This is a genomic window from Sinanaerobacter sp. ZZT-01 (assembly GCF_035621135.1).
Taxonomy (GTDB): Bacteria; Bacillota; Clostridia; order Peptostreptococcales; family Anaerovoracaceae; genus IOR16.
Genome location: NZ_CP141728.1, coordinates 1,728,820 through 1,844,162, shown reverse-complemented (window position 1 = coordinate 1,844,162; position 115,343 = coordinate 1,728,820). Strand labels below are relative to the sequence as shown.

Annotated in this window: 116 protein-coding genes, 1 tRNA gene, 1 other RNA gene and 1 riboswitch (1 of these 119 running past the window's edge); of the genes, 17 read left to right on the top strand and 101 right to left on the bottom strand. The window is 38.5% G+C overall.

The annotated features are described in order from the left end of the window. Positions 1–132, top strand: partial view of a transcription repressor NadR gene (locus tag U5921_RS08840; protein WP_324822490.1) — the final stretch only. It extends 396 nt beyond the left edge of the window; only the last 132 of its 528 coding nucleotides appear in the window; its start codon lies beyond the left edge, outside the window; its stop codon occupies positions 130–132. Between the two features lie 4 nt (positions 133–136). On the opposite strand, the gene U5921_RS08835 is transcribed toward U5921_RS08840, so the two are convergent. Together U5921_RS08835 and U5921_RS08830 are read right to left on the bottom strand one after the other, a co-directional pair. Further along, complete coding sequence (locus U5921_RS08835; protein ID WP_324822487.1) at positions 137–1,819, bottom strand: MBL fold metallo-hydrolase; 1,683 nt, start codon at positions 1,817–1,819, stop codon at positions 137–139. Between the two features lie 157 nt (positions 1,820–1,976). Further along, the gene (locus U5921_RS08830; protein WP_324822485.1) at positions 1,977–4,457 is read right to left on the bottom strand and encodes a DsrE/DsrF/DrsH-like family protein; all 2,481 of its coding nucleotides are present in this window, start codon (positions 4,455–4,457) and stop codon (positions 1,977–1,979) included. A gap of 250 nt (positions 4,458–4,707) precedes the next feature. Here U5921_RS08830 and trxA point away from each other — a divergent pair, with 250 nt between their 5' ends. From trxA to U5921_RS08815, 3 genes are all read left to right on the top strand, one after another. Then, positions 4,708–5,016 carry a thioredoxin gene (trxA, locus tag U5921_RS08825; protein WP_324822482.1) on the top strand — a complete coding sequence of 103 codons (309 nt, stop codon included), beginning with the start codon at positions 4,708–4,710 and terminating at the stop codon, positions 5,014–5,016. A 109-nt stretch (positions 5,017–5,125) separates the two neighbouring features. Next, positions 5,126–5,797 carry a Crp/Fnr family transcriptional regulator gene (locus tag U5921_RS08820; RefSeq protein WP_324822480.1) on the top strand — a complete coding sequence of 224 codons (672 nt, stop codon included), beginning with the start codon at positions 5,126–5,128 and terminating at the stop codon, positions 5,795–5,797. A gap of 118 nt (positions 5,798–5,915) precedes the next feature. Next, positions 5,916–7,019, top strand: coding sequence for an HD-GYP domain-containing protein (locus U5921_RS08815; RefSeq protein WP_324822476.1), 1,104 nt, complete (start codon positions 5,916–5,918; stop codon positions 7,017–7,019). Positions 7,020–7,100: 81 nt separating this feature from the next. Here the strand turns inward: U5921_RS08815 and U5921_RS08810 are convergent, their stop codons facing one another. Continuing rightward, the gene (locus U5921_RS08810) at positions 7,101–8,510 is read right to left on the bottom strand and encodes a phospholipase D-like domain-containing protein (protein WP_324822473.1); all 1,410 of its coding nucleotides are present in this window, start codon (positions 8,508–8,510) and stop codon (positions 7,101–7,103) included. 117 nt (positions 8,511–8,627) lie between these two features. On the opposite strand from U5921_RS08810, the gene U5921_RS08805 reads away from it, so the two are divergent. After that, positions 8,628–8,831, top strand: a complete 204-nt coding sequence (locus U5921_RS08805; RefSeq protein ID WP_324822471.1) for a hypothetical protein — start codon at positions 8,628–8,630, stop codon at positions 8,829–8,831. 27 nt (positions 8,832–8,858) lie between these two features. Here U5921_RS08805 and U5921_RS08800 read toward each other — a convergent pair whose 3' ends face one another. From U5921_RS08800 to U5921_RS08715, 18 genes are all read right to left on the bottom strand, one after another. Beyond that, on the bottom strand, positions 8,859–9,470 hold the full coding sequence (locus U5921_RS08800) for a Fic/DOC family protein (RefSeq protein ID WP_324822467.1): 612 nt from the start codon (positions 9,468–9,470) through the stop codon (positions 8,859–8,861). A 2-nt stretch (positions 9,471–9,472) separates the two neighbouring features. After that, positions 9,473–9,646 (bottom strand): hypothetical protein, encoded by a 174-nt coding sequence (locus U5921_RS08795; protein WP_324822464.1) that lies wholly within the window; start codon positions 9,644–9,646, stop codon positions 9,473–9,475. Positions 9,647–9,728: 82 nt separating this feature from the next. Beyond that, entirely contained in the window at positions 9,729–11,264 is a 1,536-nt protein-coding gene (locus U5921_RS08790; protein WP_324822461.1) for a dynamin family protein, read from the bottom strand. Between the two features lie 309 nt (positions 11,265–11,573). Further along, positions 11,574–12,266, bottom strand: a complete 693-nt coding sequence (locus tag U5921_RS08785) for a hypothetical protein (protein ID WP_324822458.1) — start codon at positions 12,264–12,266, stop codon at positions 11,574–11,576. Between the two features lie 17 nt (positions 12,267–12,283). Then, positions 12,284–12,442: a DUF2321 domain-containing protein gene (locus U5921_RS08780; protein ID WP_324825973.1), complete on the bottom strand. Its 159-nt coding sequence runs from the start codon at positions 12,440–12,442 to the stop codon at positions 12,284–12,286. A 68-nt stretch (positions 12,443–12,510) separates the two neighbouring features. Next, positions 12,511–13,716 carry an EAL and HDOD domain-containing protein gene (locus U5921_RS08775; protein ID WP_324822455.1) on the bottom strand — a complete coding sequence of 402 codons (1,206 nt, stop codon included), beginning with the start codon at positions 13,714–13,716 and terminating at the stop codon, positions 12,511–12,513. A 315-nt stretch (positions 13,717–14,031) separates the two neighbouring features. Further along, positions 14,032–14,685 carry a DUF1847 domain-containing protein gene (locus U5921_RS08770; protein ID WP_324822452.1) on the bottom strand — a complete coding sequence of 218 codons (654 nt, stop codon included), beginning with the start codon at positions 14,683–14,685 and terminating at the stop codon, positions 14,032–14,034. Positions 14,686–14,850: 165 nt separating this feature from the next. Then, positions 14,851–16,623, bottom strand: coding sequence for a methyl-accepting chemotaxis protein (locus tag U5921_RS08765; RefSeq protein WP_324822449.1), 1,773 nt, complete (start codon positions 16,621–16,623; stop codon positions 14,851–14,853). 301 nt (positions 16,624–16,924) lie between these two features. Further along, a complete protein-coding gene (locus U5921_RS08760; protein ID WP_324822447.1) occupies positions 16,925–18,088 on the bottom strand; it encodes a site-specific integrase in 1,164 nt (387 codons plus the stop codon). A gap of 357 nt (positions 18,089–18,445) precedes the next feature. After that, positions 18,446–19,576, bottom strand: a complete 1,131-nt coding sequence (locus U5921_RS08755; protein ID WP_324822444.1) for a hypothetical protein — start codon at positions 19,574–19,576, stop codon at positions 18,446–18,448. Beyond that, entirely contained in the window at positions 19,566–20,099 is a 534-nt protein-coding gene (locus U5921_RS08750; RefSeq protein WP_324822441.1) for an RNA polymerase sigma factor, read from the bottom strand. The genes U5921_RS08755 and U5921_RS08750 overlap by 11 nt, the downstream gene beginning before the upstream one ends. 329 nt (positions 20,100–20,428) lie before the next feature. Then, on the bottom strand, positions 20,429–22,069 hold the full coding sequence (locus U5921_RS08745; protein ID WP_324822438.1) for a M20/M25/M40 family metallo-hydrolase: 1,641 nt from the start codon (positions 22,067–22,069) through the stop codon (positions 20,429–20,431). A gap of 107 nt (positions 22,070–22,176) precedes the next feature. Further along, positions 22,177–23,664, bottom strand: a complete 1,488-nt coding sequence (locus U5921_RS08740) for an alanine/glycine:cation symporter family protein (protein ID WP_324822435.1) — start codon at positions 23,662–23,664, stop codon at positions 22,177–22,179. A gap of 259 nt (positions 23,665–23,923) precedes the next feature. Beyond that, complete coding sequence (locus U5921_RS08735; protein ID WP_324822431.1) at positions 23,924–25,306, bottom strand: sigma-54 interaction domain-containing protein; 1,383 nt, start codon at positions 25,304–25,306, stop codon at positions 23,924–23,926. A 189-nt stretch (positions 25,307–25,495) separates the two neighbouring features. After that, on the bottom strand, positions 25,496–26,953 hold the full coding sequence (locus U5921_RS08730) for a PLP-dependent aminotransferase family protein (protein ID WP_324822428.1): 1,458 nt from the start codon (positions 26,951–26,953) through the stop codon (positions 25,496–25,498). Positions 26,954–26,961: 8 nt separating this feature from the next. Further along, entirely contained in the window at positions 26,962–27,855 is an 894-nt protein-coding gene (locus U5921_RS08725; protein WP_324822425.1) for a PhzF family phenazine biosynthesis protein, read from the bottom strand. A 17-nt stretch (positions 27,856–27,872) separates the two neighbouring features. Then, entirely contained in the window at positions 27,873–28,859 is a 987-nt protein-coding gene (locus U5921_RS08720; RefSeq protein WP_324822422.1) for an ornithine cyclodeaminase family protein, read from the bottom strand. A 77-nt stretch (positions 28,860–28,936) separates the two neighbouring features. Beyond that, complete coding sequence (locus U5921_RS08715; RefSeq protein ID WP_324822419.1) at positions 28,937–30,061, bottom strand: aminotransferase class I/II-fold pyridoxal phosphate-dependent enzyme; 1,125 nt, start codon at positions 30,059–30,061, stop codon at positions 28,937–28,939. A 422-nt stretch (positions 30,062–30,483) separates the two neighbouring features. Between U5921_RS08715 and U5921_RS08710 the strand changes: the two genes are divergently transcribed. After that, positions 30,484–32,622, top strand: a complete 2,139-nt coding sequence (locus tag U5921_RS08710; protein ID WP_324822416.1) for a DUF3160 domain-containing protein — start codon at positions 30,484–30,486, stop codon at positions 32,620–32,622. Beyond that, positions 32,616–33,218: a hypothetical protein gene (locus U5921_RS08705; protein WP_324822413.1), complete on the top strand. Its 603-nt coding sequence runs from the start codon at positions 32,616–32,618 to the stop codon at positions 33,216–33,218. The genes U5921_RS08710 and U5921_RS08705 overlap by 7 nt, the downstream gene beginning before the upstream one ends. A 116-nt stretch (positions 33,219–33,334) precedes the next feature. Here the strand turns inward: U5921_RS08705 and U5921_RS08700 are convergent, their stop codons facing one another. The 4 genes from U5921_RS08700 to U5921_RS08685 all read right to left on the bottom strand — a co-directional run bounded on the left by U5921_RS08700 (position 33,335) and on the right by U5921_RS08685 (position 37,714). Then, positions 33,335–35,995, bottom strand: coding sequence for a calcium-translocating P-type ATPase, PMCA-type (locus U5921_RS08700; RefSeq protein ID WP_324822410.1), 2,661 nt, complete (start codon positions 35,993–35,995; stop codon positions 33,335–33,337). Positions 35,996–36,354: 359 nt separating this feature from the next. Then, positions 36,355–36,819 carry a hypothetical protein gene (locus U5921_RS08695; protein ID WP_324822408.1) on the bottom strand — a complete coding sequence of 155 codons (465 nt, stop codon included), beginning with the start codon at positions 36,817–36,819 and terminating at the stop codon, positions 36,355–36,357. Positions 36,820–36,837: 18 nt separating this feature from the next. Continuing rightward, entirely contained in the window at positions 36,838–37,275 is a 438-nt protein-coding gene (locus U5921_RS08690; protein ID WP_324822405.1) for a flavodoxin, read from the bottom strand. A 363-nt stretch (positions 37,276–37,638) separates the two neighbouring features. Continuing rightward, positions 37,639–37,714, bottom strand: a tRNA-Ala gene (locus tag U5921_RS08685). A 199-nt stretch (positions 37,715–37,913) separates the two neighbouring features. On the opposite strand from U5921_RS08685, the gene U5921_RS08680 reads away from it, so the two are divergent. Together U5921_RS08680 and U5921_RS08675 are read left to right on the top strand one after the other, a co-directional pair. Beyond that, a complete protein-coding gene (locus tag U5921_RS08680) occupies positions 37,914–38,210 on the top strand; it encodes a hypothetical protein (RefSeq protein ID WP_324822402.1) in 297 nt (98 codons plus the stop codon). Positions 38,211–38,219: 9 nt separating this feature from the next. Next, positions 38,220–38,414 (top strand): helix-turn-helix transcriptional regulator, encoded by a 195-nt coding sequence (locus tag U5921_RS08675; protein ID WP_324822399.1) that lies wholly within the window; start codon positions 38,220–38,222, stop codon positions 38,412–38,414. Between the two features lie 197 nt (positions 38,415–38,611). Here the strand turns inward: U5921_RS08675 and U5921_RS08670 are convergent, their stop codons facing one another. From U5921_RS08670 to ssrA, 4 genes are all read right to left on the bottom strand, one after another. Next, complete coding sequence (locus tag U5921_RS08670; RefSeq protein WP_324822396.1) at positions 38,612–39,067, bottom strand: hypothetical protein; 456 nt, start codon at positions 39,065–39,067, stop codon at positions 38,612–38,614. A gap of 73 nt (positions 39,068–39,140) precedes the next feature. Continuing rightward, positions 39,141–39,908, bottom strand: a complete 768-nt coding sequence (locus U5921_RS08665) for a sigma-70 family RNA polymerase sigma factor (RefSeq protein ID WP_324822393.1) — start codon at positions 39,906–39,908, stop codon at positions 39,141–39,143. 293 nt (positions 39,909–40,201) lie between these two features. Continuing rightward, on the bottom strand, positions 40,202–40,795 hold the full coding sequence (locus tag U5921_RS08660; RefSeq protein WP_324822390.1) for a lactate utilization protein: 594 nt from the start codon (positions 40,793–40,795) through the stop codon (positions 40,202–40,204). Between the two features lie 102 nt (positions 40,796–40,897). After that, positions 40,898–41,267, bottom strand: a transfer-messenger RNA (tmRNA) gene (gene ssrA, locus U5921_RS08655). Positions 41,268–41,450: 183 nt separating this feature from the next. On the opposite strand from ssrA, the gene U5921_RS08650 reads away from it, so the two are divergent. Then, complete coding sequence (locus U5921_RS08650) at positions 41,451–42,758, top strand: NCS2 family permease (RefSeq protein ID WP_324822387.1); 1,308 nt, start codon at positions 41,451–41,453, stop codon at positions 42,756–42,758. A gap of 61 nt (positions 42,759–42,819) precedes the next feature. Here U5921_RS08650 and smpB read toward each other — a convergent pair whose 3' ends face one another. From smpB to U5921_RS08625, 5 genes are all read right to left on the bottom strand, one after another. After that, on the bottom strand, positions 42,820–43,281 hold the full coding sequence (smpB, locus tag U5921_RS08645; RefSeq protein WP_324822384.1) for an SsrA-binding protein SmpB: 462 nt from the start codon (positions 43,279–43,281) through the stop codon (positions 42,820–42,822). Between the two features lie 15 nt (positions 43,282–43,296). Beyond that, complete coding sequence (gene lepB, locus U5921_RS08640) at positions 43,297–43,818, bottom strand: signal peptidase I (RefSeq protein ID WP_324822381.1); 522 nt, start codon at positions 43,816–43,818, stop codon at positions 43,297–43,299. Between the two features lie 79 nt (positions 43,819–43,897). After that, on the bottom strand, positions 43,898–44,422 hold the full coding sequence (gene lepB, locus U5921_RS08635; protein WP_324822378.1) for a signal peptidase I: 525 nt from the start codon (positions 44,420–44,422) through the stop codon (positions 43,898–43,900). Positions 44,423–44,515: 93 nt separating this feature from the next. After that, positions 44,516–45,040: a signal peptidase I gene (gene lepB / locus U5921_RS08630; RefSeq protein ID WP_324822375.1), complete on the bottom strand. Its 525-nt coding sequence runs from the start codon at positions 45,038–45,040 to the stop codon at positions 44,516–44,518. Between the two features lie 70 nt (positions 45,041–45,110). Continuing rightward, a complete protein-coding gene (locus tag U5921_RS08625) occupies positions 45,111–46,082 on the bottom strand; it encodes an RluA family pseudouridine synthase (protein ID WP_324822372.1) in 972 nt (323 codons plus the stop codon). A 183-nt stretch (positions 46,083–46,265) separates the two neighbouring features. Between U5921_RS08625 and U5921_RS08620 the strand changes: the two genes are divergently transcribed. Beyond that, complete coding sequence (locus U5921_RS08620) at positions 46,266–46,760, top strand: hypothetical protein (RefSeq protein ID WP_324822369.1); 495 nt, start codon at positions 46,266–46,268, stop codon at positions 46,758–46,760. Between the two features lie 7 nt (positions 46,761–46,767). Here the strand turns inward: U5921_RS08620 and U5921_RS08615 are convergent, their stop codons facing one another. Further along, a complete protein-coding gene (locus tag U5921_RS08615; protein WP_324822366.1) occupies positions 46,768–47,049 on the bottom strand; it encodes a hypothetical protein in 282 nt (93 codons plus the stop codon). A gap of 99 nt (positions 47,050–47,148) precedes the next feature. Between U5921_RS08615 and U5921_RS08610 the strand changes: the two genes are divergently transcribed. Both U5921_RS08610 and fba read left to right on the top strand, forming a co-directional pair. Beyond that, a complete protein-coding gene (locus tag U5921_RS08610) occupies positions 47,149–47,583 on the top strand; it encodes a hypothetical protein (protein WP_324822363.1) in 435 nt (144 codons plus the stop codon). A gap of 86 nt (positions 47,584–47,669) precedes the next feature. Beyond that, entirely contained in the window at positions 47,670–48,599 is a 930-nt protein-coding gene (gene fba, locus U5921_RS08605) for a class II fructose-1,6-bisphosphate aldolase (protein WP_324822360.1), read from the top strand. 85 nt (positions 48,600–48,684) lie between these two features. On the opposite strand, the gene U5921_RS08600 is transcribed toward fba, so the two are convergent. The 5 genes from U5921_RS08600 to U5921_RS08580 all read right to left on the bottom strand — a co-directional run bounded on the left by U5921_RS08600 (position 48,685) and on the right by U5921_RS08580 (position 53,772). After that, positions 48,685–49,347 (bottom strand): prepilin peptidase, encoded by a 663-nt coding sequence (locus U5921_RS08600; RefSeq protein WP_324822357.1) that lies wholly within the window; start codon positions 49,345–49,347, stop codon positions 48,685–48,687. A 25-nt stretch (positions 49,348–49,372) separates the two neighbouring features. Then, positions 49,373–50,233 (bottom strand): putative manganese transporter, encoded by an 861-nt coding sequence (locus U5921_RS08595; protein WP_324822354.1) that lies wholly within the window; start codon positions 50,231–50,233, stop codon positions 49,373–49,375. 28 nt (positions 50,234–50,261) lie between these two features. Beyond that, a complete protein-coding gene (locus U5921_RS08590) occupies positions 50,262–51,557 on the bottom strand; it encodes a Na+/H+ antiporter NhaC family protein (RefSeq protein WP_324822351.1) in 1,296 nt (431 codons plus the stop codon). A 174-nt stretch (positions 51,558–51,731) separates the two neighbouring features. Then, positions 51,732–52,745 (bottom strand): type I glyceraldehyde-3-phosphate dehydrogenase, encoded by a 1,014-nt coding sequence (gene gap / locus U5921_RS08585; protein WP_324822348.1) that lies wholly within the window; start codon positions 52,743–52,745, stop codon positions 51,732–51,734. A gap of 196 nt (positions 52,746–52,941) precedes the next feature. After that, positions 52,942–53,772, bottom strand: a complete 831-nt coding sequence (locus U5921_RS08580; RefSeq protein ID WP_324822346.1) for an undecaprenyl-diphosphate phosphatase — start codon at positions 53,770–53,772, stop codon at positions 52,942–52,944. Between the two features lie 261 nt (positions 53,773–54,033). Here U5921_RS08580 and spoIIID point away from each other — a divergent pair, with 261 nt between their 5' ends. Further along, positions 54,034–54,288: a sporulation transcriptional regulator SpoIIID gene (spoIIID, locus tag U5921_RS08575; RefSeq protein WP_324822343.1), complete on the top strand. Its 255-nt coding sequence runs from the start codon at positions 54,034–54,036 to the stop codon at positions 54,286–54,288. Positions 54,289–54,325: 37 nt separating this feature from the next. Here the strand turns inward: spoIIID and U5921_RS08570 are convergent, their stop codons facing one another. The 13 genes from U5921_RS08570 to U5921_RS08510 all read right to left on the bottom strand — a co-directional run bounded on the left by U5921_RS08570 (position 54,326) and on the right by U5921_RS08510 (position 64,725). Next, positions 54,326–55,147, bottom strand: coding sequence for a histidinol-phosphatase (locus tag U5921_RS08570; RefSeq protein ID WP_324822340.1), 822 nt, complete (start codon positions 55,145–55,147; stop codon positions 54,326–54,328). Beyond that, positions 55,147–55,782, bottom strand: a complete 636-nt coding sequence (gene hisIE, locus U5921_RS08565; protein WP_324822337.1) for a bifunctional phosphoribosyl-AMP cyclohydrolase/phosphoribosyl-ATP diphosphatase HisIE — start codon at positions 55,780–55,782, stop codon at positions 55,147–55,149. Before hisIE ends, U5921_RS08570 begins: the two co-directional genes overlap by 1 nt. Positions 55,783–55,799: 17 nt before the next feature. Continuing rightward, entirely contained in the window at positions 55,800–56,552 is a 753-nt protein-coding gene (hisF, locus tag U5921_RS08560; protein ID WP_324822334.1) for an imidazole glycerol phosphate synthase subunit HisF, read from the bottom strand. 21 nt (positions 56,553–56,573) lie between these two features. Then, entirely contained in the window at positions 56,574–57,281 is a 708-nt protein-coding gene (hisA, locus tag U5921_RS08555; RefSeq protein ID WP_324822331.1) for a 1-(5-phosphoribosyl)-5-[(5-phosphoribosylamino)methylideneamino]imidazole-4-carboxamide isomerase, read from the bottom strand. A 97-nt stretch (positions 57,282–57,378) separates the two neighbouring features. Further along, positions 57,379–57,990: an imidazole glycerol phosphate synthase subunit HisH gene (gene hisH, locus U5921_RS08550; RefSeq protein WP_324822328.1), complete on the bottom strand. Its 612-nt coding sequence runs from the start codon at positions 57,988–57,990 to the stop codon at positions 57,379–57,381. A gap of 10 nt (positions 57,991–58,000) precedes the next feature. Beyond that, positions 58,001–58,588, bottom strand: a complete 588-nt coding sequence (gene hisB, locus U5921_RS08545) for an imidazoleglycerol-phosphate dehydratase HisB (protein ID WP_324822325.1) — start codon at positions 58,586–58,588, stop codon at positions 58,001–58,003. A gap of 20 nt (positions 58,589–58,608) precedes the next feature. Further along, on the bottom strand, positions 58,609–59,670 hold the full coding sequence (gene hisC / locus U5921_RS08540) for a histidinol-phosphate transaminase (protein WP_324822322.1): 1,062 nt from the start codon (positions 59,668–59,670) through the stop codon (positions 58,609–58,611). Between the two features lie 6 nt (positions 59,671–59,676). Next, positions 59,677–60,957, bottom strand: a complete 1,281-nt coding sequence (gene hisD / locus U5921_RS08535; protein WP_324822319.1) for a histidinol dehydrogenase — start codon at positions 60,955–60,957, stop codon at positions 59,677–59,679. A gap of 22 nt (positions 60,958–60,979) precedes the next feature. After that, a complete protein-coding gene (hisG, locus tag U5921_RS08530) occupies positions 60,980–61,597 on the bottom strand; it encodes an ATP phosphoribosyltransferase (RefSeq protein WP_324822315.1) in 618 nt (205 codons plus the stop codon). Further along, on the bottom strand, positions 61,591–62,718 hold the full coding sequence (locus U5921_RS08525; protein ID WP_324822312.1) for an ATP phosphoribosyltransferase regulatory subunit: 1,128 nt from the start codon (positions 62,716–62,718) through the stop codon (positions 61,591–61,593). Before U5921_RS08525 ends, hisG begins: the two co-directional genes overlap by 7 nt. A gap of 178 nt (positions 62,719–62,896) precedes the next feature. Beyond that, positions 62,897–63,595: a M23 family metallopeptidase gene (locus U5921_RS08520; RefSeq protein WP_324822309.1), complete on the bottom strand. Its 699-nt coding sequence runs from the start codon at positions 63,593–63,595 to the stop codon at positions 62,897–62,899. 66 nt (positions 63,596–63,661) lie between these two features. Beyond that, positions 63,662–64,357 (bottom strand): LrgB family protein, encoded by a 696-nt coding sequence (locus tag U5921_RS08515; RefSeq protein ID WP_324822307.1) that lies wholly within the window; start codon positions 64,355–64,357, stop codon positions 63,662–63,664. Further along, positions 64,354–64,725 carry a CidA/LrgA family protein gene (locus tag U5921_RS08510; protein WP_324822304.1) on the bottom strand — a complete coding sequence of 124 codons (372 nt, stop codon included), beginning with the start codon at positions 64,723–64,725 and terminating at the stop codon, positions 64,354–64,356. Before U5921_RS08510 ends, U5921_RS08515 begins: the two co-directional genes overlap by 4 nt. 234 nt (positions 64,726–64,959) lie before the next feature. Here U5921_RS08510 and U5921_RS08505 point away from each other — a divergent pair, with 234 nt between their 5' ends. Continuing rightward, the gene (locus U5921_RS08505) at positions 64,960–66,204 is read left to right on the top strand and encodes an aminotransferase class I/II-fold pyridoxal phosphate-dependent enzyme (RefSeq protein ID WP_324822301.1); all 1,245 of its coding nucleotides are present in this window, start codon (positions 64,960–64,962) and stop codon (positions 66,202–66,204) included. 63 nt (positions 66,205–66,267) lie between these two features. Here the strand turns inward: U5921_RS08505 and trmB are convergent, their stop codons facing one another. From trmB to U5921_RS08460, 9 genes are all read right to left on the bottom strand, one after another. After that, positions 66,268–66,909, bottom strand: a complete 642-nt coding sequence (gene trmB, locus U5921_RS08500; RefSeq protein WP_324822297.1) for a tRNA (guanosine(46)-N7)-methyltransferase TrmB — start codon at positions 66,907–66,909, stop codon at positions 66,268–66,270. Continuing rightward, positions 66,891–67,622: an anaerobic ribonucleoside-triphosphate reductase activating protein gene (locus U5921_RS08495; protein ID WP_324822294.1), complete on the bottom strand. Its 732-nt coding sequence runs from the start codon at positions 67,620–67,622 to the stop codon at positions 66,891–66,893. Before U5921_RS08495 ends, trmB begins: the two co-directional genes overlap by 19 nt. Further along, positions 67,619–69,790, bottom strand: coding sequence for a ribonucleoside triphosphate reductase (locus U5921_RS08490; protein WP_324822291.1), 2,172 nt, complete (start codon positions 69,788–69,790; stop codon positions 67,619–67,621). Before U5921_RS08490 ends, U5921_RS08495 begins: the two co-directional genes overlap by 4 nt. Before the next feature lie 110 nt (positions 69,791–69,900). Next, positions 69,901–71,214 (bottom strand): L,D-transpeptidase, encoded by a 1,314-nt coding sequence (locus U5921_RS08485; protein WP_324822288.1) that lies wholly within the window; start codon positions 71,212–71,214, stop codon positions 69,901–69,903. Between the two features lie 161 nt (positions 71,215–71,375). Next, positions 71,376–71,852, bottom strand: coding sequence for a QueT transporter family protein (locus U5921_RS08480; protein WP_324822285.1), 477 nt, complete (start codon positions 71,850–71,852; stop codon positions 71,376–71,378). Positions 71,853–71,934: 82 nt separating this feature from the next. Beyond that, positions 71,935–72,735, bottom strand: a complete 801-nt coding sequence (locus tag U5921_RS08475; protein ID WP_324822282.1) for an energy-coupling factor transporter transmembrane component T — start codon at positions 72,733–72,735, stop codon at positions 71,935–71,937. A 1-nt stretch (position 72,736) separates the two neighbouring features. Beyond that, the gene (locus U5921_RS08470; protein ID WP_324822279.1) at positions 72,737–73,594 is read right to left on the bottom strand and encodes an energy-coupling factor transporter ATPase; all 858 of its coding nucleotides are present in this window, start codon (positions 73,592–73,594) and stop codon (positions 72,737–72,739) included. Continuing rightward, positions 73,576–74,424 (bottom strand): energy-coupling factor transporter ATPase, encoded by an 849-nt coding sequence (locus U5921_RS08465; RefSeq protein WP_324822276.1) that lies wholly within the window; start codon positions 74,422–74,424, stop codon positions 73,576–73,578. The genes U5921_RS08470 and U5921_RS08465 overlap by 19 nt, the downstream gene beginning before the upstream one ends. Then, positions 74,425–75,333, bottom strand: a complete 909-nt coding sequence (locus tag U5921_RS08460; protein ID WP_324822273.1) for a hypothetical protein — start codon at positions 75,331–75,333, stop codon at positions 74,425–74,427. It abuts the gene before it with no gap. A 239-nt stretch (positions 75,334–75,572) separates the two neighbouring features. Here U5921_RS08460 and U5921_RS08455 point away from each other — a divergent pair, with 239 nt between their 5' ends. Next, complete coding sequence (locus tag U5921_RS08455) at positions 75,573–79,466, top strand: Ig-like domain-containing protein (protein ID WP_324822270.1); 3,894 nt, start codon at positions 75,573–75,575, stop codon at positions 79,464–79,466. Between the two features lie 153 nt (positions 79,467–79,619). Here U5921_RS08455 and U5921_RS08450 read toward each other — a convergent pair whose 3' ends face one another. From U5921_RS08450 to U5921_RS08385, 14 genes are all read right to left on the bottom strand, one after another. Continuing rightward, positions 79,620–80,408 carry an acetyl-CoA carboxylase carboxyltransferase subunit alpha gene (locus tag U5921_RS08450; protein WP_324822265.1) on the bottom strand — a complete coding sequence of 263 codons (789 nt, stop codon included), beginning with the start codon at positions 80,406–80,408 and terminating at the stop codon, positions 79,620–79,622. After that, entirely contained in the window at positions 80,408–81,277 is an 870-nt protein-coding gene (accD, locus tag U5921_RS08445; protein ID WP_324822262.1) for an acetyl-CoA carboxylase, carboxyltransferase subunit beta, read from the bottom strand. Before accD ends, U5921_RS08450 begins: the two co-directional genes overlap by 1 nt. Positions 81,278–81,280: 3 nt before the next feature. Next, complete coding sequence (gene accC, locus U5921_RS08440) at positions 81,281–82,624, bottom strand: acetyl-CoA carboxylase biotin carboxylase subunit (RefSeq protein ID WP_324822259.1); 1,344 nt, start codon at positions 82,622–82,624, stop codon at positions 81,281–81,283. Between the two features lie 11 nt (positions 82,625–82,635). Continuing rightward, positions 82,636–83,067 (bottom strand): 3-hydroxyacyl-ACP dehydratase FabZ, encoded by a 432-nt coding sequence (gene fabZ / locus U5921_RS08435; RefSeq protein WP_324822256.1) that lies wholly within the window; start codon positions 83,065–83,067, stop codon positions 82,636–82,638. 29 nt (positions 83,068–83,096) lie between these two features. Continuing rightward, positions 83,097–83,570: an acetyl-CoA carboxylase biotin carboxyl carrier protein gene (gene accB / locus U5921_RS08430; RefSeq protein WP_324822253.1), complete on the bottom strand. Its 474-nt coding sequence runs from the start codon at positions 83,568–83,570 to the stop codon at positions 83,097–83,099. A gap of 13 nt (positions 83,571–83,583) precedes the next feature. Then, positions 83,584–84,840 carry a beta-ketoacyl-ACP synthase II gene (gene fabF, locus U5921_RS08425; RefSeq protein WP_324825972.1) on the bottom strand — a complete coding sequence of 419 codons (1,257 nt, stop codon included), beginning with the start codon at positions 84,838–84,840 and terminating at the stop codon, positions 83,584–83,586. A gap of 7 nt (positions 84,841–84,847) precedes the next feature. Then, complete coding sequence (locus tag U5921_RS08420) at positions 84,848–85,957, bottom strand: nitronate monooxygenase (RefSeq protein WP_324822250.1); 1,110 nt, start codon at positions 85,955–85,957, stop codon at positions 84,848–84,850. Continuing rightward, positions 85,950–86,690, bottom strand: coding sequence for a 3-oxoacyl-[acyl-carrier-protein] reductase (gene fabG, locus U5921_RS08415; protein ID WP_324822247.1), 741 nt, complete (start codon positions 86,688–86,690; stop codon positions 85,950–85,952). The genes U5921_RS08420 and fabG overlap by 8 nt, the downstream gene beginning before the upstream one ends. Positions 86,691–86,715: 25 nt before the next feature. Then, positions 86,716–87,630 carry an ACP S-malonyltransferase gene (gene fabD, locus U5921_RS08410; RefSeq protein ID WP_324822245.1) on the bottom strand — a complete coding sequence of 305 codons (915 nt, stop codon included), beginning with the start codon at positions 87,628–87,630 and terminating at the stop codon, positions 86,716–86,718. Next, positions 87,618–88,565, bottom strand: a complete 948-nt coding sequence (fabK, locus tag U5921_RS08405) for an enoyl-[acyl-carrier-protein] reductase FabK (RefSeq protein WP_324822242.1) — start codon at positions 88,563–88,565, stop codon at positions 87,618–87,620. The genes fabD and fabK overlap by 13 nt, the downstream gene beginning before the upstream one ends. Before the next feature lie 9 nt (positions 88,566–88,574). After that, positions 88,575–88,799, bottom strand: a complete 225-nt coding sequence (locus tag U5921_RS08400; RefSeq protein ID WP_324822239.1) for an acyl carrier protein — start codon at positions 88,797–88,799, stop codon at positions 88,575–88,577. A 23-nt stretch (positions 88,800–88,822) separates the two neighbouring features. Continuing rightward, positions 88,823–89,782, bottom strand: a complete 960-nt coding sequence (locus U5921_RS08395; protein ID WP_324822236.1) for a beta-ketoacyl-ACP synthase III — start codon at positions 89,780–89,782, stop codon at positions 88,823–88,825. Beyond that, positions 89,779–90,243 carry a MarR family winged helix-turn-helix transcriptional regulator gene (locus tag U5921_RS08390; protein ID WP_324822231.1) on the bottom strand — a complete coding sequence of 155 codons (465 nt, stop codon included), beginning with the start codon at positions 90,241–90,243 and terminating at the stop codon, positions 89,779–89,781. Before U5921_RS08390 ends, U5921_RS08395 begins: the two co-directional genes overlap by 4 nt. Before the next feature lie 156 nt (positions 90,244–90,399). Continuing rightward, positions 90,400–90,843 carry a hypothetical protein gene (locus tag U5921_RS08385; RefSeq protein ID WP_324822229.1) on the bottom strand — a complete coding sequence of 148 codons (444 nt, stop codon included), beginning with the start codon at positions 90,841–90,843 and terminating at the stop codon, positions 90,400–90,402. Positions 90,844–91,060: 217 nt separating this feature from the next. Here U5921_RS08385 and U5921_RS08380 point away from each other — a divergent pair, with 217 nt between their 5' ends. Further along, positions 91,061–91,783 (top strand): hypothetical protein, encoded by a 723-nt coding sequence (locus U5921_RS08380; RefSeq protein WP_324822226.1) that lies wholly within the window; start codon positions 91,061–91,063, stop codon positions 91,781–91,783. 65 nt (positions 91,784–91,848) lie between these two features. Here U5921_RS08380 and U5921_RS08375 read toward each other — a convergent pair whose 3' ends face one another. The 25 genes from U5921_RS08375 to eutS form a co-directional block, all read right to left on the bottom strand. After that, on the bottom strand, positions 91,849–93,555 hold the full coding sequence (locus tag U5921_RS08375; protein ID WP_324822223.1) for a C69 family dipeptidase: 1,707 nt from the start codon (positions 93,553–93,555) through the stop codon (positions 91,849–91,851). Between the two features lie 274 nt (positions 93,556–93,829). Then, complete coding sequence (locus U5921_RS08370) at positions 93,830–94,327, bottom strand: hypothetical protein (RefSeq protein ID WP_324822220.1); 498 nt, start codon at positions 94,325–94,327, stop codon at positions 93,830–93,832. 326 nt (positions 94,328–94,653) lie between these two features. After that, entirely contained in the window at positions 94,654–95,037 is a 384-nt protein-coding gene (locus tag U5921_RS08365; RefSeq protein WP_324822217.1) for a hypothetical protein, read from the bottom strand. A 12-nt stretch (positions 95,038–95,049) separates the two neighbouring features. Next, the gene (locus U5921_RS08360) at positions 95,050–98,106 is read right to left on the bottom strand and encodes a peptidoglycan DD-metalloendopeptidase family protein (protein ID WP_324822214.1); all 3,057 of its coding nucleotides are present in this window, start codon (positions 98,104–98,106) and stop codon (positions 95,050–95,052) included. Positions 98,107–98,152: 46 nt separating this feature from the next. Further along, positions 98,153–98,278: a hypothetical protein gene (locus tag U5921_RS08355; RefSeq protein WP_324822211.1), complete on the bottom strand. Its 126-nt coding sequence runs from the start codon at positions 98,276–98,278 to the stop codon at positions 98,153–98,155. A 23-nt stretch (positions 98,279–98,301) separates the two neighbouring features. Further along, positions 98,302–98,482: riboswitch (cobalamin riboswitch) on the bottom strand. Positions 98,483–98,612: 130 nt separating this feature from the next. Further along, positions 98,613–99,059 (bottom strand): cupin domain-containing protein, encoded by a 447-nt coding sequence (locus U5921_RS08350; RefSeq protein ID WP_324822208.1) that lies wholly within the window; start codon positions 99,057–99,059, stop codon positions 98,613–98,615. Between the two features lie 18 nt (positions 99,060–99,077). Further along, the gene (locus U5921_RS08345; protein WP_417765056.1) at positions 99,078–100,238 is read right to left on the bottom strand and encodes an ethanolamine utilization protein EutH; all 1,161 of its coding nucleotides are present in this window, start codon (positions 100,236–100,238) and stop codon (positions 99,078–99,080) included. Positions 100,239–100,356: 118 nt separating this feature from the next. Then, a complete protein-coding gene (locus U5921_RS08340; RefSeq protein WP_324822202.1) occupies positions 100,357–100,896 on the bottom strand; it encodes a BMC domain-containing protein in 540 nt (179 codons plus the stop codon). Positions 100,897–100,901: 5 nt separating this feature from the next. Continuing rightward, positions 100,902–102,254 carry a 4Fe-4S dicluster domain-containing protein gene (locus U5921_RS08335; protein ID WP_324822200.1) on the bottom strand — a complete coding sequence of 451 codons (1,353 nt, stop codon included), beginning with the start codon at positions 102,252–102,254 and terminating at the stop codon, positions 100,902–100,904. Between the two features lie 27 nt (positions 102,255–102,281). Next, complete coding sequence (locus U5921_RS08330; RefSeq protein ID WP_324822197.1) at positions 102,282–102,563, bottom strand: EutN/CcmL family microcompartment protein; 282 nt, start codon at positions 102,561–102,563, stop codon at positions 102,282–102,284. Between the two features lie 53 nt (positions 102,564–102,616). Continuing rightward, positions 102,617–103,348, bottom strand: a complete 732-nt coding sequence (locus U5921_RS08325) for a hypothetical protein (RefSeq protein WP_324822194.1) — start codon at positions 103,346–103,348, stop codon at positions 102,617–102,619. Between the two features lie 14 nt (positions 103,349–103,362). Next, on the bottom strand, positions 103,363–104,184 hold the full coding sequence (eutJ, locus tag U5921_RS08320; protein WP_324822191.1) for an ethanolamine utilization protein EutJ: 822 nt from the start codon (positions 104,182–104,184) through the stop codon (positions 103,363–103,365). 17 nt (positions 104,185–104,201) lie between these two features. Beyond that, positions 104,202–104,810 carry a phosphate propanoyltransferase gene (gene pduL, locus U5921_RS08315; protein WP_324822188.1) on the bottom strand — a complete coding sequence of 203 codons (609 nt, stop codon included), beginning with the start codon at positions 104,808–104,810 and terminating at the stop codon, positions 104,202–104,204. A gap of 12 nt (positions 104,811–104,822) precedes the next feature. Further along, positions 104,823–105,587: an ATP-binding protein gene (locus tag U5921_RS08310; RefSeq protein ID WP_324822185.1), complete on the bottom strand. Its 765-nt coding sequence runs from the start codon at positions 105,585–105,587 to the stop codon at positions 104,823–104,825. Positions 105,588–105,620: 33 nt separating this feature from the next. Next, positions 105,621–105,905 (bottom strand): ethanolamine utilization microcompartment protein EutM, encoded by a 285-nt coding sequence (eutM, locus tag U5921_RS08305; RefSeq protein ID WP_324822182.1) that lies wholly within the window; start codon positions 105,903–105,905, stop codon positions 105,621–105,623. Positions 105,906–105,917: 12 nt separating this feature from the next. Next, complete coding sequence (gene eutM / locus U5921_RS08300; protein ID WP_206459836.1) at positions 105,918–106,199, bottom strand: ethanolamine utilization microcompartment protein EutM; 282 nt, start codon at positions 106,197–106,199, stop codon at positions 105,918–105,920. Between the two features lie 25 nt (positions 106,200–106,224). Then, positions 106,225–107,697, bottom strand: coding sequence for an acetaldehyde dehydrogenase (acetylating) (locus U5921_RS08295; protein WP_324822179.1), 1,473 nt, complete (start codon positions 107,695–107,697; stop codon positions 106,225–106,227). Further along, positions 107,697–108,278, bottom strand: a complete 582-nt coding sequence (locus U5921_RS08290; protein WP_324822176.1) for a BMC domain-containing protein — start codon at positions 108,276–108,278, stop codon at positions 107,697–107,699. The genes U5921_RS08295 and U5921_RS08290 overlap by 1 nt, the downstream gene beginning before the upstream one ends. Positions 108,279–108,296: 18 nt before the next feature. After that, on the bottom strand, positions 108,297–108,947 hold the full coding sequence (gene eutL / locus U5921_RS08285; RefSeq protein ID WP_324822174.1) for an ethanolamine utilization microcompartment protein EutL: 651 nt from the start codon (positions 108,945–108,947) through the stop codon (positions 108,297–108,299). 22 nt (positions 108,948–108,969) lie between these two features. Further along, positions 108,970–109,860 (bottom strand): ethanolamine ammonia-lyase subunit EutC, encoded by an 891-nt coding sequence (gene eutC, locus U5921_RS08280; protein ID WP_324822171.1) that lies wholly within the window; start codon positions 109,858–109,860, stop codon positions 108,970–108,972. Positions 109,861–109,875: 15 nt separating this feature from the next. Beyond that, a complete protein-coding gene (locus U5921_RS08275; protein ID WP_324822168.1) occupies positions 109,876–111,246 on the bottom strand; it encodes an ethanolamine ammonia-lyase subunit EutB in 1,371 nt (456 codons plus the stop codon). 54 nt (positions 111,247–111,300) lie between these two features. Next, positions 111,301–112,731, bottom strand: coding sequence for an ethanolamine ammonia-lyase reactivating factor EutA (gene eutA, locus U5921_RS08270; protein ID WP_324822165.1), 1,431 nt, complete (start codon positions 112,729–112,731; stop codon positions 111,301–111,303). A gap of 119 nt (positions 112,732–112,850) precedes the next feature. Further along, entirely contained in the window at positions 112,851–114,284 is a 1,434-nt protein-coding gene (locus tag U5921_RS08265; protein WP_324822162.1) for a sensor histidine kinase, read from the bottom strand. Between the two features lie 15 nt (positions 114,285–114,299). Then, complete coding sequence (locus tag U5921_RS08260) at positions 114,300–114,881, bottom strand: ANTAR domain-containing response regulator (RefSeq protein ID WP_324822159.1); 582 nt, start codon at positions 114,879–114,881, stop codon at positions 114,300–114,302. A 54-nt stretch (positions 114,882–114,935) separates the two neighbouring features. Next, on the bottom strand, positions 114,936–115,280 hold the full coding sequence (gene eutS, locus U5921_RS08255; RefSeq protein WP_417764997.1) for an ethanolamine utilization microcompartment protein EutS: 345 nt from the start codon (positions 115,278–115,280) through the stop codon (positions 114,936–114,938). Positions 115,281–115,343: the final 63 nt, after the last annotated feature.

Here is a 115,343-nt window from a genome sequence, read left to right as displayed (position 1 = left end):
TCAGGAGAGGGAAAACCGCTCAGCGATCTGACTGAGGGCATTCACTTGCATCGTATCGGCTGTAAAGATGTTTCTACTTTTTTACGCATAGAAAATGCCCTTTTAAAAAAGGGCATTGCTCTGCATAAATAATTTTTTATTTTTCTTGCACTTTTACTTGAATGGTTTTCGGTTCTTCTTCAAGCGTTACGGTCGAACCTAGATTTAAAGTGCTTTTTTGTAATTCCAATATAATATTATTAATCTCAACCATCCGATCCGGCGAGATTGAATCTCCTACTGCTAAATTAGTACGATATAAAATATTTTCTAGATCATCGTGAATATCTGCAATGCGCTCACGCATTTTCATAATTTCTTCCTTGTCAACCTCATCAGCGCTTGCTTCCTGTGAAGTCAATGTGGTTACATGGTTTAACTGGAATTCGGATACGCTATCAATCACCGTGCAATCCAAGCCCAATTCTTTTTTTACCAAATCTGCAAAATCATGTTTGGATTCTTGTTCGCCGTGTACCAAGAAAATATCATGCGGTTTCATTTGGAAACCCCCCAGCCAATCCATTAGCCCATCTCTGTCTGCATGTCCAGAAAATCCTTCTAAATTATGAATTTCTGCACTTACATGAATTTTTTCTCCAAAAAGTGTAACCTCTTTTTGTCCTTCAACTAAATATCTCCCTAAGGTTCCTTCGGCCTGATAGCCCACAAATACAATGCTGTTACGGGAATCCCATAGATTATGCTTTAAATGATGACGGATTCTTCCTGCTTCACACATACCACTCGCAGAAATAATGATCTTTGGCTCATGGTCGAAATTAATCGCTCTGGATTCATCACTGCTTCTCGTAAAGACTAAATTTTTAAAGTCGAGCGGGTTATCACCCTTCAGAATATAAGCTTTTGTTTCCTCATCAAATACCTGTGCATTTTTCCGAAAAACTTCTGTTGCCGTTGTTGCCATCGGGCTGTCCACATACACCATCAGTTTGTCCAATTCTTTCTTATACTTTGAGTGATCTTCATAAAACCGATTGAATTCATAAATCAATTCCTGCGTTCTTCCAACCGCAAAGGAAGGAATTACAACATTTCCACCTCTTCTTGTCGTTTCTAAAACAATCTCAATCAAGCGGTCAATGCTAGTTGCATTTTTCTCATGGACACGATTTCCATACGTCGTTTCCATAATAACGTAGTCTGCTTTTTTAATTTTTGTAGGGTTCCTGAGAATTGGCCGATCTGTCATTCCCAAATCGCCGGAAAAGACAATTTTTGAAATACGCTCCTCTTCCTCAATCCATATCTCTATAATCGCTGATCCAAGAATATGCCCTGCATCATTAAATACTACCTTCACCTGCTCGTTGATTTCGATCAATTGGTCATAAAGAACCGGTGTAATATATTTCAAGGATTCTAATGCATCATTATACGTATACAATGGTTCTACCAAAGCTTTGCCCGCGCGCTCCGCTTTGCGGTTTTTCCATTCAGCCTCTTTTTCATGAATGTATCCACTGTCTTTCAACATTACCTCAACCAAATCAGCCGTCGCACTGGTGCAATAGATTTTCCCTTTAAATCCTCTATTTACCAGAAGAGGTATCCTACCACAATGATCGATGTGGGCATGACTAAGCAAAAGAAAATCAATCTCCGCCGGGTCAAATCCAAACTCTTCATAATTCATGGCATCCATCGCTTTTCCGCCCTGAAATTGCCCACAATCCAGCAAAATTTTATACTTGTCGGTCGTAATTAAATGACAGGAACCCGTTACCGAAGTTGCTGCTCCACAAAATTTAATCTTCAATGCTTTTCCCCTCCGTTACATTTCTTAAAACAGGAATATTTGCTGTTATTTTTTTATTTTAACACAGCTTACTAACAAATAAAAGACTGCCCTCATCATTATTCGAGGACAGTCTGTGTCATTATTTTCTTCCTTCCCCTAATTTCAGCATGATATTTTATATAAACAAATTAGTATCTGACAGTTCGGCTGCTCCAAGGAAAGTTGCAACTCCGCCAATTTCGACTCCATCGATCAATTCTTCTGCTCGGATCCCCATAACGTCCATAGACATTTGACAAGCAACAATTCTTACCCCATTATCCATTGCTGCTTGAATCAGTTCTTCTAAAGAAGAAACATTTTTTGATTTCATGACCTTTCGAATCATCCTTGCACCCATTCCACTCATATTCATACGTGATAGTCCAAGCTTCTTGCTTCCTCTCGGCATCATCTTACCGAACATTCCTTCAATAAATGTTTTATTTACTTTAACTGCTTGATTCTTACGCAGAATGTTCAGTCCCCAAAATGTAAAGAACAGGGTTACTTTGCGATCCATTGCTGCGGCACCGTTAGCGATAATAAACGCTGCAATTGCTTTATCCAAATCGCCGCTGAATACGACCATAGTTTTATCGTTACCTGAGGAAGTCTGGTCAAAGTCATTGCTACAAGCTCCGGGAACTGCCCCTTTCATTTTCTGAAGTCGGACTTCATAAATGCCTTTTTGATTCTTAATCCCTTCTAAAAGATTTCCTGTACGTTCGCACCAGACCTTGATATCTGACGCAAATGCAGGGTCACTCGCACGAATGACAAGACGTTCCCCATCTTTCATATCTTTCATAGCAGAAGATACTTTCATGATCGGTCCCGGGCACTGCAAGCCACATGCATCTACTTCAATTGTTTTTGTTGTATCTGAATTGTCTTGCGGTTCTCTGCGCTTTTTTTCGTCAACTTTTTTATCGCTCTTTTCAATGAGAAGCGGCTCTTGCTCATCAATTTTATAAGTTACAAGACTATAAGTTCGATAGCCTCCGCTTAAATTTTTTACATCAAATCCATTTTGCATTAATATACGTGTAGCAATATAACCTCTAAGACCAACTCTGCAAGTTACATATATCGGTTTGCTCTTATCCAATTCATCAAGATGCTCACGTAAAGAATCCAGATTTAAATTAACTGCATTCGGCAAAGTTCCCATCATGATTTCTTCGGGTGTTCCGATATCCAAGAAAGTAACAGAGTCTAAATCCATTGTTTCCAAATCCTCTGCATACCATACCGGCATATCTCCCTTTAACATATTTGCCGCTGAAAATCCAAGCATATTAACTGGATCTTTCGCAGAAGAAAAAGGCGGAGCATAACATAGTTCCAGATTTTCCAAATCATATACCGTACCAGAAAAGCGCATAGCTGTTGCAATTACATCAATCCGTTTTTCTACACCTTCATATCCTACCGCCTGTGCTCCTAAAATCTTTCCATTCTTATCGAATAACATCTTCATGCTGATTGGTGTTGCTCCCGGATAATAGGAAGCATGCGATTGTGGATGCACATATGTCTTCTGATATTCCATACCTTCCTTTTTCAATTGCTTCTCATTCATACCGGTTGATGCTGCTGTCAATTCAAACACCTTTAACACCGCACTCCCCTGCACACCTGCACCGATGGTTTTCTCTGCCCCAAGTGCATTTTCTGCTGCAATCCGTCCTTGCTTATTTGCAGGCCCCGCAAGCGGGATCATTCCTTCTTTTCCACTTACAAGATTAATGATGCTGACCGCATCCCCTACCGCATAAATATCGGGATCTGATGTTTGATACTGCTCATTGACCGCAATGCTTCCACCAATTCCCAAGCTTAATCCTGCTTCTTTTGCCAAACGGCTTTCCGGTGCTACACCCATGCTTAAAATTGCAAGCTCACACTGCAGAGTTTTCTGTTGCGTTGTCTCAAGGCTCAAACTCCCATCCCCTTGTTTCTGAAACGACGTGACACCCGTATTTAATTGAAGATGAATCCCATTTTCAATCAAATGCTGATGCAGTATATTTGCCATTTCTTTATCCAAGGACGCTACAACTTGATCGCTATATTCTACAACCGTTACATCAAGGCCTCTTTCCTTTAAATTTTCAGCCATTTCAATCCCAATAAAACCGCCGCCGATCACCACTGCTGATTTTGTTTGATGCTGTTTTATATATTCCTCAATTCGGAAGGTATCAGGAACCGTACGCAAAGTAAAAATGCCTTCTTCATTCACTCCCGGAAAATTTGGTTTCTTTGCTTCCGCTCCTGGTGAAAGAATCAGCTTATCATAGTTTTCTTCATATTCTTTTCCTGTATCATGATTTTTTACTGTTATTTTCTTTTCTTTTGGTTGGATTGAGAGTACTTCGTTTCTCATTCTGACATCAACTGCAAAACGATTTCGCAATAACTCCGGTTTTGTGACAATCAGACTTTCCTTTTCTTTAATTGTCCCTCCAATATAATAAGGTAATCCGCAATTTGCATAAGAAATATATTCTCCTTTTTCGAACAAAATAATTTCGGCATTCTCATCTAAACGACGTAAACGTGTTGCCGCACTCGCCCCTCCTGCTACGCCTCCAACAATACATATCTTCATATTATGCCTTCCTTTCCCATTCAACTTTATTTCAATTTTAAAAAATTTTTTCTGTTTATTCTCAGCATAGACAATTTGTATGAAATTGTATGTGACAAAGTCACCTTATTTCTCGATTTTATTGTGATTAAGTTACAGAAATATATGCGTTTTCTCTTTATACTTAATTTTAACAAAAGCGTTTCAGAAAACGCCTTAAAAAAATTAACCATTTACTCTAAAATTTTAAAATGAAAAGGAGAGAAATAAAATGACAATGCAAATAACAAAAAATAATTTCGAACAAGAGGTATTGAATAGTAAGAAACCCGTTATTTTGGATTTTTGGGCACCATGGTGCGGTCCTTGCCAAAAGCTTGGCCCTATTATAGAGGAACTTGCACAAGAGATTAAAGATGAGGCTACTGTAGCAAAAATTAATGTAGATGAACAGCCTGAACTTGCAAGAAAATATCGTGTTATGTCTATCCCCACCGTTATGATTTTTAAGGATGGTGTATGCACCCATACATCTGTAGGCGTAAAATCGAAACAAGAATTCATACAGATGGTTCGATAAACCAATGAACCCCTTTTAAATTTTCTTTCTACTTTACTTTCAATGTTTGCTTTGCTTGTAACTAGAGCTTTGATAAGGTATAATTAATCCTATAAAGGAGGTTCGTCATATGCCTTTTACAAGCAAAGAAATTGAATTTATTCAAAACGCCTTGTCTTTTTGGAACCATTTGACGCCAGTCCAGCAGGATTCTCTAAAAAAAGATATGATAAAGCAGCACTTTTCATCGGGAGAATCCCTGCACACTGGCTCAGATGACTGTTCCGGTCTATTTTTGATTCAATCAGGTCAACTTCGCATATACATGATATCTGAAAGTGGCAGAGAAGTAACACTCTATCGGCTTTTTGACCGAGACGTATGCATTTTCTCCGCTTCCTGCATTATGCCTAACATCACTTTTGATGTCCATATTGAAGTTGAGAAGGATACGGATTCCTTTCTTCTTCCAACCGCATCTTACCGCCAGCTTGCAAATGAATCCATTTCTGTGCAGTCTTTTATGAATGATTTAATGGAATCTCGCTTTTCAGATGTAATGTGGGTCATCGATCAAGTTCTGTTTGCCAGCTTTGACCGTCGTCTTTCTAATTTTCTGTTAGAGCAATCTAATATCGAGCAAAGTAATACATTAATCATTACACAGGAAAAAATTGCAAACAATATTGGATCTGCGAGGGAAGTAGTCACCCGAATGTTAAAATATTTTCAAAGTGAAGGAATTGTGCGTTTATTCCGTGGTGGAATTGAAATTTTAGATAAGGAAAAATTGCAGGAATAATCTAACAATGCGCTATGAAACGGTGGAAAAAAATATTATTTTGTGCTATATTATTAATTGACTTATAACAGTATCTCCCACAGTTACGGGAAATTTATTTAAGGATTAAGGAGTTTCAATGATATATCTTCCATTGCAGCATTTGCAGCCGGGTATGGTACTTGCACGATCGGTATATTACCATCCAACTTCTCTTCCCCTTATCGTTGCAGGACAGCAGCTAGGTTCACCAATGATCAGAAAGCTTACTGAATTAAATATTTCCGGCGTGTATATTGAAAGTAAATTTGCAAGTGATATTGAAGTAAAAGAATTTATTGAACCAAAGATAAAACAACAAGTTACCAATGAACTAAAATCGCTTTACGGCGGCTACTTACATAATATGCCTCTTTCTACTTCTACAATTGATTCCATGCGCAACATTGCAGAGAAGCTTTTAAATTATATAACTTCGAAAGAAGAATTTTTACTGAACATAATAGATATCAAAGACTATGATACTTATACCTATTCCCATAGTATTTATGTGGGAACTCTAAGCGTCCTAATAGGCATGCAGCTTAATTATTCGGAAAATCTTCTCCTTCATCTTGCTATGGCTGGACTTTTTCATGATATTGGAAAACTGGATATTTCATTAGATATTATCAATAAAAAAGGTCCTCTCACACCTGAAGAATTTGATGAGATTAAAACACATCCCAAAAAAGCAATTAGCCGACTGGAGTTTAGCCAAAAAATTCCGAATATTGTTTTGTCGGCGATAGAAAGCCACCATGAAAAATACAATGGAACCGGATATCCCTATGGCTTGAAGGGAGATGACATCCCAATTTACGGGCGTATTTTAGCCTTAGCAGATGTTTATGATGCATTAACTTCATCTCGTTCTTATCGACGTGCATGGCTTCCGAATGAAGCAGTAGAATATATGATGGGTTGCGGAGGCACCCATTTTGACCATGATCTCTTAAAAGCATTTCTTAGGATCATTGCAGCTTATCCGGTTGGAACCGTTGTCCAACTCAGCAATGGCTCTTTGGCAATCGTTCTGCAAAACTCAAAGGAACATATCCTTCGTCCCAAAATTCGTCTACTGACACCAGAAAATCTAGCAAACACGGATGTGGATCTCGCTACAGACCGTAGTTTCTTTAACGTCACCGTTACCGGCACAATCACTGACGTAGATAAGCTTCCAAATACAATCTTTGAGTAAAAATATAAAATACGTCTTGCTTAGTTGTGTAAACCTTCCAAGGCGTATTTTTATTTCGTTATCTATCAGTTTTTCTATTTTCTAATAGGAAGATATCCCCGTTGCTTCTTGTATTTGATATAACTTATACTTTAAGAAATCATCATTCGCATATGTCTTAAATTCCACCGTATAATCGCCGTCCTCGTTATTCCATAACCGTTTAAAATAGGACTGAATGGTTTTTGAAATATCCGTATCTCTCACAGTAACAATTTCCAAATCACTTTCTAAATTATAACCCTTTAGATTTCTTCTCGTATAATTCGCGGACCCCATCAAGATGATATTATGTACCGGATAAGTAAACGATGCCAGTTTTACGTGGTACTGTTCCTCTCCAATATTGTACCATTTTATAGTAAAGTTTTCTTCTTCACCCAGCTTCGATAAAGACTGACAATTAGGCGATCCATTCATTTTTACGCCAAAAGCATTTTTGTTTGGATCGGCGATTAATTCAATAAGAACCCCACGTTTCGCAGCTTTTTCCAATTCATCAATCACAGAAAACTCACTCAGATAAAACATGCCTATTTGAATCTTATCACCTTTTTTTGCCGCACGAATGCATTCAAGCAAACGATTATAAATCGCTTTCTCCGTCAAATATTTTACTTTCGTATTTGACAGATACGATTGCTCTCCTTGATAGTATTCAAAATAAGGTAATTCCTCTCCGGAAAAGATTGCGACACGCCTCTCCGCTTCAATCATATCATTGAGAACGGGACTTTTCACTACTACTGCAACATTTGAATGATAGCTACTTGCATCGTGTGGGTTCGCTGATGTAATCATTCCTTCTTGGTCTGTGATAAGAAGCTTTCGATGGTTTGCCTTCAAATTTAGCAAGCCTAAAAAATTTCGAATATTCACTTTTGGCTTTTTTGTATCGGTAGGGTTTTCAATCCATCCTTTTCCTTTCGTTCCAAACCATTTTATGTAAGCTCTATAATAACCAGAAAACAACGGATTTGAATCCTTCATTTGCGTTAAATCCGTCAAAATAACCTGGATGTCACTATCCCTCATGCTCTGGATAGCCTCTTCTTCATAAGCTCCGTAAAATCCATTGATTGGGTCCGTAATAAAGACAATCGGCATATCTGGATTTAACTTTCTCTTTTCAATCAATGCATTTGTGATGCTAGCAACCGCATTCGGATATTTTTCAGAATTTCGGTCATAGGCATCGTTAAATAAAAACATATCCATAAGAATGAATTCCTGTGCGGCTTCAATCATACTAATTTCACGCTTTAAGATATTTAATTCGTGGATCACCTTACCTTCCCGCAGAAAAGTGAAATCCACAAGAAAATCAATTGCCTCTGCTTCATGATAATCGCCTTCAAAGGAAGTCCCGTCGGGCCCTTTTTGAAATAGGCTCCAGCAAATGGGAACAATTAAAACTAGAAATAAAAGTATACTGATTATTATCTTCTTCATAAATTCCTCTGATCTATTTTTCCGCAAGTACTAAGCTTTCTGGTTTTTTTCAGTTCATTCAATTTTCGTTTACATTGTATTTCCTTCAAATGCATACGTTATTATGAGGTGATTGTCATGACTCCGCAGGAAGTTACTACATTTATTACATTTACAGCAAATATCATATCGAAAGACATGTCTGCGGAAGAGTTAGATCGTTTAGCAGATTGCTTTTCATATTTTGCCACTACCCTGTATTTGTTATCTGATTTAGTTGCAAAGCAAGAGAATACAGATGGTCTAGATACTTTAAATCCTTTAGATAACTTAAATATATAATTCTTTATTTTAAAAGAAAAACAAGCCTCATTCTTTACGTGACAAGGCTCTTATGATTAAGTCTTCCATTAAGGAATAATCTAAATAGAAACCTTTCTGGCTTGCATCAAGCATTTCTTCACTGCTTATCTTCAGAAAATCCAGTCGATATCCATTAAATGCAGCAAGTTCCTCCAAGAAGAGTCGCTGCACACGTCCATTTCCTTCCCGGAACGGATGAATTGCATTCATTTCACTTAAGTAATAAGCAAGACGCTTTCCGAATTCTTCTAAGTCATGGCAGTTTCTTAGATAGTTTTCCTGCTTTAGTTGCATAAAAATCTGATTCATCTGCTCTTCAATATATTGGAACAGGCAGAATTGATTTCCTTTTGAAATGTTTACATTCCTGATCTCCCCTGCCCATTTATAAATGTCCTGAAAAAGAAAACGGTGGATCGCTTTTAAATGATCAAAATCAAATTTGCCATCTATGCCTTCCACCATAATTTGCGCAGTACGAAGTGCGGTAATTTCACGTTCAACCTGTTTCAATTCCTCTGCATCCAAGATATTTAATTTATTTTTTAAAGTATTGGAATCCGGGTAACAATAATAGCCATCCTGATCGTACTCATAAAAATACAGTTCTTCTTCCATCGCTATACCGCCTGCTTGCGAAAATATTTTGCGACTAAAATTTCAATTGCATCATGAAACGAAATCGAACCATCGAGACAATCTCGAATGCGTTCTTTGTCAATTGGCTTAAGAGGCATGTCTTCCATGCTCATCGTCGCATTCACATTTTCAATTATACGCTCAAAATCACTCATAGATTGTCTTTTTCCTTTCTTCTACTTTCTTATATTATAACATTTTTTTGCTTTTTTATAAAGCTTTTTAAATACATTTTTATTATAATTGATTTCTTATTTTTTTCAGGTTTCTCGTTAATATATTTAAATCTTCAATTCTTCTTGCAACGATATAAGTGCTTGTCTCACGATACATTAAAATATGATTCAATGAAGCTTGCAATTCATTGCAAATCTTCTCTTGTTCACTTTCAAATCGTTCTGCAAGATTAGTTGCACAACTTCTGATTTGGAATGTATAATTCAAAAACATCTTTTCAAAGAGTCGGTCGCAGTTATCATCAGCTTCTTCCCAATCCTTTTTCAGCAGCTCGTTTTCTTTGAATTTTGTACCTTGTCCTTCTTTTTCTTCTCTTCCAAGATTTAAGGTCTTCATTTCATAATGATATTCCATCCCAAAAAGCTCTGAAACCGTATCCGCTAACGATGTCTTCATCTCATTCAGCCGTGCTTCCATCTCATTTGACATCTCCCAACATGCATCTTGAAGCTTTGTGATCATCTCTTGATTCAGAGAAGCCTGCGCTTCCTTGCAAAGTGAATCTTCCATGCACAGTATTTCACCTTTATGAGAAGTAATCGTTTGCTTGAATGCTTCAATCATCCGATCCGCTTCTCTTTCGAGTTGAACGCGTACCTGTTTTTTATTTTTTTGTAAATCTTCCAAATATTTTTCCATACTTTTAAACCGGTTGTCAAATTTGCCAATAGGCATTTTTAATGCATTCCAATATAGTCCCAGCTGTGCTAAGGTACTTCCAATAATGTCCTTTAATTTCATTCCAACTGAATCTTCTATAATTTTTCTGGCTGCTTCTTCACAATCATTCTGAATGCTTTCCTTTAATGTAGATACTCCTTCACCATTCTTTGCGCTTACTGCATACATATTGACGCTCTCCACTTCCATAATTTGGCAAAGCAATCTACGGCAATAATCCAAATAAGCACTTAATTCTTCCTCTGAGACTACATCAATTTTATTAACTGCAAAATAGAATTTGGCTGCATATTCTTTTGCACTTTTCAAAAAATTAATCTCAATTTCGTTAATTGGGCTGTCTACAGATAGTGTAAAAATTACAGCATCACTTTCTTTTATAAAAGCATATGCCGCATCTGAATTGTGCTTATGAAAAGAACCCACTCCCGGAGTATCTACAAGTGTTATTCCACTCATTAAAAACGCAGCAGGTACCTTTAAGGTAACAGAAGCAACACCTCTCTCATTATCCGGATTTTTTTGCTCACTGATATATTCCGATAATGCTTCAAAAGCAACGGGTCGAACAATACCGTTCCCAAAATGTACAGCCGCTGCTTTCTCCCCATACTGTATTCTCGTAACCGCAGAGGTTACAGGAACGATACCTACAGGCAACAGCTTTTCTCCAAGCATTTTATTCAGCAGCGTACTCTTGCCTCGTTTAAACTGCCCAATCACCGAAATGGTAATTTGCTGATTGGCAAGCTTATCACTCAATTCACGAACTCTGAAGGCTTCTTTTGCGCATATCTCAGAGTTTTCCAGCAGTTCTCCTGTATATTTTACTATATCGATCATAGAGGTATTCATTTCTCTTCTCCTACATCTTTTTCTGTTATATGAAATCATTAAAAAAGTTACAATTTATCATACCATAAAATGCTCATTGACTCATCCTACTAAAATTGGTACTCTATCTATTCTTTTATCTGCGATCCTAATTTATGTGAAATATTAAATAAAAAACACCCTACCGTTTAGTTTACAGCAAAGCGTTCTTTCTATTTTTAAAATGCAATTGGAGTACCTCAACACTCGCACTCACCTTCTTGAGCAATATGTATCACTTTATTTTCCAATAAGCACATTGAACGTAACAAGCACTTTAGACTTTCATATTTAAAAGCCTCCTCTCTCTAAGTTGGAAATCTCATGTTTCCTTTGCATCATTAAACTGTCAATCTCATTAAATATCGTATTAAGTATCTCCTCTTTTTCTGAAGATTTGAGCGCATCTTCAAGGTTTGCCAACTTCTCAGAAATTTGATCATCTAGAGAAGTAGAGAATGTTTTATCCCTGTAACGCATACTTTCGTATAGCTTGTTGATCTGTTTTTCATAAAGCCTCGCATTTGAATTATACAGCAAGGCGAGGGCTCTCTCTTCACATTTCTTTAAGTTCGCCATTTCTTGAAGTGTTGAACGCTCTACCGAATTGACTCTCCTCGAAGATGTGATGAACAGTATAATCAGAATAATAGTTGCTGCAATAATTAAGATTTGTATAAAAACAAAAGTCTTTATACTATTATTAAATTGTCTAGCAAATAAGGAAAAAGTCGCAGTAAATAGGAAATAAAGAATCAAAATTCCGCTCAATCCTGATCGCATAAAAACTTTATTTGTTTTAGGCTGATAGCTTTCTAACCAAAAGAAGCCGTTTATAATCATAAATTCAGCTAAAAGTGTAAACCCCAGTCCCCAGTCATCTACGGCGGTCCGTTCTGGCATTAAAAAATATGCTGATATTGTTGCAATAAAAATTACAAATCCAATTCCAACATTTAAAAACAATGCTTGATTTTTTTTCATTTTTATCACTCCCCTTATCATTTATTTTCGCACTCTGGATAAAACTTAGGAGAGCCATCAATTTTTGCCCCACAATTTCCGCATCTCTTTATAAGTGATTCTCCACATTCTGGACAAAATTTTGCATTTTCATCTGCAATTACTGAATTACATCTTAGACAAGATTTTGTAAGCATCTTGCTCAAATACAATCAGATTTACTTTTTATTTTGTTTTTTCTTATCGTTGATCCTTTCGCATGAAATCAGACATAGTTCAAACCACTGGCCCATTTCAGTGCATCTACATACAATTCCATATACCGCTCTGCACTTATCTTATTCATAAAAGATGCCTTTCCCATATTTAATCCAGTTTTTTCATAATCAATGATGCAATTCAACAATTCTCTCTGCTCATTTTCCATGCCCAACAAAGCCATTTTGACATTATCTGTGAATGGCATATATTTCAGCACCTCATCCATATCCTTATTTAATAGAATGTCAATAAAGGAAAACATTCCGGTAAAAAAGCAGTCTGCATTTGCACCGCTCAATCCCAGTTCAACTGCCAAAGAATCCATAAGCCGCCCTCGTATTAGAGACAATTTAATCAATTCTGCATTTTCAACACTTTGAAAATCCTTCAGCAGCATCAGCGAAATCCATTGATAAATCTTATTCATTCCCAAGTAAGACAACGCTTGCCGTATAGAAGTTATTTTATTTTTTGCTCCATAGTATGCTGAATTAGCGAGCTTTAAAAGCTTATAGGTAAGACCAAGATCACTTTGAATAATGCTGGCAATTTTTTCATAACTCGGTTCCTCTTTTTTCAGGTCCTCCATAATAAGAAGCAGATTTGAATTTAGGCTCTCTATTTCTTTTGTTTTCATCACAAAAGGTTTGCTGAAGAAAAAACCTTGAAAATAATCATACCCCATTTCAAATGCAATTTGATATTCTTCTCTCGTTTCAATTTTCTCTGCCAAAAATTTTATTTTAGATTTATATTTTTGAATTAAATCACGTTGTATCTTACAATCAATAAGCGGGAATTCAATCTTAACGATATCAATTGTGTCCATCAACGATAAAAATTTTTCTTCAAAAACAAAATCATCCAGTGCTAACATATATCCCATATCACGCATTTTTTTGCAAGCATCTATGATCTCTTGCGTAGTATCTTCGCGCTCCAAAATTTCAATAACTATATTTTGTTTTGGTAGCAAGAGCGGAACATTATTTTTTATAAGACCTTTTGAAAAATTTATAAATGCTTTTTTACCATCCGTCAAATCATTGATATCAAAAACAAGAAAAGAATTACATATCAATTCAGCAGTCGCTTGATTGTCATCCACACCCGTATATAGGTTTACATTGCTTTCACGATAAAGTAATTCATATCCATATAAATTCATGTCCCTGTCAAATATCGGCTGCCTTGCTATATATCGCTCCATATTCCCACATCCTCATATGCACAAGAAAAGAGTAAAAACGAATAAAAAAAACGATTCCAATGCTGTTTACCTCAGCATTTCATCATGATAAAAAGACAGCTCTTAATACCATAAATCATATTGCCTCTTCATTGTGTTCGCAATAAAAATAAGCATATGATATATATAATTTAAAATTAAATCTGATCTATGACATCTCTATAATATTTTTTTAATTATAACATAAATTCGGGAAACATTGAAATGCAGTATTCCATATTTTTGCTCATTCAGCCCCCTACTTGAAATTTACTATTGTTTCATTTAAACCAAAGGTCATTCTTCTTTCTTGCCCTCTTCCATCAATCTCGAATAGTACGCATTTGCTTGGTATAGTGCAGCAACAGGATTATGTCCGAGAACTCTGTCTTTTGTAATTAAAGTGGTAACCCATGCATCAGAATATTTATAGAACAAGCTGTCATGCCCTACACATAAACCAATCACAACGTTTAAATCAGTATCGTTTTCATTTAGTATCTTAGCCTGTAAAATTGGATTACACATATTTGCTCCAACTACTTCGCAGGTTTTAGGAATTCCAATCGTTACCTTCGGCTGCGCTCCTACTTTACAGGCAGCTCCGTATACTTGAAGACCATGTTTTTTAAAAATCTTTGCAGCTGTTCTCGCTTCTGAAAGCAGTCCAACGCAGGTTGCAATTCCAATTTTCGCAGCCCCGATTTTTTTTGCAAATTCTATTATTTCTTCAATTCTAGTCATTTTACAATAGTTCTCTGCTTCTACCTCCGCTGATGCAATTGCTATTTTCTGATTCTCTTCCTTTTCAAGATAAAGAGCCATTGCTTCCTTCAAAATTTGTTCATCCATTTGTTCTGTCAAACAAAATGTCGGATACTTTTTATCGGATTTACCACACTTTGCCGTTCCGCAGTCGATGCAGCTTCTGTCGCTCTCATTTCTATCCATTTTTTCTACCCCCAATTCAGCCAGTCAGCTTATTTTTTATTTCATACCCCTTTTGGCTTAGATTACACTCATTATACAACAAAAGCCATCGACTGCGCTATAACTGCAATTTTTTCCTTAAAATTTTTTTATTTAAAATATTTTTTCACTCAGTATTAAACAGGCCTAATACTTGATGGTATCTTTCTCCAAAGAAGATTGATTTTGAGGTTTGTTTCTTGCAACAGTCCGAACATTCAAAGGCGTTGAAGTGTCGTTAGACTGCTCCTTCAACAGATGAAATTTTCCAACCTCTTCCTGCAAAGTATGTGCCTGTGCAGCCAATTCTTCACTAGATGCAGAGCTTTCTTCCGCTGTCGCTGCATTTGTCTGTACGACGGAAGATACCTGTGAAAGACCTTGGTTAATCTGTTCAATCGCTTGTGCTTGCGTAGCCGATGCCGATTCAATTTCTTGTATTGCCTGTTCAACAAGTCTTGATTTTTCAGCAACTTCTTGAAGAATTTGCGCAGTTTCCAATGCTTGTTTTTCACCTGCTAAAACTGTATTTGAAGATTGCTCAATTAAGCCTGCCGTCTGCTTTGCCGCCTCTGCGGATTTCGCAGCAAGATTACGCACTTCATCTGCAACCACTGCAAACCCTTTTCCTGCATTCCCTGCCCGAGCCGCCTCGATCGCTGCATTTAAGGCAAGAATATTTGTTTGAAATGCAATATCCTCAATTACTTTAGTAATGCTAGATATTTTTTCAGAAGCAATGCTAATTTCTTTCATCGCAGTGCTAAGCTCTTGCATATGCGCATTGCTTTCATTTACGCCAAAGCCAGTTTGTCCTACATATTCCGAAGCTTTCTGTACATTGACTGAATTTTGCTCTGCCTGCTGTGCAACATTCGTAATAGACGCATTTAACTCCTCGACAGTTGCCGCCTGCTCTGCCGCCCCGGATGCAAGCGATTGTGAAGCACTTGATACCTGTTCTGCCCCAATATTGACTTGATCTGCTGTTGTGTTAATAATTAATAAGGTTCGATTAAGATCCGTCTTAATTTTTTGTAATGCCAATCCGAGAACATCTTTATCCGAACGTAGAGGCACTTCTTTCGTAAAATCACCGATACTGATGCTCTCAGCTGCTAATACTTGGTCGCGAATGCTATCAATCATTCCGGTAAAGGCCGCAGCCAGCTGACCGGTTTCATCTTTAGCAGTAATATCATCTAAGTCAACATCCACATGTCCCAATGCAATCTTATTTGCTGCATCAACGACCCTCTCAATTGGTTTACTGATCATTTTTGATATTCTCAATCCAAGAAATACTGCAAGACCTCCTCCAATAAGAACAAAAATGGTTAGAATAATTGTTAATAAAACCGCAGAGGAATCATTTGATTTACTGGTTTTTTGTGCAGAATACATTCGATTATTAACCAATGTGTCAAAATTATTATATATTTTTTGTATATCTTTCGTTTCATTTTCCAGTGCATTCATCGCCTCATCTTGCTTTCCGACCTTTGCTGCCTGAAAGCATTTTTGAATGGCTGGATCAAATGATTCATCATATAATTTCAAAGATTCATCAATTAGAGCAAGTGAATCCGCAGTATTGATTGTTTCCCTATAGGCTTCCACATGATTTATAAAGCTTTCTTTTGTACTGAGATATTCTTTTTCTAATTCTTCAATCTTTTGCGCGCTACCGGTTTGAATTACAGCTGTCTTCGAATCAGAACTAAACTGGTATAAATCTTCAATCGCACTGATTAAATCATTCATCGGAGCTGTTTGTGATTCATACAAATAAGTGTCCATCTGATTAATCCGAACCATTCCAAAGATACCCACACCACCAATGATCAGCATAATCAATGTTAAGCTCAAAAATCCGGTCAATAACTTACGCGAAATACTGAAATCTTTAAATTTTTTCATAATCATTCCTCCCTGTTTTCAGGCAAATTTGTATTTTGGATATAGAAAACACTTTGGTCAGAAACTTCCTTATGTCTTACCTCAGTGGTTGCTAAATAAATCTTTAGACAGTATTTTTTTTAAAATTTAGTGCAGCATATTTCAAACTTTAAATAAAACTCGTCAAAAAAATACAAACAGTATATCACTTTGCTTGATGAATATATTGTTCTATTCGGGCTAAACTAAATTTATTCATTTATTGTCTTAAAGACGCAGTATACCTCATACTGCGTCTTGTTGTCTTAAATCAATGAAAACATCAGATATTTGATACTTTTTGGACGGTGGAATTGACGGTGAAAGATGCTTTGTCTTTGTTCATAAGGTAAATCGTGTTGAATTTATCAATTGCTGCTCTTTTATGCTCCATGAGAGAATGTGCATAGACATTAAGTGTTATGGAAACATTAGAATGCCCCAATATCTCACTAAGTGTTTTAATATCTACTCCCAGTTCCAGTGCACGTGTCGCAAAGGTATGACGAATTGCATGAAATTTACGCTCCGGTATCTTACTTTCTAAGAGCATCCTCTTAAATAATTTTTGATAATAGCGAGGGTCCACCGGAACGTTCTTCCCAGAGAATATATAGTGATTTTCATTTATATAACCAATTCTATTTTCCCTTACTACTTTTAGCAAAAATGTAGGGAGAGGGATTCTCCGCATTGATTTTTTGCTTTTTGGAGTGCCAACAAACAAAACCGTTTTATTCTTTCCATCTTCAAAATTCCTAGTCCGAGACACGGTCCGTGTGATAGACATCGTCCCAGATTCTGTATCAATATCGCTCCATTTTAGTGCACAAAGTTCTCCAAGACGTATGCCAGTATAAAAGCATAATACGATTCCGATAGCTCGCTTATCCTCGCGATTCAGTGCAGCATGCTCAATCATACGTTGTTCCTTCATGGAAAAGACCTGTACTTCTTTTTCTTCTATTTTAGGGAACTGAACCAATTCAAGAATACTATGAGACATCGGTAAATCTTTTAGTATTTCTTTTAATGCTATTTTAAATATGGTCAATATCTTTTTTCTGGATGCTTCTCCAATAGACGTATTTTCCCTTATAAGCCGCACAAACGCTCTGACAGAATCGACTGTGATTTGAGCATTTTCATTCTTCTGAAAAAACGGAATTACGTATTTATGCATACAACTGTGATAGCTTTCGTAAGTGGACGGTTTTACTTGATGTGAAACATCTCCTTTCAGCCATAAATCAAATAGCTCTGAAGCTTTACTAAGGTTCTTAAACTGTTTTTTCTCAACTTTATTTTCATGAAAATACTTCATCTTTTCTTTGACTTCTCTGTACGATTTTGCATAAAGATATTGATATTTGCCATTCTGGCGTAAAATCCTTCCTTCCCAGCGTCCATCTTTTCGTTTATAGATATTTTCTCCTCTGCGTGACATTGTAAACTCCTTTACTGGCTACCATTACTATTTTGACTCTGATGTTGACGGCGAATTATAGACGGGTTATCGGAAAGAGCCTTATAGTTATGATTAAAATGATGTCGACATTTCCTTTTTTTACCCTAAATAATAATTTAAGGGGCAATTTGACAAACAGCAAGCATTTAATGTATAATTATATTGTCTAAATAAATAAAAATATGTCGACGCAGTATGAGGTATACTGCGTCGTTTTTATGTGATAAAATTCTTTAATATTTTCTACAAAAAACGTAAAAAAGAGGTGTTCAAGTTCAACACCTCTTTATCTAAATTTATCTGAGCCTTACCCCTCTTGAAATTCTCCTATTCCTATTATATATGCGTCTCATATACGGATACTAGAATATCACCAGCTTTATCTTTATAAAAAAGAACTGCTGTTTTCCAATCATTCGATTGCGTTCCTGACATAGTCTCGGAATATCCTGTCTCTCCTTCATCAAACAAAGCATCCTCTGTAATAAAGCCTTCTCCTGATCCGGATTTTCCTTTATGGGAATAATAAACTCTTCCGTCTTTGTCCGGAGTAACTTTTTCCTCTGAAACCAACGTCCAGTTTTTCTGAACCTCATTGATATCCGGCTTTGTAAATTCTTTATCTTCTTCCTCTTTACTGTTTTTTTCATTTTCTTCTTCCAGCGTTAATTTTTTTAAATATTGTTTTGCTGCATCTTTATTTGCTTTCTCTTTTTTTAACGGCAAATCAAACAGCAGATTCATACCCTCATAATCCTTATTCGCAGAGATCGTACCTGTTTTCTCATCAAAGGTATAAGCATCTCTATCCAAAAATGTTGTATTACTAACACACATATAAAGGGCTTTATCTGCAAAAAGCTCTACGTTATCGCATTCAATGATTCGATACTTAATCCCATCTCTTACTATTTCAGAATAGCCCCCATGCATTGTTATAATATTATATTCTGCGGGATTTAGACCTTGAATCAACGGCGAAACAAAGAACGCTTCCTCTCCATATGTCTCATCAGAAGTCTTTGGCATAGGGCTCCCATCCTTATTAGCAATCGCGACAACTGCATATGTTTTTTCCGGACTCAATTGCTCCTCTTCCGAGCAAACATCACTTAAATTTTTACCTGAAACGGCGCCTAGTAATGTGACCGTATACTTTCCATAAGTTTTTGATTCTTGCATTGAAACAGCATCCTTGCTCTCAAATGCTGTGGCAAGCTGTTTATCCCCATACTCTGTTGCAATCTCCTTTGGTGTCAGCAGTGTCCAAGCAGCAAATGCTGTTACGGAGCCACATAAAACTGCACAGCATACTACGGCAGCAACGGATAATCTTCTCATTTTTTTTCCATTCATATTCTGGTTCTCCCTTATTTTTTGTAAAATTTTTGTATTCAGATTATGATCCGGCTCATAGTCTGTCAAAAGAGCATTTTTTAATAGTTGATTCAATTCTTTATCTTCCATATCCATTAACCTCCAGATATTTTTTTATCTCTTTTCTTGCTTTATAAAGCCGACTTTTTACGGTACCTTCAGGCAAGTGCAAAATCAGACTGATCTCTCTTAATGGCATTTCCTCTGCATAGTACAAATACATTGGTGTTCGATACGCTTCTTTTAATTCTTTTACTGCGTCAGATACGATGCGTTGCTTCTCTTTTTTCAATAATTCATCTTCTGGACTATGTACTTCTCCAAACAGATTTTCTTCTCGAGCACTTTCATCCTTGCTGCTTTGTATGAACGCAATCCTAGAACGCCAAGCAAATTTTCTTTTGCGGTTTTTCCATAGTTTAACTGCAATGGACATTAAGTAACTTTTTGGATTTTTCTCTACATCAATTTTACTGCACAGTTCTACTGCCTTTAAGAAAGTTTCCTGATAGAGTTCCTCTGCTTCTTCTTTATCTTGGGTTAAATGTCTGCAAAAATTGTACAAAGCTTTGCCTTCAATATAAACCATCTCATCAATGTCTGTAAGTTTCAACTTTCATTCCTCCACATGTGGTTTTGCCCTTCACCTATATATTGTAATAAGTATACGAACGGTTCACAAAGATTTATTTTTATTTGAGCATTAAGCGTCTTCCTTCTCAAACCGTCGAATCAAATAACATGTTTGAACGCATAAAAATAAGCTATAAGATTTTATCCCTATAGCTTATTTCTTAACCCTTGCACAGTAAAGATATTTTTCATCTCTATATTTAATTTATTATATGGTATCTTTGCTTGATCATCTTATTTTTATCTTTTAATGAAGTACTGTTTTCACATGATTTAATTAAAAAATTATCTTGAACCATCTTATAAGTATTACCCTAATAAACTATTTATTATATAGTCTGTCAATTTAGGAATATTTTCAAAAAGATCTTTCTTAAATACTCGTTCCGTATATTTATGCAAATCTTTACCCCAAGGGCCTACATTTAATACTGGCATTGATTGCTCTTTTATGATTTCCAATGGAATGTAATACATCCCTCCCCAAAAGAGCATATTATTTTGGACATATTCTATATTTTCTTTATCTACTGTAAACATTGCGTAACTTAAATCGGATATACCTGTAAAATAGTTTTGAACATAAATACCATTTCCAAACTCTTTTTTCGCATATTGATCTAGCTTACCTACCAGTTCATTCACCTCTGAGGCACTCTCTAACATAGAATTATTCGTGCTGGGATAATATGGTGCTGCCATTGCAATTACTACAATTGGAGACAAATCACTATAATATTCTAATGTCTTTTCCATTAACTTATAAGTGCCTTCTACTCTTGATATTTCACCATTGATTATTTTATTTTCTAGTTGTTTTTGGTATTTTGCGATTTCAACCTTAAATGCTTCCCCTTTTTCTTCTACTATTTCATTATAAATTTCACCATAATATTTTACTTTTGGCTCCCAATGATGCTCCACTCCTTCAATTCCAGCTATGCTTTTATATTTTTCATAGCTGTATTCCATATCAGATACCAATTCTTCAAACGCTTCCTGACTTATTGACTTCAGCTGATCTAAAATTTCTTTTGGAGATTTCGTAAGTGATAGAATCGACATATATCCGCCTGCCGTAAGTGGTAAAGAAACATCATATGTGTTTTTTCTATCTTTAAAGTAAAGCCATGCCGGAGGTGTTGTAACCGTATTGCCTGCTTTCTCAATAAAAATCGGATTTAATTCTGTCTTTCTTACAATTGCCGACAACAAGTTGACTGGATTTAGTCCCTGATAAATTTGTCCAACATGTGCAAGCTTACCTCTAGCTAGGAAAATCGGCATAATCTTGCCTACTGAACCATCGTATAGCGTCATATTGTTTTCATCAATTCGATCATGAGGCTCCACATTTAAAAGTAGTTTGTATTCCAACTGATACTGATCCCTCATATCTTTTAATAAATAGACCGCAGATCTCATACCAGCAGATAAATTTTCCTCATCCGGTACGCCGATCAAAAGGATATTGCCTTTGAAATCTTTCTTCTTTGTGTATTCTTCAAAGAGCGACAGGTGAATGCAACCGCCCCCTTTCATATCGGATGCACCTCTTCCAAACAACCATTCTCCGGATTCCAAATCTATTTTCGCACTCTCATTCAATTCAACTTCTCCGGTTTTGAATAATTTTTCTAATTCGTATGGGTTATAAGCATATTCTTTATATTTCCCATAATCTTCAACATCAACCGTATCTGTATGATGCAACATGACGATCGTTTGATTTCCTGTTCCTTTTAATAAAGCCCACGGTATCCTTCTTTGTAAATAATCATTCTTGATATCATAAAAACCACAATGCTCCGGATTTTCTTTTAAATAACTTAGCGAGTTAAACCACTTTTTAAAAAAGTTTTCATTATTTTTTTCCAACGCAGTTCCGGTATGTGTTATCTCACTTAAATAAGTCATTAAATTATTTTCTATTTTCTCCGCAAGTTTCATTTCTATCTCCTTAACTTAGTAAATAAGTAAGAATTTAATGACAGTTTTTCCATCAAGAAAGTTCTGTCATTAAATTCTTTATCAATGTACTAATCAATTATATCATTTCATTTTAATTTTGCTTCTAATTTTTGTAATTCCTCAGGATAGTTTTCTTTCGCTATCTTGTTCCATAATGGAGCATTATCAATTCCACATCTTTCTGGTACAAAGACTGGATCTAAGCCCATTTTCTTTTGTTCCTCATAGTCTTTTAAGGTAGCAAATCCGTATTTCCCGATAATCAAGATAGAAAGAATATTAATCCATGCGATCATTCCCACACCAATATCAGCTAAATTCCATGCAAATTCAGAACTCTTTACACTTGCAAATACAACCATTACAACCTGAATAACTCGAACTACATTTGTAATAACACCCAAATGTTTACTATCTTTAAAGAGAAATGCGACATTTGACATTGCGTAGTAAGCAAATGAAAGCAGAGTTGTAAATGCAAAGAAGAACATAGCGATCGCAATAAAGGCTCCTCCTACACCAGGAAGTAATGTATCAATCGCAGCTTGCGTAAATCCAACTCCCACACCAATATCGGGAAGATTTTCAACAATAAACGCTCCACTGTTATCTACGACATTATATGCTCCTGTTGACAAAATCATAATGGCTGTCGCGGTACAGACAAAAAGAGTATCGACATAAACGGAAAATGCCTGAACCAATCCTTGTTTTGCCGGGTGAGAAACTTCTGCTGCACCAGCAGCCATTGCGCCAGTACCTTGTCCTGCTTCGTTTGAATATACACCTCTTTTTATGCCCCATAAAACTGCATTTCCAAAGATTCCTCCGAAGGTTGCATTCATATTAAACGCTGAAGAAAAGATTAATTTAAACATTGCTGGAACTTCTGTAATATGAATAGCCACAATCACAAGCGCTACCACAATATATGCGATTGCCATGACCGGTACAACAATTTCAGCGAACTTCCCAATTCTTTTTACGCCGCCAAAAATTACAATTGTGAATAAAGCTGCGACACCGATTCCTGTAATAAGCGGGCTGATCCCAAATGCATTCTTAAAAGAATCAGCAATATTAAATGCTTGAATTCCAGGTCCCGTAAATCCACATGCGATGATAACTGCAATGGTAAAAATAACTGCAACTACCTTGCTCTTTAGACCTTTTTCAATATAGAAAGCCGGACCCCCTCGATATTCACCGCCGATGTCTTCTTTCCAAACTTGAGAAAGTGATGATTCCACATAAGCTGATCCTGCACCAAAAAAGGCAATGACCCACATCCAAAAGATTGCTCCTGGACCGCCGTAGAAGATAGCTGTAGCTACACCAGCAATATTTCCAATTCCAACACGTCCGCCTAATGCCATAGCAAATCCCTGAAACGAGGATACACCACTTTTTGAGCTTTTCCCGCTAAGAAGTAGTTTTACCATATCCTTAAATAATCTTATTTGTGGAAATGCGGTTCTTATCGAGAAATACAAACCTGCTGCTAAACAAACATAAATGAGAGATTTGCTCCATAAAATAGCATTTATCTGTCCTGTAATCTCCGTAATACTCATTTTCGACCTCCATAATTAACAATAATTTTTAAAATAGCACGTTTATTTCAAATTATGAGTTTAAGCCATCTAAGACTTCGTACGCTTACTTTTCCACCCTCCTCTCTTTTTTGCGAACAATTATTTATAAAGCAAGTAATATGCCAAAAAAAAAAATAGCATAAAAGGCTTTCCTATACGCTATTTTTCGTAATATTTAAAAGTTTACAAAAATTTTTATAAAAAAATTTTTAATTTATAAAATTTTTTTTATAAAAGGTCATCGCAGATTATACTTTGAAATTTTATAATTCAGTCTTTGCGGTGTAATAGATAGTTTCGAAGCAGCTTCTGTTAAGCTGCCTGTATTCTTTATTGCACGTTGTATTAATTCCTTTTCATAACGGTCCACCGTATTTTGCAAATCAATAATGCTATCATTCTCACCACAAGGTAAAATGGCTTGGTGAGCAAGCGGTGCTGTCTGATATTCAATCGGTGTCGCACTTTGATACTCAATCGACCGAATAAACTCTTGAATATCCTTTAATATAATTTCATGTCCCCCTTCATGATTAAAGGCACTCTCAATCATATTTTTTAACTCTCTTACATTTCCGGGCCAATTCCAACTTCCCATGATACTTTTTACCATTTCGCTTAATCCCCTAATGTCCCTGTCCATTTTTTTATTATATTTTTTTATAAAATAATCGGCAAGTAACAGGACATCATTTTTTCTCTGCCTCAGTGGAGGAATGTATATTTTAACAATACTGATTCTATAATATAAATCTTCTCTCAATCGCTTTGAAACTAGTAAGTCCTCTAATTTTTCATTGGTCGCACAAATGATGCGGACATCAAAGGGAATATCTTTTTGCCCTCCAATGTGCCTTACCTTTTTATCTTCAAGTACTTTTAAGAGCTTGACTTGCATGGAAATGTCCATAGAGTTGATTTCATCTAAAAATAAAGTACCGCCATCTGCGAATTCAAACAATCCTTTTTGCGTCTGTGCTCCCGTATAGCTCCCTTTTTCTGTACCGAAGAAAATGCTTTCAAAAAGATTGCTTGGTATTGCCGCACAATTTTGCGAAATAAAGGGCTTTCCATTTCGCCGGCTGCTTGTGTGTATGGATTGTGCAACCAGCTCTTTTCCTGTTCCCGTCTCCCCATAAATAAGAACCGTCGAATTATTATCAGCTATCGTTTTTATACGTTCCTTTAACAAAAGCATGTCATCATTTCTTGTAATAATATCTTCAAGCTGATATAGACGCTTTGATTTTTCTGCTGTGGATTTATTATTAATAACTTTTACAAATCTTGAATAATCAACAACTCCGATCAATTCTCCTTCTTCAAAAATTGGCATAGAGGTACACATTAAAGAAATCTGCTGGTTTTGACTGTTTGTTAAAATTTGCTTTTCATTAATAATGGATTTTCCTGTTTTAATGGTTCTAATAATTGTGCTTGTTTCCTCACTTAAACTAGGATATACATCTAAAATATGCCTGCCGATCAGAAGTGCGGGCAACTGTGTATAATGCTGACATGTACTGTATTCGACAATACCATCTTTATTGCAAATAACAATTTCTGTATTATCTCCACACATGTCTATAATTTTTTGTACCTGGCTTAGTGTTTCAATCATAAGTCCAAACCTCTCTTGCACAGTTAATTAAATCTCATTATAAAGGTTTTATAATCAATCAATAGCAACGATAACCAGTCATGCCTAAAGTCTTAGATAATATAAATTATACTATATAAATGAAAAGAAAAGAAATATTTTATGAAAAATCACACAATTGTTTTTCAATCAAAGTTATTTAATTATTATTTAAATTAATGTCCGTGCCATCTCCGAAAGCTCCTTAATCGCTGAAACAATGACATCTTCATTAATATAGGCAAAAGAAAGCCTTAGTGAATGCGTTTTGCTCATATGATAAATATTTCCGGTGTTAAGCAAAATTTCTTTTTCCAATGCTCGATTAAATAATTTTTCCACGGGGACTGCTTCCATAAAATCAAGCCAAATATAATACCCTCCAGTGGGTTGATTCCATTTTGCAATATCTGATAAGTATTCTTCCAATGCTTCTAGCATTTTATTCTTTCTTCTCTCTAATATCACTCTGAATTCCGCTAGAAATGCATCATACGAGCCATTTATAAAAACTTCATTTAAAAGGATCTGCGACAGAGAACTGGCTCCATAGTCTAACTGCATCTTAACATCGCCAAGCCGCTCAATAATTGACTCCGGACCTACCACCCACCCAATTCTAAGCCCAGGAGCAAATGATTTGGATACCGTACCTAAATATAATACAGAACCAGATTCATCCATTGCTTTAATCGGTCTTGGCGGCTTCTCTAAATGGTATAATTCACAGTAAGCATCATCTTCAATGATCGGAATGGCATTTTGATTGCAGAATTTATAAACTTCTCTTCGCCTCTGCTCGGACATAACAACGCCTGTAGGATTATGATGAGTTGGAATTGTATAAAGAAGAGACGGGGTTTTCGTTTTCATATTTTCCCCCATATTCCAATACTGCAACCCTTCTGTATCCATAGTAACCCCTTCAAGCTTCATTCCGGCAGATTGAAAAACTTGTAAAGAATTAATATAGGATGGAATTTCACAATATATTTTCGAATTTGGTTTTAACATGCTGATAGAGATCAGCTGCAAGGCTTGTAAAGAGCCAGAAGTAATCAATATATTAGAGGGCTTTGCTTCTATTCCAAATTCCTTTAATCTGTATGACAAGGTTTCTCTCAGTTCATCCAAACCCAAAGGACCCAAATAGTTTAAACTGCTCATTTTGGGTGCTAGTGATTGAATCGCTTTCGTTACGGCCTCTTTTGGGAATAAGTCTGGTGACATTTCTCCCGTCCCAAGCCGAGTGATTCCATCCACAAATTCCAGTTTATTAATAACCTGAATCGTTGGAAGATTTTCTTTGAAATAACCTGATTTTACATAGCTCCCCCAGCTTGCTTCTTTACTGGAAAACATAAGTGACCATGTGTTACTTATAATTACAGTTCCTTTACCAACTCTTCCTTCAATAATTCCATATGCCTCTAAAATATCCAGTGCAATGGAAACAGTGCTCCTATTTACCTGAAATTTTTCGGCAAGTATCCGTTGAGATGGAAGTCGATATCCCACAGCCCAATCTCCGCTCGATATTTTCCTGGATATATAATCTACGATTTGCTGATAAACCGGCTCTTTGGATTTCTTGTTCGGAAGCCAATCCACTGTAACTGTTTTACTCATCTTTGCTCCTATATGTTAATTTCCCCCACAGCAACTGTAACCGCGGACCCTCCAACCTTTATCTTCTCTTTTCCACTTTTCCTCTCAATTTGTGTTAATATCTTTGAAGGTCTTCCCATCTTTTCGCCTTGAATGATTTCATAAGTACGATCGAACTGAATCATTCCATAATCGTACAAGTAATAAGTTAATGCACCATTGGAAGTTCCGGTTGCCGCTTCTTCATCAATGTCATATAATGGAGCAAAATTTCTAGCATGAATCTTTCCATCTTTCGTATTCAACGTAAAAGCATGAACCCCTACTACTTCATAGTTTTTAGAAAGCTCTGTAAGTGCATTAAAATCAGGATTAATTTTTTCCAGTTCACTTTCATTTTGTACAGGCAACATAATATCTATCAATCCAGTTGATACTTTTTTCGGCAGTAAGGTAAGGTTTGGATATTTTTCACAGATTCCTTGATTCTCCGAATCCAGTCCCATTATGCGGTATAATTCTTCCGTAGCTTGCCCCTGTGGAATCGTATCAAAAATCTGTGGCTCTCCCATATCCATAAGAATTGAATTTTCATTCACTGCAATTTCCAAATCTCCCGCTAATGTCTTATTTGTATAAATTCTGTTGGATTCAATGATTCCCTCATTCAATAGGTAATAAAAAGATGCAATGGTCGCATGACCGCATAAATCAACTTCTGATGCTGGTGTAAAATATCTAATATTAAAGGTATCTGCTCCAAATTCCTTGATGAAAGCAGTTTCAGAATATCTGAGCTCTGCGGCTGTTTTAACCATCACTTCATCAGACGGAAAATCCTGTCCTTCCGGCAAAAGCACAACTCCTGCCGGATTTCCTCCAAATAAATTGTCTGTAAACGCATCAATAATACTAAACTTCATTACACTTATCCTCCTCATTAAATAAACTCAAAATAGCTTCCTAAGCCTCGTTTCTTCGCTGCTTCATATACTATCATTGCGGTGACATTGTCTTGGATTCCCATCCCGGTCGTATCAAAGATTGTAATTTCATCCTCGCTTACTCGAAGCGGCTTTTCACCGGCCAAAAGTTCTCCGATTTCAGCATAAATATCATTCTCACGAATCACTCCAGCAACAATCGCGTTTCTGGTTTCTCCTCGGCTGACACATTGTGCAATGCTGTCATTCACAATTTTTGATCCTTGAAAAATCTTCGGGTCCCATTCATTTTTACCAGCCATATCTGCACCCACAGCGACAATGTGCAGCCCCGGTCTAACCCAAGATCTTTCTATAAAATATTTTTTCGAGGGGGTTGTCGATATAGCAATATCTGCATCTTGCATTGCCATTTCCGGTGTCTCGCATAGAATAACATTTACTTTTGTATTGGCTTCTACATCTTCTTTGTATTTTAAAAGCCCATTCCTATGTTCACCGTAAACTCGAACTTCCTCAATATCCATTACCTGACACAAGCCATATATCTGCATCCTCGCCTGTCCACCGGTTCCAAATACAGCTACTGTTTTAGAATTTTTTCTTGCCAATAGCTTTGATGAAATGGCACCTGCCGCTCCAGTTCGTATTCCTGTAATTAAACTTCCATCCATCACACAAAGAGGTGCACCGCTTTTTCCATCAAACAATAATATGGTTCCAATCATAGTAGGAAGATCATTCTTTTTTCCATTGTCATAAAATCCTGATGCAATTTTAACGGATATTCTCTCATTTAATTGATTATAACACGATTTGATATCCGTTTCCCCATTATTTTGCGGCATTTCTATCGATACAATCTCTGGCTGCTGTACTTTCCCTTCATGATAAGCTATATAGCCTTCTTCTACCGCATGAATCACTTCTTCCATTGCTAATGCTTCTTCAACGTCTTTTATACTGAGCAGTAATGTTTCCATCGTTCCCTCCTTATTAAAAAAACTTTTATATGCGATAAATAAGCTTGCATTTGCAAACTTATTTATCGTATCAATCATTATACAAATTTTTCTTCTATTAAAAACTCCTCGAATTTTGCCAAACTCTCTGGAACGCCTTTTCGGCCATAGCCCATTCTAAAGTATTGATCATCCATACCATAGATATCGGAAGGCAGCAGCAAAACACCTTTTTTATCAACAGCGAGCTGGCAAAATTCTTTTACCGGCATATCGATTAAAAGCTTATGATAAGCAACCGGTCCGCAAGTAATTGCTTTTTTCTCAAATAAGTTTGGATAACGTTCAAAAAATTCATCTACCAGCTTTAAATTATCTTGAATGATGTCAATACTCCTTTGCAGCAATTCATCACTGTGTTTCAGTGCAACTTTAGATAAAAACTCAGATGGTGCGGAATCACAAATGCTCATATAGTGCTTAAATTTAACAACATTTTCTAGCACTTCATGATCTTTGCTTGCCAGCCAACCTACTCGCAGTCCCGCAAGACCGTATGCTTTAGACATGACTCCCAATGACACGCATTTATCATACTCGTCAGCCATCCATTCTCTCTTTTCCCCATCCATTTCGAGACCTTTATAGACTTCATCTGCAAATAGGTAGAGGTCATATCTTTTACAGATTTCACATAATTTTTTTATTTCCGCATTTGTAAAGGTATATCCGGTTGGATTGTTTGGCGAATTAACAGCAAGCACCTTCGTATTCGGTTTGATTAAACGTTCCAGTTCATCAAAATCCAGCGTCCATTTTTCTCCGTCATCTTTGATATACCACTTAGAAAACTCACAATTCGGAACGGAATTTGCCACTTCATATGCTGATTGATAATTTGGATACATGGCGATCATATGATCCCCTTCCTGTAGCATCACATTCATGTATCCAAAAATAGCTTCCTGTGCTCCATGAAAAACCAATATATCCTCTGCTGCCATGCCCTTATATAAGCCTGCTATTAGTTCTCTTAACTCCGGATCTCCCCATGTCTCTGTATATCCCAGCCATTGATTCAGGTAATCTTCTTTTGCACCAGGCTCCAAAGAAAGTAATTCATTCGTTGTCATCGATTCACAATCGGACTGTGTCAGCAAATATGGTGCAGTAAATTCATACTGGCCAAAATAACATTCTAATTTAAAATCATTTAATTTCATTTTTCATTCCTCCATTGAAAAATCAGTAAACCTTTAATTGTTTTATTTCTCCCTGCAAGGCAACAGCAGGCAGATTTCCTTTTTATCATGCGTTCAATACATGCACCTGCTGTTAAATTTTAAAAAATCTATCTTTAACTATTGTCTTGATAATAGCATCCTATTTTTTCATAAAATACATCCAATAAAAAAAATAAAACCAACCAATTTAAGAGATTGTTGTGTCGGTCTTATATTTTCTTGTACCTTATAAATAAAAAATATTGTTTTATTCGTTCTGATTTTGCGATAAAACATGTTTTACAATGCCTTTCCATTGTAATAAACTATAGACAATAATTGGATTTCAATCTTTGTTTTCCCAATAGCTTTAACTTTCTAAGTACATAATCAAAAATTATTAACCAGGAGGTTCAACGCATATGAACAAAAGAAAAAAAAGCATTATCTGTCTTGCGGCAACGCTTCTTTTAACAGCAAGCCTAGGCGGCTGCCAGCCTACAAAAGAGCTGGCTGATTTGGATTTGACTTTACAAACTTCCTTTGCAGACTATAAAGAAGTTCCTGTAAACGCAAAACCATCCGTAAAAGCATATAAGACAAGTGCTAACCTCAGCAATCTCGTCAATAAAGACCGCTTTGCCTTTTCAGACGAAGCAAAAAAATTGCTAGTTCAGAACAATTTTGTTGTGATCCCAACGAATACAAGTGAATTTTTTTCAAGCTATGAATCAAATCGGTATGATTGGACACCCAATTTCGTCACCACCGATGCTATGCTTCATAACTATCATTTATATTTCAGCTACTTGCTTCGAACCATGGAAAAAGATGTCTTCTGCAAGCATTTGAATTTGCTTACGCAATCTATGCTGGAAAAAAGTGAATTACAATACGATGCTTTGAAAGATACCGAATGGGAAAACGCTTCCAAACGAAACGTCGCATTTTTCGCTGTAGCAGCTAAGCTCTTAAACCTTGATCTTACAATTCCTTCCTATGTGGGTGATGAAGTGAATACTGAATACCAGCTGATTTCCAAGCATCAGGAATCCTTTGCTTCTTCTCCAGTGATGAACATTGGAAATTCATCCAGCTCTCTTAACGAGGATTATACACAATACAGTCCCCGCGGTCATTATACAAAATCAAACGAGCTGAAACGTTATTTTAAAACAATGATGTGGTACGGGCGCATGTCCTTCCGCACTACGAATGACGATGAAACAAAATCAGCCGTTCTGATCACTCTGCTTCTCAACAGTCAAGATGTATACGATCAGTGGAACAGCATTTATGAACCAACTAATTTCTTTGTAGGGAAAAGTGACGATCTAGAATTTACACAATATATCACTCTTCTGAACGATAGCTATGGTAAGATTCCTGATCTGAGTCTTTTAAAAAAAGACTTTAAGAGATGGGATACTTTCCTTTCTGCCGTTCAGAAACTAGATCCTCCATCTATCAACTCCATACCGATCTTTGACGAATCCATTCAACCAAACCGTGATGAATCAGTCAAGGCTTTTCGCTTTATGGGACAACGCTTCACATTGGATGGCTCCATTTTCCAACGTTTGGTCTATCGGGAAGTTGGGGAAAACAGCAGTAAAGAACGCCGTATGCTTCCGAAAGGGTTAGACATTCCAGCGGCTATGGGATCACAGGAGGCTTACTCTATCTTGGATGAGATGGGCGAAACAGATTATAAAAATTATCCGGAAAATATGAAAAAAATTCAAACTCTCACTACCTCGCTGGATACTAAAACACAAACTCAAAATTTATACTTCGCTTGGCTTTACACATTATCTCCACTTACTCAACCAAAAGAAGCAGGTTACCCTTCCTTCATGCAAAATCAGGCTTGGACGCGTAAGCAATTGGAAACATACCTAAGTAGCTGGACAGAGCTCAAGCATGATACGGTTCTTTACGCAAAACAAGTTTATGCAGAAATGGGCGGCGGCGATGGAGAACAGGATGACAGAGGTTATGTAGAGCCAAATCCGGAAGTCTATGCTAGACTTGCATCTTTGTCCAGAATGATGATTGATGGCTTACAAAGCAGAAATCTCCTTGACAAAGACATTACTGCTTCATTAGAACAGCTTGAAGAGTTGTCTTTAAAACTAAAATTGATTTCTGAAAAAGAATTAGCAGAGCAAGATTTGAGTGATGAAGATTATGACTTGATTCGCAGCTTTGGCGGACAGCTGGAGCATTTCTGGATAGAAGCGTTAAAGGACGAAAACGTTGATCCGTCTGCTGCTTGTGCAAACCCAGCTGCTTTAATCAGCGACGTAGCAACGGATCCAAACGGACAGGTTTTGCAAGAAGGAACCGGTTATATCAATGAAATCTACGTCGTAGTACCAGTTGCAGGCAGCCTGCGAATTGCAAGAGGTGCCGTTTACTCCTATTACGAATTTACGTGGCCGTCCAAAGACCGTCTAACAGATGAAAAATGGAAAAACATTCTACAAGAAGGGCTTGCACCGGATACTCCGTCTTGGGCAAAATCCTATACCGCTCCTAAGGGGTCTTTAAAATGGTAAAAAAAGATTTCCGATTAAAAGCAGCAAAAATATTTTTATTGCTTCTAATTATATTCCTTTTTTGCCCAGGATCAAAGAATTCTCTCCCACACATCTATGCAGAAGAAGACCTTAATGGAAACGGGATAAAAGAAGAATATTTTTTATCCAACCATACACTTTCTGTCAAAGAGGCTGACAAAGAGATCTGGAAGACACCTCAAAATTATTACGTTGACTCCTTCTCTTTGGGAGACATCAATCACGACGGCAATATGAATTTGGTAATCAGCCTTTGGAAAAAAGGAAGCTTTGGTGAATTAAAACCGTTTTGGCATACCGAAAAAGATGAAGACTATAAAAATCATTTGTTTGTATATCAGATGCAAGATTCTACGTTTAAATCTGTATGGTGTTCCTCCAATTTAGACCGTCCGATACTATTTTTCGAAATAAAAGATCAGGATGAAGACGGATTAAATGAACTGATTGTAGAGGAAGGGGTCTATAAAAAAATGATCGGAAATTATTACACTCCAAATACGAACGGAACTACACGAACCGCGGTTTGGAAGTGGGATGAATGGGGATTTTCTCTCCAAAGAATCCTCAAATAACGGGAATGCATGATAAAAATAATATTTCAGTAAAAAAACAGAGAATTGAGGATCAACTCAGTTCTCTGTTTTTTAGCCTCATTATTCTATAACGGAAAAATTATAACCGTAATTACTTACTTTCTTTCTCTCTTTCTTAGTAGGAATTTTACCAGTTCTGAAACTAAAATAACACTAAAGGTTAAGGCAAATATTTTCATCCACATTCCAAATTCAAGGGCAACGGTTCCAAAAAATGCACCTGCAAACTGAATAATTAGAATCTGTAGCACAAACGTTATTGAAATAACCACAAGCATGATTTTATTCTTCAACAAATTCTTAAAGATACTGGTCGTATAAAGCTCACGACAATTAAAAGCATTAAACAGCTGAAACAATGCAAACAGAGTAAATAGTACTGTAGTCATTTCTTCGTCCCCCGCGCTTAAAAAGTTGAGCAGGTATTGACATAGAAAAATAGTGGAAATATATAATCCGGTCACCCCGATTTTTATAAACATCGTACGAGATATAATATTATCGCTTCTCTTTGTTGGTGTCCGGCTCATTAAATCATCATAGATTGGCTCTAACCCTAAAGTAAGTGCCGGCGGTCCATCCATTATAATGTTGATCCACAGCAATTGCAACGCAGTAAACGGGGCTTTCAACCCAAGCAAAATCGATGTAAAGACAACAATGACCGAAGAGACGTTTACCGTCAGTTGAAATTGAATAAACCGCTTAAAATTTTCGTAAATTCCACGTCCCCAAGCAACTGCCTTAACAATTGTTGAAAAGGAATCATCAAGCAGTACAATATCACTGGCCTCCTTGGAAACTTCGGTTCCTGATATCCCCATAGCAATACCTACATCTGCATTTTTCAATGCGGGTGCATCGTTGATGCCATCTCCCGTAACAGCAACTACATTTCCCTGAGATTTCAAAAGTTTAACGATACGCATTTTTATTGAAGGTGTGCTTCGAGCAATTACACTGATTTGCGGCAGCATGTCCAGCAATTCCGAATCACTGAGATCAGCAATCTCGTTTGCTTCTACTGCAATTCGCTTCCCTTCTAATATATGAAGCTCTTTGGCAATGGCAGTTGCTGTAATGATATTATCACCTGTAAGTATTTTTAAATCCACTCCTGCATTTCGGCAATTTGCTACAGCTTGATACACATCTGTACGCAGCGGGTCTGATATGGCAACAAATCCGTCAAATATCATATCCGTTTCCATATCGTTATGGTGATTTTCATCTTCATAATCACGCATTTTATCCAGCTCCTTATGCGCAAATGCAATAACACGCATCGCTTTTTTTTGAGCAAGGGCAATAACGTGTTCGATTTCTTTCCTTTCTTTATTTGTAAGGCTGCACATTGTAAATACACACTCCGGGCTACCTTTTACATAGGAAATCAGTTTTCCATCCACTTTACTGATTGTCGTCATATGTTTCAGTTCGGATGAGAACGGGAATGCATGTAATATTTCATGATCGTCGCGTTCGTTCTTATACGATTTATCTCTCTTCTTTCTTACTTCCGAGCTTTCGTAAAAATTCAACATTGCACATTCTGTGGGATTCCCAATAAATGCTCCGTCTCTTGAAAGATCAGCTGTTGTATTCAAGCAGATATTATGAATCAGCCAATCTGAAGAAAGCTCGGATGGTTTCTCTTTCCATGTGTCATCATAAAATGCAGATACAGTCATTTTGTTTTCTGTTAATGTACCCGTTTTATCAGAACAGATCACATTAATACATCCTACTGTCTCAGAAGCAATCATCTTTTTCACCAACGCATTTTGCTGGGAAAGCTTAATGATGTTAATCGATAAAGAAACGGCTACAATTGTCGGAAGTCCTTCAGGTACGGCAGCAACAATAAGAACAATGCTAGTAACAAAGGCATCTAAAACATCTTCCAGTACAAGCGTTCCTGCTAATGCAAATGAGATTAATTCTGAAATAAAAACAATCGCTGCTGCAATTACACCAAGTATGGTGATGGTTTTTCCAAGCCTCGCCAGTTTTTCCTGCAACGGTGTAGACGCTCGCTCTGTTTTTGTTAATTCCTTTGCAATCTTTCCAAATTCGGTGCTGTCTCCTACCGCAGTCACCACCATTTTCCCGTGTCCACCAGTAATAAAATTTCCGGAATACAGCATATTTGCCCGTTCTGCAAGTGGTATTTTTTCATCTAGAAAAGCAGCATCTGCATCTTTCTTCGCCGGTAAGCTTTCTCCGGTTAAAGCAGATTCATCTGCAGAAAGCCCTGTGCTCTGCAAAAGTCTGCCGTCTGCCGGAATCTTATCTCCTGTGGAAAGAACTACAATATCACCTACTACAATCTCTTTCTGGCTCAGCATCTGCGTATCTCCGTTACGCAACACCTTTACAATCGTGTCATCACTGATTTTTGACAATGCCTCAAATGCTTTTGCACTCTTTCCTTCCATAACAACGGTGATCAGAACTGAAAGAAAAATTGCAGCAAAGATTCCAATGCATTCTAAAAAATCTGCCTCAGATCCAGTAGAAGCGCGTATTACATTAACAATAAGTGCAATTATTCCCGCCATAATCAACATCAGGATCATCGGCTCTCTAGATGCCCCCGCAATACGCTTAAGCAAGGATTCCGGTTTTTCTTTAGTCAGTGTATTATCTCCATACTTTTCACGATTTTTTGTTGCTTGATCATTTGTTAAACCAGATCGTTCATCGGTATTTAACTTACAGACAAGCTTGCTTTTGTCTTCTTGAAACTCTAACAATGTCTTTTCTCCTTCTTTTAAATTTTGACTCACGAAACAAAAAGAAAACTTTTCTCGTCTCGCTAACATCGTCTGCGATATTCCTATACAATATAAAAAACTCGTGCATAGCCGTACTATGCACGAGTTAAAAAAAAGACCATGCACAGCTAAATGCTATACATGAGTCTCGTTTATTAAGGCAAGCCAGACCAAAAAAGGTCAGTATGTTGACTTGACACGCAAAATTCTGCGCAAACTACTCCCTCACGAGTAAATTAAATTGTCTGTTCATTATGCCATATAGGCTATAATTTGTCAATCTATTATAAAAATAAATCCGACTTCCTTTTATGCGCAAAAAAATTATCCGATCTCCCTTATCTATTTATCACATCAGCCACATTACCTTCATACCTTGCTACCGTTCCACTCATCAGTTCAATCCCCAGAACGCCATCAAAACTCTTATCTGGTACATTCCATTTATACTGCACTGTGGTTTTTCCAATACCAAAACCTTTTTCACCAGTACTGTCATTGTCATATGCTGATGCCACTCCAACTAACTCTCTTTGACTAAAGGTCTCTGTTCCTCTCGGGGTAAGATAAAAGAAAATATAATCAACATCTCCTTTAAATTGTACGTGAATCCGAGTATCATCCTTTAAAGGAATCCAACCGTTATCATCCACCGCAATTTCAACACTATTCTCATCTTCTAAAGTAACATTTATAAGTGTTGGAACCTTTTCCGTTGTTCCATCTTTATCGGTGCAGCCACACATAATAAGTACTGCCACAGCCAAGAAACAAAAAATCTTTATTTTCATCCTTCTTCTCAATTTATAACTCCTTCATCCTCATACGAGTGATGTATAGAAATCTACTGCCCCTCTAATTTCATTTTCATCCGGATGCCCTTTGTTGATCCCACCCATCAATTTTAACGGCCCATACGTGTCATACCCGCAGCAACCATATGAACCGAGAGAAATACACCCATTCGCTTCTAAAATCCCACATATATTTTTTGAATAATCTTTGCTGTTCTTCCCACAAGAGTACAAGAAAAACACCTTTTTTCCCGAAGGAACAGAGCGTGCTAGAGATGTTATCTTCTTGTAGAATTTCCCAAATGCAGCCCCAGACGCGAATCCAATCATGTCGTAGCGTTCATAAGGAATGGAATTGGTTTTTGTTGCATCTACCAGGTCGACTTCGTTTTTTTTGGCAATTGCATCCACCAGTATTTTTGTGTTCCCATGATGAGTCGATTCATATACAATAACAACTTTCATTCTTGTATCCTCCTATATTATAATTGTGTACTTGCAGCACTTACACTTCATTCTAACAATTATTGAGCTTCTCATTCTTTGCTGTTTTGTGAAATGAAACAAAAATCATTCATCAAAAGTCACTCATTAAATGTTTCCTTCTATTTAATATAACAGAAAGACTTCCGATGAACAACAAGAATCGTTACCATAAAGATATCGGTTTCCTTCGAAGAAACTCTTCAAATATCACTTTATTTCAACATTAATCGCTAATTTGCGATATACTTTAATTAAAAAATCTTTATCTTCAAATACTCTCTTGGTCAAAGTTGCGATTTCTCTAATAAAAAATATTAGAGCTCAAATGAACTCTAATATTTTTGGTGGAGAATAGGGGGATCGAACCCCTGACCTCCGCATTGCGAACGCGGCGCGCTCCCAGCTGCGCTAATTCCCCTTATTTTACGTTTCCTATCATTTACAATGTCATTATACTCCTGGGATTAAAATTCTTCAATCGCAATTGCATCTTTTTAATTTATTTATACAGCTTCCATCAATCATATCCTCAAAATGTAAAAACTTCTTGACATTATTTTGCTGATCTGTTATATTGAAAATGTCAAAACAATTATACATTATGGAGGTGTCAAACTATGAGAAAAATGGATGAGATGGAAACAAAAATAGCTTTAGATTCTATTAAATGGGCCTGGTCGTTTACCGTTATTGCATTGTTTATATGGGGCATATATGATTTTATAAAACTCGGTAATATTACGTTACCGTTTTACCTTTTGATAATTCAAAATATTGTTTATTTTTTTGCTACGCAAATCTCTAAATGGAAAGCGGGAGATAAAAGCGGAAAAAAGATCATCATATGGTATCTAACTGCAGTTGTTGTGTGTCTGATTTTTTTTGGCGCTATTCTTTTCTTTTTAGAAAGATAAGGTGCTACCATGAAAAATAAAATTAAAGAATTGCGAAAAAATATGGGGTTACGGCAAGAGGATATTGCAAATGAATTAGGAGTAACTAGGCAAACTATAAATGCTATTGAAAACGACAAATACAATCCAACACTTGAATTAGCCATGAAACTTGCAAGATTACTAAAAACGTCTGTTGAAAACATATTTGAGTTACCAGACTAAATATAAATAATACTTGCTTCAAGTTTACCACATATAAAAAGTCATGTATGAGGATTTGATCTCATACATGACTTTACGTTGTTTCATTCGTACAAAATAGATGTGATCTTTATCATATAATAATACGATATCATCCCGAAGTTATCATGACGGTTATTTTACACTTCCTTTGGATGAATCTAAATGAAAAGCTTAATTTAATACTTCTGGATTACAAACGTAACCGCTTCACTTGAATCCGCACCGTTGCTAGGTTCTTCAATATCGAACATTTCATCGTTAATGCCAAGGATGTTGATCTGCAATGGGTAGCTTTCCATAATTATGCCGTCATAATAGATCGTTACGGCATCACCTACGTTGAGTGTTTTGCTGTAATCGGCAATATTGATACGAACGGCATCTCCAGAGCTACGGATCTCTTCACCTTCATCGGGTGTCACGATTGCTCCATCCCCATCAATGCTGTCAATTTTGCCTTTGAACTGCACAACATCAAACAAATCAGTACCATCAGTGATTCCGTCTTCCAGTGCTGGTGCTGTTATAGGCATTTTCAACCCGACTTGGCTGTTTAGAATGGGTTCTTTCAAGTCGGTGGCAACAGAGGCATAGGCGGTTAAACTGAGACACATAACGCACCCGAGAGTCATTAACAAAATTTTCCTATTTTTTTTCATTGTTATTCTCCTTTTCATTTTAAGCATTTTGTTTTGCTCATATCTTTTAGATGCGTCTAGCTTTGCGTTTTGTTGGCAATTTGTCTGTATTTCTAAAAAATACGATTAAAGCTGTTGCCGACAATAAAAAGCATATACCGAGCACAATAACCCACGCATCAATTATTGGCGGTGCTGGAATATTGACGGACGATTCCATATCCATTTCCGGGATTTCAATGTATTCTGTATCAAATGCACGAATCAGCTTATAAGCAAAGCCTGTGCCTAGCATGATGACAAACGTAGCCATTGTAGAAAGCGCAGTACGCAGTTTCTTGATGGACATGTTATATGTCCATTGAATTGTACCGATCGGCTTCTGCAGCATGTGGGATATTTCTTTATGGCTCATACCACCTAACACTTTCAGTGTGACAATCTGCCGTTGCTTTTCGTTCAGAGATGAAATCAAAGTGTAGTAGTTTTCCATATCGACAAATTCCTCAATGCTTTTATCAATCATTGGAAGTTTTTCATCAATTGTACTGATGTCAATAGTCTGCTTTTCCTTACGAAGCAACATAAGCGCTTCGTTTTTGACGACGGTATACAGCCATGTCAACACATGCGCTTCGGGGAATTTATGTGGTTCGAGGACAAATAGCTTAATTAACGTATTTTGGACAGCATCCTTGCTCACCTCGTCGTCGCCGGTAATTGAATATGCGATGCCGTACATAATACGAAAATAATGTTCATATAAAAGCTCGAACCCTCGCTGTTCTTTGTTTTTCATCAAATCAAATATAGTTTCAATTTTAACAGTATTCATTTTATCTCCTTTATCCTTATACTGTTTAAATGCGGCAGCAACATTATTTTGTTGGCTTTTTACAAAAAAATATAATTATGAACACTCTTGCAGATGCAAGTTCTCAATCAATTTCACAAAAGCAAGACAAAAAAATAAAAAATGAGACATAAGGCTCATTTTTAATTGTGTGTCATGAGTACAAAATAGATGAACATCCCGTTCTTCATGTTTTGTTTTAGTACTAACTTTCTATATATTGCAATGTACACTTTAGAAATTCTAAATAAAAATTCATATTCTCAATCTTGAACTTAAAACCCTAATTCTTGATCCACAAAGATAATTTCACATTTCATTTCCATTGGTACTCTTTCAATCATCGAAATAATGCGGCATATTCGGTCGGGGCTGTTGCAGTCATAACACTTATCTCCCTTAACTGCGCATGGAGTTTTAGCCCCCAAGCGTCTTGCATTCAAAGGAGCAGCCACATTTTTGCAACGCTGATACGCTTCGCTAAGATTCGGTGTAATTTTATTTTTTCCTACAACATAGTAACAGGATTGAGGTCCAAAAGCAGTCATAGCAACACGATTTCCTGTTCCGTCAATATTAAGAATCTCTCCTGTCTCCGTTACTGCATTCGCACTGGTTATATATACATCTGAACAATTTGCCAGTTTTCTTACTGCTAAGCCTGGAATTCTATTGTGCCATGTAACAACATTTTTTTGTTGTAATGCTTCAAACAGACCCATTTCCTTTAAAGTCTCACTTCCACCAAATCCAATCGTTTGATTTTGTAAAATATCGACAAGATAGCAACAAGCTTCTTCTTTTGTTGAAAAAAGCTGTGTTGAAAAACCATGATGTTCAAAATTTTGTTTTATTTCCAAATAATCCACAAGCTCATCTCCCGTATATAAAAATTTCAAATTAAAAGTATCAGATAAAGAATCAGGCTAAAATGGACATGCAATTCTGCATTCATTTTAGCCTGATAATTTTGGTGAAGGCGGTGAGAGTCGAACTCACGTCCGAAAGCATTTCCACAGAATTTTCTCCGAGCGCAGCTGATGATTTAATGTTTCGCCTCTATGATCGCCCATCAGCAGGCTATCATTTCAGCTATCCTATTGTTCCCCTGTGCTACTAGGAGCTCACACAGAGTTTTCCTGTATAATTGACGCCAGGTATCCGACCTACAGGTGAATCGGAGCTGACGACGCGCCGCTTAGCGGCAGCTGCTTAAGCAGCTAAAGCGTAATTGTTATTATTTTTAGCGTTTATATTTAAACGTGCCACTTTTTACGTAGACTTGGCAACTACGGCTCGCTGATCCAGCTTCTACACCCCCGTCGAAACCTTTACGCCCCCAGGTAATGATAAAGCTTTTACTTTACATATACATTATACCTTAAAATTATAATTTTAACCATTAAAAATTTATTAAATATCTAGGTTATATTTCTTGTTTATGGATATATTTTACATTGCATTTTTTTCAAAAAAAACTTATAATAGAACAGTTTTATCTTATAATTTGACAAGGAGATCTCTATGACTAAAAAACTAATTCAATATTTCCAAATTAAGGAACACAAAACAACGATACAAACAGAAGTGATTGCAGGTATCACTACATTTGTCGCAATGGCTTATATTTTAATCGTCAATCCAGTTATTTTAGAAGAATCTGGTATGAACTACGGTGCCGTTTTTACAGCAACTGCTGTTGCTGCTCTCCTTGCTACTTTTTTCATGGGGGTATGGGCTAAACTTCCAATCGCACTTGCTCCTGGAATGGGATTGAATGCCTTTTTTACCTATTATGTTGTACTTCAGTTAGGCTACACCTGGCAGTTTGCTCTGACCGCGATTTTAATTGAAGGTATTCTTTTCATCTTATTATCTCTATTTGATATTCGTGAATCCATCATAAATAAAATGCCGGCAACGCTAAAAAAAGCAATTTCGGCAGGAATCGGTCTTTTCATTGCCTCGATCGGTTTGAAAAATGCACATATCATCGTAGCGGACACCTCAAATTTAATTACACTTGGCGATCTTTCCGAACCGACTGCTTTACTCGCCAGCATTGGTTTGATTGTAACCGGTATTTTCTTGGTAAGAAAAGTTCCTGCGGCTTTACTTCTTGGAATTATTGCTACAACAATTATCGGATTACCACTTGGCGTTACGATGCTCCCTTCTTCTATTGTTAGTCTTCCGCCTAGCATTGCTCCAATATTTTTTCATTTCGACTTTACAAATTTCTTTACAATTGACATGCTATTAATCGTTTTCACATTTCTGCTTGTGGATATTTTTGATACAGCCGGCTCTCTCATTGCCTTCGCTATGCGTGCAGACTTACTAGATGAGAACGGAAATTTCCCACATGCAAAAAAAGCTCTTCTATGTGATGCTGTAGGTACTACTTTGGGTGCCTGTTTAGGGACAAGCACCGTCACCACGTTTGGTGAATCCGCTGCCGGAATGGCTGCGGGAGGCAGAACAGGATTGACTGCTTTAACAACATCTGCCTGCTTTTTCCTCGCACTATTTTTCTCACCTCTAATTTTGATCGTGCCAAGTGCTGCGACTGCCCCGGCTCTTGTCTTAGTAGGATTGTTTATGGCCGTTCCCATTAAAGACATTCCTTTTGACGACTATTCCGAAGCAATCCCCGCATTTTTAACTATTACAATGATGCCTTTTGCATCCAGTATTGCAGATGGTATTGGCTTTGGTATTCTCTCTTATTTTCTATTGAAATTAATCGGAGGTGCTGAAAAGAGAAAAGAATTGAATGTAATGATTGTTGTCGTCGCACTTCTATTCTTAATTAAATATTTATTTTTATAAACAAATGTCTTAACATAATAAAAATGGCTGTGCCACTTCCGCCATTATAAAAAGCATTGGCTTACTGCCAATGCTTTTTCATTTGCTGTTCCATACGTCGATCCGCATCTTTTTTCGCAATATCATCACGTTTATCAAATAGCTTCTTTCCTCTGGCAACGGCAAGTTCCATCTTTGCCAAGCCTCGTTCGTTCAAATATAATTTTAAAGGAATAATCGTCAATCCTTTTTGTGTTGTATATCCGATTAATTTACGTATCTCCTGTTTATGCAGCAAAAGCTTACGTTCTCGCATCGGATCTGTATTATAACGATTTCCCTGTTCATACGGGCTGATATGCATATTGTAAATAACGACTTCCCCATTATCAATTTTTGCATAACTTTCTTTTAAATTAACTTTTCCTTGGCGAAGTGATTTAATTTCTGTACCGGTCAATACAATACCCGCTTCATAGACCTCGTCTATAAAGTAATCATGCCGCGCTTTTTTATTATTGGCAATCAGCTTCCTTTGTCTCACTGTTCTCACCTTCCTTTATAAAAAGCCTATTTCATCAAATGGATAGAGCCGCAAAACGACCTTCCCCAAAATATCCTTCATTTCCACCTGTCCAATGCTTGGGTCTCTGCTATCTAGGCTATTCCCACGATTATCTCCCATTACAAAAATACAATTTTCTGCAACAGTGATTTCATCCAATTCACCGGAAGTGACTCCGTCATAAATATAGTCTTCTTTTAATGCTTCTCCATTTCTGTAAACTGCCCCATCTTTCACAGAAATATGATCCCCTGGTACTCCAATCACTCTCTTAATTAAGTCCTTCTCTTCACCGTTTTCCATATAAATATGCGCCTTAAATACAACAATGTCGCCATGCTGAGGCATTCCCTTGATATAAGGGATTTTATTCACAATCATATAGCTGTTCGGCTGTATGGTCGGATACATCGAATATCCTTTTACCAAAGTTGGTTTAATAAAGCTTGTTATAAGAATAGCAATCACTAGCGCCATTAATATCGTTTTTACAAAATCCCAAATTGCTGCTTTCATTTTTTCTCCCCTGTTTACTTTAAGATATAAAAATTTTAAAGCGATTCCGTCATATCATTGACTGACTATAATAAATTATTTATTTAAGAAATCCAATTTTATTAAACGGATATAGGCGTAAAACCGCTTTTCCCACTAAGCGAGTCTGCGCAATGCATCCAACTTCCGAATCTCTGCTGTCAGTGCTGCCTTGTCTGTTATCCCCCATTACAAACAAGCTGCCCTCAGGAACGGTAATGTCCGACATAATCGTGGACGTATAATGTTCTAAAGTATAGGATTCATCTAATGCTTCTCCATTCCGAAAAACAACGCCATCCTGTATACGTATCACATCACCCGGTAAACCAACAATGCGTTTAATCAACATTTTTTCTTGTCCTTCTGCTGTTGTTAAATCGCTATGGAATACGATAATATCTCCATACTGCGGTTCCTCAAACGCATAAGCCTGCTTACTTAAAAAGATATAATCCCTTTCATTTAAAGTCGGCATCATGGAATGGCCTTGCACAATGGTCGGTTTAATAAATTGTATGATAATCAGTCCAATAACAACTGCTATTATAATCTCTTTCATCCACTCTTTCGTATTTTGGCTCAAATAAACATCTCCCCTCGTTTTTTATCCGCATCTCTTTATTATGTATCAAATGACTCCCAATCATTTCTTCAACAAAAAATAAAGGATTTTTATTTACTTCAGAAATCCGATTTTATTAAATGGATATAACCTAAGAAATGCTTTTCCAACCAAACGTTTTTCTTCAATGCATCCCACATCCGGGTCTCTGCTATCGATGCTGTTTTGTCTATTATCTCCCATTACAAACAAGTTGTCCTTCGGCACCGTAATGTCTGACATAACCGTAGAAGTATACTGTTCTAATGTATAAGTTTCATCCAGCGGTTGTCCGTTTCGAAAGACGACTCCGTCTGCTATGCTGATCACATCGCCCGGCAGTCCAATCACTCTTTTGATAAGGCGTTTCTCTTTTCCTTCCGCCGTTTTCAAATCACTTTGAAATACAACGATATCACCATATTTAGGTTCTCCGAAGGTGTAGGATTGTTTGCTTAAAAAAATGTAATCATTTTCATTTAAGGTTGGCATCATAGAATGCTCTTTTACAATGGTCGGTCTAATAAATTGTATGATAATCAGTCCAATGATTACCGCAAATACAATATCTTTAATCCATTCTTTCGTATTTTGACTCAAATTACTCAACTTCCTTTCTTACCTTACATTTTCTAATCGAATTTAAATCAGAAACTTCTCAATTCAATTTTCATTCAAATAAATTTTTTTTGATAGACTCCATATATGAGGTCAATGGTGCAGTAACCATTTTCCCTTCTAAGTAGCTTATCGGTTCATGCGCATGAGCGAAATACAATTTGTAAGCGTGCAAAAATTGTGTAGACAGCCCAAAGCGTTTTTTCAATTCACGATTTGCCTTTGCATTCCCGTACTTTTCATCACCAATTACACAATATCCTGCACTCTGCATATGTGCCCTTATCTGATGTGTTCGTCCGGTTATCAATTCAATTTCCACTAGAGTATATCCATTTGCAGATTGTATCGGACGTGCGATCGTTTCGATCATTCGTCCATCGCTACCTTCTTCTAATTTATGTACACTTACTTTGTTTTTTATTTCATCTTTTATCATCTTGTCCATTAAATGAAGTTCATTTTTTAATTCGCCGCATACAATCGTTAAATAATACTTTTTTACGCATTCCTTTTCTCGAAGCATTTGATTTAACGTCTGCAGTGTACGATTGTCCTTTCCGAAAATGACCAGCCCGGTCGTATTACGGTCCAAGCGATTCACCGGTGACGGTGCAAATGTGCGTTCCAAACGGGGACGATACTCTCCAGTTTCAATTAAATAACTAATCACCTGATTTGCTAAAGTATTCTTTTTTTCCGTTCGGTCTCCATGTACCAAAAGTCCAAATGGTTTTTCTGCAATCAGAATGTGCGCATCCTCATATGCGATGTGGAACTGTTTTTTGGAATGCTGCAATTTCTTTGTCTTTCTAAGATTTTCAGCTTCTTCGTCTGTGATGTAGATATTTAATTCATCTCCCAGTTTCAAAATGGCTTCTGCCTTGCTTCGTTTTCCGTTTATTTTTATGTCCTTGCGAATCAACTTATAAAGGTGACTTAACGAAGCACTCTTAAAGTACTTTTTCAAAAAACGATCCAATCTTTGATTTTCTTCGTTTTCCGTAATGGATATTTTTATCATGCTTCCTCCTGATGCAATTATTACTTTGCTATTATACATCATTTTTTCTTAAATTGGAAATGCCATAAACGTGTAATTGAAATTTAATAATCCCATGCTCCATTTTTATTGAGATTATTAGGAAATTATGATAGATTAAAAGAGAAGTTTGACGAAAGTCATGAATAAAAAAGGGGATTTATTATGAACAAATTAAAAGATATATTGTACAATAAAAATGATTTGCTTGTAGTGTTTGTCATTCTTGCCATCGCTGCGCTAATCATTTCCAATCGCGTTGATGCAATTATGGCCTATCCTCAAACAGTTCTTGCACAAGAAAAGGAAAAAACGGATGATCCTATTTTATCCAGTGATCTGACAGGAAGTGATGACGAAAACAAAGAGGCGGATTCAGATAAAAAGAATGCTGCCGACGCTTCATCAAGTAAAAGTGATACAAAGACTGATCCAACATCGGCAGATTCTTCTGCTGTGAATTATTCGGTTTACATAGAATCCGGTTCTACCGGATCCAAAATAGCACAAACGCTAGTTGACTGCGGTCTGATTAAAGATAAGGATGCGTTTTTTGAAGCCGTTTCAACTGCAAAGGCAGAAAGCAAGCTAAAAGCTGGAAACTTTATTGTTCCCAAAGGTTCTACGCCGGCGCAAATTGTAAAAATTCTTACCAACTAGATACCTTTTAATCCTCTTCCAGAAGCTGTAATACCCGATCCATACGAGCCTTCTGTTCTGCGTTCATGATGCCACGCAAAGAACGGATGGCTTTTATTTGTTTCTCATATTGTCCTCTGTCCGATTTCATACTTTGCTTTAACTTTAAAATCTCTTTAAGTAACTCATCCTCACCCTTTCCTTTATAAGCTTCTGCCATTCTTTCCGCTTGTTTTACGCTTTTTTCATTTTTTCCGGAAAAACCAACCTGGTTTGCAAGATCCATTAGCAATTTGTCGTTAATATCCATAAAAAAAACCTCCTTTTTTCTAACGATTCTTTTATATATATGCACCTTTTCGCTCGCACTTTCATAGAATAGGAAATAAACGCAAAAATGGAGGCTACTATGAATCCATTATTACTTTTAATTGTTTTTTTAATTTTTTCGAGTGGAGGAAAATCAAATTTGAAAAGTAAGCCTTACATAAATATTCCGTCCATACAAAAATCGTTCCTATCACCTTTTTCGATTTCTTATTTCGATACATTTAAAATGGAATTACTTCTAGATCGTTTAAGGGCAATTACAGACGCACTTGATAAAATTAATCATCTAAATCAGATGAGAACGCTGCCACCAAGTAAAGAAAACTCAATCAACCGTATTCAAGAGTCTCTGGATGCCGCCAAAGGCTTTTTAGTCGATACGAAAGCAGAGAAAAAAATTGATACGCTGAGTAATACAATCTCAGGCGTGAAACAATTTCAAAATATGGAAGGTCTTTTAAGCAATTTGGGACCAATTCTCTCCATGCTCAATAACAATGAAAATGATAATTAGGGATAGCAACTTTTCCTCTTTCGGTGTATACTCTTCATAGGAATATGTGAAAACTTACCTTTTCACACATTGAAGGAGGATTTATTATGGCATTGGTAACAACAAAAGATATGTTTGCAAAAGCATTAAAAAGTGATTACGCAGTTGGTGCTTTTAATGTGAACAATATGGAAATCATCCAAGGTATTGTCAGCGCTGCTCAGGAAGAACAAGCACCGCTTATTTTACAGGTTTCTGCCGGAGCCAGAAAATATGCAAAACCGCTCTACCTCACAAAGCTGGTCGAAGCAGCTATTGAGGACTCTGGTTTAGATATCGCACTTCACTTGGATCATGGAGAAGACTTTGAAATCTGTAAAAAGTGTGTTGATGATGGGTTCACTTCTGTTATGATTGACGGCTCCAAGCATTCATTTGAAGAGAATATTGCTCTTACAAAGCAGGTTGTAGAATACGCTCATGCGCATGGAGTTGTAGTAGAAGCAGAACTCGGTAAGCTTGCCGGAATCGAAGATAACATCAAAGTAGACAGCCGTTCTGCAACTTTTACCGACCCTGGCGAAGCTGCTGAATTTGTAGAGCGTACTGGTGTTGATTCTTTAGCTATCGCAATTGGAACCAGTCACGGAGCTTACAAATTTAAGGGAGAACCATATTTGGACTTTGAACGTCTCAAAAAAATTCACGCTCTCATTCCCGCGACTCCGCTCGTACTACATGGTGCCTCTACCGTACTTCCTGAATTTGTTTCATTATGCAATCAATACGGCGGTAATATTCCTGGTGCGCAAGGTGTGCCGGAGGATATGATTCGTACCGCAACAAAATATGGTATTTGTAAAGTAAATATTGATACGGACCTTCGTTTGGCAATGACAGCTGAAATTCGTCGTTTCTTAGTTGAAAATTCTAGCGAATTTGACCCAAGAAAGTATTTGGGGCCTGCAAGAACTGCGATCCAGTCAATGGTACAGCACAAGATAAAAAATGTATTAAATGCAAGCAATCAAAAATAGTTGCATTATCCGTTATTCTTACATAATAAAAGAGGCAAGAATTTTTTCTTGCCTCTTTTATTATAAAAAAATTTAAACTTGCATTTTATGGATTCAATAATAAAAAATAACAAGCAGCCGCAATATACGGCGCCACAGCGCAAGTGGAATCTTTTTTGTACACTTTAAATAACAGCAACAAAGCACATCCGATTCCACAAAAAATCAAAGACCATGCCATTACCCAGAACACATCTCCCAATCCAAAGTATAAACACAAGGAGAAAAATAATTTAATATCACCAAATCCAAAGACCATATTTTGAAAATAAAGTGCGAAAAGAGAAGCACAGATCCAAAGAAAAAGGAATAAAAAAAAGGCTGTTAAGAAGAGCGAGAGAAGGTTCTGCACCCTTCCATTTAACAACTGTTCGAAAACAGCAAGCAGTGCAACAGCAAAGATCCATTGATCTGCAATAATCTGATAATAAATGTCACCTACCGCAATTTGTAATAGAATCCAAACAAAGCACATCTTTAAGAAAAAGGAAAAGCAGGAATTCAAATCTGTGCAAGGCAAAAATATACTAAAAGAAAATAAAATAAGCACTGCAAGAAGATTTAAGCCCTTTAAATTCTCTTTATTTACTAAGAGCTCCCTTTCCTCTTCACCATAATCGCAAAGCCATTTCTTCGGAGTATTTTTCCATGTTTCTATCCATAAAAATCCAATAACAAGTCCAAATATGCCTTTTCCGATTGCCCACATTTACACGTCCTGTCTCTTTCTAAATTTAAATAACGTTCATATTAGACATAAAAATATCAATTAGAATTCCACTTCCTGCACCAATAATATATAAGAGAACTGTAATATTAATATTTTCTTTAAACTTCCGATTTGCTTTTAGCAAAACCGCAAATCCGATCCCTGCACCTGTACAAAGCCCTGCTACTATAGAGCCAAAGCTGATGTTGCCCGCTAAAAACAATTGCGTCAACACTAAGGACACTGCACAATTCGGTATAAGACCAAATAATCCGGTTAAAAGTGGCTGAAATAGACTGTCAGTCATTAAAAAAGCAGATACACTCTCTTTCCCGACGTAATAGAACATCGTATTGAGCAGAAACGAAACGGTTAAAATAAACAGAAATATCGTTACCGTATGATAAAGTGCCGCAGAAAGTATCCCTCTTTCACAGTGGCAATTTTCAGGTGATTTATATTTATCTGATTGGATCCAATCAAAGCTCCTCTTTGTTTTCCGTTCTATCAAATCAACAAGAAATCCTGCAAAAAATCCAATTACTATTTTTATTGCAATCAGCTTTAATAAAATATTTCCGCTTTTAGGAGCTGCGAGCAGCACTGGGATCGCTTCATCCGAGGTCGATAGAAAGACAGCCAGCAAAGTACCCTTTGTAATCACCCGCTCACTGTAAAAATTAGCAGCTGCCACCGAAAATCCGCATTGCGGAATTGCACCTAAAACAGCGCCTCCCAGCGGACCATATCTTCCGGAATTTATTAGTATCCGCTTCATCTTATCATTGGAACGGTGTTCGATCCATTCGATAAGAAGATAGGCTGCCAGTAAAAAGGGAAGCATCCGAATCCCATCCAGCAACGTGTCTATTAAAACTTCCTTCATAAACTCCACTCCCATCTTGATTCTACTTTTATCGTACTGACTTTTTTTCTTTACTAAACAAAATAAACAAAAGAGCACTTATAGCCATAAATATGGGGTAATACATATAAGGTATTATTTCAAACGGAGTGAGTCCCGTTAAACTCGCCGCAGACAAAAGCTGTGCGCCATACGGAATCAAGCCCTGAAACACCGAAGTAAAAATATCCAGAATAGAAGCAGAGCGGATCGGAGGAATATCAAACTCCTCACTAATTTCCTTTGCAATCGGGCCAGCCATAACAATGGCTACCGTATTGTTAGCGGTTGCAACATCCACCATAGAAGCAAGAGCTGCAATTCCGAGCATACCACCTTTCTGCCCCTTAATATTTGAATGGATCAGCTCTAAAATATACTGAATCCCTCCATATTCTTTTACGAGTGCAACAATACAAGATACTACAATTGAAATAACGGTTATATCATACATTCCAGTTACTCCATCACCGATCACTTTGAATATGTCAGAAAAAGGAATGGCTTTACTTGCCACCCCTACAATCAACGATGCCACTGTACCTGCTATTAAAACGCCAAAGACATTAAACCCTATTAATGCCCCAGTCAATACTAAAAGATACGGTAAGACCTGAAAAATATTATACGGCAGCGCCCCTGTAATATGAAAGCTATTATTCTTTGCCAGAAATAAAAACAATATTAATGTCAAAACTGCAGCTGGAAGCACAATCAATAAATTCGCTTTAAACTTATCTTTCATTTTACAGCCTTGTGTTCGTACGGCTGCAATCGTCGTATCTGAGATCATGGAAAGGTTATCACCAAACATGGCACCGCAAACAACAGCGCCGATACAAATTGGCAAAGATACTGCTGCCTTTTCACTAATGCCAACAGCAATTGGTGCTAACGCTGCAATAGTTCCCATTGAAGTGCCCATGGAAATGGAGATAAAACAACCTATCAAAAATAATCCTACAACCGCTACCTCAGAAGGTAAAACGGATAATCCTAAATTTACAGTACTCTCTACACCACCTGCGGCTTTTACTGCACCGGAAAACCCTCCGGCAGCCAAAAAAATCAAGCACATGATGACAATGTTCTCATTGCCTACACCCTTTGCCGCAATTACAAATTTTTCAGAGAAACTTACTTTTCTGTTTTGCATAAATGCAATCATTAATGCAATCAAAAATCCTACAATTGCAGGCATGCTATAAAAATCATTCGTTAATATTCCTGAACCAATGAATATGATTAAAAAAACTCCAATGGGTAACAGTGCAATCGGATTTCCTTTTTTCTGCGTATCCTTCAAATTCTTCCTCCTATATTAATCTAAATATTTTATCATATAGCAAATAAAAAGTCAAAATTTTCCATAAAATAAAAGAAGCATTACTCAAAACAAATGAAAAAGCAAGCAAATCGCTTATGGATAAGGTATCTGCTTGCTTTTTTATATTAATGTCCCTCAGCGATCTTTCTTCTATTATTTATCGACAGAAGCCATGTGCTGGATCAGCATTAAGATTTTACTGGAATAACCCCATTCATTATCATAAAATGCAATCAACTTAAAGAAACGATCATTCAACATGATTCCTTCTCTTGCATCAAAAATGGAAGTATGGGAATCACCGATAAAGTCACTTGAGACCACTTCATCATCTACATATTCCAAGATACCTTTCATTGAAGTCTCAGAAGCTTCCTTTAGCACCTTGCATATTTCTTCATAATTTGTCGGTTTTTTCAGCATAACGTTCAAATCAACGACTGAAACATCCGCAGTCGGTATACGATATGAAATACCGGTCAATTTTCCCTTTAAAGAAGGGATAACCAGTCCAACCGCTTTTGCTGCACCTGTAGAGGACGGAATGATGTTTCCGAACACGGAACGTCCTGTACGCCAATCCTTTAAAGATCTGCAATCCACAACCTTCTGCTTTGCAGTAGCTGCATGAATTGTAGACATCAAACCTTGTTCTATCCCAAAATTATCTTCAATTACCTTCGCAAGAGGTGCCAAACAATTGGTTGTACAAGATGCATTGGAAACAACTTTCATATCTCTCGTGTAGTCCATATGGTTTACACCCATAACAAATGTTGGGGTATCCTTGTCCTTTGCCGGTGCCGAAATAACAACTTTTTTTGCACCGCCAACCAAATGCTTGGATGCCGCTTCTGTAGTAACATAAGCTCCGGTAGCTTCTACAATATATTCTGCGCCGCAATCCGACCAAGGAATTGAAGCAGCGTCACTTTCACTGTAAACAGGTATCTTTTTCCCATTTACAACAATTCCTTTTTCATATGTATCCAAAGTGCCTTGAAAACGTCCAAAAATGGTATCGTATTTAATCATATATACCATATAATCCAGATCGGCATTTCTCACATTAATTCCGCAGATGTCAATGTCCTCTTCGTTCATTGCAGCACGGAATACCACTCTTCCGATACGACCAAAACCATTAATACCAACTTTAATAGCCATTTTAACTTGTGTCCTCCTTTAAAACCTTTCCTAACACAAAATATTGGGCGAATATGCCCGCTATTTCTATGTTACCATATATTATTCCAAAAGTCTTAAGGAAATAGTAAGTATTTTGATAAATATTTTTTTGTCAATCTATATTTTTTACTAATTATTTGTCATTTTCTCAAAAATCACAAGATTCTTTTCTAGCTTATCTCCCAGTCAGTATAAAATAGGCCAAAACTAAAATACCCAGTATAATCCGGTAATAGCCAAATGCCTTAAAGTCATATTTTTTAATATAACTCATCAAGAATTTTATAGATATAATAGAGACGATAAAAGCAGCCACCATTCCGGTCAATAAAATAGCCACTTCCATCCCCGTAAAGACCAAACCGAATTTAAGAAGCCTTAATAGACTCGCGCCAAACATAACTGGAATCGCTAAATAAAAAGTAAATTCAGCAGCAACCACTCTTGAAGTTCCCATAAGCATGCCACCAATAATCGTAGAACCGGATCGCGATGTTCCCGGGATCAAGGACAATACCTGAAATAGTCCTATGCAAAATGCTGTCTTGTAACTTAATTTTGAGATATCATTAATCGCAAAATGTTTTTTATGATTCCAGTTTTCAATTAAGATAAATATAACACCATAAACGATCAATGCAATGGCGACTACTATATAATTACTGAACTTCTCTTCCACCATATCATTTAATGGAATACCAATAACCGCCGCTGGAATTGCGGCAAAAATAATTTTAAACCATAAGTTAAAAATATCCTTCTTAATAAAGTTCTCTCCTTTTTTAAAAGAAAAAGGAAATAATTTATCCCAATAGAGTACGACTACTGCTAAAATAGCGCCAAGCTGAATGACGACTAAAAACATATTCCAAAATTCACGCCTGACATTCATCTTTAAAAATTCATCCACTAAGATCATATGTCCTGTGCTACTGATTGGGAGCCACTCTGTAATGCCTTCAACAATGCCTAAAAAGACAGCCTTTAAAATTTCAATAAAGTTCATAATTTCCCCTTTTATCTACGCCTTCCCCTTTAAATTTTATCTTTCTCTAAAAATAGCAGGCTTTGCTCGCCGCAAAGCCTACTTTTAACTAATTTAGAGTACCAAAAATACAAACAGCTGTCAATATTTCCAATTTGATTTTTTTCCAAGTCACATCATATCCTCGTCCTCTCCTTCATATACATAGGATAATTGGTAAATGTTTCACACAGAATCTAATTTTTGTGCAGGTAAATTATCTTTAAAGGAGTGTCGTGCATTATGAAGGATTATATAGAAGAACGCGTTTTGGAGCTTGCTAGATATATTATTGAAACAAAAGCTACCGTTCGATCTGCTGCAAAAAAATATCGTATTTCTAAATCAACTGTACATAAAGACGTGACCGAACGACTTCAAGAACTAAATCCAGGGCTTTGTCAGGATGTGAAAAACGTATTAGATAATAACAAAGCCGAGCGTCACATTCGAGGTGGACTCGCCACACAAAAAAAATATAAGAAAAGAAATGGGTAAACATAAGAAAAATAAATAGCCGCGGATTTGTTCGCGGCTACAATTTTGTGGAAATAAATCCGTTTTTCCGCAGTTCCAATACTTCTTGAAAGCCTAATTTCCGAAGTTGATTTAAGACTTCATAGAATGCATAATCTAGTCCTGATACTTCATGTGCATCCGAACTTAAAATAAGACTTCCTCCCAGTTCTTTCACCAATTGCAAAAGTGAATTTTCAGGATACGGTGCATCACAATACCCGCGAAACATTCCACCCGTATTGATTTCCAAAACGGTTCCAGTTCTCACTACTTGTTCCATTGCCTGAGAAGTAATCATCTTATAAATGGGTGAGCTTTCATCAAAAAAACGATTTCCCCGATTCAGCTTCCGAATCAGGTCAAAATGCCCTAAAATGGTGGGTCTTAAAGTCAGAGCCATATCTACCACGTTCCCATAGTAAGCTTTGATCATCGCAGCAACATCGCCGGAAAATCCTTCTTCAATACATGCTTCTAATTCAGAATCACAAAGATCAATCGCATAATACTTCCCGGTCAAAGGGCTCTGCACATAGTGAACACTGCCAATGGTATATTCCCATTGGCAAGGATCAATTACGGAATAATAATCCCATTCAATTCCGCATAAAATTTCCATGCTTCCTTCATACTTTTCTTGCAGCATACTGATTTTTTCTCTATATGCTCTTGTCTGCTCCATACTCATACAGCAGCTTTTATCAAATGGGGTATAGGAGTGCCCACTGAATCCCAAGCACTGAAACCCTTTTTCTGCTGCCGCAGCAGCCATAACCTCTGCACTGTCTTTCCCATCACAGAAACTCGTATGCGTGTGCACATTAGAAGTAACTACCATTACTTCATACGCTCCTGTTTTACCTTATGGTCGATGATATGACGCTTTGCCAGCTCTGCTGTGACATCTCTGCAGGAAATCCCCATTTCAACCATGAGAACCATCATATGGTAAGTCAAATCTGCAATCTCGTATACCGTTTCTTCCCGATCCTCTTTTGCCGCAGCAATAATAACCTCAGTCGACTCTTCTCCAATCTTTTTCAGAATTTTATCCATTCCTTTTTCAAACAGATAGGTCGTATAGCTGCCTTCCTTCTTATTATCTTTTCTACCTTTGATCAGCTCATACAATGAATCATAAGAAAATGGAGTGATTTCTTCACTTAAATAAAGGGGTTCATAAAAGCAGCTTTCTTCTCCCGTATGGCAGGCCGGCCCCTCCTTTACCACTTCTACTACAAGAGCATCGGCATCACAGTCTGCATAAATACTTACAATATGCTGATGATTGCCGCTCATCTCACCTTTTCTCCATAACTCTTGGCGGCTTCGGCTGAAAAAGCAAGTCTTCCGCTCTCTTACACTGATTTCCAAACTCTCCTGATTCATATAAGCAAGTGTCAATACCTGCTTGGTATAGTAATCCTGCACAATTGCAGGAATCAATCCTTCCTCATCAAACTTTAATTCCATTTTGTGTATCACTCCTTTCAGCGCATTTCTATTCCATTCTTTCTTAAATAGTCTTTTAAATCGTGAATGTTCACCTCTTTAAAATGAAAGATACTGGCGGCAAGCCCGGCATCCATTTGCGGATATTGGAAAAGCTCTTTAAAGTCCTCCATTTTTCCGGCGCCTCCCGACGCAATAATCGGAACAGATACCCTCTCTGCAATAGCAAGCAGCATTTCTATGTCAAAGCCTTCTTTGACGCCGTCCGTATCTATGCTGTTTACAACCAGTTCTCCGGCTCCTTTTTTCACACCTTCCTCTGCCCATTTCAACGCATCAATTCCCGTATTTTCTCTTCCACCTTTTGAGAAAACTTGAAACGCTCCATTCACCCGTTTCACGTCCATACTGAGCACGACGCACTGTTCTCCATATTTTTGAGCTGCCTGCCGAATCAAATCCGGGTTTTGAATGGCACCGCTGTTGACACTCACTTTATCCGCACCGCACTTCAGGACACGGTCAAAATCATCAACAGTCCGGATACCACCGCCCACTGTTAGCGGAATAAAAATTTGACTGGCAACCTTCTTTAAAATTTCAGTGAATAAATTTCGTTCTTCTACACTCGCAGTAATATCATAAAAAACGAGCTCATCGGCACCCGCATCATTATAAAACCGTGCCATTTCTACCGGGTCAGCAACATCCTGCACCCCTTCAAAATTGATTCCTTTTACAACTCGCCCATTTCGCACATCCAAGCATGGAATGATTCTTTTGGTTATCATCGGAACTTCCCTGCCTTTCTTTTAGATTAATTGCATTGCTTCTTCCAATTTAATCGCTCCCGTATAAAGTGCCTTCCCGACAATTGCCGCAGAAACGAACTCTTTCAGCTGCATCAGCTCTAAGATAAAACTGATTCCTCCGGACGCAATCACATTAAGTCCCTCTATTTTAGAAAGTTCTTCATAGACCTCCATATTCGTCCCTTCTAGCATTCCATCTTTAGAAATATCTGTGTAGATTACTGTTTGGACTCCGATTGCAGATAGTTCTTTGCAAAAATCAATGCCGTCTGTATTCGTCATCTCTTTCCATCCACGAATGGCAACCATACCATCCTTAACGTCTACACTGACTGCAATTTTTTCTCCATATTTTTTAAGCATTTCTTTTAAGAATGGCTGATTGGTAGCAGCCGCTGTACCCAAAACAACTCGATTAACGCCTAATTCCAAGTAACGCAAAATGCGTTCTTCATCTCGAATGCCGCCTCCTACCTGTACAAAAATACCTCCGATTTTTACAATTTCCGCTATCGTATCAAAATGTGCTAAGGTCCCGTCCTTTGCTCCATCTAGATCTACAATATGTAAATGAGTTGCTCCCTTTTCTTTTAAACTCTTTGCAACCGCAACCGGATCTTTTCCATATACCGTCATCCTTTGGTAGTCCCCTTGAAATAAGCGTACTGCTTCTCCATTATAAATATCAATTGCAGCAAAAATATCCATATCGTATCCTTTCTCGCTTAAGCGTCTCCTATTTTCTTTTTTTATTCCCATTGACTAAAATGTTAATCAAAAATTTGAAACCCATTTTTACAATTTCCTATGATAATTCTGCAAAAGCCTGCAAGATTCGAAGCCCTGCCTCTCCGCTCTTTTCCGGATGGAATTGTGTCCCGCATATGTTTTTATATGCAACTGCTCCCGGTATTTCTATTTGGTATTCCGAAACGGCCCGTATACTTTCCACACAATTGTCCGCATAAAAACTATGCACATAATAAACGTAATCGCCCTCTTTTGTATATTTTAAGAGTGGATGCTCCTTTTTCCTCTGCAATCGATTCCAGCCAATATGTGGAATCTTCAAGGAATCGGAAACAACTGACTTCAAAGAAGAAATCTCCCCCTTGATTAACCCTAAGCCTTGATGCTCTCCAAACTCGAAGCTTTTTTCAAACAGAAGCTGCATGCCGAGGCAAATTCCCAAGAGAGGTTTTCCTTTCTCCGTCTCACTCTTAATTACGTCAACCAGCCCTGTATTTCTCAGTTTTTGAATCGCATCTGAAAAGGCTCCGACTCCGGGCAGCAGGATACGATCTGCTTTCAAAATATCTTCTTCTCGATTGGTAATGATACTTTCAAGCTTCAAATAGTCCAAAGAACAACGCAAAGAAAATAAATTCCCTACGCCGTAATCAATTATTGCGATCATCTTGCTCCTCCTATAAACTCCCTTTTGTGGATGGAATCTCATCTTTATAATTTATATCAATTGAAATTGCTTGATTCAAGGCTCTTCCCAAGCTCTTAAAGATCGCTTCAATAATATGGTGACTGTTTTCGCCTGCCAATTGCTTTACATGTAAGGTGAGACCAAACGCTCTGCAAAATCCAAGCAAAAACTCCTGGACTAATTCCGTATCAAAGGTTCCGACTTTCTGCGTCGGAATCGCCGCATCAAAGACTAAGGAAGATCTTCCGCTGATATCCAGTGCACACAAAATCAAAGCTTCATCCATTGGCAATAGAAAATTTCCATAACGCCGTATGCCCCGCTTTTCACCGACTGCCTGCATAAATGCACTTCCGAGTGCAATGCCGACATCCTCCACCGTATGATGGTCGTCTACCTCGACATCGCCCTTACAGGCAATTCGCAAATCGAACCTTCCATGCTTTGCAAACAAGTCCAGCATATGATTTAAAAATCCACAGCCTGTATTAATTTGATAAATCCCGCTACCGTCCAAGTTTAATTCCAATTCAATTTTTGTCTCTTTTGTCTCTCTGATAATTCTGCTCTTTCGCATCGTTTCCTCTCGCCTTTCCATTATCTTTCTAAAATTTGCTTCGTTACTTGGTAGAAAGATGTCATCTGCTCATAGGTTCCTATGGTAATCCGCACAAAATCGGTAATCGGCGTATCTGCCCAATGTCTCACCAGTATTCCCTTCTCCCTCAATTTTTTAAAATAGTCACACCCTTTTATTTGGGGATGCCTTGCAAATATGAAGTTGGCTTTCGATGGTAGGACTTCAAATCCCAGCGTTTTTAACCCCATTGAAATCTTCTCTCTCGTATGTATGATTTCATTGGTACACTGTCTGAAATAGTCTTCATCCTCCATTGCTGCTTTACCCAGCACCATTGACAAGCGATTGACATTATACGGATTGAAGCTGAACTTTATCTTGTTTAAATCCTCAATAACCTCTTTTGAGGCAACTGCAAATCCAATGCGGGCACCGGCTAAGTTTCTGGACTTAGAAAATGTCTGTATAACCAATAGATTATCATATTTTTTTAGCAGAGGAATACAGCTCTCTCCACCAAAGTCGATGTATGCTTCATCAATCATAACCAATTGTTCCGGATTTGATTTTAAAATTTCTTCAATATCCGAAAGCGGCAGACAAATGCCGGTCGGTGCATTTGGATTCGCTAAAATAATATTTTTTTTACATCCTAAATAATCTTCGATATTGATTTGAAATTCTTTTGTCAGAGGAATTTTCCTGTTCGGTACTTGATATAATTCGGAAAACACCTGATAAAAGCCATAAGTAATTTCAGGAAAACACACTTCCTGCTTCTCATCATGAAAGGCTTGAAAAGCAAAAGCCAATATTTCATCCGAACCATTTCCGACAAATACTTGATTTGGATTCACACCATAATATTCAGAAATTGTACTCGTCAACTCCTTAATCTCCGGATCCGAATAAAGACGTAAATTTTCTAAAGCCTCGGTATTGATTGCTCTCAGTACCTTCGAGCTTGGTGCGTAAGGATTTTCATTTGTATTCAGCTTAATATACTGCATGTCCTGCGGCTGCTCGCCCGGTGTATAGGGCTCTATTTCCTGAAATCTTCTGCTTAAAAACCGACTCATTTTTTCTTACTCCTCCTCAAATCGGATAGTAATACTTTTTGCATGTGCACCTAGGCCTTCTCTTTCTGCAAAATCTGCAACCCGATCCTTTACTTCTCTTAACGCATCTTTCGTATAATATATAAAGCTGGATTTTTTAATAAAATCATCGACACTTAGTGGGCTGGAAAACCGTGCGGTTCCGCTTGTAGGCAGGATGTGATTAGATCCTGCAAAATAATCTCCTAATGCCTCTGGCGCATACTTTCCGAGAAAAATCGAACCTGCATTCTTCACCTCCGAAAGCAAAGAAAACGGATCATCCACACAAACTTCCAAATGCTCTGGCGCAATGTTATTCGCAATTTCAACCGCTTCGCTTAAGCTGGAAGCCAAAATGATTTTTCCATTATTGTGAATACTTTCTCTTGCAATGTTCCCCCTGGAAAGCAGAGAAAGCTGCTGTTCAATCTCCCTTTGCACTTTTTCTGCCAGTTCTCTGCTATCTGTCACCAAAACTGCACTCGCAAGCGGATCATGCTCTGCTTGACTCAGTAAATCTGCCGCCACAAAGCTTGGATTACACGTTCCGTCTGCCAGCACAAGGATTTCACTGGGACCTGCAATCATGTCAATGTCAACTTTACCATATACTTTACTTTTTGCAGTCGCTACAAAAATATTTCCCGGTCCTACAATCTTATCAACCTTTGGCACGCTTTCCGTCCCGTAGGCCAAAGCCGCAATCGCTTGTGCCCCTCCGATTTTAAAGATTCTTGTAACGCCTGCGATATTGGCTGCTGCTAAAATGTTATCCGCAATGTTTCCATTCCGATCCGGAGGTGTTACCATAATAATTTCTTCCACTCCCGCAAGCTTTGCAGGTATCGCATTCATAAGTACGCTGCTAGGGTATGATGCCGTCCCTCCCGGCACATAGATACCTGCTCTTTCAATTGGAGTTATTTTTTGACCTAAAACTACTCCATTTTTTTCGCTTATAAGAAAACCATTTCGAAGCTGATGTTTGTGGAAATTTCTAATGTTTTCACACGCCGCCTCTAAAGTAACTCGAAAATCTGGATCAATTCGAATTAATGCTTCTTTAATTTCCTGTTTGCTTATTTCTAAGCAGTCCAAAGCAACATGATCAAATTGCTTCTCATACGCAAAAAGAGCCGCATCCTTTTCCGCACGAACCTTACACAAAATCTCATCTACAATTTCCGATACATTCTCACTTTGCTTTCTTTCGCGGTCCAGTATATCGCTTAGCTTTATTTTATCACTTTCATAGATTGCAATCATACCTATTTTCCTTTCTATTAACTTAAACCATTCCTTGCAGCTTTTCAACCATTTGACCAATCATTTCATTTTTAAATAAATAGCTGCTCTTATTCGCAATGAGTCTCGCACTGACTTGTTTAAATTCATCTACAATTTTTAAGTTGTTTTCTCGAATGGTATTTCCGGATTCTACAATATCTACAATCACATCCGAAAGTCCTAAAATCGGGGCCAGTTCTATGCTTCCATTCAGCTTGATGATGTCAATATCACGATTAACTCCCGCATAATAAGCCTTTGCTATGTTCACAAATTTGGTCGCAACACGCAAAGTCCGATCCTTATCTTCCACATAATCATTCTTTGCTGCCACCGCTATACGGCATTTCCCTAAATTTAAATCTAAAAGCTCATAGACATCCGGCTGATATTCTAGTAAAATATCTTTTCCCACAATTCCAATATCAGCAGCGTGATGCTCAACATATATAGCCACATCACTTGGTTTGACAAGTAGGTATCGAACACCGTTTTCTGTATTTTCAAATACGAGCTTTCTATTTTCCTCATAGATGCTTTTACAATCATATCCAATGCGTTCCAGCAGTTCATATACCTGGTCTCCCAGACGCCCTTTCGGCAATGCTATGTTTAACATTCTTCCTGCTCCTCTCTTAACCCTTCCTGCGTAAAACGATACAATTTTTCATATCGCAACCCTTTTGGAATGGTTTCTGCCGCCCTTACACGATTGCCTTCTTTTGTTAATTTTTTTACTTGTGCTGCAAGCTTTGCATCGTCGCTTCCTTTTTCATAAAGCACCATAGCCTCAACGTCATAAACGGACGATTCCAACGGTAAATACTGCAATTCACTGAGATACAAAGCAAATCCTAAAGCTTCCGCATCTTTCCCCATTTTCTCCATCATTGCAGAATATTCTCCTCCTGCTAAAACACTTCTTGGAAGTCCTTCCACATATCCTTGAAAAATAATTCCATTATAATAATCGATTTCATTAATCATTGTAAAATCTAGTTGCATTTTTTTTCCACAATTCAAAGTTCGAAGTACTTGATAAAAAGATTCCAATTCTTTTAAAGTCTCTTTCATCACACCATTTACTGCGATCTCCTTTGCTTTGCCTAATATTTCCGCAAAATTTCCGCATAAAGAAAGAATTTTATCCAGTATCTTCAGCTCTTCTTCATTGAGCTTTGCATCTCTTCCCGCCACAAGCAATTCACCTTTGTTTTTGCTTCGAATACATTGAAGAATCCGTTTTTTTTGCTCTTCGTCCAAATTCAATTCTTCAAGAAAACCCAATACAAAATCCATATGTGATATAGAAAGTATGTAGTTTGTGCTGATTGCATTTAAACTCTTTTCTGCCATCAACAAAATCTCAATGACTGCATAGCGGTCTACTCTACCAATTATTTCCAAACCCATTTGGCTGATTTCTTTATACGTATGGCTTTCCTTACTCTCACGATATACATTTTCAATATAATATAGTTTTTCGGTATTTTTTTTAGTTGCTTTCGTGTTTTTGACGATGCTCAGTGTCACGTCCGGCTTTAATGCTAAAAGTTTACCATCTAAATCTGTAAATGTGATCACATTTTCACTTGCTAAAAAACGCTTATTCATTGCGTACAAACTATACTCTTCGAAGCGTCCCATTCGATATTTTTTATATCCATATAATTCATAGAGACAACGTAACTGTAAGGTAATCGCTTCCTCTGGCTTTAATGATTTCATTTGGAGTTTCATGTTTTTCTTATCCTCCCTATCTATGTATCGCTTTTATATTACTTTATTACTGTACTGCTTTATCGCGATAAACTATTGAAGAGATTTTACCATATAAGAGATCGCCTTGCAAGCAAAAAAAGAAAAAAGCTATCACATAAAACAAATTTGTTTTCTATGAGATAGCTCTCTCAGCAATTTACTTTATATAGGAAGTAGGGTTCTGTGCTTCTCCATTTTTTTGAATCTCAAAATGCAAGTGTGGAGCATCCAGACTTTCAAATAAAGCCGTATTCCCGACGCCGCTGATTACATCCCCCTGCTTCACTACATCTCCCTCTTCTATCATCTTATTTGTGCTTAAATTAGAATACTGACTGATCAATCCATCCTCATGCGTGATTTGAATCGTGATACCAAGCCGATCATCGGTATAGACCTTAGTTACCGTGCCCGCCGCTGCTGCGCATACCTGTGTATCCAAAGGAGCTTCAATATCAATTCCTGCATGTACTGTAAATTCATCTAATGTTTTTGAATAAATCGGAACATCCATTGCAAAATCCTTTACAATCGTCCCACTTACCGGACTGATAAATGCACTTTTTTTGCCTGAATTACTTTCGGACTCACTTGGCTTGCCTGCATCTCGACTGTCTACCGTCGGTACTTGCTTTACAACATCTTGATTCGGTACTACTTGCTGCTTTTGTTGCTCATTTGTCAGATCTATCCCGTTATTTCCGCGCTTCGCCATCCATTGTGGGTAGGAGCGAATCGCAAAAACGGTTCCAATGAGAACCAAGCATACACATATCACTGCAATCATCGTATATTGTAAGCTTTGTTTCTTTTCCTCCTGCTGAGGAATGTACTCATTTCCATTTTTTAAACGCATATAAAAACACCTCCATTGCTATTCTTTCCTTTCTGAAAAGAATTCATACAATAAGGTGCATTGATTTTAAAAGAAAATTACAGCTGCAATCGGCGCACAGATTGCAGTCGCCATTCCGGCTAAAGCAATGGCCAAACTGCTCATGGAACCTTCAATTTGTCCTTCCTTAAAAGCTCTTGAAGTGCCTACTGCATGGGATAGCGTCCCAATTGCAATTCCTTTCGCAACTGGATGTGTAATTCCCATCAACTTTAAAATTTCAGGGCCGCATATCGCTCCAAAGCAGCCTGCAATCACAACCATTGCAACTGTCAATGAAGGAATTCCTCCTATTTGCGATGAGACTTCTATTGCAATCGGATTTGTCGCACTTTTTGGCAGCATGGAGATTAAAATAATTTCTTTTGTGCCCATTATTTTTCCAATTGCAACTAAACTTAAAATGGTGGCAAGCGTTCCTGCAAAAATACCAGAAAAAATGGGTATAGCATATTTTTTTAAAATTACTAAATTCCGATACAGCGGGACTGCTAATACTACCGCAGTTAATGGCAGAATGAAATTTAAAAATTGACTCTTCTCATTATATTCTTCAAAAGAAATTCCTGTAATCATCAAGAATGCAATCAACAATACAGAGCATACTAATATAGGCTGAAGTAAAGTACAGCAGGTTTTTCTTTGTATCCAGATTCCGGCCAAATAAGCGACTAAAGTTAATAAAATAGCCCAATATGGATTACTCAATAATAATTCTCTCATCGTTTCTCCTTCCTTGCAACTATCTTTGACTGTATTTCAATCACTGTTTGCGTAACTTTTCCAGCTACAAAATAGCCGATCAGGATTGAGATAAATAGAGGAACCGCGATTTGCAAAAAGGATTCTCTCATTAAATCAAAATATAGCATCAATCCCACAGTAGGTGCCACAAAAAATAATGCCAGATGTCTAATGATAAAATCAGCCGTATCTTCTACATCTTTTAGTTCTATCAAACCAAATAGCAATGCAAAAAGCAGCAGCAACAATCCTATAACATTTGACGGAATCGGAATTCCAAGTCCTTCCGATGCTATGTATCCAACAAACAATGCACTCAAAAGGATAAAAAGCTGTTTAATATACAATTTTTCCACCTTCTTTTTTTATTTTTCCCGTTGCATTAAAAAAAATTCTTTCTAGATAAATCTTTGAAAAGAAATACGATTTTCATTTTATCATAAAATTTCTTGCGTGGGAAAGCGTTTATGATATAATTAATTCTATTATGAAAAAATAATGTTTGATTAGAGTTTTCTGCATATACAGTATACAATTTTATGCAGTTCTTAAAAAGATAAATAAAGGATGAGGTGACGTATATGTCAAAATTGATTATGGCACAGGAAAACAAAAGAATCATGGGCGGCCCGGATAAAATCTTTGGGGTGAGCAATTTAGCAAAAAAAAGAATTGCTGAAATTGGTAAAGACAATGTAGTGAATTCAACCATTGGCGCTTTATTAGATGATGAAGGAAATTTGATCGTTTTATCTTCTGTTGTCGATGTCTTAAAAGACCTCGCACCAAAAGACTATGCAGAATACGCTCCAATTGCAGGGACCCCTGAATACATTGATACCGTGAAAAAAGCCGTATTCGGAAACTATAACCCAAAAGGATACGTTGAAGCATGTGCAACGCCAGGCGGGACCGGTGCTATAAGAAATGCCATCCAAAATTATACAAAAAGAGGAGACACGGTTTTGACTTCCGATTGGCATTGGAGCCCTTACGGTACGATTGCAGCTGAAATTGAGCGTAGGCTAGAGACTTATACTCTATTTGATAAAGAACAAAAATTTAATGACAGCTCCTTTGATGAAAAACTAAATCAGATTTTAAAAGCTCAGGATGAAACAGTTGTTATAATCAACACCCCAGCACACAATCCAACCGGATATACCTTTACTCTAGAGGACTGGGATAAAGTAAACAGAAGTCTAAAAAATGCGGCTAAAAATAAAGATAAAAAAATTACACTTCTCGTTGACATCGCTTACTTAGATTTTTCTGGCGATGCAGACCAATACCGTGCGTTCTTTTCAAAATTAGAAGATTTTCCGGATAATATTTTAGTCCTCATTGCATTTAGTGCTTCAAAAGGATATACCTTATATGGGATGCGCTGTGGTGCAATCCTTTGTATGACGCCAAATAAAGATATTGCCGATGAATTCAAAATGGTAGCTACCTTCTCCAGCCGAGCTTCTTGGTCAAACGGCACACGTGCGTCTATGGTCGTACTGTCTCGAATATTTGCTGATAAAGCGCTTCTTTCCAAAGTGACTGAAGAGCGTAATGAATATCTTTCAATGCTGATCAAAAGAGGCAACATTTTTATGCATGCTGCTAAGGAATGTAATTTGACAACCTGCCCGTTTGATTCGGGTTTTTTCATTACTATTCCATGTAAGAATGCGGATCAAATTGGTGAAGAACTTCAAAAATCGAATATTTTTGTCATTCCAATCGGTGATGGAATTCGTATATCCATTGCTTCTATTTCTGAAGAAGCCTGTTCCTATATTCCTGCAAAAATTGCAGCAGCAGTTTCAAAATATTAGAATAAAAAAGGCAGCGCTCTATGTAGAGGCTGCCTTTTAAAATGCAATTAATGTTTTCCTGTACTATTTTGGGGACATCGCTTTTAGATAATGAATGTTCTTTCCGATTTTACTAAATTTATTTTCATACTCCGTTGTGACCAACCTCGCAGTGAAATCAGTCATATGCAAATCATCGGTATATTCTATAAGCTCCATATCATTTTTCAGAAATTCTTCTGTTGAAAATGTAAACAGAGCATCATTATCCGTCTTAAATTCAATGCCAGCTCCCCGCTTTAAGACTTCTTTATAGCTCTTAATATAACGAGTATGTGTCAAGCGTCGTTTTGCATGGCGATCCTTTGGCCACGGGTCACTGAAATTAAGATAAATTCCATCCAATTCTCTTTCAAAATAATCAGTCATGTCATTCACGTAATTCGTAATGAATTTTATGTTTTTTAATTCTGCTTCTGCAGCTTTTTCTAAAGCTCGTAAAACAACACTTCCCGCACCCTCCACCGCAATATAGTTACAATGCGGATTGCATTTTGCTAATGTTGTAATAAACTGTCCTTTTCCGCAGCCAACTTCAAGGTAAATGGGGTTATTATTCTGAAACACTTCTTTCCAATTCCCTTTATGAACTTTTGCATCCTTTATGACATAATTACAGAAAGATTCTATTTTTTCTTCTTCATTTTTTACCTTACGCTGACGCATGTACTTCCCTCTCTTGCAGTTGCTGCGCCTTCTGCGCATAATTTAATTTTCATCATTTCATTCAATTTCATTGCAAAGTGTTTCATTTCCTCCTCGGAATAAGCAGAAAATGATGCAGAAGCATTTAATAAGTCACCCTGCTTTTGAAAAGTTTGCAAATACCATCGCTTTGCACCGGACAATTCATCACTCATAATAGTCAAATCTTCAAAGGTAAGCAGTTCTTTGCAAATAGTCGTACGAAATTCGTAAGGAATGCTTCCTGCTAAAAGGAAATCCATACTTTCACGAATCGCACTCTGGTCTGCCTTTACGCATACGACGTCATTATACCGATTTAATGGTGCCTTTACATCCATCGCTACATAATCCAATAGATTATTTTTTGCCAAAAGTTTTAAGAGTTCCGGGTTACTTCCGTTTGTATCCAGCTTAATAAAATACCCCATCTCTTTTATTCTCGATGCGAAGAAATACAATTCTTCCTGCAAAGTCGGTTCCCCGCCCGAGATACAAACTGCATCCAAAAACCGCCTTCTTTTCTCCAAGAAATGAAAAAGCTCTTCATCATTTATCTGTGATTTACTGCAATGCACGATTTCCGGATTATGGCAGTAACCACAATGGAAATTACATCCACCTAAGAAACATACGGCAGATGTCTTTCCCGGATAATCAATTAATGATGCTTTCAGAATTCCTGCAATCTTCATTGTACAACAACTTCCTTTGTTTCAATATCCTCTTTTTCCTTGCGAGCTGCTTGCTTTTCGTCTGCATTCATTCCCTTACTAAGACTCACTGATACTGAGAATTCTTTTCTGTCTTTATATTCTTCTTTCTTCCCTTTATTCCATGCCTGCACCGGACGATGAAATCCAACGACACGAGTCCATACTTCCGCATCTTTTCCACAAGTTGGACACTCAAAATGCTCTCCGGAAATGTAGCCGTGATCTTCACAAATAGAGAAAGTCGGCGTAACTGTAACGTAAGGTATTGCGGTATTTTCCATAATTTTTTTGATAAAGACCTTGCACGTCTCTTTATCATCAATCTGCTCTCCAATGAAACCATGCAGCACGGTTCCTCCGGTATATGCTGTTTGCAGCTTTTCCTGCAGTTCAATTGCTTCAAAAATATCATCAGTGGCTCCAACCGGAAGCTGTGTTGAGTTTGTATAGTATGGCTCTTCCGTACCTTGCGCAATGATATTCGGATACAGTTTTTTATCCAAGCGTGCAAAACGATAGCTTGTTCCTTCCGCCGGAGACGCTTCTAAATTCCACAGACTGCCGGTCTCCTCCTGGAAAAGTTGAATCACACGATTCATAAAATCCATAACCTCAATCGCAAATGCATTCCCCTCTTCTGTCGTTAAATCAACACCTAAAAGATTTAAACATGCTTCATTCATACCATTTAACCCAATGGTAGAAAAGTGATTTTTAAAATATTCACCGGTTGCACTCTTCACCGCTGACAAATAAAACTTTGAATAAGGATATAATCCGATGTCCATGTAACGTTCTAACGCAACTCGCTTGCAGTCACATATTTCTCTTGCATATTCCATAAGCTTTCTTACTTGTTTTTTAAAACCTGCAACGTCTTTTGACTCGTATCCAATTCTCGCCATATTTAGAGTTACTACATTAATAGAGCCAGTCAAAGGATTCGCGCCAAACAGACCGCCTCCGCGATGGCGAAGCTCACGATTATCCAAACGCAAACGGCAGCACATAGAACGAATATCCTCCGGAGACAAATCGGAATTTAAGAAGTTTGCAAAATAAGGCGTTCCAAATTTTCTTGTCATCTCCATGATACAATTTGCAGCTTCTGAATCCCAAGGAAAATCTTTTGTAATGTTTACAGTAGGAATCGGGAAGCTGAAAGCTCTCCCTGCTCCGTCTCCCTCCATCATCACTTCACAATAAGCCCGATTAAAAAGGTCCATTTCTTTTTGGAACTCGCCGTATACCTTGTCCATCATTTTTCCGCCTATAATGGCTCCTTGATTCTTTAAAAGCGGATGTGGAGCAATATCCAGCGTTATATTTGTAAATGGAGTCTGAAACCCAACACGCGTCGGAACATTGAGATTATATACAAATCGCTGTACCGCCTTCTTTACCTGAGGATACTCTAAGTTGTCATAATAAATAAAAGGCGCCAGATAGGTATCAATGCTCGAAACAGCCTGTGCGCCTGCAGCTTCTCCCTGTAATGTAAAAAGCAGGTTAACCAACTGCATCAATGCAGACTCAAAATGCTTCGGCGGAAGAGATTCAATCTTTCCCTTTGCTCCTTTAAATCCTTGCAGCAAAAATGCCTCTAGATCCCATCCACAGCAATAAGGTGCTAAAAGACCTAAGTCATGAATGTGTAAATCTCCGCGTGTATGTGCATCGCGAAGTTCTTTTCTATATATTTTATTCAGCCAATATTTTTTCGTAATACTTTCTACAATATGATTATTTAAGCCTTGCAGCGAATACCCCATATTTGAATTTTCATTTACACGCCAATCATCTAAGGATACATATTCTTCAATCATCTGCTCTGCATCCATAAATAAATTGTTTGCCCTGCGAATATCTTGGCGTTCTTTTCGATAGAGAATATAGGCCTTCGCTGTTTTTGCGTGACCCTCTTCTATCAATATTTTCTCTACGACATCCTGAATATCTTCTACCGAAGGAATGCCTGCCGCATGACTTTCTTTCATCACGCTCTCCACCAAACCAGCTAATCTTTGTGCTTCTAATTCATCGGTCCCCCCTACCGCTTTAGCCGCAGCAAAGATAGCATGGCGAATTTTTGAAAGATTAAAATCTACAATTTCGCCACTTCGTTTTTGTACTTTGGTTATACTCATTATTACCTCCTGATCCCCAGCATCATACTGTCTATCGTTGTTATTATTTTTCAAGTCACTATATATAGTATCCGATTGTTTTCTTGATTGCAAGGGATTTTTTTGTCTAATTATGGCTCAATTACGAGTACAACCGTCTCATTTTGCGTATACCAATCATAGAGAAATTTTGCATGCGAGGTATAATTTCTTACACATTTATGTGAAAGCGGCACTGTACCGATTGAAGAAGAAAATTCTTTGAGGCCTGGATCAATACGTTTTCCGTTCTCCCATTTGTAAGAGACAGATACTCCATGAATATATGCACCTCCACAAAAACGAAGTGTATAAGGTGCATATCCTTGGATCTCATCTGTTCCGTCTTTAATATAATAGAATTGTGGTTTTTTTTCAATTACAAAGTAACAGCCTAACGGTGTCGGCTGTGCATATTGATTTGTCGTACCCGTCGTCGCCAGAGAACATGACGTAATCTGCCAATTCCCTTCATATTTTTCAAAGGAAGTAATATTTTGATTTTTCCTGTCGATCACAATGATCTTGGAAAGCGTTGTAAGCGCCTCTTTTCGGAGAATATACCTCTCCGGAACAAAATACTGTGTTTCATTTTGTACAAGCCGTACATGCCAGAAACCATTTACATACTCCAAGCATTTGACTAAAGTTCCATCTGGAATATAGATAAAGCTGCTATTCTTAGTTGCGCTAAAGTATCCAGGAGCACTTTGACTGCGTGGTGTGCCTCCTTCATCCACTTCTTTTCCCTTACACAAAGGCGGTAATCCATAATAATTTTTATAATTGCTGATATAAGTTAGATTCCCCTCCTTATTTTCTCCCTCAAGTTTCTGTATCTTTTCCTCCATCTGATGGAAATCAAAATACCTTCTCGAAGCAAAATCCGAACCTACAAATCCAAATACCTTTTTTAACGTGTTTTTTCCTTCTCCTTGCTGTGATTGCCCGCTTCCATCTGCAAACACCTCTCCATCCTCATTTTCATACCAATAGACATGATACCATTTTTCTCCTGTGCTCCTTTTTACACCTTTAAAAAAAGTGATACTCTCGATATACTGAAGCTTCTCCCATTTCTGCGCTGTTCTTAAAAGCTTTGCATCCTGCGAGGGTAAAGCATGAATATTCGTATCCCCTTCACACACAACATAGGAAAGCGTCATGGGATACGCATTATATTTCAGTTTCACTGGGAAACTGGGTTCTACTATTTCTTCCTCAACGATAAAATCAATTGCCTGATTCTTTTCTTCTTCCTTCCTCACGGCAGATGAGGGTTCACTTACCTTTACACGTAAAACAGTATGCTCTGTATCATAAGAAAATTTTTGTGACAATAAAAGAACGACGCTCAATAGAAGCATCGCTGCACATCCTGTACATAAAATATTTATCGGTTTCATCGGCATCGCTCCATCCCTTACTGCTCTAAACAAGCTTATTATTCTATATGCACATTCGCAAAAAGATAGACGCAATCATACAGTAGATTTCTTAAATCATTTCCTTCATTCTAAAATTTCATCGGACAAAAAAAGACGGCGACTGCCGCTTTTTTAAGGATTTACTTAAAAATATATTCGTATTTTTTTAATAGCCGCATCAGTGGAAGCCCAAGCACATAGCAAGAAATGAACTCTCCAAAGCCGACCCAAAGCATACAAGCCCATATCGCAACCGGAACCCCAAATGCGTAATGAAGCAATAACCCAATGATCACTCCGTTTGCAACCACAGGAGGTAATGGTACCAGCAATGGGTATTTTCTAAAAAAATACGAACCAACTGCTGCTATTAATGTCGTTAAACTTCCGAAAACAATATCTAATATTCCATAAGGTCCAATAATATTGGCCAGCAGACATCCTACAAATAAACCCGGAATCGCCGCCGGTGTAAAATAAGGTAGGATAGTCAAAGCCTCAGATATTCTCACCTGCATAACCCCATAACTAAAAGGCATCAATACTAAAGTGAGGACAGCATAAATAGCGGCAATTACCGCTGCTTGAATCAGAAATAATACATGCTTGTATTTCATGTCGTCTCTTCCTTTCTTCTCTCGCTCGGTATATGTCACCTCTACTTCGCTTTTCTTATTCATTTTTCTTTTTTTATTTAACTTACAAAACATATGCTTGCAAAATTAAAACGATAAAATATACGCCGACCACAAAGAATGCCGCTGCATCTCTTTTCTGTAAACACATTCCATTCATACGGGTGCGGCAGTCTCCACCTCGATAACAGCGAGCTTCCATCGCCATCGCAAGATCTAATGCAATGCGAAATGCACTGATAAACAAAGGAACCAAAAGGGGAATCAAAGCTTTCGCTCTCTGCATTAAATTTCCACTTTCAAAATCGGCCCCTCTTGCCATTTGTGCTTTCATAATTTTATCGGTTTCCTCCAAAAGCGTCGGAATAAAACGCAAAGCGATCGTCATCATCATCGCTAATTCATGCGCCGGCATACCAAACCGCTGAAATGGCGAAAGAAGACGTTCAATTCCATCCGTTAGGCTGATCGGCTTTGTCGCCAATGTCAAAATGGAAGAGCCCATAATGAGAAGTATCAGACGCAATGCCATGAAAAGTGCATTGTAAAGACCTTCTTTGGTAATTGTAAAAAAACCTAAGGACAGCAGAACCGTTCCTCTTGTCATAAATAAATTTACAATAAAGGTAAACAGGATAATTAAAAATATCGGCTTTAAGCCTTTCGTTATAAAAGAAAGGGGCACTCTTGATATGGCAATGCAAGCCGCCAAAAAAAGGCCAGCTATAGCAAAGCCAATAAAGTCGTTTACCATAAATAAAGATATTAAAAATGCAAATGTGCTGATAATCTTTACTCTTGGATCTAATCTATGAATCCATGAATTACCTGGATAGTATTGTCCTAATGTGATATCTCGAATCATTTCATCGCTTTCCAATCCATCGATAAATTTCCTCTTCTGCCTCTGCAATCGTTAAAACATCTGCTGATACTGGTGCGCCTTTCGTTTTCAATCGGTACATAAGCTCTGTAGCAGGCGGCAAAGCCAGATTCATACGTTTCAAATCTTCTGCTCTGTGAAAAATCTCACTTGGCGTTCCCGTCATCACCAAACGCCCGCCGTCCATTACCAGCACCTTATCCGCAAGCCTTGCGATATCTCCCATATTATGAGATACCAGTAAAATAGTAATCCCTTCTTTACGGTGAATCGTTTCAACCATTTGCAAAACATCTTGATGTGCCTTTGGGTCTAAACCCGCAGTTGGTTCATCCAATATTAGAACTTTTGGACGCATGGCCACTACACCTGCAATTGCCACCCTTCTTTTTTGGCCGCCGGAAAGTGCAAAGGGAGAACGCTTTGCAAGTGTCTTATAATCTAGTCCTACAAGCTGCATCGCTTCTTTTACTCTTTTTGCTGCCTCATCCTTCGATACCCCTAGATTTAAAGGACCAAACGCAATATCTTTCTCAACCGTTTCCTCAAACAGCTGATATTCCGGGTACTGAAAAACCAGCCCGATTTTCGTGCGAATGTCTCTCATTTTAACTGATTTATTCGTGATGTCCAAACCTTCAATAATAATCTGTCCTGATTTTGGCTTAAGCAGCCCATTCAAATGCTGAATCAAAGTTGATTTCCCTGAACCAGTATGGCCGATAATCCCTACAAATTCACCTTGTTCAATTTCAAAATGAATACGATCTAGTGCAACCGTTTCAAACGGCATTCCCTCCGCGTAAATATGAGTCAGTTCTTTTACTTGTATTTGCGGCATAAAAAATCCACCAGTCCTTCTGTATCAATGATTTCTTGCGGCACCGGAATTCCATGCTTCCTTAAACGTGCACCGAGCTCTACTGTAAGAGGCACGTCCAAATTCAACGCCTTGATCTCCTCTGCTCTTGTAAATATTTCAACGGGAGTTCCATCCATGACAACCTTGCCATCTTCCATAATGACCACTCGATCTGCTAGAGCTGCTTCTTCCATAAAGTGCGTAATCAATACGATCGTAATTCCGTCACGATGCAAAGTTTCAATAATATCCATGACTTCTTCCCGTCCATGCGGATCGAGCATTGCAGTTGGCTCATCTAATATGATGCATTCTGGACGCATGGCCACTACACCTGCAATTGCAATTCTCTGTTTCTGACCTCCGGACAACAAATGTGGTGCATTTTTCCGATAGGCATACATATTTACACTTTTTAAAGCATCATCGACTCTCTTACGAATTTCCGCCGGCTCTACACCCAAATTTTCCGGTCCAAATGCAACATCATCCTCGACGATTGAGGAAACCAGTTGATTATCCGGATTTTGAAAAACCATACCGGCTGACTGCCGGATATCCCAAATCTTTTCCTCATCTCTAGTGTCATACCCGTTTACATACACAGCACCTCCACTTGGAAGCAGCAAAGCATTTATGTTTTTTGCCAGCGTCGATTTTCCTGAACCGTTTTTTCCAATCACTGCGGTGAAGCTTCCCCGTTTTAAATTCAAAGTCACACCATTGAGCGCTCGTATGATCTCTTCTTCATTGTCTTCTTTATGATATTCGAAAATCAAATCCTCAATCTGAATGATTTTATCTTCCATCTATTTCTTTACTCTCTTTTCTGCTTCCGTTATCAGCCAAGAGCAATGATCAAAAAAGGCTTTGCTCTCTGTCTTGTTCTTATAATTCAGCTGATACCCATTCTCATCCAAATACGAAAAATATTCTTCCAGTATCCATCCTGTAATGGTATCTGGATTTTTTTCTATAAAACTTGAATATTCTTTTTTTGCTACCTCTGAAAACTGCATGGTCTCATAGTCAAAAATTGGAGTATTATTTGCTCCGATCAATACAAAATTCATATACATCTCATACAAGCTTTTTAAGTCACTGGCAATCAGCTTACCATCAGTGTACTGGGCCATAAGCAGTTCTACTTGATAAGCTCTTTGCACCAGGTCTTCCCACGAAAGCAGTAATGTCGCATTTTGGATGCACGGCTTCTCTGCTTCCAATGCTTTTATTTGATACAAGTGATATACTTCCGGTAAAATATATTTTTGATAATCGGATGATAGTTGTCTGTAATCCAAGGTTAATTTAATTTGATCCCCTTGTAAACTTACGATAATATCTGCATTTTGCATCGCTTGATCAAATGATTGCAATTCGTCGATATTTTTTATTAATTCCCGTGATTTACCGCTGGCAGCATAGTACCCCTTCATCTCTTCAAGCAGGGTCTTATCCACCTCTGAATTCATATAACGCAACGCATAATCTTCATAATCCACAAGCATACGGCTTGCTCTTTCTTCATCCAACTTCCCAATATATTTATCTAAATAAGCCGCTGTGCTCACTAATTTTTCAGGTGTAATTTCTCCAGTTAACATTTCTTCAAACTCACTTTGGATGGTATCCACACTCTTTCCGCAGGCACCTAATATACATACCAGTGCTACCAAAAAGAAAACCAAAATGCTACGTTTTATCGCCCACTTCATAAATCATCCTCCTAATCTTTATTATTATAACCTAAAAAATAAAACTATTCAACTATGGAAAAAATAGGTAATATGTTGAAAGAATTTTAATTTTTCATTACAATCCAATTACAGGTTTTCCATTTCGTTGCCAATTGCGTGTTCTAATGCTATATTAATATAAAAAGGTACATATTTATGTTACTATTTTATGTTCAAAAATAAAATGTGAATCAATCGTTGAAGGGAAGGGAATAGAAATGCTTATATCTACATTAAAAAGAATGGGGAGTGGACTTTTAGCTGCTGTGTTAATATGTTCACTATCCATTCCGAATATTGAAGCCTATGGTGCATCTATGAAAGATATCAAGGGGCATTGGGCAGAAAAATACATCAATCAAATTATCGCTGCAGGAATTGTTAAGGGCTATGAAAATGGTACATTTTTACCAGATAATGCGGTTACCCGCGCTGAATTCTCACACATGATAAACGCTACCTTAGGAAACACAGGAACCGCTTCGGTATCCTTTAATGATACACCAAAATCCGAATGGTATTACAGTGATGTAGCAAAGGCTCTTTCTGCCGGTTACGTCAGCGGTTACAGTGATGGCAGCTTTAAACCAAACAATCCGGTCAGCAGACAAGAGGCAGCAGTCATGCTCTCACGCATCGTTCCGACTTACGGCAAGACTGCGAACATAAAAAGCTACAAAGATTATACCTCTGTGGAGAGCTGGTCTATAGAATCAATGCAGCGCATGATAGGAAAAGGATACCTTGGTGCCTATGATGACGGTAAACTTCATCCTGCGGATAAATTGACCCGCGCTCAAACCGCAAAAATTATCAGTGACATTTTGAATAACGAAGCAATTGTGAAAAATGATCCAAACGTATCCTCAAACGGCACTTCCCTTACAAATAAAATTTACTCAAATGGGGTAACGATCAGCCGTTCCCTCGGTGACGGAAACGCTTATATCGAAAATTGTATCGTTATGGGGAAACTCAATGTGCAAGGCGGCGGTGAAAACAGTGTTAACATTTCCAACTCACGGATTGTGAGTGCAGATGTTTCCAAAGCATCTGACTCGGTTCGCGTTTATTTAAAAGGTGAAACGAATATTGAAAACGTGAATGTTTCCAATAACGCTATCCTTCAGACTTCCAGCCTGCAGGGCGGAAATTTTGGCCCGGGCTTCAAAAAAGTTAATGTTCAAAGAAATGCTAAAGTTACCTTTACAGGGAATTTTCCTGAAGTCAACCTCGCAGGCTCAAATTCAGAAGTTACCATCACTTCCGGTACTGTGAATTCCTTAAATGTTGCATCCGCTGCAAACTCAACAGATGTTACCGTTGAGACCAACGCAACCATACTTGACAGTGACATCAATGCGGCATGCGGTTTTCATGGGAACGGCACCATACGTACGATGCGTGTAAATGCAGATGGTGTAACCTATGCAAAAAAACCCACTAATGTCTATGTGCATTCTAAAGTTAGGGTCAGTCCAAATGAAGTTGATACTAACTCTGATATTTCAATGAACCCTTCTAACCGTTCAACGAATGTTTCCAGAAATACAGATATTACCTTAACCTTTAAAAAAGCAATGACTCTTTACAACGGGAAATCGATTACTTCTTCCAATATTGATGATTTCGTTGAATTACGTGAGGGTTCTTCAAATGGAAGCAAGGTAAGCTTTAGCGCTTCGATCAGCTCTTCAAAAAAAGTTATAACGATTGACCCGGATTCGAAATTGGACGATGATGAAAAATACTATGTCATTATCGATAAAAACGAACTAAAAGATTCCAGTGATAATGGAAACGATGCTTTTTCCGCATATTTCAGCACAGGTGACGACGATCAGGACGGAGATATTACCATGAGTCCTGCTCCAAGAAAATCGAATGTTTCTAGGAATACAGATATTACTTTAACTTTTGATCGAGCTATGACGCTCTATAACGGAAAAACGATCACCTCATCAAATATCGATGATTTCGTTGAATTACGTGAAGATTCTTCAAGAGGCAGTAAAGTAAAATTCAATGGCTCGATCAACTCCTCAAAGAAGGTCATTACTATCGATCCGAAATCAAGGCTGGATGATGACAAGCGTTACTATGTAATCATTGATAAAAATGAACTAAAGGACTCCAATAATAACGGAAATGCTTCATTTTCCGCATATTTCAGCACAGGTGACGACGATCAGGACGGAGACATCACTATGGACCCGTCTCCAAGAAAATCGAATGTTTCTAGGAATACAGATATTACTTTAACTTTTGATCGAGCTATGACGCTCTATAACGGAAAAACGATCACCTCATCAAATATCGATGATTTCGTTGAATTACGTGAAGATTCTTCAAGAGGCAGTAAAGTAAAATTCAATGGCTCGATCAACTCCTCAAAGAAGGTCATTACTATCGATCCGAAATCAAGGCTGGATGACGACAAGCGTTACTATGTAATCATTGATAAAAATGAACTAAAGGATTCCAATAATAAAGGAAACGATGCTTTTTCTGCCTATTTCAGTACGGGCGATGACGATGATGCTTATACTTCGTTTACCCCAGGCAACAGAGACACAAATGTTTCGACATCATTCAGACCAACGATTCGTTTCTCTGAACGTGTAGTAACTTATAACGGATCGACCATAAGAACCAGTGATTTGAGTGACATCATCGATTTTCGTGTGAATAATTCCAATGGAAGCCGTGTAAGCTTTAATGCAAGCATCAGCTCGGACAGATACATCACAATTACACCAAAATCCAATCTAAGCGAGAATACAGTGTATTATCTTGCAGTTAGAAATAATACGGTAAAGACCTATTCGAATCATACGAAAATACCTTCTTCTTATGTAACATTTACAACTCAGTCTACAAGTGTTCCACAAATTACCAGAATTTCTGCGTCTGCTCTTTCAAACAACAGTATTTCGCTTACAGCAACCGGTAATCAAAATGGAACAATCTACTCTGTTGTTGTGCCAAGTTCACAAAGCACGCCAAGTGCAAGTTACATTTATTCAGCTCGAAACGCCAGTGGTGGTTATCCATCAGGAAGTTTAAACTCTTATGTCTATGCCTATACTTCAAAATATTTAGGCAGCATAAATAATCTAACCTCCGGTACTTCATACAAGGTTTGCAGTATTTTACGAGTCGGCTCTACTAATTCCGCCGTCTATACTACAACGGTTACTACTACCGCTACATCCACAACACCAAATGCCAGTATTTCTATTACTAATAAATCTGATTCTTCGATTAGTGCAAGGATTACTGCAAATGAAGCTGGTACACTTTATGCGATCCTGGTTCCTTCAAATGAAACAACACCAAGTGTCGCTCAAGTTACTAGTCTGAAAAATGGAAATAATGCTGCCCCACTTTCTAAAAACTATGGCAGTGTTTCAAAAAACGGAAGCATTTCTCTCTCTGCAAATAGTCTGGATTCAAATACTTCCTATACCGTGTATGCCGTTCTCGTCACCAGTTCAGCAAAATCTGCTTTAACAAATGCATCCGCTTCTACAAATGCACCGGTTATGCAACCTGCTGAGCTCAGTTCCTTGACGGTGAATGGAGGTAAAATCTCACTAAAATCAGGAACTTACTCGTATAGTACGACGGTTGAGAGCAAAGATAATATCTCTGTAGATGCAACTGCAAGCAGCGGTGCGTCCGTCAGCGATCCATCTCAAACGATAAGCATTCCTTCAGGAAGCAACACGAAGACCATTACAATTAGTGCCTATGGAGACAATAAAAAAACATCTACTTATACCGTTACCATCAATTATTCAAATACGGGATTGTCCTCCATCACAGTAGATGGCCGTGATATTTCATCAAGTAAATCTATTGATGTAGACAATGAAAAAAAATCCGTTATTGTTTCAGCTGTGTCCGTCGATAACAATGCAACTGTTACAGTAAACAGCCGAAGTGGAACTGGAGCTGCAGAAGATGCCGTACTTTTAAATGTGGGCAGTAATTCAGTTACAATAAGTGTTAAATCTAATGGCTCAAGCCAGAGTTATACAGTTACAATAAATCGTTCTGAAGCATCCACTCCTTCACCAGAACCAGAAAGTGTTTCCACTAATGAGTGAATCCGTCAACAAATCTGACGCTTCTTTATCTTAAATCTCTTTAATAAATAAAACCCTGATACTAAGATGAGCAACTTATGCTTTCCTTAAACTATCAGGGTTTCCCTTTTTTAATATAATAATTTATACAATCCTATGTCTAATTTTTTATCTTCATCTTTCTTGCGTACCAATTTGTCGAAATCTTTGATAACGCATTTCCAACAAATCTGCTTCCTCTAGTTTCAAAGCTTTATTAAATGCATCAAACAAAAGATCCTCTAATAAGTAATACACTTTTTTAAAATCTTTTCCCGCTTCCTTTTCTTTGATTACTTTTTCTACTACTCCAAGATCATACAATTCTCTTGCCGTCATTTTAAGGCATTGCGCTGCCTCTTTCATCTTTGAAGGATCTTTCCAAAGAATGCTGGCGCATCCTTCCGGCGAAATAACAGAGTAGACCGCATTTTCAAGCATCCAGACTTGATCTGCAACCGCAAGCCCCAAAGCACCGCCGCTACCTCCTTCTCCAATAAATAAAGAAAGAATAGGGGTCTTTAGCGTCATCATTTCCATTAAGTTCTCTGCAATTGCCAAACTTTGGCCACGCTCCTCGGCTTCAATTCCACAATAAGCGCCTGCCGTATCCACAAGGCAAAGTACCGGCCGTTTAAACTTTTCTGCCTGCTTCATCAATCGAAGTGCCTTTCGATACCCCTCTGGATGTGCAGCACCAAAGTTTCTTTTTACTTTCTCTTTTGTTGTATGGCCTCTTTCTATACCAATCACCGTAATGGGCATATTTTTTAATTTACCGATGCCACCAATGATAGCAGAGTCATCTGCATATTTGCGATCGCCATGAAATTCCATAAAATCACTAATTAAATTATCAATAAAGTCCTGTGCTGTTGCCCTGCCTTTTGCACGGGCTGTCATCACTCTTTTATAAGCTTCCATTATAGCAGCACCTCCTTACTATGAAGTGCTAATATATTCTTTAAGTAATCCCTCTGATCTTTTCTTTCCACGATTGCATCAACAAATCCTTTTTCTAACAAGAATTCAGATCTTTGAAAGCCCTGTGGTAGTTTCTGTCTGATTGTCTGTTCTATGACTCTTGGTCCTGCAAAACCAACCAGCGCCTTTGGTTCTGCCAATATAATGTCACCTTCCATCGCAAAACTTGCCGAAACACCACCCGTAGTAGGATCCGTAAGTACAACCACATAGAGGTTTCCCGCATCGCTATGGCGTTTCACTGCTCCACTTGTCTTTGCCATCTGCATTAAGGATAAAATGCCTTCCTGCATTCGTGCACCTCCAGACAATGTATATCCAATAACCGGAAGTTTTTTTTGTGTTGCGTACTCAAATAATCTTGTAACTTTTTCTCCAACTACTGTCCCCATACTTCCCATCATAAATTTGGAATCCATTGCAAAAATTGCTGTGTTAAATCCACCAATCGTACCTTGTGCACAAATTACACTTTCTGACTCCCCGCTATCCTGCATTGCAGTCTCTAACTTGTCGTCATATCCCGGAAAATCAATTCGATTAAAAGAAATTAAGTCTGAATAAAGCTCTTCAAATGAATCCTCATCTAGAATCATATGCAGTCGTTCTCTTGCACTTATTTTAAAGTGTCTCCCACAGACAGGGCAAACATGGCTGTTCTCTTTCACTTCAGATACAAAAAGGGTATTTTTGCACTCAGGGCAAGAAATACAGACATCATCCGGAATACATGGTTGTGAAATTACTTGTTCCACTTCCTTATATTCTAATTCATTTTTTGGTTTTCGAAACAAACCTTTTTTTAACATGAACTACCCCCTTTTCTCCCTACGCTCCATGAAATTCGTATAATAGTCTCCCTTTACAAAGTCCTTTTCCTCCAAAATTTCAAGTTGAAGCTCCGTATTCGTTGCGATTCCTCCTATAATCAGTTCACATAATGCAGCACGCATTTTCCGAATGGCCTCTTCTCTCGTCTTTGCATGAACAATAAGCTTACCAATCATAGAATCATAAAAAGGCGGTACTACATAGTCCTGGTAAATCGCAGTATCGAAACGAACCCACGGCCCTCCTGGTATATGAAGCAAGTCGATGCGTCCTGCGCAAGGTCGAAAATTCTGACTCGGATCTTCTGCATTGATTCGACACTCAATCGCACTGCCTGTAAATTGAATCTCCTCTTGTTTCATGTCTAAAGGAATTCCGGCGGCAATACGTATCTGCCATTTCACTAAATCAATTCCTGTGACCATCTCTGTCACGGTATGTTCAACTTGCAGCCTTGTATTCATTTCCATAAAATAAAAACTTCCGTCCTCACTCATAAGAAATTCAATCGTTCCTGCATTTTCGTAACGAACTGTTTTTGCAGCTTTTGCTGCAACTTCTATCATTTTATTTCGAGTCTCCACACTTACTGACGGAGACGGACTTTCCTCTATCAATTTTTGGTTTTTTCTCTGAATTGAGCATTCACGTTCACCCAAAGAAATCACATTTCCTTGCTTATCACAAAGGATCTGCATCTCTATATGCTTCGCGGGAGATAGAAAACGCTCCATGTAAACTGCGCCATCTCCAAACGCTGTTTTTGCTTCTGCCGATGCCGTTTTAAATGCTGCTTCAAACTCCTGAGCAGAATGGACCAATCGGATTCCTCTTCCGCCTCCGCCCGATCTGGCTTTTACCAACAGGGGAAAGCCGATTCTCTCTGCTTCTTTCTTCGCTTCTTTCACGTCCTCGATGACATCACAACCTGGAGTCACAGGAACACCTGCCTGCTTCATTGTTTTCCTGGCTTCATCCTTATCACCCATACGGCGAATGACTTCTGCGGAAGGTCCGATAAACACAATACCGCATTCTTCACACAACTGAGCAAATCTCGCATTTTCAGAAAGCAAGCCATATCCCGGATGTATTGCTTCTGCGCCGGCCACTACCGCAGCAGATAATATTGCACTCATATTCAAATAACTGTCTTTTGGTGATGACGGACCAATGCAGATACTTTCATCCGCAAGGCTGACATGCAAGGCATCACGATCCGCTTCCGAAAAAACAGCTACCGTAGCAATCCCCATTTCTTTGCAGGCGCGTATAATTCGCACTGCAATTTCTCCGCGGTTTGCAATTAATATTTTTGAAAACATGAATTATCTCCTCATTTTTTTACCAATGCAAATGAAAATTCCGCACTTACGCACAATTTTCCATTCACACTGCCCTTTCCTTTTGCAAAGTAAAAAGGTTCCTTCACCCGCTCTATACTGCATTCTAGATTTAAAACGTCACCGGGTTTTACAGGATTTCGAAATTTTACATTATTTAAACCAGTAAAATATGGTGTCGCTTTTCCTTCATCTCCGTCACTACTTCCTTCACGAATCAATACACAACAGGTCTGTGCCATAATCTCACAAAGAATTACACCTGGAACAACCGGATCTCCCGGAAAATGTCCTTGTAAAAACCATTCGTCTCCTTTTACTGTATAAATGCCTTCTGCTTTATTTTCTTCCACAATAGAAGCTTCATCAATCAAGAGCATTGGCTCTCTATGAGGAAGCAGCTTCTTAATCTCTTCTTTCTTCATTTCCATCACTCCTAAAAGTGAAATTTTCCTTATTTTATATAAAATAAAGGCTGACCAAATTCCACGACTTCTCCATTTTCCACACAAATTTCGGAAACAACGCCATCACATTCTGAAACAATTTCATTTAAAAGCTTCATTGCCTCTACAATACAAACAACATCTCCTTTTTTTACAGAATCTCCTACTGCTACATAAGGAGCTTCCTCCGGAGATGGCGCTGCATAAAAAACGCCTACCATCGGTGACTTTACCGGAGTTCCGACAGGCATTTCTTTTCTTGTATTCGGCTCTTCTGTTTTTATTTCTAAGGATGGTGCAGCTGTGCTTGGCACTGCTTGTATTTCATTAGGTATTGTGGAGAATGCTGGCGCTGTCAAAAGTGTATCGCTTGTTAAATTTTTTTCCAGCCGAATCTTAGTTGCACCTTCTGTAATTTCCAGACAACTCAACTTTGATTCTTCTAACAGTCTCACTAATCCTTTTATTTCTTCAATATTCATTATAAGCCGCTCCTTACTCTTCTATTTTTCGAAATGCAATGCAGCCGTTATGTCCGCCAAAACCAAGTGATATAGACATACCTAATCTTACGTCCGCCTCTATACTCTTACTTGGCGTATAATTCAAATCACATTCCGGATCCCACTCTTTATAACCGATTGTCGGCGGAATTTTTCCATTTTTCAATGCAAGCACCGTCGCAGCTGCTTCAATCGCACCAGCTGCTCCCAGCATATGACCAGTCATTGATTTTGTCGAACTAATATGTGCTTTTCTCGCTTTTTCTTCGCCCAATGCAATTTTAATCGCTTTGGTTTCCGTTTTATCGTTCAGCGGCGTACTCGTACCATGTGCATTAATATAAATCCGCTCTTCTTCTAAAAGTCCAGATTCCAATGCACCCGCTTCGTTTAAGGCTAATGAGATTGCTTTTGCTCCCCCCATCGCTTCCGGATGTGGTGCAGTCATATGATACGCATCGTTTGTATTTCCATATCCTACTACTTCTGCATAAATATTTGCTCCTCGATTAACCGCATGTTCATATTCTTCAAGAATCAGAATTGCCGCTCCTTCACCCATGACAAACCCATCTCTATTCTTATCAAATGGAATGGAGCTTGCATTTGGATCATTTTTCTGTGTCAGTGCCATACAATTCGTAAATCCTGCTACTGCTAAAGGCACTATTGTAGCCTCAGTTCCGCCTGCAATGATTGCATCTGCGTATCCAAATTTAATGGTGCGGAAAGCTTCTCCAACCGCATTCGTCGAAGTCGCACAAGCGGTAACAATCGGAAGACTCGGTCCCTGCGCGTGAAAACGAATCGCAATGTTCCCTGTTGCCATATTTCCAATCATCATTGGAATAAAAAACGGAGAGGTACGGTTTGGACCTTTTTCCAAAAGCTTTTTGGCCTCATCAAAAAAGGTATTCATCCCACCGGTTCCTGATCCAACATAAACGCCAAGACGCTCAGGGTCTGTGTTTGCTTCCGTAATTCCTGCATCTTCCATCGCCTGCACGGCTGCAGCCACTGCATATTGCGAAAAAAGATCCTGCTTTCTCGCTTCTGCTTTCTCCATGTACTTTAAAGGATCAAAGCCCTTGACCTCTGCCGCAATTTTGACCTTATAATCTGACACATCAAATTTCGTAATAAAGTCAATGCCATTCTTTCCGGATATCAAGCCGTCCCAAAATGCATCGACCTGATTGCCCACCGGAGAAACTGCTCCAAGTCCGGTCACTACAACTCTTCTCATAATCTTCCTCCTATTTTAAGGCCTTTTGCTCATATCTTACACGAAATTCTTCTGCCAATTCTTCAAACAACTGTGCTACCGTTAAGATACGGTCTACCCGATACCCGTTTGCACCGATAAAAGCAAATCCATTTTCTACCTTTCCATGTACTGCATTAATCAATGCAGAAGAAATGCAGTACGGACTTTTTTCTTCTTGACAGGTTTTGATACAATGTCGGCTGCAATTGATCGGACTTTTAAGTCCTTTTTTTGCATCTAATAAAAATTTATTGATGATAGCCCGCCCCGGTAATCCAACCGGACTTTCTATAATTCCAATGTCTTCCTTTTTACAGTCAATATAAGCCTGTTTAAACGCAAGGTCAGCATCGCATTCCTCCGTCACTACAAAACGAGTTGCCATTTGAACCCCACTCGCACCAAGGTTTAACATCTCATAAATATCTTCTCCTGTATACACACCACCGGCTGCAATAATAGGAATTTCCTTTTTTGCATCTTCTTCTATTCTCTTTACCTCTTCAAGAACTTGCGGAATCAAATTCTCTAAACGATAGCTCGGATCATCTATTTGTTCCTTTGAAAACCCTAAATGTCCTCCTGCCATCGGCCCTTCCACGACAAAACCATCCGGCACATATTGATAATGACTCATCCAACGCTTTGCAATCAATTTCGCTGTTCTTGCTGATGAAACAATGGGAACTAATTTCGTTTTGCTTCCCTCAATTAAAGCAGCCGGCAAATTCAGAGGCAGTCCTGCTCCTGCGAATATAATATCAATGCCCTCTTCTACAGCTGCTCTTGCTGTTTCTGCAAATTCAGAAATAGCAACCATGATGTTCACTCCAAGCACACCTTTTGTCGCAAGCTTTGCTTTACGAATTTCCTGCCTTAGAATGGAAATATTTGAGCTCTCGTCTTTCTTTTCTTCTATCTCACACGGAATTCCCATATAACCAAGCCCGACTGCGGAAATAACACCGATGCCTCCGGATTCTGCTACCGCAATGGCTAATTTTCTCCCGGACACTCCAATACCCATGCCGCCTTGTACAATGGGAGTTGGTATACGCAAATCTCCAAATCTAAGCCCTTTTCCATACCAATTAAACATATAATCCACCATCTACCTTAATGATCTCTCCTGTAATATAATTTGCCTGATCACTAGCAAGAAAAACAGCAACATTGGCTATATCTTCAGGACTACCCATTCTTTTTAATGGAATTGCTTCCAGTGCGGCCACTTTTGCCTTTTCAGAAAGCTTTGCTGTCATGTCCGTCTCTATAAAGCCCGGTGCAATTGCATTACAGGTCACTCCCCTCGGAGCAAATTCCTTGGCCACTGTTTTGGTTAATCCAATCAGTCCTGCCTTTGCTGCCGAATAATTTGCCTGGCCAGGGTTTCCCATCAATCCTGAAACAGAAGAAATATTGATAATACTTCCCTTCCGCTGTTTCATAAACGGCCCGCTCATATGCTTGATGATATGAAAAGCACCTTTGAGATTCGTATTAATTACTTGATCGAAATCTTGCTCTTTCATGGTCAAAATTAAACCATCCTTCGTGATACCTGCATTATTTACCAGTATATCAACTTTCCCAAATCGGGCAACAATCGCCTTAACTGTTTCGCCAGCCTGGGAGAAATCGGTAACATCACATAAAAAAGCTTCCGCATCAACTCCAAGACCTCTAATTTCTTCACAAGTCTCGACTGCCGCTGTTTGGTTTGATACATAGGTAAATGCAATATTGGCTCCATTTTTCGCCATTGCTAATGCTATGGCTTTACCGATTCCTCTGGATGCACCTGTAATAAATGCCGTTTTATTTTTTAACATAATATTCTCCTAAAACCACCGTGTATTATTTTAGTTCTTCTAAAACACGATGTAAATCACTTTCTTTTTCAACATTATAAACGGATGCCTGCGGTGCAATTTTTTTAATTAAACCGGAAAGCGTTTTTCCAGGTCCTACCTCAATAAAGCTATCAAACCCTTCTTCTGTCATATGCTCTACCGTAGCTTGCCATAACACTGGGCTCATAATTTGTTTGGTAATCCGTTCTTTAAAGTTTTCTTTTGTATAAGGCTTTGCATTCACATTTGCATATACAGGATATATTGCATCCTGCACAGGGATGTTTTCCAAAAAGGTTTCTAATTCCAAAGAAGCTTCTTTCATGAAGGGGCTGTGAAAAGCACCGCTGACTGCAAGTGGAATTGCCATTCCCCCCGCTTCCTTGACAGTTTTTATAAAAGAAGGCATTGCTTCTTTCTTTCCAGCAACTACCGTTTGTTCCAGGCTGTTAAAATTAACTGGAAATGTTCCAGCCTCAGCATCACATAAGGAAATTACTGTTTCTGCACTTAACTTTAATACTGCTGCCATACCACCTGGATGTTTCATCGCTGCTTCATGCATTGCTTCACCACGTTTACAGACAAAAGCGAAACCATCTTCCAAGGTAAGCATCTTAGAAAAAATCAAAGCTGGAATTTCACCTAGGGAAAATCCAGCGATTGCATCGGGAGAAACCCCCTCTGCTTTTAAAGCTTCTGCAATAGCTAAATCAACAGTGAATAAACAAGGCTGTGTATTCACTGTAAGAGAAAGTTCTTCTTTTGTTCCGAAAAAGCATTGTTCCTTCGTTCCCTGACGCAGCCTTTCGACCTGATCAAAGATATTTCTTGCTGCATCATTATTGTCGTAAAATTCTTTTCCCATCCCTGGATATTGTGCTCCCTGCCCAGCAAATACAAAAGCTATTTTACCCATTTTGTTCCTCCGCGAATCACTTCTTCTGCTTCAGTAAAGATTTCTTGAATGATCTCAGCCGCAGTCTGTTCCTTTTTTACCATAGCAGCTATTTGACCTGACATAAAGCTGCCTTTTTTATCATCGCCTAAAATAGCAGCGGCGTACAATGAGCCTGCACCGAATTTTTCTAATTCTTCATTTGATACTTCACTGTTATATTCCATTTTCAAAAAGGTTCTTGCAAATGGAGTTTTTAAAGTACGAACCGGATGACCAAGTCGTTTCCCAGTAGTCATCGTGTCAATATCTTTTGCTTTCAATATTTTATGTTTATAATTTTGATGTACATTACATTCTTTGGCAACTAAAAACCGAGTTCCCAGCTGCACGCCGACTGCTCCAAGCATAAAAGCTGCTGCAACTCCTCTGCCGTCCGCAATCCCTCCGGCAGCTAAAACCGGAATATCCACCGCGTCACAGACCTGCGGTACCAATGCCATTGTTGTAATCTCTCCAATATGTCCGCCGGATTCTCCTCCTTCAGCAATGACAGCAACCGCTCCATTTCTTGCTACCAGCTTCGCAATCCCGGTTGATGGAACAACAGGAATCACTTTAATGCCAGCTTTAATCCAATCTTTCATATACTTTGACGGATTTCCGGCTCCGGTTACTACCACCGCCACTTTTTCTTCTGCGACTAGCTGTGAAACTTCTTCAACATGCGGACTCATTAACATAATGTTTACCCCAAACGGCTTATCGGTAAGGGATCTCGCTTTATGAATTTCCCTTCGCAGCCACTCCCCATTCGCATTCATTGCAGAAATAATCCCAAGACCTCCAGCATTGGAAACTGCGGCTGCTAAATCAGCATCCGCAATCCACGCCATTCCACCTTGGAAAATGGGATATTCGATTCCTAATATCTCACAAACTGGTGTTTTAATCATGATTAACCCCTATTCCAATGCAGCATCAATTGCCTTTACCACGTCTCCAACTGTTTTCAAATTCTCATTCATTTCTAGTGAAATACTGAATTCATCTTCAAGATTCATTACCAATTCAACCGTGTCTAAAGAATCCAATTCCAGTTCAACCCATGTGCTTTCCATCTTAATCTTATCAGCTTCACAATCCTTTGCATCCACCAAAATGTTTACTACCTTTTCAAATGTTGTCATATCCTTATCCTCCAATTTTCTTTTTATTTGCTCCAACGTAAAATACATGCCCCTGTTGTGAGGCCGCCTCCAAAGGAGCTCATTGCTAATAGGTTGCCCTTTTTCAGCTTTCCCGCTTTATTTGTCTCATCAAGCAGTAACGGGATTGCTGCCGCAGAGGTATTCCCTCTGCAATTTATATTGGTGAGAAATTTTTCTCCATCAATATCTAGTCTACCAATTGCAGAATCCAAAATTCGCATGTTTGCCTGATGCGGTAAAACATAATCGATCTCATCGCCTGTTACACCTGCAAGCTTCATCACTGTTTTTAAATCTCTGCACATAGACGAAACGGCAAAACGGAAAACTTCTCTTCCATCCATCTCCAAAAACGTTTCTTGATTTGCTTCTTTACGAAATGGACAGTTGCCCGCGATATTCGGGGCTGCAAGTGCATGGATATTTCCTTTTGCTGTCAAACGAATTGCCAGCAAATCATCTCCTTCGCCTAAAACAACAGCACCAGCGCCATCTGCAAAAATAACACTCGTATTACGTTCTCTCCAGTCCACCAATTTAGAAATTGCTTCTGCTGCAACAACTAAAATCTTCATTTTTGAATTTCTTGCAAAATACCCTGCAGCCACATCCATTGCGTATAAGAATCCGGTACAGGCTGCATTTAGATCAAAAGCCGGACATTTTGCACCCAGGCGATCTTGTAAAATACAAGCCATTGATGGCGTAATGTAATCACCAGACAGCGTAGCACAAATAATTAAATCCAATTGTTCTACTAAAACTCCACTGTCTTCCAGTGCGCGTTTTGCTGCCAACTCCGCCAAATCCGTAATACTCTCTTCACCGCAGATCCGGCGTTCCTCAATTCCGGTTCGTGTTCGAATCCATTCATCGTCGGTATCCATAATTTTTGATAAATCATCATTTGTTTTACAAAGAGACGGCAGACCACTGCCGGTTCCTAATATTCGAAAGCTCATTTTTTATTCCTCGCTTCCAGTCTTTTTTTAAAAAACTCGTTTAATTTTGTAATACCTCTTACCAAAATTTCTTTTTCTTCTTCTGTCATGCCAGCGGCTACATTTCGAACCATATTTTCATGAAAATACTGATGACCTGCATTTACTTTATGACCCAATCGAGTTAATTTTACAAACACACGTCTTCCATCATTTTCAGATTTTATCTTCTCAACATATCCTTTTTTAGCTAACTTATTGATCGCAACGGTAACAGAAGGTAATGTGATATTCATATCCAAAGCAATGTCACTAATAGTTCTTCCCTTGTCTTTATCCTTTGCTACTGCTTCCAACAAATGCAATTCATTAATAGAAAGATCCGATTGCTCTGAATTTCGAACTGCCTGCTCTTCTATTTTCAATATGGAACGAAAGGTATCTGCCAATAAACCATTCAGTTCTCTGGAAAATAGATCCATTCTGCTTCCTCCTTGTATGCTATTTAATTTTTACTAATTAATTAGATTGACAAACTAATTATAAATCTGACTAATTAGTTTGTCAAACTATTTTTGTTTTTTACAAACTTCCTATTTCAGAAGAAAACAGTGCTTTTTCATGTCCCATCGCCTATTTTAAACGTGTTCCATTATCTCCCGTAATCTTTGGATATCTTTTTTTATAAGATGGTGCATTGTATCTTTATATGCCATGTAGTTTACAGCCTCCGCTTTTTCTTTTATCCTCCTATGCAGCCCTGGTTTGCAGACGACGATATCCTCCAATGCTTTCAGGGCTTGTCTGACTGCTGTAGGTTTTTTGTCTTCCAGCGTAGACAGAATTTCATTTATATTCTCATCAATCTTATTTTTCTTATCCCATTTCGCCTGTTTGCAAAGAAGACGTAATCCACGCATTCGAATCATATATTTTTCACTTTGAAGCATCTCCAGAAATTGTTCAAAATAAGGATACAGGGCATCTTCTTTTTCGGAAAGTATTTCAAGTTCCTGTAAAACCGCATAGGCTTTTAAATTATCCTTTCCATACAACATATTTAGTTTTTCTTCCCAGCACATATTACAGCACTCCATCCTATATGACGATCAAATAGCTAACCGTTCTTTCAATTGAAATGAATCATATATTATATCACAGTATTCTCGAAAATGAAGGTTCTCATAAGCTCCTATGTATAATTATCTTTATTTTTATTATTATACCCAATCTAAAACCCCCCGTAAACAATCAACAAATGGTATAATAAAGAAATCAAATTTGGAGGTATTATTTGCTATGACTCTAATCGAAACTATACTGTGGAGTATATTTACATCAATCGTTGCTTCTTTTCTCTTTTGGATACTAACTTTTCGGATTTCAAGAACAAAAGTAAACTATTCTTCAATAATTGAAAAATCAAAAAATACACAAGAATATCCAGGAGAATACCGCTATCGAATAAAATTGATTAACTCGGGAAACCGTGATTTAATCGAAGTTTCTTTGCTGGCAAAAATATCCTTAAAGCTTGGAAAAATTACAAACTATACATATCTGGGTATCGGCAATGATAATACACTCCCGATCTTACATGGCAAACGCTATCAAAAAAAGAACGCCGGATTAAGCTATGCACATAAACTGACATTATATCCGACACAAACTACATTAAATGAATTTAAAAAATCCTTCTATTCCCCTGAAACACGAACAAAAGCAAAAAATGGCACATTAAGTTTAGATGACATACTACACACTTATGGTTCTTCCGCAAAAATATCTATCTTCGTCTATGGAAATGACTGTTTGACTGGAGCAAGAAAGATGTTTTCCTCTCCGGTTTATACAAGTGACAAGATTAAATTAGGACATTTCAGCTTCTCAAAGCCACTCAACACCAAACATCTCAGATACAAGCAATACATCCTCGATACACTGCGCTTCGATGAAACATCTGATACAGAAACGCTTGCAAATGGTGCATGCTCTGAAAATGCTCAATCACTTTCTGTATAAAAAAGGAGCTGCATTTTATACCAACTAAAATGCAGCTCCTTCTATTGTCTTTTATGTTTCGTCCCCTATAATGCACTTACAAAATCAAAGGGCAAATATGTGATTCCTTTCTCCACACGCGGTGTTTCAGAGAATTTACCCGTTGTTTTGGTTCCATTTTTCACAACCTTATATTCCAAATCACCCGCAATAATACTATAGACAGTCGACCCCTTTGTTAACGTAATCGTTTTGTCCTTCGCAATCCATTTCAGTGTATAGCCTTTCATGTTTGCGGCATCTCGAATTGCAACACTCGCTACAAACGGCCCGCCCCTCCTATCCAGCTTGCGCCCATTTCGATCCATTACAAAATACAGTAAATCATCATAAAGATGGTCTGCATCTTTACATGCTTTTTCTGCGATCTCCATATGCAGCTTCGTTATGTATTGTTTTGCTTTCTTTGGATCCTTTGCATATAGAGCGAGCATTTGTTTCTCCGCTTTTTGTATGTCGCTATAGAGATGCTCTTCATAGAGCTTCCAATAATCCTTGACCCCCTGCCCGTAAAAACTTCTGTTCTGCTCTGCCAAAGCACAGATCCGTTTAAATTTCCAATATGCACCGTCATAGTTCGGCCGTTCTCCGTCCACTTTATAGGCCGCATAGGTATCATTAATTCCGCTGAAATTTGGTAAAAATACAGAGTGCTCCGCATTACCAAAAGCAAGCCACTGTAATGCTGAAATATCAGCCGGATACTCTTCTTTTACTTGGATGACATGAATCTGTGACTGGCGTTCAACACCGATAAACCGTAGTCCTGCATTTTCAGGCAATGCTCCATCATATTTCGTCCCTTCGTATCGGTTGCGAAGCACATCCATCACTTCTAATGCAGAAACCTTTTTATCCGGAGCATAAAACAAAGGGTAATAGCTTTCTGTCTTATAATCCCCTACTGTAGATGGAGCAAGTAGTCTATGTCCCATCCATGTGCGCATATTCGAATAGTCTTCTCTTGCTTCCCCAAAGGTTGCTGCAAGATGAACTTTATTATCTACTTTTTCTGTCCATCCATATTTTTCTGCGGTTTCAAATAAGTTCTTATGATACATAAAGTTATCGGTATCAAGCGGATCGACGGTTTCTATCATAAATTGGTTACCGAAAACAGCCACTTTATCTGTCGGCATTTTTTGTGCTGCCCATAAGTGTCCGCTGTAAACCTCAAAAATCCATGCTTCGCTTTGATCCGCAAGCAGTATGACATTTCCTTCTTCTGATCCTGAGGTTTCAATGATGTTTGCCAGAAGCTTGATTCCTTCCTTTGCAGTCTTGCAGGTTGCTGCAACAATTTCCGTCAATGCAGCCTCACGCAGAGAACCCTCAACATACGGATCCACACTTCCTACCTCTGGTTTGGCATAAGCGGATACCGTCGCACTTATGGATAGGCCATATTCATTTGTACATGCTCCGGCATAAGTCCCGTCACCCGCATCAGAATAATCGGGCACCATCGTATATTTATATGTCGTTTCTGGCAGCTTATAGGAAAATCCATTTACATCATCAATGGTCCGCCCGGGCACGTTCTCCACCCGATCAACCACTACAAACATTTTATTGTAAGCGCCGCTTCCTTGATCCTCGCTTCTAGCCAAAATCGTACTGCCGTCGGCGCTCACATCTTTTCCTACATAAACTGCGGTGCAAGCAAATACACTTGCTGTACTGAGAGTTAACGCCATCACAAGCGTAACTGCCAAGATTCTAAATCTCCTCATATTCTGCCTCCTTAAAGCATCATTAAATAATTTAGGAATCATTTTATTTTATTTTACTATAAAAATGAGTATGCGTCCATGAATATAGTTTTAATTTTCTAAATTTTTTAATTATATTCTTTTAACAAAAAAATATTTTGCTACTTTATGTAATATGCTCCTCTCCGTAAATGCGGACAATACTAAAAAGATGCCCACCAAATAGCAGGCATCTTTTCTACTTCAAAACATTATCTTACAAGTATATTAAACAGTACGGATTTTTTTTATAAATTCAGTTTTTCAAAAGATTTTTGATGTCTTCAAAGCTTAGAGTAATATAAAGCAATAGGTACAAAAGCATTCCGATTGCACCTATGAGATACCACTTCATCTCCATAAAAAAACCGAATACACAAAAGGCTGTCTGCAATATAAGTAAAATGGTTTCCTCTTTTAGTACAAGCTGTTCTGTTTTATAACTGATATAAAAATGCCTTATGAGCCAAGACAAGATAGACTTTTTGTCTGGTACAATTGCTGCTGACTTGAAACGTATGAGAAAAAACTCGATAAGCTTCACAACTAAGCAAATTACAAAAGGAACGCAAAGGCATGCCAAAAGAGGATTGTACTCTTTCAGTACAAAAGATAACTCCGAAGGTCTATCCGTAGCAAGATTGTCGCTAAAGCTTAATAAAATGAAAATTATAACTGAAATCGACCAAAACCAGTTCAATCGCCGTAGCCTTCCCTGAATTTTTTCGCTCTGAAATCTAAACGATTTATTCATAATACTCCTTTTCAGAAACTATCACGTTTTATTTTGAATGAATTAATATCTATTCTTTTTTATTCGAAGCATCTTTTTTCATTTCTTATAATTATTTTATATCTGCCTGCATACTACAAAAAGCGTCTATTTTTTACAGTATATTCTTTATTTTATAAGTTATCAATATATTTTTTATAAAAGAGTTTATTGGAATTATAATGGGATTTAAAAACCCTCTCACCGTATTGAGGTAAGAGGGTCTCTCTTAATGCTTTATTACTAAATTATGCCAGCTCCTGCCAGTTGGCGGGATAGATAAAGTATGAATGATCTCTTCCTAACGCTCACCTTTTCACGAAATGTTCAATCAACCAGTCAACAATCATACTGGCCACTCCATAGGCAATAATAATTATTGCTATTATTTTATTAAAATACTGTGGTGGAGAATAACTGAATAGTGCCATAATAAAAGAACCCATGCTTACTAGAAATCTCTCTATCAATTCCCACCGCATATTTTTTTTTGTTTTCTTCCTTTTATACTGTTTCGAAAAAGTAAAATACAAAAACAACATGCCCAAAATTAAAAATAAGATAAAGTAAATATTAATCCCTATTTTTTTGAATTCCCAGCTTAAATTAAAGATGGATACCAGTATCAAGAAAATAAGACATATCATAGTAGCTAACTCAAGCATTAAATTTAACACATTTCTATGTTTCATATCTCCCCCTTATTATTCGCTGAATTCAAAATACCCTGCTTTAAATACTCCTGTTGACCTATATACGTCTTTTATCTCCCTTGCATTTGTATATGAATATGTAATGCCTTGATAAGGAATTAAGAAGCAAGATATTCTCACAAATTCATTTTTATTGCACTGTTCAATTGCATTAAAAAATTTATTTCTATCATAGGCTTTTGAAAAATCGTACAAAAAGACTAGTGCTGCTGCGAACACGCCTACATTCGATGCAGATATTTCAATCCCATAGTTGGCTGATAAAAATTCAGCAAAAGCCTTCGTTTCTATACCCACCATGGCCTCTTTTCCCCTATCATAAAGCATCTGAGGAATCGGTTCGTCCCCAGTCAGTCGATATAAATCATTCGCAATATCCTTTGGCATATAAATGACTTGCCAAACCCCTCCACTTATATAATCGGTTTTCTCCGCATACCATGTCCCCCCTTCTGGATAATGGTACACGTTTCCAATCAAATCATACCAAACTTGTTCACGGTCTACAACCATACGGTTATTTTTAATCTTAGCATTGCCTAAAGAGACTCCATATTTTTTTGTTCGTCCGTTTAACTTGATCGTAGTAATGCCATCTGCCGCATTATAACTAATGACTCCTTTTTTTACGATATTTTTATGTGTAATTGCCTTGTTAACTTCTCTTCCATATTCTACTATAAGCTTTCTTAGATAAGCCTGACTTGTATTCAAGTCTTTATTTTCTCTGTATCTTATATCCGGATCGTTTGCATCCTCCCAAGGCCAAATGGCATGAGTTGCAATAGAAGATTCCTGCAACCCTGAGGTATCTAAAACAGTAGCCATGTCTTGCTCAAGATAAGAAATATCACACATTGGACGTTCTAAATATTGAATCGGATCGACAAATTGAATATTGCTTCCATTTTTATTGCATACTACACCATTGCTTGATTTGCAGAGAACAATCTCGACCAAGCCACTTCCTGTATCTGAATCAGTTGCCATTTTACCAACAAAGTCACCTTTCTTTACTTTATCACCTACCCTTAAGCTAGCAGTTTCAGATAAATGTCCGTATCTTGCCTGCATATAGATCCCATTATATTTAAAATTAATGTAAAGAACGTTTTCATATTTAGAAGAATTACCTTTATAGGCTACCACCCCATCGCTGACAGAATAAACAGAACCGTTTGCTTCTCCTTGTATATTCATTCCCTGATTGGCTGCTGTATACTGCTCATCAACCTCTCCAAACCACAAAGTTACCTCAGCAGAATCTGCAGGCCAAACGAACGCTCCTGTATGATCTGGTATTTTTTCCGTCATATGTGCCCCTCCCACAAGATAAAAGTGATCGTAGTCATTACCAAAAGTTAAAATACCGTTACTGGAAGCCATCCCCTGCAGGGTATACGTATCTCCGCGTGTCTGCCAAACCTTTGTTCGGGTGCTGCCGTTATAGCAGTAGCCGGCTCCGGTTGCGGAATTGGTAGTAAAATACAGGTAATTTACGCCTCCGTCCATATAGACAAGTACTGAGCTTTGTACCGGTCCCGGCGTTGCAATCGTCGTAACCGTATGGCGCCCTGTCTTTTCTATCTTCTGCACACCGCCCGCGCTAAATCCAGCGTAATAGCCTACATAAATATCATTTCCTACTACGGTCGGTGTCGACGTAGAGGTCGCTGCCAGCTCTGCCTTCCAGTCGAGAGTCGGCATACCGTCATTTGGTGTAAAACTCCAAATGTAACCGCCCTGACTCGTGAAGTAAAGGTGCCCGTCTACGAGGGAAATCGTGCTGCGTACATTGCCCGGGCTCACACCGCCTGCCGTTTCTAAATTGATTATGCTTCCCTCATCGGGATCTTCAAAATCATCGCCAACCGGACGGGCATATAGATAACCATTGTCTCCGCCGAAATAAACGTAATCCCCGTCTACCACCGCACCGGCCCAGTAAAAGCCACCGTTACCCGGATTGTATTCCAGTAGCTCTTCACAATCTATATCATATTGATAGTATGTCCCCGTACGTCCCGACCAGGTTCCGAAGTAAATGTATTCTTCATTTTTTACAATCGGTGTGTTAACCTGTGCATTATTTGGCACAGCCAGTGACCAATCTGTAGTTGGCATATCTTCATCAATATCTACTAGCTTAGTAATCGCACTGTTTTGTTCATATAGACTGCAATACTCAACTTCTACGGTATTGCCTGTATTTCCGGATACTTCATAGGTAAATTCCAGCGTATTCGCTCCGGTAACGACTGCTGCTTCTGCTGCGGAAGAGTGGTCATCAAAGTTTTTGTTTAAGTAATAGTGGCCGTCGATCAAATCTGGGGATGTGAAGGTATTTTCTCCCACTACGGTTCCATTGAGCTTTGCGGTAATGGTCATAGCCACATTGCTTCCATATACCTTTACGCCGGTGGCCGCACGGTGCTTTTTCCTGTTTTTTAGATTTACATTTGACTGTGTCATTGTAACCGTCTCATCCCCGGATACGATGACCTTATTTAGCTCCATTTTTGTACCTGCTTTAGATACGGTCCAATCCTTTGTTACTCCTGCTTCTAAAGCCAAATTATCGTTTGTTGCTTTCTGGTTGTAGCCGGAAGCGCCTACATAGATGCTTCTGTCTTCCACATCCAGATACGGGCTCGAAAGTTGGAAGCCTGGGCTCTGCGTAATCTGCGTATCCCATACGACGTACGGTGTCGATGCAGTGCAGTCGATCTTTGCAAGCCGCCCGCCACCGCTTCCATCCTCTTTTATGGTGTACCCGTCATACAGTACATAAGCATAGGTATCGCCATCCTCTGTCGTCTCCATGACAGCGGCGGAATCGACGCCGTCCCAGCCGGAGCCGTTATGCGGTAAAACAATCTGTGTAACGCTCGGGCTGGTGCTAGTTTCCGCGCCTTCTACTAAAATTCCATTGTGCTTCTCATTTCCCTGATAGGTTGACCAATCTGTTGCAAAAGCGGTCAAGCTCGTGCCTGCGAGCATCACTGCTGCAAGAAGCATCGCCAGTATCTTTTTCCTTCTTTGTCTCATTTCCTCTTCCCTCTTTTCTTCTTTTTCTTTATGGATCACACACTGTTTACTGAAACCGATTTTTGTTTTCTTTCTCACCCAAGAAGGAAAAATCATCTTTCTTGGAATTAAAAAAGACCGCAGCAAATCTGCCGCAGTCCGTTTTTCTGCACTCTAAAATTTCATTTTCCATGCATCACCATCCTATTTTGCACGGGAAACACTTCTGCTTTTCGTCCCTTCTGGCTTATGGGCACTTTCTCTTCTTTCACGAAAGCTCTTTTGTACTTTTCATGAGGAGCGCCCACTCACAGCGGCGGTACCGCACAGGGTTCTCACCTGTTTTCTATTCTATATGCAATGTACCTTGCATACTACAAAAAGCGTCTATTTTTTACAGTATATTCTTTATTTTATAAATTATCAATATATTTTTTATAAAAGAGTTTATTGGAATTATAATAGGATTTAAAAACCCTCTCACCGTACTGAGGTAAGAGGGTCTCTCTTAATGCTTTATTACTAAATTATGCCAGCTCCTGCCAGTTGGCGGGATAGACAAAGTATGCATATCGTGCATAATCCGGAGTGCTGAAAGAGATATGGCTGTTTTTCGGGATTAATATAATATCCCCTTTCTTTCCGGTAATCTTACGTCCTCCGTCAATGAGAATCTCTAAGGTTCCGTCAATTACATAATCAAATTCGTCATAAGTAAGCGTCCATTCAAAATCGGCACCGTCAAAAAGCTCCATAATTCCGGCTCCCATTCTCGGCGCTTCTTCCAGTGTCACAATGTCTTTCAGCTTGACATCATCTCTTCCTTCAAAGGCCTCTGTCTTCACTGTTTCCGTTCGAACCACTAAAATGCCGCTCTGGTCTGCTTCTTTTTCAAATTCATTTTTGATATTTCCTTGCGATTGGGTCAAAACCTTCTGTACAATTTCTTGAATAAGCTGTTCACTAACATTCATATTTTATCCTCCTTATTTTTACACTGCTTTTTCGCCGTTTCCGTCTTCAATTTTGCTCAGCAGCTTAGGAGCTAACGCATTTGCCAAAATAAGTGCAGTGATACCTGCAACCAGCTTTCCTACAACGACCGGAAAAATCATATCAGGGTTATTTCCGGCAGTAAAGCCAAGATGGTCACCAAATACAAACGCTGCAGATACTGCAAATGCTACATTTAAGAGTTTTGCTTTCGGATTCATTTCATGTAAAATATTAAACATAGCGATGTTGTTTGCCAAAGTGGCAACCATACCTGCAGAACCCTTGTCGTTCATTCCAAGCACTTTTCCGATTCGTTCCAAAGCGCCCCCGAAGGTATTTGTAATCCAAAGCACCATTGGGAAGGCTCCGGCCAAGACAATTGCAATCTGACCGCAGACGAGAAGACCTGACTCCAGACCGACTACGCCTCCATTCTTATCCGGATCTACCATGATATCAAAGAGTGGGAATCGAATTCCTGTTAAGTATTGGAAAATAGCTATTGCAGTAAAAACAGTAATGATAACAGTAACACCTGTTCCAAAACGGTTAAATCCGTTAATCATCGAACTCGGCTTAAACCAAAGACCCAGTACAATCAATCCTGCTACAATAATAACCGGAATCAAATTAATTAAGATACGAATCAGGCTGATTTTATACGGAGTCATATTCATGACCAGACCTCCGGCTATACAGCCTAGAGGTAATGTAATCAAGCCTGCCAAAACACCAGCTGCAAGATACGGTCGATCTTCCTTTTTAATAATGGACAAGGCTACTGGGATTGTAAATACAATCGTTGGTCCCATCATAGAGCCTAAAATTAATCCAGAAAAATTTCCAATGGTTTCATCTGCCGCCAGCTGCATTGCGAGCGGATAGCCGCCCATGTCACAAGCAAGCAGTGTCGTAGCAAACATTGCGGGATCTGCGCCGAAAAAAGTATAAATCGGTGCAATGAATGGTTTTAATAAAATAGATAATACCGGCGCTGCTGCAACAACTCCTGCCATAGCAATCGCAAGAGGTCCCATCGCATTAAAACCCTCGTCAAATTGTTCTCCATAGCCAAGTTTGTTTCCTCTGATTTTATCCACTGCACCTATTAACATGAAAATCGTCATAATGGTTACGATAATAGAATTAACGGTCAAGTTTGAAACATACGATTGTAAACTCGATGTCAACACAGATACATCGAAAGCTTCGATCAATTCATTAAACATAGACTACCTCCTATTTCATTATTCTGTGGAATTCCTCCAATATAAACTATAACAAGTTTTCAATTAACTTAGGGGATGGTCTTGGAATGACCGTACTACCCACCATAAGCTCGCTTCCCTGCTGTGCTGCTTCTACGGCAGCCTTCACGGCTCCTACATCTCCAGTCAGCGTTACAATTCCTTTTCCGCCAATTGCACAGCCCATGCGCACTTCAACCAAAGTAATATTTGCGGCTTTTGCTGCAGTATCTGCAGCCGTAATTGCCGAAGCAATGGAATAAAACTCAAGAACCCCGACTGCTCCAAATCGTTCAATTGGATTGGTCATATTGATTGCTAACGTTACTTGTGAATCAATATTTGGGATAAAAAGAGTATCGACTGCACATTCCCCGCTTTTTTGTATGCCTTCTTTCATGGATGACTCGACTGCACCGGTATCACCACCGACTACCACAATATATTTTCCCGGACAAACTGTAGAGGCTCTCAGCAGCTCCACTTGTGCTGCCTTTACCATGTAATCGCATACCTCAATTCCCCTTGCAATGCTATTCAATTCTATCATGCCGATTGCATTTGCCATTGATCTCACTCCTCACTCTCTGTAATTACAACCTTCTCATTATTTATAAATGTAATTTTTCCAGTAATGCTGGCATGCAGATTTGCACAAAGAGCATTTTCTCCGATACTACCGATTAATTCACCTTTTTGAACAAATTCGCCGGTTTCTCTGCAAGGTTGTGCACCCGCACCAATATGCTGCTTTAAATAAAGTGTCACTGTTTTTGGTCTGTATTCCCTACAAGGCTCTTTTACATGAAGGGATGCGTATTTGCTTAACCCCAGCCTTGCAATCAACCTGTCGGTAGGAATTCTTCTCCAGTCAAGCCCTTCACGCACCTGGGGTGATTGGTTCTTTTCCGGGTTAATTTTCCTTTCCGCCAACTTGCCTTTAATATATCCATTTACTTTTCGAGGAGACAATCCCATTGGACAGGCAAACATTTCACAAATTCCACAGTCACAACAGTTTATCGCACTCCCAAATGCATGTTCATATTCTACATTATCTTTAATTGTTTTTTCTCTGTAAAGATTTCTCATCACTTGACTTGGTCTTATATCATGCCCAATTAAATAACGAGGGCACATATCGGTACACATTTTACACTGGATACAGGCGCTTCTGGTCTGTGCCGCAATGGCAGAAATGGAGAGCTCTGAGCGTTCAACCAAATAGTGTCCTTTTGGCAGCAAAATCACATTTCCAGTTGTCTTTGTAACAAATTCCGTCTGCGCCTCTTCCCCTTTGCAGACTCTTCCCATCATCGGGCCGCCGAGTATAAAGTCATACTTAGAAATAAGGGGTTTTGCCATTTCAATGCACTCCTTTATGGATGTTCCAATTGGAACCTTTAACATTAATGGCTTTTCTACCTCACCTACAATTGAAAGATATTTGTCTGTAACCGGTTTTTCGGCAACAGCTTCTCCCACATTTAAAACAGTTCCAACATTATCGACAACTGCTCCGACATGTAGTGGTAACCCTCGTTCCGGCACACTTTTTCCGGTAACAAATTGAACTAAAATCTGCTCATCACCTGCAGGGTAAAAAGAAGGCATTTGCACCAATTCAAAGGAAGAGTTGTGTTTATCTATTGCCGCAGACAAGGCTTTAATCTCTTCTTTGTATTTACTTTTTAAAGCGATTACCTTTCGCTTTGCTTTTAAATGAGTCGCAATTAATTCAGCTGATATAATCAGCTCTTCCGGAAAAGTCCGCATTAAATATTTATCCGTCTCAATTAAAGGCTCACATTCTGCGGCATTTATAATAAAAGTATCTGCCTGTGCCGCCAGCTTAACATGAGTGGGAAATCCGGCTCCTCCGGCCCCAACAACTCCTGCAGACTTTACCGCATCGATCAGTTTCATAGAATCACCTCACTATTCCGAGTCGATTTATAGTACATTTTCATCAATTTCCTGGTCATCTACAATCCCTACAACCGTAGCGTCTACAGGAGTTTTTGAATCTCCAACCGCACTGCGAGCAGAACTTCCGGAAACAATCAGAACCGTCTCGCCCACTCCTGCTCCAATAATATCTGCGGCAACAATCGGACTCATTTTACTGTTCTTTTCAAGCAGATCTATCGGTATCACGATTAAAAGCTTTAATCCTGCCAAACGTTCTTCTTTTCTAGTTGCCCAAATCGTCCCAATAACTTTTCCTACCTGCATATGTTTCCATCCTCTCTATTAATGCTTCGAGTGCTCTGCTTTCCGCAATAATCTTACATCTCCGCAATCACTTTGATGCCTCTTTCTCTCGCATAATCTTTTGCAAGATCGGTTACAATCGTTTTTTTACCTATTCGAATCTCAGTTATCTGATTCGTACAAGCTTCATGAATGTCACGCTCTGTCACCACTTTTTTTCCTAAATGCAGGATTTCTTTCTTCTCCTGAACGTAAGGCTGCTGACTCTTTATACCGGATTCTTCTTCGCACGTTTCCTTTTCACAGATTACCGAATAGAGTTGCTTTAAATCACACAATACTACATCCGACCGTTTTAAAAGAGCTACATACTGCAGCATGTGGTCATAATAGGCCGCAGGTGCACTCTTGCTATAGCAAAGAAGTTCTAATTCCTCTGTTGGAATAATCACCTTTTTGCCCATTAATATGGCTCGAGTTGCTAATGCTGTCAAAGGGGTATCTCCGATGCCGTTTGCAATCTTTACGAGTCGTTCATTGCTTACGTTACAAAGTACGACTGTATCCACTGCAGCGATATCGCAATCATAGTTCTCTTCTGCAGCATACGTAATGTTCCATTCCTTCTGGTTTTTTATTGAATCCCATACTTCATGGCATTGCTCACTGCCTTGTGGCGACAAAATAAGGAGTTTCTTTTTTGTTCCACACTCCGTAACAGGTGCTTCACAATTCAATGATTCTTGTTCCTGCAATATTTTTTTTACTCTGGCTGTAATTTCTTCAACCAGTTCATTCCATTCCATTTGCCCCCTCCTTCCTAACCGGCAATACAGTTCATTGCAATCCCCGCAGGAGTTACCAAGAACGGATTATCCGGTTTTATAGTTATAATCCCTGTCTCTTTTTCGAAGATTTTTTCAATTCCTGTAAGACAGCAGGTCCCTCCACAAAGATAAATGGTATCAATCTCTTCTGGGTGAACATACCGTTTTACAATTGCAGCCATTTTTTCTACCACAGCTTTTACTACGGGTAAAATTTCTTTATGCTTACTGTAATCTTGTTTTATCTCCTCAGCCTGCGCAAGATCAATATGAAAATTCCCTGCTAGAACCAAAGAGATATGTGTTCCTCCAGTTGCTTCATCTTCCATGCGAATCACCTTACCATTGTGCAGAATTGCGATCCCTGTTGTTCCCCCGCCGATGTCTACCACAGCCCCGTTTTCAATTTGGTAAACAGCATTTGCTGCAGAAGGTTCATCCAAAACATTTGTAACCTCAAAGCCTGCTCCCTCCGCCACATACGTGTGCGTATTTACGCTGCTTTCTGTTCCTGCGGGCATTGCAATCGCACAATTTAAAAGCTCTCTTCCGCCTAAACGCTTCTCCAGCTTTCCCTTTAAGTCCTTTACAATCTGCAAAGCACCTAAGTAGTCTACGACAACCCCGTCTTTCAGCACATTGGCCGCTTGTTTTTCGCATGCAATTGGATTATCCTGTTCATCAAGCACAACCATGACAATGTAAGCAGTTCCCAGGTCCACTCCAACTTTTAATTTTTCTCCTGTTGGTTCAAAGGTTGTCGTTTCTGACTGGGCGATTCGCTCCATATATTTATTTACTCTTTGCAAATTCATCCTACATTCCGCCTTTTTTATTTTCGGATCTTCGCTACAACAAAACCGCTGCATCCTGACGCATTCGCCTCGTCCGTATCAATGTGCACTCTACATCTGGATTCTGCACTGATTCTGACCGCTGCATCCAATACAGTCGGACGAGAAGTCATCAATTCCAGTTTCACTTTCTGATGGTCACACAGGCCTAAAGCTTCACCGGCTTCCGGTGTCATATGCACATGTGCCTGTGCAACAATTACTCCCTCTTGTAATGAAACTTCTCCACAAGGTCCTTTTAATACTGCACTCCCTGAATCTTTTAAATCTCCCGACAAACGAACGGGAGCTTTGATTCCCATTGTCATGCAGTCGCTCATTGAAAGTTCTACTTGTGTTTCTTTTCGAACTGGCCCAAGAACCGATACCTTTTTTTCTCCTTTTGATCCAACGAGTGTTACTTTCTCTTCTGCCAAATATTGTCCGGGCTGCGATAAATCCCTTTTTTTTGTTAATTGAACTCCCTTTCCAAATAGTGTTTCTAAATCTGCTTGACATAAGTGTACATGCCTTGCAGAAACCTCTACCTGTATCAGCCCGTTCTGCTGCATCGCTGTAGCTACCATTTCCACTAAATTATGATCCATCTTGTCTTCTCCCTATTGATACATTCCTGCTAAATATCGGCACATCATAATGTGCAGCGCACTGGATAAGCGATTCAATGCTTCTAAGATATCTGGCCGGCTGCACCTTTTCTTTTCAATAAATGCCACAGCCGCTGCGACCTCTACCTCTCGAACAGAAGATCTTAGCTGATTCAACAGTGCATAGCTGCTTCCCATTTTATAGGAAGGAAGTTCCATCTGTTTAATTTTAAAATACTTCATCGGATCGTGAGATTGTTCTCTCAGCTCTTTGTAACTTAGGCCAATGATGGAGTCATTAAAAAATCCTTCGTTCAATACGTCACAGCGCATAATTTCACGCAATATGGCTAGGATTCCATCCAAATCTTTCAACAGATTTTGGTTCACACCCTTTTCCGCCAGATTTGCTTGATCCAATACAATCTGCGACTGTATAGAGTCCAGCTTTCCTCGAAAATAAATTCTCGCATGACTTTTCGTCACAAGAACGTTATCGTAAAGCTGACACATATATTCTGGTTTTTCCGTATAATAGGCTCCGCTTTCAAAATCTATATACTTAGCCTTTGGAGGCTCCGGAGCCTGTGTAACAGACTCCGAAACACTCTTTTCTTCTTTTTTCGGCTCGGCACCCTTGGGCGCAATCTTAATCTTACGTTGCTGCAGATATTCACGGCCGGCCGGTGATAACAGCTTCCCTTCCGGGATATAATAAACATCCGGTTGCTCGTTACGCAATTCCGTCCGTAAAATCGCTTCCGTTATTACCTTCAAATTTTCTCACCTCCTGCCTCTTTCAATCGCCCTTTATTTTTGCAAAACAGGAAGTATCATCTCTACTTCTTCATGCGGTCTTGGAATAACGTGCACAGAAATCAATTCTCCCACTCTTTCCGCAGCTGCTGCTCCAGCATCTGTTGCAGCTTTTACCGCACCTACATCGCCTCTTACCATAACGGTAACAAGGCCGCCTCCTACGTGTTCTTTTCCAATTAAGGTAACATTTGCAGCTTTTACCATTGCATCTGCTGCCTCAATGGAACCAACCAATCCTTTTGTTTCTATCATACCTAACGCTTGCATTGCTGCCATCTTCTTTCCTCCTTACTTTAATACCGGAAGTATCATTTCTACTTCTTCATGCGGTCTTGGAATAACGTGTACAGAAATTAATTCTCCCACTCTTTCCGCAGCTGCTGCTCCAGCATCTGTTGCAGCTTTTACCGCACCTACATCGCCTCTTACCATAACGGTAACAAGGCCGCCTCCTACATGTTCTTTTCCGATTAAGGTAACATTTGCAGCTTTTACCATTGCATCTGCTGCCTCAATGGAACCAACCAATCCTTTTGTTTCTATCATACCTAACGCTTGCATTGTAGCCATATCGTCTCCTCCTTATCTTTGCTGCCTAAACAGCTTCCAATTGACGAATAATTTCTCGAACAATTTCGTTCACCTGATCTTCTTTCAAGTTTCCACAGCCCAAACGATTACTTGCCTGAGCCGCTTCTTTTCGTATGGTCTCCATACTCTTTTTTCCATAAGCAACATATCTTAAATTATACAATTGCTCCGGCCCTACATTTTCACTCGTCGCACTTCCTCCAACGGCTCCGCATCCTAAGGTTAAGGCTGGCATTAAGCCAGTCGATGCACCGATTCCTCCCATTGCACCCGGGCTGTTCACGATAAATCTTGACACTGGTACACGTTTTGCGAAATAATCTATAATTTCCTGATTTTCTGAGTGAATGATAAATGAGTGTCCTGCACCTTCATAATATAAAATTTCGCAGCATCGATCACAAACTGCCTTATAATCCTTCTCTGCGTAAAAAGCTAGAATCGGAGTTAGTTTTTCATTGGAATAAGGATGCCCTCTTCCGACTCCGTCTTCCTCTGCAACAATGATACGTGTGCCCTCCGGAAGTGAAAGCCCTGCCAGTTCGGCAATATTTTGCGCACTTCTTCCAACAATCATCGGATTCATGGTTCCGTTTGATCGAAGAATAAAGTTTCCTAATTTCTCTTTTTCTTCTTGATTTAAGAAATAAGCCCCCTGACGTTTCATTTCTGCCTGCACTGCCTCTTTTTGATCCAGATCACAGATAACGGACTGTTCGGTAGCACAGATGGTTCCGTTATCAAAGGTCTTTGAATCGAAGATGCATTGAACAGCCTTTTGAAGGTTTGCTGTACGTTCAATATATGCCGGACCATTACCTGGACCAACCCCAATTGCCGGCGTTCCAGAGGAATAGGCCGCACGTACCATTGCAGACCCTCCAGTCGCAAGAATCAATGAAGTATCCGGATGGCTCATAAGCACATCTGTCGCTTGAACAGTCGGTAAAGAAACACAGCCGACAAGATCACTGTTACCTCCTACTTCCGTAATCGCCTGACGAATCACTTTAACTGTTTCTAAAATACAGTTTAAAGCGTTCGGGTGAGGTGAAAATACAATTGCATTTCCTGCTTTGATTGCAATTTCCGCTTTATAAAACACGGTAGAAGTTGGATTTGTTGAAGGAACCAACCCAGCAATAACCCCCATTGGTACAGCTAGAGCATACGTTCCTGCCTCCTTATCCTCTTTCAGTACGCCGATCGTCTTCATTGTCTTAATCCGATCATAAACGCCTTTACTTCCAAATATATTTTTTATTTCTTTATCTGCAACAACTCCAAATCCTGTCTCATCATGAGCGAGCTGTGCCAGCCTTTTCGCATTACGAATCCCTGCTTCTGCAATTGATTTTACAATGAGGTCAACATCTTCTTGCTTTTTTTGTGCTAACTCAAGCTGTGCCGCTTTCGCACGCTCTACTAATTCTCTGACTTCCTGCACAGACAGCAAATCTTTATCATAAAGTAGCATCAGTCCTCTCTCCTTTCCTTAAATTCGCTGATTGCTTTAATTAGTTCATCTTTTTTAGCAAATTTTATTTTATTTTTTGTCATATTTGTTATTTCTAATGTTCGTGCAAGATGCCTTAGTTCCTCAACTGATTTCTGGGATAATTCCAACTCCTCTGCTGTCTTCACTACAGACTCTACTTGATCTGACACAGCTTTCTTTTTCAGTTCAATCTCTGAGTCTTCTAAGCAGACTTTTTCCTCAAGCAAAGGTTTCTCTGTCTCTGAAGAAACATTCTTTTCTACGGTCTCTTTTTCTCTGTATTCCAACGGCTTTTGTGTTTCAATCATATTCATAACACCTTCACTTGGCCTTGGTATTACATGCACGGATACGATTTCTCCTACGCGATTAGCCGCTGCCGAAGACGCATCCATAGCCGCTTTCACTGCTCCTACATCACCCATTATGATAACCGCTACCAATCCGCCTTTTACCTTAGTAACGCTGTGCAGAGTTACGTTCGCAGCTTTCAAGGCACTATCCAACGCCTCTACTGCACTTAAAAACCCTTTCACTTCTATCATTCCTATGGCTTTCATAACTTGCATCCTTCCCGATTAACCCAATGGGTTCTCTGCAACATACTCAATTGCAGCTGCAAATGCTTCACAAGCTGCTTTACATGCAGATTGACTGCCCGTAAGCAATGCCCCGCCAAAGTTTGTTTCTGAAGGTGGTGCATATAATACACACATGCTGACATCAGCTGCCTTCATCGCTGCATCCACACCATACATCGCTTCAAGCGGAGGCGCTATTAGATAGGCAAGAGCTTCGCCTTCCTTAATACCTGCTCCTTCTGATAAATAAGAACCTGTTCTTGAAATACAATGTGCATAATACGGAATCGAATCGTCTTCATTTGCGGAAACAAAGTGTGCTACATTTTCAATAAAATCAATACATGCCTTTAAACCACTTTTAATTTCTGCAGGATTTGGTCCTGCTAAAATTCCTATAATTTCACCTGCTAATTTTGTATTTGCATTCGCAGCTCCACCATAAAAACTCTTTGCATAAACAACTTTTACATCCGCTGCTTTTGTTGCTTCATCTAAAGCTGTATACGTTACATCATCACAGTCAGCTGTGATCAACCCTAACGATCTTTGGTCTGGAGTCAGCCCCAGCTCTTTTGCTAATTCCGGGTTTACATTCGGAATCACTTTTGTTGCCAATACGGTGGCTTTCAAAGGATCTCTTTTCATGTCCTAAATTCCTCCTTTTTCATTACAGTTTCAAGTTCGTTCCACTTGCTTTCTTTTCGAGCATTACTTTTATAATTTCTGCAATATGCGCTCCGGCTTCTACCGGCATGGTTCCTGCCTTATGAATATTAGATACTACTGTTCTTCTTGCTTCTGGCATCCCCATAGTTGCTTTGTAAGCGATATAGGCACTCATTGATTCTGCGGTAATCAGACCTGGTCTTTCTCCAATTAATGCACACGTAACATCAGCATTTGTAAGTTCAGATATCTGATCCATTGCACCAACGCGACCATATTTTACGAAAAATGGTGTGCCAACATCAATTCCCTGACTCTGTAATCCCTGCATGATCGCAGGAAGCAGATCTTGGACGTTTGCTGCTACGGAAGCAGAGGAAAGTCCATCTGAAACATAAATCTGAACTGTTGGATTTTTCTTGCACTTTTCTTTAATCACTTCAACCGCTTCTTCGTTGAGTCTTCTCCCAAGATCTGGTCTTGTTAAATAAATGTCTTTATTCTCACACTGTGTCTGCACTTTGAAAAGATTCATTTGATCTATAAACTCTTCATCTACATCATTAAATACAGCATCCTGAGCAGCAGAATGAGCCGCTTTAAACTGAAGCATTGGATCTGTCTTATAACGTGCTCCGCATTTCCCAATACCGAGGCGACAAGGTGCAAACTGTTTTAATTCATAATAAACCTCACCATTCTGCGGATTCTCAACCAGATATTGTTCTCGGATATCTACTTCGGTCACATCAGGAATACAACCATCTTCTATTTTAGATGTGTCCTGCTGTGCTTCCGTTGCATCGCATTTCTTTTCTTCACTCGGCGTATCACAAAGCTGCATTTCTTTTAATACCTGCTCAATGATTTTTTTCAAATCGTTCTGTTCCATCTTTATACCTCCCTTCTATTTCTTCAAAAATACGGAAGCATCTCCCGCTAAAGGTGTCAGCTTGCCATTCTCTGAAAAGCCCATTTTTTCCAACCAAAGATCAAATTCCTTAATTGGTCTTAATCCGAAAATTTCTCGAAGTGCAGCTGCTTCATGATATCCTGTGCATTGATACATCAGCATGCAGTCATCACCCTGAGGAACTCCCATAATGTAGTTACACCCAGATGCGACAAGGAGAGTCGCCAGATTTTCAATATCGTTCTGATCTGCCTTCATATGGTTGGTATAGCACGCATCACATCCCATTGGAATTCCAGTGAGTTTCCCCATAAAATGATCTTCTAAACCTGCACGAATTACCTGCTTTGAATCATATAAGTATTCCGGTCCGATAAATCCAACAACTGTGTTGACTAAAAATGGATTATAACGTTTTGCAAATCCATAGCAACGTGCTTCCATCGTCACCTGATCCCATCCATGATGTGCTTCGGAAGATAATTCCGATCCTTGGCCTGTTTCAAAATACATAACATTTGGTCCGGTACTCGTTCCTTTTTTGAGCATCATATCATGACCTTCATCTAGCATAGTAGCCGTCAAACCAAACGCTTCATTTCCTTTCTGCGAGCCTGCAATTGACTGAAACATTAAGTCAATCGGTGCATTAAATTTATCGGCCGCCTCAGTTTGTGTCGTTACGTGTGCTAAAACACAAATTTGAGTTGGCACCTCCCATTTACGTTTAAATTCATCAAAATTCTTTAAAATTCTTGCAACACTTTCTACGGAGTCATCCACTGGATTTAGACCGATTACCGCATCACCGCAGCCCAAGCTTAACCCTTCCATAACGGATGCCATAATTCCCTTTGGATCATCTGTCGTATGATTTGGTTGAAGTCGAGAAGAAAAGGTCCCCGGTAATCCAATCGTAGTATTACAGTGTGCCGATACTCTCATTTTTTTTGCAGCATAAATCAAATCAAGGTTTGTCATCAGCTTACAAACCGCTGCAACAATCTCACCGGTAATACCTCGAGAAACTCTCCTTATCATGCTCGGTGTCGTTGTTTCGTCTAACAGCCATTCTCTAAATTCAGCAACTGTCATGTGTTTCACTTCACTAAAAATCGATTCGTTTACTGCATCTTGAATGATTCTGGTTACTTCATCCTCCTCATACGGAACTGCCGGCTGATTGCGCAATTCTTCCAATGTAATGTGAGACAGCACAACCTTAGCAGCTACGCGTTCCTCTGCGGTCTCCGCAGCGATTCCGGCTAATTTATCACCGGATTTTTCCTCGTTTGCCTTAGCCATGACTTCTCTGAGTGACTTAAACTCATACGTGTGGCCAAATAGCTTTGTTTTCAATATCATGCTCCTTTTCACCTTTTCCTTTCTCTATATTGATTTCTTCCAAATGGAAGCCATCTACGAGTTAAATATGAGTGTTTTGATCACCACGGGTAATACGTGACCACCCCCAACAGGTTCTCCTAAATCAACATAATCTCCATTCTGTGCTTTGATCCCATCAATACAGATGACATCTGCCTTACCTTGAAGTTTTATGTGCATTGCATTTCCTAACGCCTTACCGATATCAGATTCCAACATCACAATTAAAGGAAGTCCTTTCTTTTGTATCAGCTCAGTTGCACTTATCATTGCATCTGCCAGTTTTTGAATGGAAGAGAAAGAAGCGTAACGATTCCCTTTTAGTAAAATCGCTACCGGCTGCGGCTTTTCTTCCGATTGATAGATTGGCATTTGTCTTAAAATAGCCTGAGAAATCAAGTCAGGAGTTTCTTCATCTGCATCTGCGAGCCGTAAAATCGGTATGTTCTTGATAGGGAGTTTTTCCTTTTGATAAAAGATAGTGCTTCCGCTTACCTCTGTGGTATGACTCCCTGCTCCAACTACGGTTGCCCGAATGGTTTCTTCTCCTCTATAGCAAAGAACGTTCTCTAAAATTCCACATCGGTTGATCTCCTGCCCAAGAAGGACACCGACATCTCCGTACCGAAAAAGATCATTCTCCTCCGGTTCATAAACATAGCCGGCAACGCCTCCTGAGAAAGTAACTGCATCAATTTTTAATTCTTCTGGCAGTGCCTTTCCTTCATTCGTATAAAGAACCGACATTTCCACTTCATTCCCCGATAGATGTAATGCCTTTTTTATCTGATTCGCCATCAAATTGCAAATTTTTCTCAATTTAATTTCATCTGCATTATCTCCAACTTTTATTTCAATTCCATTTTGCTTTGCTAATTCTTCTAGTTTTGAATAAATATATATAATCTTTCCTTTTTCAACTTTTATGAGACGTCCTCCAACATCCAGGCAAGTTACCGCATAAAGGCTCCCCTTTTGAAAAACTGAAATATTTGTTGTCCCGCCACCTATATCTAAATTGGCAACGGTATTTCGATTTTCTTCACTTAAATGATCTGCTCCAGCGCCTCTTCCAGAAAGGACGGACTCTAAGTCTGGGCCTGCGGTTGCCACGACAAAATCACCTGCTAAATCACTGAGGCGGTTTAATACCAAATTGGCATTCTGTTTTCTTGCAGTTTCACCTGTAATAATCACGGCTCCTGTCGTAACCTGATCAAAAGTCATCCCTGCTTTTTTATACTCATTTCGTATTATTTCACTGACACCTTCTGCATCAATTTCGGTAGAAGAAAGCAATGGTGTGAAATAAATATCACTGGAATAAATTACTTCTTTATTTACAATCTCTACTCTTGGTACTGTGTAGGCAGAGGCACGATTTTCAATGGTCAGCCGACTAAAGATCAGCTGTGTCGTCGATGTTCCAATATCAATACCTACACTTATCACATCCTCCCTCAAAAGAACCACATCCTTCCCTTACCTTTTCAAAATTCATAATGATCTATTTTTAAACAAAAAACAGCCTAGACACAGAATAATTTCTGTACCTAAGCTGCTTCACTTAGTCTCGGAAAATGTTACGTCACATTATCCATATTCGCTATTTTATTTTTAAAATCAAAATTAATTCTTGTTCCAAGATTTCCCGAGTCAATTCGCAAATTCCCATTTAATTTATCTTTGACGATAGAAATTACAATGTTTAACCCAAGACTGGCACCCTTAACTTGCTCGAAATCAAACCCTTTCCCATCATCGCTGACTTCTATATTGGAATACATTTGACCTCGTGTGATTTGAATATGGATTACTCCCTGCGGCCGATCTGCAAATGCATGCTGCAATGAGTTATGCATGAGTTCGCTTACCACTAAGGCTACTGACGTTGATATTTCTGAATCAACAAGAAGGTCATCTCCCTCAATTTTTATACTTACCTTCGTTGTTGGTTTTTGAAAGTACTGCAATGTATTATTTTTTATATTTTCTAATACATCTCGAATGTTTACCTGATCCACTCCTACTTTTGCAAGTAATTCGTGTGTAGTAGCAATGGCTAAAATTCGATTCATACTTTCATCTAATATCATCTTTGCTTCTTCGCTTTTTGTTCTTCTCCCTTGCAACCTTAGCAGGCTCGCAATTGTTTGAAGGCTGTTTTTTACTCGGTGGTGCATTTCCTTAACAGCTACAGATTTTAAAATCAGTTCTTTTTCTTTTTGTCTAATGTGGGTAATGTCTCTTATCATGATCGCAAAATCAATATTATTATTTTTTAAAAATATTTGTTTTACCGTCAAATCGTAGTTGGATACAGATACCTCTATTCCAGAATAACTTGCATCCTGATCGAACCATTCGAGATGTGATCCGTGAAGTGCAATTCCTTTATAAGGCATTCCTAAAATATCATTTGCATAACCCAATCGTTCAAAAAGATCTCGTGCCATTTTATTTCGAAAGCTGACATAACCTTGCATATCTACAAGAATAACCGCTTCATCGATATAATCCGTGAGCCATGAGGTCTGTTCATCCATGCGTGTCAGCATATCTGCTACAATTGCGTAGCTCGTATCAGAAAATCGAATTCTCTCACTCATTTCACTGTTTTCATCTGCACGTTTTTCCTCAATCAGAACACCGATTACTCGTTCTCCATGCTTAATCGGTTCCACAGACTGTATTACCATAGTGGATTCTTGTGTAACGGCTTTCATCTGTTTTGTTGAAAGCCCCAATCGAAACGTTCTGGCAACTGCGGGTTCATTATTGGGTTTTGCCAAAAGACCGACCACTGTCTTCGTATAAGAGGATGGTACATTCTCTGGCTTTGCTTCTGCCACAACGATTGCGTCCACTCCGTCTACAGTGGGGCAGTCAATAAAAAAATCTGCATCTTCTAAGTTTGCTAACAGCTGTAATCCCAACCCCAGCCGTTTAATCACTTCTATTTCTTCTCCTGTTAAATCTGTATACTCTTTACATAATCTTTCTATGGTATCTGGCATACTATCACAATCCTTCTAAGTCAATATGATTTCTGCAATACGCTTCATAGAGACTTTCTTTTCTTTGCTTAAATTTTTGATATATTCGTAAGCTTCTGCCTCCGATATTTGCATTGACTCCATCAAATGCCCTTTTGCTTTTTCAATTACCGTTCTATTTTCCAGTCTTTGTGATATATATTCGCATTCTTTTTTTACCAGAGCCATTTCTCTGCTCCTTGCAACTGCAATTTCAATATTCGGAACTAAAGATTTTTCATCAATTGGCTTTACCATATATCCGGCCACCCCAATATCTGTGGCGCTTCTTATAAATTCGCTGTCACTGTAAGCCGTCAATAATAAAATGGTCTGTGCACTTCTTTCTTCATAAATGACTTTTGCAGCAGACAGTCCGTCCAGCAACGGCATCTTAATATCCAAAAGGACAACATCTGGTTTTTCTTTTTTACAAAGTTCGATTGCATCAAATCCTTCTGATGCCTCACCGACTACATTGTATCCTGCGGTAACGAGCATTTCACGTAAATCCATTCTAGTTATGGGTTCATCTTCGGCGATGATTACCCGAATTCCTTTTCTTCCATTTTCCTTCATGGTATCACTCCTAAGGGCTATATTATGTGTGTTTTTCAAGTCCCAACGTGGCAATCATGTTTTGCTGATATTCGTTCCCGCAAAGCCCATTTTGTCACATAAAACTACCATAACATCCTTGATTGCGGCCTCAACAGCTGCAACATCACCTAGTATAACCAAAGTTCCATTAAATCGATCGACAAATCCAATGGAAACATTTGCTGCCTTAGATGCGACATCTGCTGCGATCATTGCTCCCTCACTGGGCGTGATTGTCATAATTCCAATTGCACCTTTTTCCTGTACCATTCCTAACTTTGGGTATAGCTCTTTATTAGGATTTGCAATAACATGTGCTAACGTAACCTGTTTCCCAGGAACAAACTCTTGTATAATTCTTTGTTTTACCTCTTCCAAAGGCCTCACACTCCTTTCTTGCTTAAGGATAATGAGCTGTTTACCATGGATATTTTTCAAACA

Coding starts and splice junctions, on each gene's coding strand:
- U5921_RS08830 (WP_324822485.1), bottom strand. CDS start 4,457: ATGAAGATATGTATTGTTGGAGGCGTAGCAGGAGGGGCGAGTGCGGCA.
- trxA (WP_324822482.1), top strand. CDS start 4,708: ATGACAATGCAAATAACAAAAAATAATTTCGAACAAGAGGTATTGAAT.
- U5921_RS08820 (WP_324822480.1), top strand. CDS start 5,126: ATGCCTTTTACAAGCAAAGAAATTGAATTTATTCAAAACGCCTTGTCT.
- U5921_RS08815 (WP_324822476.1), top strand. CDS start 5,916: ATGATATATCTTCCATTGCAGCATTTGCAGCCGGGTATGGTACTTGCA.
- U5921_RS08810 (WP_324822473.1), bottom strand. CDS start 8,510: ATGAAGAAGATAATAATCAGTATACTTTTATTTCTAGTTTTAATTGTT.
- U5921_RS08805 (WP_324822471.1), top strand. CDS start 8,628: ATGACTCCGCAGGAAGTTACTACATTTATTACATTTACAGCAAATATC.
- U5921_RS08800 (WP_324822467.1), bottom strand. CDS start 9,470: ATGGAAGAAGAACTGTATTTTTATGAGTACGATCAGGATGGCTATTAT.
- U5921_RS08795 (WP_324822464.1), bottom strand. CDS start 9,646: ATGAGTGATTTTGAGCGTATAATTGAAAATGTGAATGCGACGATGAGC.
- U5921_RS08790 (WP_324822461.1), bottom strand. CDS start 11,264: ATGAATACCTCTATGATCGATATAGTAAAATATACAGGAGAACTGCTG.
- U5921_RS08785 (WP_324822458.1), bottom strand. CDS start 12,266: ATGAAAAAAAATCAAGCATTGTTTTTAAATGTTGGAATTGGATTTGTA.
- U5921_RS08780 (WP_324825973.1), bottom strand. CDS start 12,442: ATGCTTACAAAATCTTGTCTAAGATGTAATTCAGTAATTGCAGATGAA.
- U5921_RS08775 (WP_324822455.1), bottom strand. CDS start 13,716: ATGGAGCGATATATAGCAAGGCAGCCGATATTTGACAGGGACATGAAT.
- U5921_RS08770 (WP_324822452.1), bottom strand. CDS start 14,685: ATGGATAGAAATGAGAGCGACAGAAGCTGCATCGACTGCGGAACGGCA.
- U5921_RS08765 (WP_324822449.1), bottom strand. CDS start 16,623: ATGAAAAAATTTAAAGATTTCAGTATTTCGCGTAAGTTATTGACCGGA.
- U5921_RS08760 (WP_324822447.1), bottom strand. CDS start 18,088: ATGTCACGCAGAGGAGAAAATATCTATAAACGAAAAGATGGACGCTGG.
- U5921_RS08755 (WP_324822444.1), bottom strand. CDS start 19,576: ATGGAAGATAAAGAATTGAATCAACTATTAAAAAATGCTCTTTTGACA.
- U5921_RS08745 (WP_324822438.1), bottom strand. CDS start 22,069: ATGAAACTTGCGGAGAAAATAGAAAATAATTTAATGACTTATTTAAGT.
- U5921_RS08740 (WP_324822435.1), bottom strand. CDS start 23,664: ATGAGTATTACGGAGATTACAGGACAGATAAATGCTATTTTATGGAGC.
- U5921_RS08735 (WP_324822431.1), bottom strand. CDS start 25,306: ATGATTGAAACACTAAGCCAGGTACAAAAAATTATAGACATGTGTGGA.
- U5921_RS08730 (WP_324822428.1), bottom strand. CDS start 26,953: ATGAGTAAAACAGTTACAGTGGATTGGCTTCCGAACAAGAAATCCAAA.
- U5921_RS08725 (WP_324822425.1), bottom strand. CDS start 27,855: ATGAAGTTTAGTATTATTGATGCGTTTACAGACAATTTATTTGGAGGA.
- U5921_RS08720 (WP_324822422.1), bottom strand. CDS start 28,859: ATGGAAACATTACTGCTCAGTATAAAAGACGTTGAAGAAGCATTAGCA.
- U5921_RS08715 (WP_324822419.1), bottom strand. CDS start 30,061: ATGAAATTAAATGATTTTAAATTAGAATGTTATTTTGGCCAGTATGAA.
- U5921_RS08710 (WP_324822416.1), top strand. CDS start 30,484: ATGAACAAAAGAAAAAAAAGCATTATCTGTCTTGCGGCAACGCTTCTT.
- U5921_RS08705 (WP_324822413.1), top strand. CDS start 32,616: ATGGTAAAAAAAGATTTCCGATTAAAAGCAGCAAAAATATTTTTATTG.
- U5921_RS08690 (WP_324822405.1), bottom strand. CDS start 37,275: ATGAAAGTTGTTATTGTATATGAATCGACTCATCATGGGAACACAAAA.
- U5921_RS08680 (WP_324822402.1), top strand. CDS start 37,914: ATGAGAAAAATGGATGAGATGGAAACAAAAATAGCTTTAGATTCTATT.
- U5921_RS08675 (WP_324822399.1), top strand. CDS start 38,220: ATGAAAAATAAAATTAAAGAATTGCGAAAAAATATGGGGTTACGGCAA.
- U5921_RS08670 (WP_324822396.1), bottom strand. CDS start 39,067: ATGACTCTCGGGTGCGTTATGTGTCTCAGTTTAACCGCCTATGCCTCT.
- U5921_RS08665 (WP_324822393.1), bottom strand. CDS start 39,908: ATGAATACTGTTAAAATTGAAACTATATTTGATTTGATGAAAAACAAA.
- U5921_RS08650 (WP_324822387.1), top strand. CDS start 41,451: ATGACTAAAAAACTAATTCAATATTTCCAAATTAAGGAACACAAAACA.
- lepB (WP_324822381.1), bottom strand. CDS start 43,818: ATGAAAGCAGCAATTTGGGATTTTGTAAAAACGATATTAATGGCGCTA.
- U5921_RS08625 (WP_324822372.1), bottom strand. CDS start 46,082: ATGATAAAAATATCCATTACGGAAAACGAAGAAAATCAAAGATTGGAT.
- U5921_RS08620 (WP_324822369.1), top strand. CDS start 46,266: ATGAACAAATTAAAAGATATATTGTACAATAAAAATGATTTGCTTGTA.
- U5921_RS08615 (WP_324822366.1), bottom strand. CDS start 47,049: ATGGATATTAACGACAAATTGCTAATGGATCTTGCAAACCAGGTTGGT.
- U5921_RS08610 (WP_324822363.1), top strand. CDS start 47,149: ATGAATCCATTATTACTTTTAATTGTTTTTTTAATTTTTTCGAGTGGA.
- fba (WP_324822360.1), top strand. CDS start 47,670: ATGGCATTGGTAACAACAAAAGATATGTTTGCAAAAGCATTAAAAAGT.
- U5921_RS08600 (WP_324822357.1), bottom strand. CDS start 49,347: ATGTGGGCAATCGGAAAAGGCATATTTGGACTTGTTATTGGATTTTTA.
- U5921_RS08595 (WP_324822354.1), bottom strand. CDS start 50,233: ATGAAGGAAGTTTTAATAGACACGTTGCTGGATGGGATTCGGATGCTT.
- gap (WP_324822348.1), bottom strand. CDS start 52,745: ATGGCTATTAAAGTTGGTATTAATGGTTTTGGTCGTATCGGAAGAGTG.
- U5921_RS08580 (WP_324822346.1), bottom strand. CDS start 53,772: ATGAACTTTATTGAAATTTTAAAGGCTGTCTTTTTAGGCATTGTTGAA.
- spoIIID (WP_324822343.1), top strand. CDS start 54,034: ATGAAGGATTATATAGAAGAACGCGTTTTGGAGCTTGCTAGATATATT.
- U5921_RS08570 (WP_324822340.1), bottom strand. CDS start 55,147: ATGGTAGTTACTTCTAATGTGCACACGCATACGAGTTTCTGTGATGGG.
- hisIE (WP_324822337.1), bottom strand. CDS start 55,782: ATGGAATTAAAGTTTGATGAGGAAGGATTGATTCCTGCAATTGTGCAG.
- hisF (WP_324822334.1), bottom strand. CDS start 56,552: ATGATAACCAAAAGAATCATTCCATGCTTGGATGTGCGAAATGGGCGA.
- hisA (WP_324822331.1), bottom strand. CDS start 57,281: ATGGATATTTTTGCTGCAATTGATATTTATAATGGAGAAGCAGTACGC.
- hisH (WP_324822328.1), bottom strand. CDS start 57,990: ATGATCGCAATAATTGATTACGGCGTAGGGAATTTATTTTCTTTGCGT.
- hisB (WP_324822325.1), bottom strand. CDS start 58,588: ATGCGAAAGAGCAGAATTATCAGAGAGACAAAAGAGACAAAAATTGAA.
- hisC (WP_324822322.1), bottom strand. CDS start 59,670: ATGAGTCGGTTTTTAAGCAGAAGATTTCAGGAAATAGAGCCCTATACA.
- hisD (WP_324822319.1), bottom strand. CDS start 60,957: ATGATTGCAATCTATGAAAGTGATAAAATAAAGCTAAGCGATATACTG.
- hisG (WP_324822315.1), bottom strand. CDS start 61,597: ATGTTAAACATAGCATTGCCGAAAGGGCGTCTGGGAGACCAGGTATAT.
- U5921_RS08525 (WP_324822312.1), bottom strand. CDS start 62,718: ATGAAACTCCAAATGAAATCATTAAAGCCAGAGGAAGCGATTACCTTA.
- U5921_RS08520 (WP_324822309.1), bottom strand. CDS start 63,595: ATGCGTTTAAAAAATGGAAATGAGTACATTCCTCAGCAGGAGGAAAAG.
- U5921_RS08515 (WP_324822307.1), bottom strand. CDS start 64,357: ATGAGAGAATTATTATTGAGTAATCCATATTGGGCTATTTTATTAACT.
- U5921_RS08505 (WP_324822301.1), top strand. CDS start 64,960: ATGTCAAAATTGATTATGGCACAGGAAAACAAAAGAATCATGGGCGGC.
- trmB (WP_324822297.1), bottom strand. CDS start 66,909: ATGCGTCAGCGTAAGGTAAAAAATGAAGAAGAAAAAATAGAATCTTTC.
- U5921_RS08495 (WP_324822294.1), bottom strand. CDS start 67,622: ATGAAGATTGCAGGAATTCTGAAAGCATCATTAATTGATTATCCGGGA.
- U5921_RS08490 (WP_324822291.1), bottom strand. CDS start 69,790: ATGAGTATAACCAAAGTACAAAAACGAAGTGGCGAAATTGTAGATTTT.
- U5921_RS08485 (WP_324822288.1), bottom strand. CDS start 71,214: ATGAAACCGATAAATATTTTATGTACAGGATGTGCAGCGATGCTTCTA.
- U5921_RS08480 (WP_324822285.1), bottom strand. CDS start 71,852: ATGAAATACAAGCATGTATTATTTCTGATTCAAGCAGCGGTAATTGCC.
- U5921_RS08475 (WP_324822282.1), bottom strand. CDS start 72,735: ATGATTCGAGATATCACATTAGGACAATACTATCCAGGTAATTCATGG.
- U5921_RS08470 (WP_324822279.1), bottom strand. CDS start 73,594: ATGCCGCAAATACAAGTAAAAGAACTGACTCATATTTACGCGGAGGGA.
- U5921_RS08465 (WP_324822276.1), bottom strand. CDS start 74,424: ATGGAAGATAAAATCATTCAGATTGAGGATTTGATTTTCGAATATCAT.
- U5921_RS08460 (WP_324822273.1), bottom strand. CDS start 75,333: ATGAAGTGGGCGATAAAACGTAGCATTTTGGTTTTCTTTTTGGTAGCA.
- U5921_RS08455 (WP_324822270.1), top strand. CDS start 75,573: ATGCTTATATCTACATTAAAAAGAATGGGGAGTGGACTTTTAGCTGCT.
- U5921_RS08450 (WP_324822265.1), bottom strand. CDS start 80,408: ATGGAAGCTTATAAAAGAGTGATGACAGCCCGTGCAAAAGGCAGGGCA.
- accD (WP_324822262.1), bottom strand. CDS start 81,277: ATGTTAAAAAAAGGTTTGTTTCGAAAACCAAAAAATGAATTAGAATAT.
- accC (WP_324822259.1), bottom strand. CDS start 82,624: ATGTTTTCAAAAATATTAATTGCAAACCGCGGAGAAATTGCAGTGCGA.
- fabZ (WP_324822256.1), bottom strand. CDS start 83,067: ATGAAGAAAGAAGAGATTAAGAAGCTGCTTCCTCATAGAGAGCCAATG.
- accB (WP_324822253.1), bottom strand. CDS start 83,570: ATGAATATTGAAGAAATAAAAGGATTAGTGAGACTGTTAGAAGAATCA.
- U5921_RS08420 (WP_324822250.1), bottom strand. CDS start 85,957: ATGTTTAATTGGTATGGAAAAGGGCTTAGATTTGGAGATTTGCGTATA.
- fabG (WP_324822247.1), bottom strand. CDS start 86,690: ATGTTAAAAAATAAAACGGCATTTATTACAGGTGCATCCAGAGGAATC.
- fabD (WP_324822245.1), bottom strand. CDS start 87,630: ATGGGTAAAATAGCTTTTGTATTTGCTGGGCAGGGAGCACAATATCCA.
- fabK (WP_324822242.1), bottom strand. CDS start 88,565: ATGATTAAAACACCAGTTTGTGAGATATTAGGAATCGAATATCCCATT.
- U5921_RS08400 (WP_324822239.1), bottom strand. CDS start 88,799: ATGACAACATTTGAAAAGGTAGTAAACATTTTGGTGGATGCAAAGGAT.
- U5921_RS08395 (WP_324822236.1), bottom strand. CDS start 89,782: ATGAGCTTTCGAATATTAGGAACCGGCAGTGGTCTGCCGTCTCTTTGT.
- U5921_RS08390 (WP_324822231.1), bottom strand. CDS start 90,243: ATGGATCTATTTTCCAGAGAACTGAATGGTTTATTGGCAGATACCTTT.
- U5921_RS08385 (WP_324822229.1), bottom strand. CDS start 90,843: ATGTGCTGGGAAGAAAAACTAAATATGTTGTATGGAAAGGATAATTTA.
- U5921_RS08380 (WP_324822226.1), top strand. CDS start 91,061: ATGACTCTAATCGAAACTATACTGTGGAGTATATTTACATCAATCGTT.
- U5921_RS08375 (WP_324822223.1), bottom strand. CDS start 93,555: ATGAGGAGATTTAGAATCTTGGCAGTTACGCTTGTGATGGCGTTAACT.
- U5921_RS08370 (WP_324822220.1), bottom strand. CDS start 94,327: ATGAATAAATCGTTTAGATTTCAGAGCGAAAAAATTCAGGGAAGGCTA.
- U5921_RS08365 (WP_324822217.1), bottom strand. CDS start 95,037: ATGAAACATAGAAATGTGTTAAATTTAATGCTTGAGTTAGCTACTATG.
- U5921_RS08360 (WP_324822214.1), bottom strand. CDS start 98,106: ATGAGACAAAGAAGGAAAAAGATACTGGCGATGCTTCTTGCAGCAGTG.
- U5921_RS08355 (WP_324822211.1), bottom strand. CDS start 98,278: ATGGAAAATGAAATTTTAGAGTGCAGAAAAACGGACTGCGGCAGATTT.
- U5921_RS08350 (WP_324822208.1), bottom strand. CDS start 99,059: ATGAATGTTAGTGAACAGCTTATTCAAGAAATTGTACAGAAGGTTTTG.
- U5921_RS08340 (WP_324822202.1), bottom strand. CDS start 100,896: ATGGCAAATGCAATCGGCATGATAGAATTGAATAGCATTGCAAGGGGA.
- U5921_RS08335 (WP_324822200.1), bottom strand. CDS start 102,254: ATGAAACTGATCGATGCGGTAAAGTCTGCAGGAGTTGTTGGGGCCGGA.
- U5921_RS08330 (WP_324822197.1), bottom strand. CDS start 102,563: ATGCAGGTAGGAAAAGTTATTGGGACGATTTGGGCAACTAGAAAAGAA.
- U5921_RS08325 (WP_324822194.1), bottom strand. CDS start 103,348: ATGGAATGGAATGAACTGGTTGAAGAAATTACAGCCAGAGTAAAAAAA.
- eutJ (WP_324822191.1), bottom strand. CDS start 104,184: ATGAATTTGCAAAGAGTAAATAAATATATGGAGCGAATCGCCCAGTCA.
- pduL (WP_324822188.1), bottom strand. CDS start 104,810: ATGGATCATAATTTAGTGGAAATGGTAGCTACAGCGATGCAGCAGAAC.
- eutM (WP_324822182.1), bottom strand. CDS start 105,905: ATGGCAGCAATGCAAGCGTTAGGTATGATAGAAACAAAAGGATTGGTT.
- eutM (WP_206459836.1), bottom strand. CDS start 106,199: ATGGCTACAATGCAAGCGTTAGGTATGATAGAAACAAAAGGATTGGTT.
- U5921_RS08295 (WP_324822179.1), bottom strand. CDS start 107,697: ATGCTACTTTATGATAAAGATTTGCTGTCTGTGCAGGAAGTCAGAGAA.
- U5921_RS08290 (WP_324822176.1), bottom strand. CDS start 108,278: ATGAAAGCCATAGGAATGATAGAAGTGAAAGGGTTTTTAAGTGCAGTA.
- eutL (WP_324822174.1), bottom strand. CDS start 108,947: ATGAAAAGAGATCCTTTGAAAGCCACCGTATTGGCAACAAAAGTGATT.
- eutC (WP_324822171.1), bottom strand. CDS start 109,860: ATGGAACAGAACGATTTGAAAAAAATCATTGAGCAGGTATTAAAAGAA.
- U5921_RS08275 (WP_324822168.1), bottom strand. CDS start 111,246: ATGATATTGAAAACAAAGCTATTTGGCCACACGTATGAGTTTAAGTCA.
- U5921_RS08265 (WP_324822162.1), bottom strand. CDS start 114,284: ATGCCAGATACCATAGAAAGATTATGTAAAGAGTATACAGATTTAACA.
- U5921_RS08260 (WP_324822159.1), bottom strand. CDS start 114,881: ATGAAGGAAAATGGAAGAAAAGGAATTCGGGTAATCATCGCCGAAGAT.